106 protein-coding genes and 2 tRNA genes (1 of these 108 running past the window's edge) are annotated in these 115,343 nt (G+C 35.0%); 54 read left to right on the plus strand and 54 right to left on the minus strand.

All coding sequences use genetic code 11. The features are described from left to right. The 3 genes from LPC21_RS01490 to LPC21_RS01500 all read left to right on the plus strand — a co-directional run. A protein-coding gene (locus LPC21_RS01490) for a tellurite resistance TerB family protein (RefSeq protein WP_229317697.1) crosses the window boundary here: on the plus strand, positions 1 to 69 show its final stretch. Its footprint begins 363 nt before the window's first position; only the last 69 of its 432 coding nucleotides appear in the window; its start codon lies off the left edge, out of view; the stop codon is at positions 67 to 69. 211 nt (positions 70 to 280) lie between these two features. Beyond that, positions 281 to 760: a GNAT family N-acetyltransferase gene (locus LPC21_RS01495; protein ID WP_229317698.1), complete on the plus strand. Its 480-nt coding sequence runs from the start codon at positions 281 to 283 to the stop codon at positions 758 to 760. A gap of 9 nt (positions 761 to 769) precedes the next feature. Next, positions 770 to 2,023 (plus strand): aspartate kinase, encoded by a 1,254-nt coding sequence (locus tag LPC21_RS01500; protein WP_229317699.1) that lies wholly within the window; start codon positions 770 to 772, stop codon positions 2,021 to 2,023. Between the two features lie 51 nt (positions 2,024 to 2,074). Here the strand turns inward: LPC21_RS01500 and can are convergent, their stop codons facing one another. The 5 genes from can to LPC21_RS01525 form a co-directional block, all read right to left on the minus strand. Further along, complete coding sequence (gene can / locus LPC21_RS01505) at positions 2,075 to 2,710, minus strand: carbonate dehydratase (protein WP_229317700.1); 636 nt, start codon at positions 2,708 to 2,710, stop codon at positions 2,075 to 2,077. A gap of 44 nt (positions 2,711 to 2,754) precedes the next feature. Further along, complete coding sequence (locus LPC21_RS01510) at positions 2,755 to 4,401, minus strand: SulP family inorganic anion transporter (RefSeq protein WP_229317701.1); 1,647 nt, start codon at positions 4,399 to 4,401, stop codon at positions 2,755 to 2,757. A 93-nt stretch (positions 4,402 to 4,494) separates the two neighbouring features. Next, a complete protein-coding gene (locus LPC21_RS01515; protein WP_229317703.1) occupies positions 4,495 to 4,776 on the minus strand; it encodes a hypothetical protein in 282 nt (93 codons plus the stop codon). Positions 4,777 to 4,863: 87 nt separating this feature from the next. Continuing rightward, positions 4,864 to 5,925 (minus strand): sensor histidine kinase, encoded by a 1,062-nt coding sequence (locus tag LPC21_RS01520; RefSeq protein WP_229317705.1) that lies wholly within the window; start codon positions 5,923 to 5,925, stop codon positions 4,864 to 4,866. Positions 5,926 to 5,997: 72 nt separating this feature from the next. After that, positions 5,998 to 6,681, minus strand: coding sequence for a response regulator transcription factor (locus tag LPC21_RS01525; protein ID WP_229317707.1), 684 nt, complete (start codon positions 6,679 to 6,681; stop codon positions 5,998 to 6,000). A gap of 202 nt (positions 6,682 to 6,883) precedes the next feature. Here LPC21_RS01525 and LPC21_RS01530 point away from each other — a divergent pair, with 202 nt between their 5' ends. Beyond that, the gene (locus LPC21_RS01530; protein WP_229317708.1) at positions 6,884 to 9,661 is read left to right on the plus strand and encodes a TonB-dependent receptor; all 2,778 of its coding nucleotides are present in this window, start codon (positions 6,884 to 6,886) and stop codon (positions 9,659 to 9,661) included. Positions 9,662 to 9,800: 139 nt separating this feature from the next. Next, entirely contained in the window at positions 9,801 to 11,003 is a 1,203-nt protein-coding gene (locus LPC21_RS01535) for a hypothetical protein (RefSeq protein WP_229317709.1), read from the plus strand. Between the two features lie 96 nt (positions 11,004 to 11,099). Here LPC21_RS01535 and LPC21_RS01540 read toward each other — a convergent pair whose 3' ends face one another. Beyond that, a complete protein-coding gene (locus LPC21_RS01540) occupies positions 11,100 to 11,444 on the minus strand; it encodes a toxin-antitoxin system YwqK family antitoxin (protein ID WP_229317710.1) in 345 nt (114 codons plus the stop codon). A gap of 268 nt (positions 11,445 to 11,712) precedes the next feature. On the opposite strand from LPC21_RS01540, the gene LPC21_RS01545 reads away from it, so the two are divergent. From LPC21_RS01545 to LPC21_RS01560, 4 genes are all read left to right on the plus strand, one after another. Beyond that, positions 11,713 to 12,045 (plus strand): T9SS type A sorting domain-containing protein, encoded by a 333-nt coding sequence (locus LPC21_RS01545; RefSeq protein ID WP_229317711.1) that lies wholly within the window; start codon positions 11,713 to 11,715, stop codon positions 12,043 to 12,045. 116 nt (positions 12,046 to 12,161) lie between these two features. Beyond that, positions 12,162 to 12,980 (plus strand): UDP-2,3-diacylglucosamine diphosphatase, encoded by an 819-nt coding sequence (locus LPC21_RS01550; RefSeq protein ID WP_229317714.1) that lies wholly within the window; start codon positions 12,162 to 12,164, stop codon positions 12,978 to 12,980. A gap of 5 nt (positions 12,981 to 12,985) precedes the next feature. After that, complete coding sequence (locus LPC21_RS01555; RefSeq protein ID WP_229317715.1) at positions 12,986 to 13,975, plus strand: glycosyltransferase family protein; 990 nt, start codon at positions 12,986 to 12,988, stop codon at positions 13,973 to 13,975. Positions 13,976 to 14,059: 84 nt separating this feature from the next. Further along, positions 14,060 to 15,040, plus strand: coding sequence for a LuxE/PaaK family acyltransferase (locus LPC21_RS01560; protein WP_229317717.1), 981 nt, complete (start codon positions 14,060 to 14,062; stop codon positions 15,038 to 15,040). Here LPC21_RS01560 and LPC21_RS01565 read toward each other — a convergent pair. Together LPC21_RS01565 and LPC21_RS01570 are read right to left on the minus strand one after the other, a co-directional pair. After that, the gene (locus LPC21_RS01565; protein WP_229317719.1) at positions 15,037 to 15,978 is read right to left on the minus strand and encodes a DUF3078 domain-containing protein; all 942 of its coding nucleotides are present in this window, start codon (positions 15,976 to 15,978) and stop codon (positions 15,037 to 15,039) included. The two genes, LPC21_RS01560 and LPC21_RS01565, sit on opposite strands and share 4 nt — an antisense overlap. Before the next feature lie 18 nt (positions 15,979 to 15,996). Continuing rightward, positions 15,997 to 17,775: a 1-deoxy-D-xylulose-5-phosphate synthase gene (locus tag LPC21_RS01570; RefSeq protein ID WP_229317726.1), complete on the minus strand. Its 1,779-nt coding sequence runs from the start codon at positions 17,773 to 17,775 to the stop codon at positions 15,997 to 15,999. Between the two features lie 37 nt (positions 17,776 to 17,812). On the opposite strand from LPC21_RS01570, the gene LPC21_RS01575 reads away from it, so the two are divergent. After that, the gene (locus LPC21_RS01575) at positions 17,813 to 18,256 is read left to right on the plus strand and encodes a nucleoside deaminase (RefSeq protein WP_229317728.1); all 444 of its coding nucleotides are present in this window, start codon (positions 17,813 to 17,815) and stop codon (positions 18,254 to 18,256) included. A 64-nt stretch (positions 18,257 to 18,320) separates the two neighbouring features. On the opposite strand, the gene LPC21_RS01580 is transcribed toward LPC21_RS01575, so the two are convergent. Next, the gene (locus LPC21_RS01580; protein WP_229317729.1) at positions 18,321 to 19,865 is read right to left on the minus strand and encodes an Rne/Rng family ribonuclease; all 1,545 of its coding nucleotides are present in this window, start codon (positions 19,863 to 19,865) and stop codon (positions 18,321 to 18,323) included. 380 nt (positions 19,866 to 20,245) lie between these two features. Beyond that, a complete protein-coding gene (locus LPC21_RS01585) occupies positions 20,246 to 20,536 on the minus strand; it encodes an HU family DNA-binding protein (protein WP_039112429.1) in 291 nt (96 codons plus the stop codon). A 135-nt stretch (positions 20,537 to 20,671) separates the two neighbouring features. On the opposite strand from LPC21_RS01585, the gene mutY reads away from it, so the two are divergent. The 3 genes from mutY to gldD are packed head-to-tail and all read left to right on the plus strand — an operon-like array spanning position 20,672 to position 22,734. Further along, on the plus strand, positions 20,672 to 21,703 hold the full coding sequence (mutY, locus tag LPC21_RS01590) for an A/G-specific adenine glycosylase (protein ID WP_229317731.1): 1,032 nt from the start codon (positions 20,672 to 20,674) through the stop codon (positions 21,701 to 21,703). Positions 21,704 to 21,733: 30 nt separating this feature from the next. Continuing rightward, positions 21,734 to 22,147 carry a single-stranded DNA-binding protein gene (locus tag LPC21_RS01595; protein ID WP_229317733.1) on the plus strand — a complete coding sequence of 138 codons (414 nt, stop codon included), beginning with the start codon at positions 21,734 to 21,736 and terminating at the stop codon, positions 22,145 to 22,147. A gap of 23 nt (positions 22,148 to 22,170) precedes the next feature. Continuing rightward, positions 22,171 to 22,734, plus strand: coding sequence for a gliding motility lipoprotein GldD (gene gldD, locus LPC21_RS01600; RefSeq protein ID WP_229317735.1), 564 nt, complete (start codon positions 22,171 to 22,173; stop codon positions 22,732 to 22,734). 51 nt (positions 22,735 to 22,785) lie between these two features. Here gldD and LPC21_RS01605 read toward each other — a convergent pair whose 3' ends face one another. After that, the gene (locus tag LPC21_RS01605) at positions 22,786 to 23,163 is read right to left on the minus strand and encodes a heavy-metal-associated domain-containing protein (protein WP_229317737.1); all 378 of its coding nucleotides are present in this window, start codon (positions 23,161 to 23,163) and stop codon (positions 22,786 to 22,788) included. A 96-nt stretch (positions 23,164 to 23,259) separates the two neighbouring features. On the opposite strand from LPC21_RS01605, the gene LPC21_RS01610 reads away from it, so the two are divergent. Continuing rightward, positions 23,260 to 24,126, plus strand: coding sequence for a DMT family transporter (locus tag LPC21_RS01610; protein ID WP_229317739.1), 867 nt, complete (start codon positions 23,260 to 23,262; stop codon positions 24,124 to 24,126). 50 nt (positions 24,127 to 24,176) lie between these two features. Here LPC21_RS01610 and LPC21_RS01615 read toward each other — a convergent pair whose 3' ends face one another. Both LPC21_RS01615 and LPC21_RS01620 read right to left on the minus strand, forming a co-directional pair. Further along, positions 24,177 to 26,225 (minus strand): M16 family metallopeptidase, encoded by a 2,049-nt coding sequence (locus tag LPC21_RS01615; RefSeq protein WP_229317741.1) that lies wholly within the window; start codon positions 26,223 to 26,225, stop codon positions 24,177 to 24,179. An 8-nt stretch (positions 26,226 to 26,233) separates the two neighbouring features. Continuing rightward, positions 26,234 to 27,559: a M16 family metallopeptidase gene (locus LPC21_RS01620; RefSeq protein WP_229317743.1), complete on the minus strand. Its 1,326-nt coding sequence runs from the start codon at positions 27,557 to 27,559 to the stop codon at positions 26,234 to 26,236. A gap of 249 nt (positions 27,560 to 27,808) precedes the next feature. On the opposite strand from LPC21_RS01620, the gene rplU reads away from it, so the two are divergent. Both rplU and rpmA read left to right on the plus strand, forming a co-directional pair. Continuing rightward, positions 27,809 to 28,255, plus strand: a complete 447-nt coding sequence (gene rplU, locus LPC21_RS01625; RefSeq protein ID WP_229317745.1) for a 50S ribosomal protein L21 — start codon at positions 27,809 to 27,811, stop codon at positions 28,253 to 28,255. A 25-nt stretch (positions 28,256 to 28,280) separates the two neighbouring features. Beyond that, the gene (gene rpmA, locus LPC21_RS01630) at positions 28,281 to 28,541 is read left to right on the plus strand and encodes a 50S ribosomal protein L27 (protein WP_025539465.1); all 261 of its coding nucleotides are present in this window, start codon (positions 28,281 to 28,283) and stop codon (positions 28,539 to 28,541) included. A gap of 73 nt (positions 28,542 to 28,614) precedes the next feature. Here rpmA and LPC21_RS01635 read toward each other — a convergent pair whose 3' ends face one another. Together LPC21_RS01635 and ahcY are read right to left on the minus strand one after the other, a co-directional pair. Continuing rightward, on the minus strand, positions 28,615 to 29,103 hold the full coding sequence (locus tag LPC21_RS01635) for a DUF1761 domain-containing protein (protein ID WP_229317747.1): 489 nt from the start codon (positions 29,101 to 29,103) through the stop codon (positions 28,615 to 28,617). Between the two features lie 97 nt (positions 29,104 to 29,200). After that, complete coding sequence (gene ahcY / locus LPC21_RS01640; protein WP_229317749.1) at positions 29,201 to 30,517, minus strand: adenosylhomocysteinase; 1,317 nt, start codon at positions 30,515 to 30,517, stop codon at positions 29,201 to 29,203. Positions 30,518 to 30,749: 232 nt separating this feature from the next. On the opposite strand from ahcY, the gene LPC21_RS01645 reads away from it, so the two are divergent. The 4 genes from LPC21_RS01645 to LPC21_RS01660 all read left to right on the plus strand — a co-directional run bounded on the left by LPC21_RS01645 (position 30,750) and on the right by LPC21_RS01660 (position 35,018). Continuing rightward, the gene (locus LPC21_RS01645; RefSeq protein WP_229317752.1) at positions 30,750 to 31,409 is read left to right on the plus strand and encodes a 4'-phosphopantetheinyl transferase family protein; all 660 of its coding nucleotides are present in this window, start codon (positions 30,750 to 30,752) and stop codon (positions 31,407 to 31,409) included. Between the two features lie 2 nt (positions 31,410 to 31,411). Continuing rightward, positions 31,412 to 32,044, plus strand: coding sequence for a nicotinamide riboside transporter PnuC (gene pnuC / locus LPC21_RS01650; protein WP_229317753.1), 633 nt, complete (start codon positions 31,412 to 31,414; stop codon positions 32,042 to 32,044). Continuing rightward, positions 31,996 to 32,622 (plus strand): AAA family ATPase, encoded by a 627-nt coding sequence (locus LPC21_RS01655; RefSeq protein WP_229317755.1) that lies wholly within the window; start codon positions 31,996 to 31,998, stop codon positions 32,620 to 32,622. The genes pnuC and LPC21_RS01655 overlap by 49 nt, the downstream gene beginning before the upstream one ends. 251 nt (positions 32,623 to 32,873) lie before the next feature. After that, positions 32,874 to 35,018, plus strand: coding sequence for a TonB-dependent receptor (locus LPC21_RS01660; RefSeq protein ID WP_229317756.1), 2,145 nt, complete (start codon positions 32,874 to 32,876; stop codon positions 35,016 to 35,018). A gap of 51 nt (positions 35,019 to 35,069) precedes the next feature. Here LPC21_RS01660 and LPC21_RS01665 read toward each other — a convergent pair whose 3' ends face one another. After that, a complete protein-coding gene (locus LPC21_RS01665; RefSeq protein ID WP_229317757.1) occupies positions 35,070 to 35,483 on the minus strand; it encodes a Rieske (2Fe-2S) protein in 414 nt (137 codons plus the stop codon). A 169-nt stretch (positions 35,484 to 35,652) separates the two neighbouring features. Between LPC21_RS01665 and greA the strand changes: the two genes are divergently transcribed. After that, positions 35,653 to 36,129, plus strand: coding sequence for a transcription elongation factor GreA (greA, locus tag LPC21_RS01670; protein ID WP_229317758.1), 477 nt, complete (start codon positions 35,653 to 35,655; stop codon positions 36,127 to 36,129). Between the two features lie 10 nt (positions 36,130 to 36,139). After that, positions 36,140 to 36,529, plus strand: a complete 390-nt coding sequence (locus LPC21_RS01675) for an HIT family protein (RefSeq protein ID WP_229317759.1) — start codon at positions 36,140 to 36,142, stop codon at positions 36,527 to 36,529. Between the two features lie 20 nt (positions 36,530 to 36,549). On the opposite strand, the gene LPC21_RS01680 is transcribed toward LPC21_RS01675, so the two are convergent. Continuing rightward, a complete protein-coding gene (locus tag LPC21_RS01680) occupies positions 36,550 to 37,701 on the minus strand; it encodes a sensor histidine kinase (protein ID WP_229317760.1) in 1,152 nt (383 codons plus the stop codon). A gap of 159 nt (positions 37,702 to 37,860) precedes the next feature. Between LPC21_RS01680 and LPC21_RS01685 the strand changes: the two genes are divergently transcribed. Continuing rightward, positions 37,861 to 38,244 (plus strand): DUF3127 domain-containing protein, encoded by a 384-nt coding sequence (locus LPC21_RS01685; protein ID WP_229317761.1) that lies wholly within the window; start codon positions 37,861 to 37,863, stop codon positions 38,242 to 38,244. Between the two features lie 84 nt (positions 38,245 to 38,328). After that, complete coding sequence (locus tag LPC21_RS01690) at positions 38,329 to 39,675, plus strand: deoxyguanosinetriphosphate triphosphohydrolase (protein ID WP_229317762.1); 1,347 nt, start codon at positions 38,329 to 38,331, stop codon at positions 39,673 to 39,675. Positions 39,676 to 39,718: 43 nt separating this feature from the next. On the opposite strand, the gene tyrS is transcribed toward LPC21_RS01690, so the two are convergent. Next, a complete protein-coding gene (gene tyrS, locus LPC21_RS01695) occupies positions 39,719 to 41,014 on the minus strand; it encodes a tyrosine--tRNA ligase (protein WP_229317767.1) in 1,296 nt (431 codons plus the stop codon). Positions 41,015 to 41,142: 128 nt separating this feature from the next. On the opposite strand from tyrS, the gene LPC21_RS01700 reads away from it, so the two are divergent. Further along, entirely contained in the window at positions 41,143 to 42,132 is a 990-nt protein-coding gene (locus tag LPC21_RS01700) for an NAD-dependent epimerase/dehydratase family protein (RefSeq protein ID WP_229317768.1), read from the plus strand. A 52-nt stretch (positions 42,133 to 42,184) separates the two neighbouring features. Here the strand turns inward: LPC21_RS01700 and LPC21_RS01705 are convergent. Further along, positions 42,185 to 42,255 (minus strand) — tRNA-Gln (locus LPC21_RS01705). Between the two features lie 226 nt (positions 42,256 to 42,481). Between LPC21_RS01705 and LPC21_RS01710 the strand changes: the two genes are divergently transcribed. Further along, positions 42,482 to 45,763, plus strand: a complete 3,282-nt coding sequence (locus LPC21_RS01710; RefSeq protein ID WP_229317769.1) for a glycosyltransferase family 117 protein — start codon at positions 42,482 to 42,484, stop codon at positions 45,761 to 45,763. A 52-nt stretch (positions 45,764 to 45,815) separates the two neighbouring features. Here the strand turns inward: LPC21_RS01710 and LPC21_RS01715 are convergent, their stop codons facing one another. From LPC21_RS01715 to LPC21_RS01725, 3 genes are read right to left on the minus strand one after another with little or no spacing between them, the layout of a single operon-like run. After that, a complete protein-coding gene (locus LPC21_RS01715; protein ID WP_229317770.1) occupies positions 45,816 to 46,259 on the minus strand; it encodes a DUF4296 domain-containing protein in 444 nt (147 codons plus the stop codon). A 5-nt stretch (positions 46,260 to 46,264) separates the two neighbouring features. Beyond that, on the minus strand, positions 46,265 to 47,605 hold the full coding sequence (locus tag LPC21_RS01720; RefSeq protein WP_229317773.1) for a dihydroorotase: 1,341 nt from the start codon (positions 47,603 to 47,605) through the stop codon (positions 46,265 to 46,267). Positions 47,606 to 47,617: 12 nt separating this feature from the next. Then, entirely contained in the window at positions 47,618 to 48,343 is a 726-nt protein-coding gene (locus LPC21_RS01725; protein ID WP_229317774.1) for a polyprenol monophosphomannose synthase, read from the minus strand. Positions 48,344 to 48,449: 106 nt separating this feature from the next. Between LPC21_RS01725 and LPC21_RS01730 the strand changes: the two genes are divergently transcribed. The 3 genes from LPC21_RS01730 to LPC21_RS01740 all read left to right on the plus strand — a co-directional run bounded on the left by LPC21_RS01730 (position 48,450) and on the right by LPC21_RS01740 (position 50,503). After that, the gene (locus tag LPC21_RS01730) at positions 48,450 to 49,121 is read left to right on the plus strand and encodes a DUF4271 domain-containing protein (RefSeq protein WP_229317776.1); all 672 of its coding nucleotides are present in this window, start codon (positions 48,450 to 48,452) and stop codon (positions 49,119 to 49,121) included. Positions 49,122 to 49,134: 13 nt separating this feature from the next. After that, positions 49,135 to 49,884 carry a uroporphyrinogen-III synthase gene (locus tag LPC21_RS01735; RefSeq protein WP_229317778.1) on the plus strand — a complete coding sequence of 250 codons (750 nt, stop codon included), beginning with the start codon at positions 49,135 to 49,137 and terminating at the stop codon, positions 49,882 to 49,884. Positions 49,885 to 50,032: 148 nt separating this feature from the next. Continuing rightward, complete coding sequence (locus LPC21_RS01740; protein ID WP_229317780.1) at positions 50,033 to 50,503, plus strand: Lrp/AsnC family transcriptional regulator; 471 nt, start codon at positions 50,033 to 50,035, stop codon at positions 50,501 to 50,503. Between the two features lie 95 nt (positions 50,504 to 50,598). Here LPC21_RS01740 and leuS read toward each other — a convergent pair whose 3' ends face one another. Beyond that, a complete protein-coding gene (gene leuS, locus LPC21_RS01745; RefSeq protein ID WP_229317781.1) occupies positions 50,599 to 53,466 on the minus strand; it encodes a leucine--tRNA ligase in 2,868 nt (955 codons plus the stop codon). A gap of 196 nt (positions 53,467 to 53,662) precedes the next feature. On the opposite strand from leuS, the gene LPC21_RS01750 reads away from it, so the two are divergent. From LPC21_RS01750 to truB, 4 genes are read left to right on the plus strand one after another with little or no spacing between them, the layout of a single operon-like run. Further along, positions 53,663 to 54,538, plus strand: coding sequence for a cell division protein FtsX (locus LPC21_RS01750; protein ID WP_229317783.1), 876 nt, complete (start codon positions 53,663 to 53,665; stop codon positions 54,536 to 54,538). 32 nt (positions 54,539 to 54,570) lie between these two features. Next, positions 54,571 to 54,816, plus strand: a complete 246-nt coding sequence (locus LPC21_RS01755) for a DUF3098 domain-containing protein (protein WP_229317785.1) — start codon at positions 54,571 to 54,573, stop codon at positions 54,814 to 54,816. Beyond that, positions 54,817 to 55,626, plus strand: coding sequence for an undecaprenyl-diphosphate phosphatase (locus tag LPC21_RS01760; RefSeq protein WP_229317786.1), 810 nt, complete (start codon positions 54,817 to 54,819; stop codon positions 55,624 to 55,626). 40 nt (positions 55,627 to 55,666) lie between these two features. Beyond that, positions 55,667 to 56,341, plus strand: coding sequence for a tRNA pseudouridine(55) synthase TruB (gene truB, locus LPC21_RS01765; RefSeq protein ID WP_229318518.1), 675 nt, complete (start codon positions 55,667 to 55,669; stop codon positions 56,339 to 56,341). Here the strand turns inward: truB and LPC21_RS01770 are convergent. Next, positions 56,313 to 56,918 (minus strand): thioredoxin family protein, encoded by a 606-nt coding sequence (locus LPC21_RS01770; RefSeq protein WP_229317788.1) that lies wholly within the window; start codon positions 56,916 to 56,918, stop codon positions 56,313 to 56,315. The genes truB and LPC21_RS01770 overlap by 29 nt on opposite strands. 157 nt (positions 56,919 to 57,075) lie before the next feature. Between LPC21_RS01770 and pyrH the strand changes: the two genes are divergently transcribed. From pyrH to LPC21_RS01785, 3 genes are all read left to right on the plus strand, one after another. Continuing rightward, the gene (gene pyrH, locus LPC21_RS01775) at positions 57,076 to 57,783 is read left to right on the plus strand and encodes a UMP kinase (protein WP_229317790.1); all 708 of its coding nucleotides are present in this window, start codon (positions 57,076 to 57,078) and stop codon (positions 57,781 to 57,783) included. Between the two features lie 75 nt (positions 57,784 to 57,858). Further along, positions 57,859 to 58,422 (plus strand): ribosome recycling factor, encoded by a 564-nt coding sequence (gene frr, locus LPC21_RS01780; RefSeq protein WP_229317792.1) that lies wholly within the window; start codon positions 57,859 to 57,861, stop codon positions 58,420 to 58,422. Positions 58,423 to 58,509: 87 nt separating this feature from the next. Beyond that, on the plus strand, positions 58,510 to 60,996 hold the full coding sequence (locus LPC21_RS01785) for a DUF5686 family protein (protein WP_229317794.1): 2,487 nt from the start codon (positions 58,510 to 58,512) through the stop codon (positions 60,994 to 60,996). Here the strand turns inward: LPC21_RS01785 and LPC21_RS01790 are convergent. Then, positions 60,985 to 63,255, minus strand: a complete 2,271-nt coding sequence (locus tag LPC21_RS01790; protein ID WP_229317796.1) for a cation:proton antiporter domain-containing protein — start codon at positions 63,253 to 63,255, stop codon at positions 60,985 to 60,987. The two genes, LPC21_RS01785 and LPC21_RS01790, sit on opposite strands and share 12 nt — an antisense overlap. 165 nt (positions 63,256 to 63,420) lie before the next feature. Between LPC21_RS01790 and LPC21_RS01795 the strand changes: the two genes are divergently transcribed. The 3 genes from LPC21_RS01795 to rpoN all read left to right on the plus strand — a co-directional run bounded on the left by LPC21_RS01795 (position 63,421) and on the right by rpoN (position 68,970). After that, a complete protein-coding gene (locus LPC21_RS01795; RefSeq protein ID WP_229317798.1) occupies positions 63,421 to 65,841 on the plus strand; it encodes an efflux RND transporter permease subunit in 2,421 nt (806 codons plus the stop codon). Between the two features lie 143 nt (positions 65,842 to 65,984). Continuing rightward, positions 65,985 to 67,418: an asparagine--tRNA ligase gene (asnS, locus tag LPC21_RS01800; RefSeq protein WP_229317800.1), complete on the plus strand. Its 1,434-nt coding sequence runs from the start codon at positions 65,985 to 65,987 to the stop codon at positions 67,416 to 67,418. Between the two features lie 85 nt (positions 67,419 to 67,503). Continuing rightward, on the plus strand, positions 67,504 to 68,970 hold the full coding sequence (gene rpoN / locus LPC21_RS01805; protein ID WP_229317802.1) for an RNA polymerase factor sigma-54: 1,467 nt from the start codon (positions 67,504 to 67,506) through the stop codon (positions 68,968 to 68,970). Between the two features lie 56 nt (positions 68,971 to 69,026). Here rpoN and LPC21_RS01810 read toward each other — a convergent pair whose 3' ends face one another. Then, positions 69,027 to 69,614, minus strand: coding sequence for a thymidine kinase (locus LPC21_RS01810; protein WP_229317803.1), 588 nt, complete (start codon positions 69,612 to 69,614; stop codon positions 69,027 to 69,029). A 193-nt stretch (positions 69,615 to 69,807) separates the two neighbouring features. On the opposite strand from LPC21_RS01810, the gene LPC21_RS01815 reads away from it, so the two are divergent. Genes LPC21_RS01815 through LPC21_RS01835 form a run of 5 tightly spaced genes read left to right on the plus strand, consistent with a single transcriptional unit; the run spans position 69,808 to position 74,806 of the window. Next, positions 69,808 to 70,731, plus strand: coding sequence for a hypothetical protein (locus LPC21_RS01815; RefSeq protein ID WP_229317804.1), 924 nt, complete (start codon positions 69,808 to 69,810; stop codon positions 70,729 to 70,731). A gap of 32 nt (positions 70,732 to 70,763) precedes the next feature. Next, complete coding sequence (gene rsmI / locus LPC21_RS01820) at positions 70,764 to 71,477, plus strand: 16S rRNA (cytidine(1402)-2'-O)-methyltransferase (RefSeq protein ID WP_229317805.1); 714 nt, start codon at positions 70,764 to 70,766, stop codon at positions 71,475 to 71,477. A gap of 3 nt (positions 71,478 to 71,480) precedes the next feature. Further along, positions 71,481 to 71,825 carry a HopJ type III effector protein gene (locus LPC21_RS01825; RefSeq protein ID WP_229317806.1) on the plus strand — a complete coding sequence of 115 codons (345 nt, stop codon included), beginning with the start codon at positions 71,481 to 71,483 and terminating at the stop codon, positions 71,823 to 71,825. A gap of 21 nt (positions 71,826 to 71,846) precedes the next feature. Beyond that, positions 71,847 to 73,535 carry a single-stranded-DNA-specific exonuclease RecJ gene (gene recJ, locus LPC21_RS01830; RefSeq protein ID WP_229317807.1) on the plus strand — a complete coding sequence of 563 codons (1,689 nt, stop codon included), beginning with the start codon at positions 71,847 to 71,849 and terminating at the stop codon, positions 73,533 to 73,535. Continuing rightward, positions 73,535 to 74,806, plus strand: coding sequence for an MFS transporter (locus LPC21_RS01835; RefSeq protein WP_229317808.1), 1,272 nt, complete (start codon positions 73,535 to 73,537; stop codon positions 74,804 to 74,806). Before recJ ends, LPC21_RS01835 begins: the two co-directional genes overlap by 1 nt. Before the next feature lie 13 nt (positions 74,807 to 74,819). Here the strand turns inward: LPC21_RS01835 and LPC21_RS01840 are convergent, their stop codons facing one another. The 3 genes from LPC21_RS01840 to LPC21_RS01850 are packed head-to-tail and all read right to left on the minus strand — an operon-like array spanning position 74,820 to position 76,845. Continuing rightward, positions 74,820 to 75,575 carry a UDP-2,3-diacylglucosamine diphosphatase gene (locus LPC21_RS01840; protein WP_229317809.1) on the minus strand — a complete coding sequence of 252 codons (756 nt, stop codon included), beginning with the start codon at positions 75,573 to 75,575 and terminating at the stop codon, positions 74,820 to 74,822. 10 nt (positions 75,576 to 75,585) lie between these two features. Further along, a complete protein-coding gene (locus tag LPC21_RS01845) occupies positions 75,586 to 76,038 on the minus strand; it encodes a 6-pyruvoyl trahydropterin synthase family protein (protein ID WP_229317810.1) in 453 nt (150 codons plus the stop codon). A 45-nt stretch (positions 76,039 to 76,083) separates the two neighbouring features. Then, a complete protein-coding gene (locus tag LPC21_RS01850) occupies positions 76,084 to 76,845 on the minus strand; it encodes an enoyl-CoA hydratase/isomerase family protein (protein WP_229317811.1) in 762 nt (253 codons plus the stop codon). A gap of 126 nt (positions 76,846 to 76,971) precedes the next feature. Here LPC21_RS01850 and LPC21_RS01855 point away from each other — a divergent pair. Beyond that, positions 76,972 to 77,048: transfer RNA gene (locus tag LPC21_RS01855), tRNA-Ala, on the plus strand. 31 nt (positions 77,049 to 77,079) lie between these two features. Here LPC21_RS01855 and LPC21_RS01860 read toward each other — a convergent pair. The 8 genes from LPC21_RS01860 to LPC21_RS01895 all read right to left on the minus strand — a co-directional run bounded on the left by LPC21_RS01860 (position 77,080) and on the right by LPC21_RS01895 (position 89,298). Further along, a complete protein-coding gene (locus LPC21_RS01860; RefSeq protein WP_229317812.1) occupies positions 77,080 to 77,817 on the minus strand; it encodes a rhamnogalacturonan acetylesterase in 738 nt (245 codons plus the stop codon). A gap of 6 nt (positions 77,818 to 77,823) precedes the next feature. After that, the gene (gene pelA / locus LPC21_RS01865; RefSeq protein WP_229317813.1) at positions 77,824 to 79,857 is read right to left on the minus strand and encodes a pectate lyase; all 2,034 of its coding nucleotides are present in this window, start codon (positions 79,855 to 79,857) and stop codon (positions 77,824 to 77,826) included. Between the two features lie 12 nt (positions 79,858 to 79,869). Beyond that, positions 79,870 to 81,078, minus strand: coding sequence for a glycoside hydrolase family 88/105 protein (locus LPC21_RS01870; protein WP_229317814.1), 1,209 nt, complete (start codon positions 81,076 to 81,078; stop codon positions 79,870 to 79,872). Positions 81,079 to 81,081: 3 nt separating this feature from the next. Beyond that, positions 81,082 to 82,047, minus strand: a complete 966-nt coding sequence (locus LPC21_RS01875; RefSeq protein ID WP_229317815.1) for a DUF4861 family protein — start codon at positions 82,045 to 82,047, stop codon at positions 81,082 to 81,084. A gap of 22 nt (positions 82,048 to 82,069) precedes the next feature. Continuing rightward, positions 82,070 to 82,978 carry an alpha/beta hydrolase gene (locus LPC21_RS01880; RefSeq protein WP_229317816.1) on the minus strand — a complete coding sequence of 303 codons (909 nt, stop codon included), beginning with the start codon at positions 82,976 to 82,978 and terminating at the stop codon, positions 82,070 to 82,072. 122 nt (positions 82,979 to 83,100) lie between these two features. Then, positions 83,101 to 84,744, minus strand: coding sequence for a RagB/SusD family nutrient uptake outer membrane protein (locus LPC21_RS01885; RefSeq protein ID WP_229317817.1), 1,644 nt, complete (start codon positions 84,742 to 84,744; stop codon positions 83,101 to 83,103). 12 nt (positions 84,745 to 84,756) lie between these two features. Then, complete coding sequence (locus tag LPC21_RS01890; protein ID WP_229317818.1) at positions 84,757 to 87,819, minus strand: SusC/RagA family TonB-linked outer membrane protein; 3,063 nt, start codon at positions 87,817 to 87,819, stop codon at positions 84,757 to 84,759. Between the two features lie 39 nt (positions 87,820 to 87,858). Continuing rightward, a complete protein-coding gene (locus tag LPC21_RS01895; RefSeq protein ID WP_229317819.1) occupies positions 87,859 to 89,298 on the minus strand; it encodes a glycoside hydrolase family 28 protein in 1,440 nt (479 codons plus the stop codon). 297 nt (positions 89,299 to 89,595) lie between these two features. Between LPC21_RS01895 and LPC21_RS01900 the strand changes: the two genes are divergently transcribed. Further along, entirely contained in the window at positions 89,596 to 90,624 is a 1,029-nt protein-coding gene (locus LPC21_RS01900) for a LacI family DNA-binding transcriptional regulator (protein ID WP_229317820.1), read from the plus strand. Positions 90,625 to 90,674: 50 nt separating this feature from the next. Here LPC21_RS01900 and LPC21_RS01905 read toward each other — a convergent pair whose 3' ends face one another. From LPC21_RS01905 to LPC21_RS01945, 9 genes are all read right to left on the minus strand, one after another. Beyond that, entirely contained in the window at positions 90,675 to 92,291 is a 1,617-nt protein-coding gene (locus LPC21_RS01905; RefSeq protein WP_229317821.1) for a UxaA family hydrolase, read from the minus strand. Positions 92,292 to 92,319: 28 nt separating this feature from the next. Then, positions 92,320 to 93,756, minus strand: a complete 1,437-nt coding sequence (locus LPC21_RS01910) for a tagaturonate reductase (RefSeq protein WP_229317822.1) — start codon at positions 93,754 to 93,756, stop codon at positions 92,320 to 92,322. Positions 93,757 to 93,888: 132 nt separating this feature from the next. Further along, positions 93,889 to 94,704 (minus strand): SDR family oxidoreductase, encoded by an 816-nt coding sequence (locus LPC21_RS01915; protein WP_229317823.1) that lies wholly within the window; start codon positions 94,702 to 94,704, stop codon positions 93,889 to 93,891. 4 nt (positions 94,705 to 94,708) lie between these two features. Further along, positions 94,709 to 95,377, minus strand: a complete 669-nt coding sequence (locus tag LPC21_RS01920) for a bifunctional 4-hydroxy-2-oxoglutarate aldolase/2-dehydro-3-deoxy-phosphogluconate aldolase (protein ID WP_229317824.1) — start codon at positions 95,375 to 95,377, stop codon at positions 94,709 to 94,711. A gap of 8 nt (positions 95,378 to 95,385) precedes the next feature. Next, complete coding sequence (locus LPC21_RS01925) at positions 95,386 to 96,408, minus strand: sugar kinase (RefSeq protein ID WP_229317825.1); 1,023 nt, start codon at positions 96,406 to 96,408, stop codon at positions 95,386 to 95,388. Positions 96,409 to 96,455: 47 nt separating this feature from the next. Continuing rightward, positions 96,456 to 97,856, minus strand: coding sequence for a glucuronate isomerase (uxaC, locus tag LPC21_RS01930; RefSeq protein WP_229317826.1), 1,401 nt, complete (start codon positions 97,854 to 97,856; stop codon positions 96,456 to 96,458). Positions 97,857 to 97,872: 16 nt separating this feature from the next. After that, on the minus strand, positions 97,873 to 98,658 hold the full coding sequence (locus LPC21_RS01935; RefSeq protein WP_229317827.1) for a gluconate 5-dehydrogenase: 786 nt from the start codon (positions 98,656 to 98,658) through the stop codon (positions 97,873 to 97,875). Positions 98,659 to 98,661: 3 nt separating this feature from the next. Continuing rightward, entirely contained in the window at positions 98,662 to 99,498 is an 837-nt protein-coding gene (gene kduI, locus LPC21_RS01940; RefSeq protein WP_229317828.1) for a 5-dehydro-4-deoxy-D-glucuronate isomerase, read from the minus strand. A 40-nt stretch (positions 99,499 to 99,538) separates the two neighbouring features. Further along, complete coding sequence (locus LPC21_RS01945; protein ID WP_229317829.1) at positions 99,539 to 100,984, minus strand: MFS transporter; 1,446 nt, start codon at positions 100,982 to 100,984, stop codon at positions 99,539 to 99,541. A 179-nt stretch (positions 100,985 to 101,163) separates the two neighbouring features. On the opposite strand from LPC21_RS01945, the gene LPC21_RS01950 reads away from it, so the two are divergent. Then, positions 101,164 to 102,105, plus strand: coding sequence for an alpha/beta hydrolase (locus tag LPC21_RS01950; RefSeq protein ID WP_229317830.1), 942 nt, complete (start codon positions 101,164 to 101,166; stop codon positions 102,103 to 102,105). Positions 102,106 to 102,195: 90 nt separating this feature from the next. Here LPC21_RS01950 and mtgA read toward each other — a convergent pair whose 3' ends face one another. From mtgA to pdxA, 8 genes are all read right to left on the minus strand, one after another. Next, positions 102,196 to 102,873: a monofunctional biosynthetic peptidoglycan transglycosylase gene (gene mtgA / locus LPC21_RS01955; RefSeq protein WP_229317831.1), complete on the minus strand. Its 678-nt coding sequence runs from the start codon at positions 102,871 to 102,873 to the stop codon at positions 102,196 to 102,198. A gap of 24 nt (positions 102,874 to 102,897) precedes the next feature. After that, complete coding sequence (locus tag LPC21_RS01960; RefSeq protein WP_229317832.1) at positions 102,898 to 103,365, minus strand: DUF1569 domain-containing protein; 468 nt, start codon at positions 103,363 to 103,365, stop codon at positions 102,898 to 102,900. 185 nt (positions 103,366 to 103,550) lie between these two features. Further along, positions 103,551 to 104,897, minus strand: a complete 1,347-nt coding sequence (accC, locus tag LPC21_RS01965; RefSeq protein ID WP_229317833.1) for an acetyl-CoA carboxylase biotin carboxylase subunit — start codon at positions 104,895 to 104,897, stop codon at positions 103,551 to 103,553. Positions 104,898 to 104,966: 69 nt separating this feature from the next. Beyond that, positions 104,967 to 105,452 carry an acetyl-CoA carboxylase biotin carboxyl carrier protein gene (gene accB, locus LPC21_RS01970; protein WP_229317834.1) on the minus strand — a complete coding sequence of 162 codons (486 nt, stop codon included), beginning with the start codon at positions 105,450 to 105,452 and terminating at the stop codon, positions 104,967 to 104,969. A 23-nt stretch (positions 105,453 to 105,475) separates the two neighbouring features. Continuing rightward, the gene (locus LPC21_RS01975) at positions 105,476 to 106,474 is read right to left on the minus strand and encodes a beta-ketoacyl-ACP synthase III (RefSeq protein WP_229317835.1); all 999 of its coding nucleotides are present in this window, start codon (positions 106,472 to 106,474) and stop codon (positions 105,476 to 105,478) included. A gap of 171 nt (positions 106,475 to 106,645) precedes the next feature. Next, on the minus strand, positions 106,646 to 106,840 hold the full coding sequence (gene rpmF / locus LPC21_RS01980) for a 50S ribosomal protein L32 (protein ID WP_031455170.1): 195 nt from the start codon (positions 106,838 to 106,840) through the stop codon (positions 106,646 to 106,648). Positions 106,841 to 106,849: 9 nt separating this feature from the next. Then, positions 106,850 to 107,392 (minus strand): YceD family protein, encoded by a 543-nt coding sequence (locus LPC21_RS01985; RefSeq protein WP_229317836.1) that lies wholly within the window; start codon positions 107,390 to 107,392, stop codon positions 106,850 to 106,852. A gap of 66 nt (positions 107,393 to 107,458) precedes the next feature. Further along, positions 107,459 to 108,523, minus strand: a complete 1,065-nt coding sequence (gene pdxA / locus LPC21_RS01990) for a 4-hydroxythreonine-4-phosphate dehydrogenase PdxA (RefSeq protein WP_229317837.1) — start codon at positions 108,521 to 108,523, stop codon at positions 107,459 to 107,461. 61 nt (positions 108,524 to 108,584) lie between these two features. Between pdxA and LPC21_RS01995 the strand changes: the two genes are divergently transcribed. The 7 genes from LPC21_RS01995 (at position 108,585) to LPC21_RS02020 (ending at position 115,172) form a co-directional block, all read left to right on the plus strand. Further along, positions 108,585 to 109,172: a riboflavin synthase gene (locus LPC21_RS01995; RefSeq protein ID WP_229317838.1), complete on the plus strand. Its 588-nt coding sequence runs from the start codon at positions 108,585 to 108,587 to the stop codon at positions 109,170 to 109,172. 644 nt (positions 109,173 to 109,816) lie between these two features. Further along, positions 109,817 to 110,113, plus strand: coding sequence for a hypothetical protein (locus LPC21_RS02000; protein ID WP_229317839.1), 297 nt, complete (start codon positions 109,817 to 109,819; stop codon positions 110,111 to 110,113). Positions 110,114 to 110,347: 234 nt separating this feature from the next. Then, a complete protein-coding gene (locus tag LPC21_RS10305) occupies positions 110,348 to 110,536 on the plus strand; it encodes a helix-turn-helix transcriptional regulator (protein WP_420828063.1) in 189 nt (62 codons plus the stop codon). 4 nt (positions 110,537 to 110,540) lie between these two features. Beyond that, entirely contained in the window at positions 110,541 to 111,755 is a 1,215-nt protein-coding gene (locus tag LPC21_RS02005; protein ID WP_229317840.1) for a tyrosine-type recombinase/integrase, read from the plus strand. A gap of 105 nt (positions 111,756 to 111,860) precedes the next feature. Further along, complete coding sequence (locus LPC21_RS02010; RefSeq protein WP_229317841.1) at positions 111,861 to 112,364, plus strand: hypothetical protein; 504 nt, start codon at positions 111,861 to 111,863, stop codon at positions 112,362 to 112,364. 110 nt (positions 112,365 to 112,474) lie between these two features. Continuing rightward, complete coding sequence (locus LPC21_RS02015; RefSeq protein WP_229317842.1) at positions 112,475 to 114,145, plus strand: hypothetical protein; 1,671 nt, start codon at positions 112,475 to 112,477, stop codon at positions 114,143 to 114,145. Positions 114,146 to 114,530: 385 nt separating this feature from the next. Further along, entirely contained in the window at positions 114,531 to 115,172 is a 642-nt protein-coding gene (locus LPC21_RS02020) for a recombinase family protein (protein WP_229317843.1), read from the plus strand. The last annotated feature ends 171 nt before the right edge of the window (positions 115,173 to 115,343 follow it).

Here is a 115,343-nt window from a genome sequence, read left to right on the forward strand (position 1 = left end):
CTTACTTTAATCGATAAAAAAGTAGACTTAGACACTTTTATTTACGAAATGAAAAACATGTATAAATAATTCCTTTGTACTCTTTGAATGTAGAAGCCCTTTTTAAGGGCTTTTTTTATTCAACAATCTGATGTAATTCAAAAGTCAAGTCACAAATAATGTATTTTTTGTGAAAATGACATAAATTTTGTTGCGAAGCTTGCTATCATTGTATATTTGTCAAACAAATAACTGAATTAGACCTATTATTATAAAATTTAACTCATTACGTTTTTAATTTATGACTATTCGAAAAGGAAAACCGGAAGATATGAAAGGCGTTTTGGCTCTAATCCAGGAATTAGCTGATTATGAAAAAGAGCCTAATGCGGTTGTTATTACTGTAGACGATTTAATTCGAGATGGATTTGGAACTCATCCTTTATTTCATGTATTTGTAGCCGAAGTTGATGATAACATTGTTGGTATCGCTTTGTACTATTACCGTTATTCTACATGGAAAGGAAAAACGATTCATCTAGAAGACCTAGTAGTAAAACAAAGCATGAGAGGAACCGGTCTTGGTTACGCCTTGTATTCAGAAATAATTAAACAGGGTAAAAAAGATAACGTACGACGTATTGAATGGGCTGTCCTGGATTGGAATACTCCAGCTATAGCATTTTATGAAAATTCGGGTGCGAAAGTATTTGACGAATGGAAAATAGCTCAAATGGACGAAGAAAGCATCAATTATTTTGTTGAAAATAAACTAAAATAGCATATAACTATGAAAATATTCAAATTTGGTGGCGCCTCAGTTAAAGATGCCGATGGAATCAAAAACGTATATGACGTATTACAAAAAGCAGGGTATGAAGATGTTCTTTTAGTTGTTTCTGCTATGGGAAAAACGACTAATGCATTAGAAATAGTAATCAAAAATTACTTCGATAAATCTCCTGAGTTAAGTGCATCAGTTCAAGAAATTAAGAAATACCACAATCAAATCTTATTGGATTTGTTTGAAAATGACAAAGATCCAGTTTTCACAGCTGTCAATGAGCAATTCACTGATCTAGAATACTTTTTAGCACACAATAAATCGCCAAATTACAATTTTGTTTACGATCAGATTGTGAGTTTTGGAGAATTAATTTCAACTACAATTCTAAGTCATTTTATGAATTTTATGGGTGTTAAAACCCAATGGATCGACGTACGAAATTTTATTAAAACAAACGCCAATTATAGAGATGCAGAGGTAGATTGGGAATTAACTCAAAAAAATATTGCCAAAAACATAGCTCCTAAAATTTTAAATATCACACAAGGTTTCTTAGGATCAGACGAAAACAACTTTACTACCACTCTAGGCCGTGAAGGTTCTGATTATACTGCTGCTATTTTTGCTTATTGCTTGAATGCAGAAAGTGTAACTATTTGGAAAGATGTACCAGGAGTAATGAACGCAGATCCACGTTATTTTGAAAACGCGAGTTTGTTAAATCAGATTTCCTATAGAGAAGCTATTGAATTAGCATTCTATGGCGCTTCAGTAATTCACCCAAAAACATTACAACCGCTACAAAAGAAAGAAATTCCTTTGTATGTTAAATCATTTATCAATCCATTATTAAAAGGAACCAGCGTTTCCAAAGGAGTGGATTTAGAACCTCATTTACCTTGTTTCATTGTGAAAAGAAACCAATTATTAATTTCACTTTCTTCTATTGACTTCTCTTTCATAATGGAGGAAAACATCAGTGAAATTTTTGGATTATTCCACGATCATAAAATCAAAGTGAATTTAATTCAAAATTCGGCGATCAGTTTCTCCGTATGTGTTGAGGATAAATTTGGCGAATTCAATACATTGAATGCTGTACTATCGAAAAAATTCAAAGTTGATTTTGAAGAAAATGTTACGCTGTATACTATTCGTCATTTTGATGATGCGGCAGCAAAAACAGTTGAAAATGATAAAACTGTTTTATTAAAACAAATCAGTAGAGAAACAATGCAAATTGTAACTAAGGAATAAGAACAATATCTCTTTAAAATAAAAAAGCACCTATATAGGTGCTTTTTTATTTTAAAATTTTAACTGATACACATCGTCTAAATCTTTATCCGAACTGATATTCACATCAAGATCGGTGACAAACCCCGAGTTCAATCCATACACCCAACCGTGTAAAGTTAAATCTTGACCTTTTTTCCAAGCCGACTGTACTATTGATGTTTTTGCCAAATCAAACACTTGTTCTTTCACATTCAATTCAACAAACTTATTGAAGCGTTCTGTTTCATCTAGGATAGAATCCAAATAGTGATTGTGCAAACGGTAAACATCTTTGATATGGCGAATCCAATTGTCAATTATCCCAATAGAATCATTGCTCATAGCCGCTTTAACCCCACCGCAACCGTAATGACCACAAACTAAAACGTGTTTTACTTTAAGCACATTGACTGCGTAATCTAACACACTCAACATATTCATATCAGAATGAATCACCATATTGGCAATATTTCTATGTACAAATACCTCTCCTGGCTTGGCGCCAATGATTTCATTCGCTGGTACTCGGCTATCTGAACAACCTATCCATAATAAAGGCGGCGTTTGACCTTTCGCCAAATCCTCAAAATAATTGGGGTCTAATTCTAACGATTCTTCTACCCACCTCTTATTGTTATCCAGTATTTTTTTATAGAATTCTTTCATTCTCTTTTTTATTTTAAAGGTATTAAACTAATTTAAAACCACAATTATTCTTTGTCGAAATGTTTGACTTCTTTTTGAACCATTACTCTTTTCAACGCATCGTACTCATGAACAATAGTAACATGATTATCATCATTATTTTGTAATTGGTATTCTTTTTTAAATCCTTTTAGTTTTACTTTAATATGTTCTTCTTTAGCTCTAATTGTTTTGAATTCATGAATCAAATCCAAAATATCATGGGCAATATAAATGGTGTCTTTGGCATCAATAATCACCTTAGAATTTCCTGGTATTGATTGTAATGTTTCTTTGATAGCCGCTTTATTTAAGAACGAAACTTCCTGAGCTAGATCAATATGAATTACATCACCATCTGCATATTCTTCTTTTCTAAAAATATAAGCTCTTTTTAAATTGCCTTTTAAAATAAACACTACGCTAATGATCATTCCGAGCGCTACACCTTTTAACAAGTCTGTAAAAACTACCGCAATTAAAGTTGCTATAAACGGAATAAACTGGTATTTTCCTTTTTGCCAAAAATGAACAAATGTTGCAGGCTTTGCTAATTTATACCCTACTAAAAGCAAAACAGCAGCCAGAGTAGCTAAAGGGATTTTATTCAGTAGAAACGGAATCGAAAGCACACTAATTAAAAGCAAAATACCATGAATAATGGCTGACATTTTGGTTTTGGCTCCTGCATTGTTATTAGCTGAAGTTCGAACAACTACAGAAGTCATTGGCAAACCACCCAAAAGCGAACTTACAATATTTCCTATACCTTGCGCCTTCAGTTCCACATTAGTATTAGTATATCTTTTTTGAACATCCATTCTATCCGAAGCTTCAATACACAATAAGGTTTCGATAGAAGCCACAATTGCAATAGTTAGCCCTACTACCCAAACTTGCGGATTTAAAATGCCTTCAAAATTAGGTGTAACTATAATTTGCTTAAAATCTTCTATTGAAGACGGGACAGGCAAGGAAACTAAATGTTCTTTAGCGATAGCCAAACTACTTCCTGAATTGACAAAGAATTCATTTAAAACGATTCCGGCGATAACTGCCACTAAAGCTCCAGGAATTAATTTTAATTTTTTTAGAAACGATATTTTATCCCAGGCAATCAAAATACACAATGACAATATCGAAATCACAATCGAACCTAATTGCACATAATTAAAAACGTGAAGCAAAGAAGAAAAAGTGTTACTCCCATCAGCTTGAATAAAAGATTGGTCGCCTTCAAAATCACTATCAAAACCAACGGCATGAGGCAATTGTTTCATAATTATAATGATTCCGATACCAGCTAACATTCCTTCGATTACATTAGTAGGAAAATAATTTGAAATCGTACCTGCTTTTAAAAATCCAAGAACCAATTGAAATAAACCCGCAATAAAAACAGCAGTTAAAAATACATCAAAGGCACCCAAATCAGTTATAGCAGTTAAAACGATAGCGGTTAATCCCGCTGCCGGACCTGAAACACTAATATGAGATTGACTTAGATAGCCTACTACAATTCCGCCAATAACTCCGGAAATAATTCCGGAAAACAAAGGAGCTCCAGAAGCCATTGCAATTCCTAAACACAAAGGTAGCGCCACCAAAAAAACCACTAAACCTGAAGCAAAATCAGATTTAAAGTTAGCAAAAAGATTAATTTTTTTTGACATGATATTGGACTAAATTACACATAAAGACAAAACACACTTTTGTTAGTGTGTCCAAAATTTTTAAATCGATTGGATTAAAAAATGAATTATGATTTAACTTAGTTTTGGTGGCGGAATAAGAATTCCTAAAGAAATAGTATAGTATTTAACTGAATTTTCCGAAGAGATAAATTGATTTCTTACCGAAGGTAAATACAGTTTATTGTGAATTTGTTCGAAATAAAAAATGAGTTTGAAATCTTTTTGAACTTGCTCTTCTTCCGAAAAATTAGAAACTACCGAGACATCTCCATCATTTTCAATAGCACTAACTACGGTAGGTGTTATTAAAAATAAAACGAATAAAAATAGTAATATACTGGCTAGTTTTTTCATTACAACAAAAATAGAATTAATCTTGTAGTAAAGGCGCTAATTTTAAAAAAATTAACACTGTTTATTGATGTTTCGGAAATATTTGCTCTATCTTTTTTTCGAAGCTCTATCAATAGTAAATGAGAATTCAGAACCAACACCGTATTCACTTTCTACATATATTTTTTGCTTGTGGGCTTCTACAATATGTTTGACAATAGACAACCCTAAACCAGAGCCTCCCTCTGAACGAGAACCGCTTTTATTCACCCTGTAGAATCGTTCAAAAAGTCGTGGAATATTTTGTGATTCTATTCCTTCACCATTATCTGTTACTCGGACTAATATTTTTTTACTTGTAAAGCCAGTTACCGAAATTTCCGTTTCGCCTCCTTCTTTTCCATACTTAATTGAGTTTACAATTAAATTAATAATTACCTGTTGTAGCTTATCCTTGTCAGCTGCCACCCACATGGGTTTATTATTATGTTCAAGTACCAATGAAATATTTTTTTTAGAAGCTTTCATTTCTAACATATCCACAATACTTTGAATTAATTCTACTATGTCAAATTCTGCTATTTCTAAATTGAGTTCACCTGATTCTAACTTACTAATCATATCCAAATCCTCAACGATATAAATGAGTCGTTCAACACCCTTTTCGGCGCGATCCAAATATTTTTTCAAAATAGTCTTGTCCTCAAATGCCCCATCAGTTAAAGTAGACAAATAACCTTGAACCGTAAATAAGGGCGTTTTTAATTCGTGAGAAACATTGCCTAAAAACTCTCTTCGGTAGTGTTCACGAACTTGTAACATTTCGATTTCCAACTTTTTATCGGTAGCAAATTTTTTAACCTTTCTTGACAATGTTTCCATATCTGTTGCAATGGGTTGATTGGCTAAGGAAGGTGCATCCAATAAAGCGACATCATCGTAGATTTTTTTAATTCTGTTGTAAATAAATCTTTCTATTCGGTATTGCAAGACTAAAAAAGAGAATACAAACAAAACCATAAAAAAAATGGCACCATAAATCCAAACGGTATCTTTATCATATTTTAACGAAACTCGAAGAAGAATCATCCCAAAAAAAGTCGCAAAAAGACTAATTAAAGAGGATGATTTTATAGCAAACTGATAATTTCTTTTAAAATTTTTTTTCATTACAAAAAGGGGTATAAATAAAAAACAACGCAATAAATTGCGTTGTCTAAAGTACTATTATTTTTTAAAAAACTAGACTTCTAATTTATAGCCCACTCCTTTAATTGTTTTGAAAAAATCATCTCCTATTTTCTCTCTCAATTTTCGAATGTGAACATCAATTGTTCTTCCGCCTACAATGACATCATTTCCCCAAATTTTATCTAAAATTTCTTCTCTTTTAAATACTTTTCCAGGTTTCGAGGCTAATAAGTAAAACAATTCAAATTCTTTTCTTGGTAAGGAAATTTCGACCCCATCCTTAATAATAATATACTCCTCTCGATTAATTTCAATTCCACCAACCGTTAAAGTACCAACGTTTTTTTGTTGATCATTAAAACGTCTTAGCAAAGCGTTTACTTTACTAACCAATAATTTTGGTTTGATTGGTTTACTAATGTAATCATCAGCACCTGCATCGAAGCCTGCTACTTGAGTATAATCTTCATTACGAGCGGTAAGAAAGGTAATAATTACATTAGGCAATTCAGGTAGTTTTCTAATGATTTCACAGGCCTCGATACCATCCATTTCAGGCATCATGACATCCATGATAATTAAATCTGGCAAGTCCGATTTTGCTTTTGCAACTGCTTCTTTTCCGTTGGAAGCGGTACAAATTTGATATCCTTCTTGAGATAAATTATACCCCACAATTTCTAAAATATCTGGTTCATCATCAACCAATAAGATTTTAGCTTTATTCTTTGCCATAGTTTACTTTATTTGAATCTAAGTTATACTTATTTAGATTAACAAGTTGTAAATATATAGAAATTTACAAACCGAAAACCGAGTTAACCTAAATTTAATCTAGTAACAATTTGGTAATATTAAGTTATTGAAAATATAACAAAGTGATAACCTCGAAACAACATTGCCGCGGTTAATTTGCAGAAAAATTAAAACTATTAAAATGAAATTAAAATTTGTATTAATTACATTATTTATTTGTGCAATAGGTTTCGCACAAACCAAAGGTACTGTTTCAGGTACGCTTTTAGACAAAGAATCAAAAAATCAACCGCTGCCTTTTGCTAATGTCCTTATTAAAGGAACTTCAATTGGAGTAAACACTGACATTGATGGAAAATATTCTATCAGTCTTCCTGCAGGTAATTATACTATCCAATTTAGTTTTGTTGGATATGAAAACATAGAAATGCCAATTTCTATTAAAGCTAATGAAACTCTTGTTATCAATAAAACTTTAGGCTCTGGAAACTACACTTTGAAAGATGTAGTAGTTAAAGCCAGTGGTAATAGAGAAAAAGAAACCGTTTTACTTTATGACCAAAAAAAGGCTGTAGTTATTAAACAGAGTATTGGAGCGCAAGAAATGGCTCGTAAAGGTGTAAGTGATGTTGAAGAAGGTTTAACTAAAGTTACTGGAATTACTAAAGTAGATGGTAGAGGTCTTTTTGTAAGAGGACTAGAAGACCGATACAACAATTTGTTAATTAACGATTTGGCGGTTCCATCGAACAACCCATTCAAAAAAATAATCCCTTTAGACATTTTTCCAACTGATATTGTAAGTGTTATTGATACCTACAAAACTTTCAATACCAATATTTATGGTGATTTTGCTGGAGGAACTTTCAATATAGCTACTTCTAAAGGAACTAAAAGCCAATCTAAAATTAATTTTGGTGTAGGATATACTTCTAATAACAACTTAAGAAAATTCCTTACATCTAAAGATGCAACCTCAACCGCAGACTTTTTTGGTTTTTCAGGCTCAGAAAGAGACTTCCCAAAAGTATTTGGCAATGTCCCAAGTAATCGTGTGTTAACAGCTAACGAAGCTTCGACTCAATTTGGATCAGGATTTGATGTTGAACAAGCTAACTCACCACTAAATACAAGTTTTGGAATTTTAAATTCAGAAAAATTTACAGTTGGAAAAAATAGCAATTCATTGCAATATTTAGTTTCGTTCAACTTTGACAACAAATACCAATATAGAGAAGGTGTAGATCGTTTTTTTAATGCTGCTCAAGGAAATTACGATAATGATTTGTTTAACAAACAATACAAATACATCACTAATTCATCTGCATTAGCATCATTGAATTTTAAATCAGAACGATTGAATTTAACTTCAAATACATTTTATTTAAAATCTACAGAGAACATGATCCAAGATCAATTGGGTTACACCAACTCTGCAACAATCAATAATAATGGTTTTATTAGAATGAATCAATTGACTCAATCTGACTTTTTAAATACACAATTGTTTGGTACTTATAAAGTATCTAAAGATGATAGAAAAAATATTAAAGCGGGAGTTTCATTCACAAAAACAGGATTTCAATTACCAGATAGAAAATCATTTAAAGGGGTATTATTGGATGATAATACAACTGCGATTAGTTATACAGGAAATAGTTTGTACAGACAAACTATGGATGTAGATGGTAAATTCCACGTTTCAAGCATGCTTGAATATTCATGGCTTTTCGGAAAAAAAGACAACAAAGATGCTCATAAATTGACTGTTGGTTACAATTCATACATTAATAGAATGGACTCAAAATTCAGATTCTTAGTTTCTGATAGAGTGGGTGCCAATGCTGTGTCTTTTAACACAAACAACCCTGATGCTACATTAGCAAGTGAAATTACAAATGGAAAATTTACTTATAGAGAAGGAACTAATTCTACATATAAAGCAAAATTATTAGAATATCTAAATGCTGGTTATGCAGATGTAGCTTTTAAATTTAATGATGTATACGAAATGAACTTTGGAGTTAGAGTGGAACAAAGTTTGAGATTAACTAAATACAGAAATCCAGGTTCATTTAATGATCCTTACCAAAAAAAATCAGTAGAAGATTTAGATATATTACCATCTTTAAATATGAAGTATAAATTTAATGATGCTTCCAACTTTAGACTTGCAGCTTCAAAAACCATAACTAGACCTGTAATCATGGAATCATACCCTCTTGAGTTTGTAAACTTAGATGGAACTATTGAAAATGGTAATCCAAATGTTGTGAATAGTGATAATTATAATTTTGATTTGAAATATGAATTTTTCCCAACTGCGAAAGAATTACTAGCTGTTACTACTTTTTCAAAACTAATTCAAAACCCAATTGAAAGATTGTTTACGCAATCAGCTGGTAGTGGTGGACAAATCATTACATATGACAACTCAAATAAAGCATTGCTTGTGGGTGCAGAGTTAGAATTGCTTTTACAACTTGATAGAATTTCTGATAACTTCAAAAATTTATCATTAGGATTTAATACTTCGTTGATGTATTCAAAAGTAACTATCAATAAAAACAATACAACTGAAACGAATCCTGACAGAAGATTGCAAGGTGCCTCTCCTTGGTTAATTAACGCTGACTTAAAATACGATTTTGATTTTTCAAGCAATTGGAACAATACAGTATCATTAGTCTATAATGTATATGGAAAAAGAATCTTTGCTGTTGGGACAAATGGTTTAGATCATTACTACGAGCAACCTTTCAATAAACTAGATTTAGTTTGGAGTAATAAAATTGGAAAGAAATGGGATGCGAAATTCTCAATAGATAATATTTTAAATCCAAAATATAGTATCAAATTAGGAGAAGAAAGTAAACTGCCAATTACTGAGTCAGATTTAACCGTTAAAGATTACACCAGAGGTGTAGGCTTTTCATTAAATGTATCTTATACTTTCTAATACTACTTAACATTAAAAAAACATTTAGATTTAGTTTTAATCACATTTTAATAACAATTTAAATAACTAAAATAAGCACATCTGAAAGTACTTTTGAATTGTTAAAAAACATAAACTAAATTAAATTAAAAAAATTATTATGAAAAAAATCGCATTAAGTATAGCTATCATTGCTGCTGTTTTTACAGGTTGTACTATTGACGACGAAACTGAAGTTGTAAAAGTTCCAGTAACTGGAGAAATTACAGGTGATTTAACTGTTTCAAAAACCTATGCTTACGGAAATTATACCCTAAAAGGTTTTGCTAAAGTTGCAAGTGGTGTAACAATCACTTTTGAAGCTGGATCTACAATAACAGCTGACAAAGCAGATGGTGAAGATGCATTTGTAATCTTAAATGGTGGAAAATTAATTGCAGTTGGAACAGCTACTGAACCAATTGTATTTACTGAAAAATCAAAAGTTGCAGGTTCATGGGGTGGTATAATCATGTATGGAAATGCACCTATCGTTAATTCGGCTACTAACGCAGCACCTCAAACAGCAACTTCAGAAGATGGACTTGCTTTACCTTATGGTGGTTCTGATGCAGCACATAATGGTGGAACATTAAAATATGTGCGTGTTGAATATGCTGGACAAGTTATTACTCAAAACAATAAAGAACAAAATGGTTTCTCATTTTACTCTGTTGGATCAGGTACAACTTTAGAAAACTTAGTTTCTTATAAAGGAAATGATGACGGTTTCGAATTCTATGGTGGAACTGTTAGTATGAAAAACGCAATTTCTTACGGAAATTCTGATGACGCTTTTGACTGGCAAGATGGTTGGAGAGGACAAGAAAATACAAACTGGTATTCTTACCAAGAAGGAGTTGCAAATTATGGTGTAGAAGCTGAAGCTAAAAGTGTTAACAATGCATTTTGGCCTAAAGTAACTAATATCACTTTGAAAAGAGCTGCTGGTACTGCTACTGAAGCTCAATCAGAAATCCAATTAGATGCTTTCCAATTCAAAAAAGAAGGTAATGGAGAATACAGTAACATCGTGATTGATGGGTTCAAAAACCAAACTACTCCAACTGCTAAAAACGGTGGTGCAATTCAAATTTTAGATTTAACAACTTTCAACAACCAAGTTGTAGCTGGAAAAATCAAATTAACAAACGTTACCATCACAAACACTGACAATACGTTTATTTCAGGAGCGTCAACATTCACTGTATCTGCAACTAGCTTTAATCCTGCTTCAAACTGGGCAACTTCTACTACTGCTACAGGTGCTGCATTAACAAATGGAGCTTGGTCTACTGTTAACGGAGCTACTTTGATCAAATAATTATAATTAAGTAGTATTTCCTTCTACTTTAATTAGAAATAAAAAACCCCTGTTAGGAATTCCTAACAGGGGTTTTTCTATTAATCTACTACAAGATTAATTTAAAGCAACTGTTCCATTGCTCCATTTTTTTACTGATTGAATATTGTCTTTAGAAAAATCTACTTCAGACAAACCTTCATTGTTCCAGAAAAACCAGTTACCTACTTTTTCACCTTTGGCATACTCAGCAATAGCAATCTTTAATCCGTTCTCATTGTACGAAATCCATTTTCCGTCTAATTTACCATCAACAAAAAATCCTTCTTGTTGCACTTTTCCATTCTCATGGTAATACGTTGCTTTTACTATCCCGTTTACTTCTTCTAATTTAGGCTCTCTATTTTGTGCAAAAGTTACACTAGATACTACTAACACTGCAATCATCATAATTTTTTTCATTTTGTTAGGTTTTAATTGTTAATAATTCGATAACAAATATAGACATTAATTTACATCTACCAAACATTTACTTAACAATTTGGTAACATTAGGATAAAAATATACTTGGTTTTTCATTAAAAATTATATAAATACTTGATTTATAATAATTTACAATGTTAAATTAAATTTAATAAAATAAGATTATTTTTCGCCCAAACGATTTTTCTCTCTTTTTAGTATACTTACTTAATAAAAAATTGTATTTTTATGCAGTTACTATAAGCATATGAAGAAGTTGTATTTCATTCCTTTATTGTTTTTGCTTTTATTTACTTTGAATGTTACAGCTCAAGAAGTAAAACAGCAATCCAAAATACAAGAGTCAGCCATTGAAGGTTTGAGCTTGTATCCAAATCCTGTAACAAATGGGAGAGTTTATATTGCTACTAAAAATGATGCAGAAAAAGAAATTCAAATTTTTGATGTTTTAGGTAAAAAAGTATTTCAATCCCAATTAAATACAAAAGAATTAAACATCTCGTCTCTTTCACCTGGTGTGTACATCATCAAAATAAGAGAAGAAGAAAGTACTGCCACACGAAAATTAATCATACGTTAATTAAACGTTATCAGTTTTTAACCTTCTGAAAACAATTAGATTACAATTGTAATGATTTCGTAATATTTGGTAAACAACCCAATAACACACTCTTTTTATTTTCGTAAAAACATTTTATGAAAAAGAAAAGAAAACTCCCTTTAGTAGTTTTAAGCGATATACATTTAGGCACTTACGGCTGTCATGCAAATGAATTAGTGTCTTATCTAAAATCAATTCAACCCGAAATGTTGGTCCTTAACGGAGACATTATCGATATTTGGAATTTCACTAAAAGCTATTTCCCAGCTTCACATATGAATGTATTGCGACAAATTTTAAAAATGTCCAATCAAGGAACCAAAGTAGTTTACATTACTGGTAACCATGACGAAGCTCTCCGTAAATACTCTGACACCAATCTAGGTAATATTGAATTGGTGGACAAACTTATCTTAGAACTCGACGAAAAGAAAATTTGGATTTTTCATGGAGATGTGTTTGATTCATCTACAAAAGGATATGCCAAAATAATTGCAAAATTAGGAGGCAAAGGCTATGATTTATTGATACTTATAAATACCTTTTTGAATTGGCTACTTGTATTAGTTGGAAAAGAAAAGAGAAGTTTTTCTAAAAAAATTAAGGATAGTGTAAAAAAAGCCGTGGCTTTCATCTCCAATTTTGAAACCACTGCAGCTGAAATTGCTATAGAAAAAAAATACGACTATGTGATTTGCGGTCATATTCACAAACCACAAATGAAAGAAGTATCCAATGAAAATGGAAAAGTTATGTATTTAAACAGTGGCGATTGGGTAGAAAATTTAACTGCATTAGAATACAACAAAAAGAAATGGAGACTCTATTATTATCAAAAAATAGATTATACCAATCAAACAGAGTCTATTGACGATGCCATAATCAACGACATTGTAAGTAAAATTTTAGCTTAAGCCAAATGAAAATATTTTACGCTATTCAAGCTACCGGAAATGGACATATCAGTCGCGCGATGCAATTGTATCCGTATTTACAGAAATTTGGTGAAGTCGACTTCTTCATGAGTGGCAGTAATGCTAGTCTAGCGATTGACTTACCCGTAAAATTTAAAAGCCAAGGCTGCAGTTTATTTTATAGTAAATGTGGCGGATTGGATTATTGGAAAATTGCCAAAAATATTCGCCCTTTACAAATGCTTAAAGAAGCAAAAGCATTACCACTAAAAGATTACGATGTAATTATCAATGACTTTGATTCCATTACTTCTTTAGCATGTAAATTGCAAAAGGTGCATTCTGTACAATTGGGTCACCAAGCTAGTTTTGTATCAAAGCATACACCAAGACCTGACAAGAAAAGCATAATGGGAGAAACAATTTTAAAACATTATGCCTCAGCACCCAAAAATATTGGATTGCATTTTGAAAAATACGATTCGTTTATTGTGCCTCCTATTATTAAAGAGGAGATTCAGCAAGCTAATCCTAAAGATTTAGGTCATATTTCGGTCTATTTGCCTTCGTTTGACGTATCCTGTTTAGAAAAAGCGTTTCGTAGCTTACCCAATCAAGAATTTCATTGGTTTTTGGGCGACATAAAAACAAAACAAAAATTAGGGAACATCACCTATTATCCGGTAAATCAAGCTGATTTTAACGAAAGTCTAATCAATTGTCATGGAATAATTACTGGCGGTGGATTTGAAACTCCAGCAGAAGCTTTGTTCCTTAGAAAAAAAATACTAAGCATCCCGATTCAAAACCACTACGAACAAGAATGTAATGCTGCGGCATTGAAGAAAATGGGCGTACCTGTGGTTTATGAAGTCGGTGATGATTTTGATACCATCATCCAAAACTGGCTTTCAACAGATACTCCCATGCCTTTGATTCAAGCCAATGATATCAATACTACTTTACAGTATTTATTTGATACTTATAAAGACTAAAATTGAGCTCCTTAAAGGGAGCTTTTTTTATGCCCGTTTCTTTTCCCATTTATTTGGATTACTTTTGTGAAAAAATAATTCTTCTTGATTTCATCTCACGATATATTCACTATTAGTAATCAAAAGCAATTTGACAAAATGGCTTTGAAAGTTTTTCGTTACCAATACGAAAACAATGGGGTGTATCGCGAATTTTGCGATTTCTTAAAAACCGACGTGCAAAAAGTAAAAACCATCCAACTAATTCCTTTTTTGCCTATTCAGTTTTTTAAAAGTCACGAAGTAGTGTCAAATTCTAATCCTATCCAAACTACTTTCACAAGCAGCGGTACAACCGGAATGGTTACGAGCAAACATTTAGTTACTGATGTCAGTATTTATGAAGAAAGCTACCGTAAAGCATTTTCGCAATTTTATGGCAACATTGAAGATTATGTAGTAGTGGCTTTGCTTCCCTCCTATTTAGAGCGAGAAGGGTCGTCATTAATTCATATGGTGGATGATTTAATTCAACTATCCAATCAAGCTGATAGTGGATTTTATCTTCACAATTATGATGAATTAATTGAAAAATTAATTCAGTTAGACCAATCAGGTCAAAATGTAATTTTGATCGGCGTTACCTATGCTTTATTGGATTTAATAGAAAAACATTCTTTCCAGTTAGAAAACACTATTATTATGGAAACAGGTGGTATGAAAGGAAAACGCAAGGAAATGATTCGCGAAGAATTACACCAAGAACTTTGTAATGGCTTTGGAGTCAAGTCCATCCATTCGGAGTATGGAATGACAGAATTACTATCGCAAGCCTACTCTTTAGGTGACGGAATTTTTGAATGTCCATCATGGATGCAAATTAGTATTCGGGACACAGAAGATGCATTATCTTACATTAGAGATGGAAAAACAGGCGGAATCAATGTAATTGACTTGGCCAATATCAATTCGTGTTCGTTTATTGCTACTCAAGACTTGGGTAAAAAATACAGTAACGGGAGTTTTGAAGTGTTAGGTCGATTTGACCATTCCGATATTAGAGGATGTAATTTAATGGTAGTTTAAAAAGTATATACCAGACCAATACCCAACATTTGTTTTAATTGAAGTTTTGGACCTAGAGTAACTTGGTTACCATTCACTTCTTCTTTAGCCTTTATATCATCGTCGTAAATAATTCGCGCACCAATAGTAGCTCTTACATATTGATTGACAACTAGGTCTAGCATAAAGTCATAATCAATATCGATGTTACCAAAGTTGTTAATGTAATCGGAGTACAAGACCAATTTATTGACTAATATAACATTCTTTACAATTTCTTTTTTGTAGTAACTGGTAAATAAAAACCCTAATTCTGTTTTTGAATTTTTTCCATTGATAAGGATATTCCCATTCGAATCGTAGAGCGCTTTAGTAACCCCAAAAGCACCTTGATTAGCCAATCGCTGATCTAATACCAAAGTGTTTTTAAACGTAAACGGAGAAATATAAAACACTCTATGTTTTGATTTACTGGCATTTTCAGCACCAACACCAAGAAAAAAATAGGCTGGTGCAAACAATCTAGAGATCGCTTTGTCCGTATTTGGATAGGCATATCCATTAGTAAATTGCGTGTTGAAATTAAATTTAGCCGAATGGTACCAATTGGTAATAGTATCCTTTCTATACCCAAAAGTTGAGTTAATTTGGATGGCGTCGTCAGTCTTTCTCATCTCAAACCCATCTTGCTTATTTAGACCATAGCGAATGGATAAATCATTGACCCATTTTTGATTTCCTTTGGCATAAATTCTGGAAAAATCTCCTTTCAACAAACCCGAAATAGCACTATTCCCTCCGGCACTCCAGTTCACAAATGCAATTTCTGAAATATCAAATCCTACTTTGTTTTTTTTGGTCCAATGCGTGGTCGTATCAGGTATTTTGGCATCAATTACTTGTTGAGCAAAGATAGAAGCCGAAAAAAGAAAAAGAAAAAAAGAAAATCCTAACCTCATTATACTTTGTTTATATCCTTAATTGTTGAGCAGTTCTTGAAAAAAACTTTGCAAACTACTAACGTCAATTTTACAAAATTGTTGCAATTCTAAAATAGTTCCTTGTTCTATAAATTCATCCGGCACACCCAGTATCTGTATTTTAGAAGGGTAATTATTTGCAGCCGCAAATTCTAAAATTGCACTCCCAAAACCACCACTAACTACTCCATCTTCAATAGTGATAACCGTTTCAAATTTTGAAAAAATAGTATGTAAAAGCGTTTCGTCTAATGGTTTTACAAAAGGAAAATCAAAATGTGCAATACCATTTGGAAGATTTAAATTTTCCAAAGCTTGCGTTACATTATTTCCAATGGTTCCATTGGATAAAACAGCAAATTGAGTTCCTTCTTGTATACATTGGCCTTTACCAATAGCTATTTTTTGATAGGGTGATTTCCAACGACTATTTTGCCCGCGACCTCTTGGATAACGAATTGCTATAGGGTGATCTAATCCTAGTTGAGCCGAGTATAAAATATTTTGTAAGTCTGTTTCATTTCTTGGCGAATAAACTATTAAATTCGGAATACATCGCAAATAAGCCAAATCAAAAACGCCATGATGCGTAGCGCCGTCTTCACCTACCAAACCGGCACGATCCAAACAAAAAATTACAGGCAAATTTTGCAAAGCCACATCATGAATTACTTGATCATATGCTCTTTGTAAAAAAGTAGAATAGATATTACAAAAAACGACCATGCCTTGTGTAGCCATTCCAGCGGCTAATGTAACCGCATGTTGTTCGGCAATCCCAACATCAAAAGCGCGTTTTGGAAAAGCATCCATCATCAATTTAAGCGAACTTCCCGTTGGCATAGCTGGCGTAATTCCAATGATGTTGTCATTCTTTTGAGCCAAATCCAAAATAGTTTCGCCAAAAACGTCTTGGTATTTTGGCGCTAGATTTTCATCTGATTTTGGGATAATATTTCCTGTATTGGCGTCAAATTTTCCTGGCGCATGGTATTGCACCTGATTTTCTTCTGCTTGTTGTAGTCCTTTTCCTTTGGTGGTAATGATGTGCAGGAACTTTGGCCCTTTTACTTTTTTAAGTCGTTCTAATTCTTGGATTACCGCTTGAATATCATGCCCGTCAATAGGTCCTGAATAATCAAAATTCAAGGACTTAATCATGTTGTTTTGTCTTGGATTTTTTCCCTCTTTGACTGCTGTCAAATAGTTTTTCAAGGCTCCCACACTGGGATCAATCCCAATCGCATTATCATTTAGAATAACCAATAAATTGGCATCGGTAACTCCCGCGTGATTTAAACCTTCAAATGCCATTCCCGAAGCTATTGATGCATCGCCAATGACTGCAATATGTTGTCTTTCTGTCTCACCTTTCAAATTGGCAGCAATGGCCATTCCCAAAGCGGCAGAAATAGAAGTAGACGAATGGCCTACACCAAAAGCATCGTACTCGCTTTCGCTTCGTTTTGGAAAACCAGAAATACCATGAAGCTGTCTGTTGGTATGAAAAATATCTCTACGACCGGTCACTATTTTGTGACCGTAGGCTTGATGCCCCACATCCCAAATCAAACAATCCTTGGGTGTGTTAAAAACATAATGCAAAGCAATCGTTAATTCTACTACTCCCAAGCTAGCGCCTAAATGCCCTTCTTTTACCGAAACCACATCAATAATGAAGTCGCGCAACTCTTGAGCCAATTGCGGCAACTGATGCACATCGAGTTGACGTAAATCAGTAGGACTGTTAATGCTTGAAAGTAAATTGTTTGACATGGTGCAAATGTACAAATTGAATTCTTATTTTTGCCAAATGGAAAACCCTTTCAACGATACCTATTTTATGAAAAAAGCCTTACAAGAAGCTGAAATGGCTTTTGATAAAGGCGAAATTCCGGTAGGAGCAGTAATTGTAATTAATAATACCATCATTGCACGCAGTCATAATCTAACCGAGTTGTTGCATGATGTTACGGCTCATGCCGAAATGCAAGCCATTACAGCCGCAGCCAATTTTTTAGGCGGAAAATATTTGAAAGACTGCACTTTGTATGTCACACTGGAGCCTTGTCAAATGTGTGCGGGTGCTTTGTACTGGAGTCAAATTTCCAAAATTGTCTACGGAGCTAGCGACGAGCAACGGGGTTGTACCGCAATGGGAACTCAATTACATCCTAAAACTGAAGTAGTTTCTGGGGTATTAGCAGAAGAAGCCGCAACTCTGATGAAACGTTTTTTTGCAGAGCGAAGAAAATAACTTCCAATTTATCTCACAATAAAGTATAAAAAAACCGCCAATCTTTCGAAAGGCGGTTTTTGTTTTATTCTGAAATAACATTCCCTTTTTTATCAAAGAAATGGTATTCTAAATACGTGTAAGCGTCACGTGGTATGATTTTCACCCATTTTTTATGTTCAAAGAACCACTTTGAACGTATTGATGGAAAACCTTTGGTAAGGTATGCAGCCACAAAAGGATGTACATTAAGTACAACAGATGGATGGCTTTTTACTAATCTTTCTAGATCTAAAGTAATCTTGTCAATAATAAGAATTGGCGCTTCAATTTCGCCACTTTCATTATTCGGATCTTCTTCTCTAGTTTTAATATTCATTTCTGGTCTTACGCGTTGTCGTGTAATTTGAACTAATCCAAATTTACTTGGCGGTAAGATCTTGTGTTTGGCTTTATCATCACTCATTTCTTCTCGTAAGAAGTCGAATAATACTTTGCGATTTTCAGGATTCGCCATATCAATAAAATCAACTACGATGATTCCGCCCATATCGCGAAGACGCAATTGTCTTGCTATTTCGGCGGCAGCAATCATATTGACTTCCATGGCGGTATCTTCTTGATTAGAAGCTTTATTCGAACGGTTTCCACTATTCACGTCAATAACGTGTAATGCTTCGGTATGTTCGATAATAAGGTAAGCCCCTTTACTCATAGAAACCGTTTTTCCAAACGAAGTCTTGATTTGTCTCTCTATATTGTATTTCTCAAAAATGGGAGTATCATTGGATTGATAAAACTTCACAATTGATTCTTTGGATGGGGCAATTTCTTGCACATAATCCTTGGTTTGTTGGTACAACTCTTCATCATCAATTTGAATACCACTGAAGGTATCGTTAAATACGTCTCGTAATATTGAAGACGCTCTATTGAGCTCTCCTAATACTTTTGACGGATGATGAGCAGTTGGTAATTTCTTACACATTGCAGTCCATCTGCTAAGCAGGTTCTGCAAATCTTTTTCTAATTCGGCTGTATTTTTGCCTTCGGCTACTGTACGTACAATAACACCAAATCCTTTTGGTTTAACTGATTGTACGAGTCTTTTCAAACGGTCCTTTTCTTTTTTGTCTTCTATTTTTTGAGAAATAGAAACACGATCAGAAAAAGGAACTAACACAATAAAACGTCCAGCAAGAGAAAGCTCAGCGCTAATTCTTGGTCCTTTGGTTGATATTGGTTCTTTTACGACTTGCACTAAAATTGATTGATTGGCACTCAAAACATCTGTAATGGTACCATCTTTATCAATTTCATTGTCAAACTGAAATGATTTTAGGGAGAAATCTTTTAATTTACCTGCGCTTACAAGTTTTATGAATTTCAGTTGGGAAGCTAAATTAGGACCTAAGTCATGATAATGTAAAAAGGCATCTTTTTCGAAGCCAACATTCACAAAAGCAGCATTTAATCCAGCAACAGGTTTTCTGATTTTGGCAATAAAAATATCACCAACTTGAAAGTTGCTTTTTTCTTCTTCCTTGTGTAATTCAATTAGTTTTCCATCTTTTAATAAGGCAAAATCTACGGCTTCTGAACTGGATCGAATGATTAATTCTTTATTCACGCTGTACATTTTTATCCGAACAATGGGTTGTTTGTCGCTGATTATTTGTTATTGGAAAACACCAAAAACTAGCAACCATTAACTACAACTTATAGTAAGGATGGATTAAACAATATTTTTAACAGGTATTGAACCCGGTGAAAACTAGCTGGCAGCGGACAGTGCTATGTAGTCAGTAAACTGAATACTAAAAACTGGTGCTTGATTACTAATCTTCGATTTCAATGAACGTTTAAAAAGAAAAAAGTAGTTTAAAACTACTTTTTCTTCTTGTGACGGTTAGCTCTCGCTCTTTTTTTACGTTTGTGCGTCGCTACCTTATGTCTCTTTCTTTTTTTACCACTTGGCATATCTTGTAGATTTTATGATTAATTATTCTTTTATTTTGCTTCGTTATTGATTTTTACGCCTTCTACAAAAACTTTTGCCGGTTTAAAAGCAGGAATATTGTGAGCAGGAATTTTTATGGTTGTGTTTTTTGAAATGTTTCTACCTGTTTTTTCAGCTCTTGTTTTTACGATAAAACTTCCAAAACCTCTTAAATATACGTTATCTCCAGTCTCTAATGAAGTTTTAACTTCATTCATAAAAGTTTCTACAGTTGCCTGAACATCTCCTTTTTCTAGACCTAATTTCTCTGAAATTTTCGCTACGATATCTGCTTTCGTCATTTTCTTTCCTAATTTATAAAATGTTGTACTATTTTTTTGAGTTTGCAAATATATGAATTAAAAAAACAATTATTCAAGCTAATTCATTAAATTTTAATCACATAAACTTTTACTTTTGCAAACAAATATTTAACAATGGATTTTTCTAAGTTATTGATAGATTGGTATTTACAAAATAAACGCGATTTACCTTGGCGAAATACTACAAATCCATACCCGATTTGGCTCTCAGAAATTATGCTCCAACAAACGCGAGTAGCGCAAGGAATGCCTTATTTTTTTTCCTTTACAAACGCCTTTCCTACCGTTTTTGATTTGGCTCATGCCAATGAGGAACAAGTATTGAAATTATGGCAAGGGCTGGGCTATTATTCTCGTGCCAGAAACTTGCATCAAACCGCACAATATATTGCTAACGAACTTGGCGGCGTTTTTCCGAGTAACTACAAAGACTTACTTCAGTTGAAAGGAATTGGCGAATATACTGCTGCAGCCATTGCCTCATTTGCTTATAACGAAGTAGTTCCAGTGGTAGACGGCAATGTTTTTAGAGTGCTTTCGCGCTATTTTGATATTGAAACAGATATTGGTTCGGCTTCCGCCAAAAAGGAATTCAGCAATTTGGCGATGGAATTAATTCCAAAAGAAAATCCGGCAGTATTCAATCAGGCCATCATGGAATTTGGCGCTTTACAATGTGTTCCAAAAAACCCCAATTGTTCTGATTGTATTTTTAACCAAAGCTGTGCCGCTTTGCAAAAAAAGAAAGTTGACCTGCTTCCTGTAAAATTGAAAAAACTAAAAATTAGAAACCGATTTTTCAATTACCTCATCTTTACTGATGATCTAGACAACACCATTATTCAAAAAAGAACGGACAAAGGTATTTGGCACAACCTTTATGAATTCCCTTTAATTGAAACCGAAAAAGAAGAAAATTTTGGTGCTCTTTCAAAGCAAATCAAAACCAATTTTCAAGACTTTGATATTGTTTCTATAGGAGAAGAAAACTCCAAAAGTATCCTCCATAAATTGTCACACCAACATTTGCATATTAAATTCTGGAATGTAAAAGTGGGCGGTATCCTGCCAAACGGAATTAACTCAACCGATTTGAAAACCTATCCATTCCCTATCGTGCTTCATAATTTTATCGAAGCAAAATAAAAATCCTATCTTTGAATCAAATACTACACTATGAATGGAACAGTAAATAAAGTGATTCTTATCGGCTATCTGGGAGACGAAGTCAAATTACATTATTTTGAAGGAGGCAATTGTATTGGCCGATTTCAATTGGCTACTCATGAAGTGTACATTAATAAAACAACCAACGAGAAAATCACTTCTACCGAATGGCACAATTTAGTAGTACGAAATAAGGCTGCTGAATTATGTGAAAAATACCTTTCAAAAGGAGATAAAATTTATGTAGAAGGCCGTATCAAATCGCGTCAGTGGCAAGCTGAAGATGGCACAACCAAACATACCTCTGAAATTCAGGTGGTTGAATTTACGTTTTTGAACACTAAGAAAGATTCGGAAAACAATAAGACAACTCCATCAGAACCCCAAACAACTAATTTACCTATTAACGATTTGCCTTTCTAATCGATGTTTTTTAAGAATACACTATGCCCAAACAAACTATCCTTTTTGCAACACTTATTATGCTAGCCTTAACTGTGTTGAGTTGTAAAAAAGAGGTATTACCAAAACCCTCGAGCCATTTACGATTGGACTATAAAGAAGCTAATTATGAACCATTTGAAAGTGAAAGCCCATTTACTTTTGAAATGAATGCCGATGCTATAATTAAAGGAGAAAAAGAGTGTGGTTATACAATTCACTATCCTAAAATGAAAGCAACCATTTATTTGAGTTACAAACTTGTGAATGGTAATATCAAAAAATTATTGCGTGATGCTCAAAAATTGACTTACGAACATGTAATCAAAGCGGATGATATTGTGGAACAACCTTATCTAAATCCGCAGCAAAAAGTGTATGGAATGTTCTATCAAGTGGATGGGAACGCGGCAACCAATTCCCAATTTTATGCTACTGATAGCACGAAACATTTTGTTACTGGTTCGGTTTATTTTTATGCTAAACCCAACTTCGATTCCATTATGCCTGCAGCTAGTTATATTAAAAACGATATGCAGCGACTTATGGAAACTTTGAAATGGAAATAAATAAAAAAGCATCCGAAAAGGATGCTTTTTTATTTGCTATGTCAATGCAGTTTATGATTTAGGCAAAACTACTTTGTAGGTCTTACCGTCTGCAGTCGCTTCAACTACTTTAGTCAAATTGTCTTGATTTTGAACTGTTTTATCAAATACAACCGTAGCTTTTTTCGAATCAAAATCTACTGTTGCTTTTTGAACACCTTCTAGAGCACCTAGTTCTTCTTCGATGGTTTTGGCACAACCAATGGCGCAAGTCATTCCTTCAATTTCAAAACTAGCCGTTTGTACATTTTGTGCAGCAATTACAACTTCTTTTTTAGGTGTTTCAGTTGCTTTTTCAGCTGTTGCTTCCGTTGTGTCAGCTGCTTTTTTGCAGGATACCGATAAAAGACCAGCCAATGCTAAAGTGACTATTGTTTTTGTGATTTTCATATGTCTCAATTTTATTACTTTGATGATGACAAAATTAATTAAAAAAAAGCGGCCAGTTTCACAAAATAAGTAGAATTTTGGACAAACTATTATTCTATGGAATCCAAACAACTCAAATGGGTACTTCTAACCATTCTTTCTTTAATTTGGGGAAGCTCCTTTATTCTTATAAAAAAAGGATTAATTGGACTAACTCCAATACAACTTGGTTCTTTACGTATTATTTTTTCAGCGCTTTTTTTGGTACTTATTGGATACAAAAGTGTATCAGTCTTAACTAAGTCACAATGGAAATATGTTGCCTTAACCGCTGTTTTCGGAACTTTTATACCCGCTTATCTTTTTGCATTAGCAGAAACTGAAATTGATAGTTCGACAACGGCTATTCTGAATTCACTCACCCCATTAAATACTTTAGTATTAGGAATGCTAGCTTTTGGAATACCCTTTAAACGAAATCAATTTATTGGAATATGTATTGGTTTATTAGGAAGTATTTTGTTGGTTTTTAATGGCGCCTCCAATCATCCAGAACAGAATTATTACTATGCTCTTTTGGTTATTATTGCATCCATTTGTTATGCAACTAACGTTAATTTGATCAAAAAACATTTACCATCTGTAGCTCCTCTAAGTATAACTACAGGTAATTTTTTGACATTATTAATTCCTGCTTTAGTGTTATTGTACTGCTCAGGATTTTTCGAGATAGTGGCTATTTCAGAAGTGCAAAATGCCATGGGATACATTGCAATATTAGGGATAGTGGGTACGGGAATTGCCAATATTATCTTCTTTAAATTAATTCAATTATCATCTCCTGTTTTTGCTACTTCAGTAACTTACTTAATTCCTATTGTGGCATTCTTTTGGGGATTATTAGACAACGAAATGCTCACACCAATTCAATTTGTTGGAGCATTTGTTATCTTAATAGGTGTCTACCTTTCGGCAAAGAAATAAAAAAAGGCGGTCTACAAAGACCGCCTTTTTTAGTATACACAAAATGTTATTTATTGAAAATCAGCATCGGTTACCCCTTCGTTAATTTTAACATCGGTCATTTTAATATTCAATTCAAAACCTACATTCTGAATCATGTTAAAAGGAACTTTCACTCCTTTTACTTCACGATAATCCAAATATGAATTGGTTTTATTCATCGTTTTTCCGCCTTGCTCAATGGAAATAACATCCGCTATTTTCAATCCTGATTTAACATCATAATACAAGGTCGTTTTTCCGTTTTTCAAAGCATAAGCTTCTGTTCCATTAATCGTCTCAATTCCTGTCAAACTTACCTCTGGTTTTTTCAACAAATTCAATTCTTCGATTGGAGTAGCAACTGCTTTCATGTCTTCTAAATCATTTCCTTTAAGTTCAACTTTTTGACCTTGTTGAACTACGAAAGCACCTTTCTCATTAACGACTTGTTTCATCAAGCTCATTCCGCCCATAGTTATTTCTACAGCTAATTTTCCTTTAACTGAAATTTTAGAATTAAAACTCAAAGGCGCTGGCGCTTGCGGAATAGTGGTTGATCCTACCATTGCAATCGTTTTTACAGCAAGAGCCGCTTTTTCGCCACCAATCGCTTTAATGTAATTATCTAAAACCGTTTTAGCTGTTATTCCTTTTGGAACATCTTTTTTGAAAACTGGTTTTTCAACCGCGTTTCCATATTTGTCAAAAAACAAAATTGGAATTTTTAATTTTTCAAGTGCTGGAACTACATCAGCTCCTTTACCAACAATCAAAATTCGGCTATTATCTGCCAAGAAATATTTATTAGCTACACGCATCACATCATCAGCAGTTACCGCATTGATATTTTTAATGTAGTTTTCATAGAAATCAGCTGGTAAGTTTTGTGTTTGGATACGTAAAGCATAACCTGCAACCGTTTGTGGTTTTTCTATTTGCATTACAAATCGACCAATATAACCGGCTTTTACACTAGCTAACATTTCGTCAGTAACTTTCTCGGTTCTGATTTTTTTATACTCTTTAAAAATTTCGACTACTGTACTATCCGTTACCGCATTTCGCACTTGAGTTGATGCTTCAAATTTGGTTAGGCGTTTGTCTCCACGTATACTAGATCCGGCACCATAAGTCCATCCATGTGCTTCTCTCAAATTCATATTCAAATAACTATTAAAGTCACCTCCTAGAATTTGATTGGCTACCAAAGCTGGAAAATAATCTGGATCCGTCATTTTAAGGTTAACCAAATTGACCACGGCTACTTCAGACTGAACAGCGTTTGGCATATCTACAAAATTGATTTGCGAAAAAGCTACATCCTTAGGCTCAGCATAGTTTTGAACTGGAGCCGCTGCTTTTTTCCAAGAACCGAATAATTTTTCTACGGCTTTCTTAGTTTCAGAAAAATTTACATCACCTACAATAATTAGATAGGCATTTTCAGGAACAAAATAGCTGTTGTAATTGGCCTCAACATCGGCAAGTGTTACGTTTTTGATTGTAGTTTCAGTAACATATTCCCCATTGGGATGGTCTTTGCCAAAAGTCAAGAAATCATTTATTCTAGAAGCTACAGCTGGAACACTTTTTTCATTGGCTTTTAAACCTTCAATTATTTTCGCTTTTTCTTTATCAAATTCTTCTTGAGTGAAGTTAGGATTCAAAGCTCCTTCCGCTAACAATTGTAATACACGCCCTGAATATTTAGAAAGAGAATTACCTGAAGCGCCATTGGAACTAAAGTTTATACTGGCTCCCATAAAATCGATTTCTTCATTGAAAGCGGATTTAGAGATTTTTTTGGTTCCGTTTCCAATAAGACTACTGGTCAAATCAGCAACTCCTTTTTTAGCGCCTTCTGTATAGGGTGCATTATCCAAAGTTAAGGTAAAAGAAACTCGAGGTAATTTATGATTTTCAACTATCATTACTTTCAACCCGTTCTTCAATTGAAAAGAAGCTGGCTTCCCTATTTTTATGGTTGGGGCAGGTCCTGATTTGGGTTGAGGTATGATTTGTCCTTGCATTATCGCTGTTATAAATAAGCTTGATAAAATTATGATTGATTTTTTCATGATGTCTCTTAGTTTTGGGATTTATCTTTAACTGGAACATAATCCAACACCATTCTTTGGTTTGGGTTCAAATACTTCTTTGCTACCTCTCTAATTTCTTCAGCAGTAATAGAGTGGTACATTTCGATTTCGGTGTTGATCAAGTTCACATCTCCATACAACAAATGATAAGTTGCTAAATTACTAGCAATTCCTTCAATAGTTGAATTACTATTTACGTATTGATTGTCAAATTGATTTTGTAGTTTTTGCAAATCTTTGTCTGAAATTAATTCCGTTTGAAGCTTCACAATTTCTTCATCAATTTCGGCTAATAAATTAGCTGCTGTAAATGGAGATTGTGGTAATCCATACAAAATGTACGTTCCATGATCTTCTTGACTGTAGTTGAACGCTCCAATTTGAAGTGCCATTTTCTTATCGTCTACAATTTTCTTGTACATTCTAGAACTTTTTCCATCGCTCAAGATAGACGAAATCATATCCAAAATACGTGCTTCACGTGTTTTCATTGAAGGTGTTCTATAAGCAGTAACTAACATTGGTAATTGAATATTCGGGTCTTCAAAATTGGCTTTGATCGTTTCGGTAATCGGAGCTTCTTCAAAAGTAGCACGCTTGATTGGTGTTCCTTTTGGAATTACGCCAAAATATTTTTGAATCCATTCTTTAGCTTGTTCTGGTTTAAAGTCTCCAGCAACCACTAAAACGGCATTATTAGGAATATAGAATTTTTTATTAAACGCTTGAAATTCCTCTAGCTTAGCTGCATCCAAATGTTCCATAGAACCAATTGTTGTCCAACGGTATGGATGATTTTTAAACATATTTTTCTTTACTTGTGGTAGTATTTGTCCGTATGGACTATTGTCATAACGCAATCTTTTTTCTTCTTTTACCACTTCGTTTTGAGTATCAACGCCAATTTGATTGATCACCGGATGAAGCAAACGTTCTGCTTCCATCCACAATCCTAACTCTAAATTATTAGAAGGGAAAACTTCGTAATAATAGGTTCTATCTTCGGTAGTGTTAGCATTATTCACGCCTCCATTTCCGGTAACGATTTTAAACCATTCGCCACGTTTTATATTTTCAGTTCCTTCAAACAATAAATGTTCGAAAAAGTGCGCAAAACCAGTACGATCTGGTTGTTCATCTTTGGCACCAACATGGTACATTACCGAAGTAACCACAGTAGGGGCTGAGGGATCGTTGTGCAAAATTACATGCAATCCATTGTCTAAGTCGTATTCCTCAAAGGCGACTTTCTGAGCAGAAGCAACTCCTCCCAGCATCAATGCAGCACTTAACATCATGATAGATTTTTTCATAAAGATTAATAATTTTAAGTTAGATTTAGGTTGAATAGTCCTAAAGAAATTGAATTAGATACTTCTTTAGTATTATTGTTACATCAAAAATAGTTTTTTTAATTTGAATATGTTCATATTTTCAAGTTTGACAAAAAATTAACAGTTGAAATGACTTTAAAAGAGCCCCAAAACTTTTTTTACTAAGGGATTGCACAGTAAATTATTAGTTGTATATTTGCAACCTTAAAATTAATAAAACAATTTCGTATGTATGCAATCGTAGAGATAGCAGGGCAACAATTTAAAGTAAGCAAAGACTTAAAGGTTTATGTTCACCGTTTGGCTAACGAAGAAGGTTCAAAAGTTTCTTTTGACAAAGTTCTTTTAGTTGACGATAAAGGGAATGTAACTTTAGGCGCCCCAGCTATAGAAGGTGCTTCAGTAGAAGCCAAAGTGTTACAACACTTAAAAGGAGACAAAGTTATCATTTTCAAAAAGAAAAGAAGAAAAGGATACAAAAAGAGAAACGGTCACAGACAATATCTTACTCAAATTGTAATTGAAGGTATTACAGTAGGTGGAGCTAAAAAAGCTGCAGCACCTAAAAAAGAAAAAGTAGTAGCGGAAGCGCCAGCAACTGAAGCAGCTCCAAAAGCAGCTCCAAAAGCTAAAAAGGCAGCTCCAAAAGCTAAAAAAGAAGATACTAAAGAATAATTAACAATATTAAAACCAATACGTCATGGCTCACAAGAAAGGTGTCGGTAGTTCGAAGAATGGTAGAGAATCAGAATCAAAACGTTTAGGCGTTAAGATTTTTGGTGGTCAAGCTGCTATTGCTGGAAACATCATCGTAAGACAAAGAGGTTCTAAACACAATCCAGGAGAAAACGTTTACATCAGTAAAGATCATACTTTACATGCAAAAGTTGATGGAGTTGTTAAGTTCCAAAAGAAAAGAGATAATAAATCATACGTTTCTATCCTTCCATTCGAAGCATAATCTGTAGATTTTATATATCATTAAAAAACCTGTTTCTCACGAAACAGGTTTTTTTTATACTATTATTTATTTACTACATCCAACCACAAACTATCGCACCGATAATCGTTAAGGAAACCATCCAGTACCCAGAATGAATGAAGATATATTTCCATGACCTTCTTTCAAACAAGCCATTGATAGCAATCATTGGGAAAGCAAACCAAATACCCGTAAATAATCCGTGAAAAGCGCCATGTTTAGCTGTTCTGAACACTGTGCCATAATCGGCCATAAAAGCCGCAAAAGAGGGTTTCGCTTCGGCAACTTTATTAAAACCACCCACCATACTCATGGCGCCCATTTGATGAATAGACAGCATTTGCATCACCATTCCAATAAATATGGAAAAGATAAATGTTAGTCCGAAGATTTTTAGCATATTCCCTTTTTCCAATTCTTCTTGGGTCAAACCCGTTTCTTTCATCCATACTGTTCCAAAAACTTTTGGATGATACCATACAAATCCTACTAACAAAGTAGTCAAAGCCGCCACAACTGGCGAAATAAAATTCATTTCCATAGCATTAGTTTTAGTTGTTAATAGAAACAAATATAAAAATAATACCCATAAAAAAACCCTTGTATCGCTACAAGGGTTTATAAAAAATCGTAATTCTTTAGTATCTATAATACTCTGGTTTGAATGGTCCTTGAACCTCTACACCAATGTACGCTGCTTGCTCTGGACGCAATGTCTCTAATTCTACACCTAATTTAGCCAAGTGTAAAGCCGCTACTTTTTCATCCAAATGTTTTGGCAACATGTATACGTCATTGTTGTAAGCCGCACTGTTTTTCCATAATTCGATTTGAGCCAAAGTTTGGTTCGTAAATGAGTTACTCATCACAAAACTTGGGTGACCTGTAGCACAACCTAAGTTCACCAATCGACCTTCGGCCAAGATGATGATATCTTTTCCGTTTACGTTGTAAATATCAACTTGAGGTTTTACTTCGTTTTTAGTATGACCAAAGTTTTTGTTCAACCAAGCCATGTCAATTTCGTTGTCAAAGTGTCCGATGTTACAAACTATCGTTTTGTCTCTCATTTGTTCGAAGTGAGATCCTAATACAATATCTTTATTTCCAGTTGTAGTAATAATGATGTCAGCTGTACCAATAACGGTGTTCAATTTCTTTACTTCAAAACCGTCCATAGCTGCTTGTAAAGCACAAATTGGATCAATTTCAGTAACGGTTACAATAGAACCCGCACCTCTAAAAGAAGCTGCTGTTCCTTTTCCTACGTCTCCGTATCCACAAACAATTACTCTTTTTCCCGCCAACATAATATCGGTTGCTCTTCTAACTGCATCTACAGCCGATTCTTTACATCCGTATTTGTTATCAAATTTCGATTTAGTAACCGAGTCATTAACGTTGATTGCCGGCATTGGCAACGTTCCTGCTTTTACTCTTTCGTATAATCTATGAACTCCTGTTGTAGTTTCTTCAGACAATCCTTTGATTCCTTCTACTAAATGTGGGTAACGGTCAATCACCATATTAGTCAAATCACCACCATCATCCAAAATCATGTTCAATGGTTTTCTGTCTTCACCAAAGAATAAAGTTTGCTCAATACACCAGTCAAAATCTACTTCGTTCAATCCTTTCCAAGCATATACTTGAATTCCTGCAGCAGCAATGGCAGCAGCAGCTTGATCTTGAGTAGAGAAAATATTACAAGAAGACCAAGTTACCTCAGCTCCTAAAGCAATTAAAGTTTCAATCAAAACTGCAGTTTGAATCGTCATGTGCAAACATCCAGCAATACGAGCTCCTTTTAAAGGTTGTTCGTCTTTATATTCTGCTCTAAGCGCCATCAATCCTGGCATTTCAGCTTCTGCTAATTCAATTTCTTTTCTTCCCCAAGCCGCTAGAGAAATGTCTTTTACTTTGTAAGCCACATAAGGCATCGTTGCTGTACTCATTTATAGTATATTTGTTGTTCTAAAAATTTTTGCAAAACTACATAATAACTTATGATTTTAAAAACATTCCCCTACTTTTATGAATTGTTAAGGGAGCTAATCTTTTAAAAATCAATAAAATAATTGTAATTCATTACTTTTTAGAGCTATTCCCGCCATTCGCTTTATCTTTGCCGCCAAAAACCGGCCGCAAAGGATGTCACTTCTGTCGGGGCTAAAACACGTTTTCGGTATGCCATTGTATAAAACCATTCAGCACAATTCCAATACACAAATCCTAATTTGGGACATCACCGAATCATTTGACCAATTGAACCAAGAAGTCCAATTGAACCAAAAAAACCAATTGCGCCTCAACGGAATGAAGTCCGAAATGCACCAACGGGCTTTTCTAAGCATCCGAAAATTATTGGCGCTAGCCGGTTATTCCGATTTTGATTTAGAATATGATATATTTGGGAAACCCCATTTAGTAGATCACAATTACATTTCCATTACCCATTCCCATCATTTTTCCGCCATTATTGTAAGCAACGAACCCGTTGGCATCGACATCGAAATGCAACGCGAAAAAATTCTAAAAATCGCGCACAAATTTGTCAATGACGAAGAATTAAACCGACTTCAACAAACAGATTCAGCTGAATACATTAAAAAACTCACCGTGAAATGGGGCGCTAAAGAAGCCATTTATAAAATTAAAAATGAAAAAGGCATTAGCTTTAAAGACCATATACAAGTAGCTCCATTTGAATTGAATGAAACACCAACTTTAGCTAATTTGAGTTATGGAGGAGTAGAGGAAAAATTCGACATTCATTTTTCAGAATTGGACACTAATTTTACTTTAGTGTATGCCTTTCAAAACAACTCTTCAAACCAACTCCACTAAATATGTTCGAATTTTTCTTTTCTCAATACAAAGACTACCAAACCTATGATGTTGTGTTAGAAATCATCGCGGTGTTCTTAGGAATCGCAAGCGTTTGGTATGCTAAAAAAGACAATATTCTAGTTTTTCCAACCGGAATGGTTAGCACTTTTATCTATGTGTATTTACTTTGGAAATGGACTCTTTGGGGCGATATGATGATTAACTTCTATTATTTTACCATGAGCATTTATGGCTGGTATTGTTGGACCCGAAAAAAAGGAGACAACCTCGAGTTTCCAATTTCCGTAATTTCTGATACAGAAAAACGCATGTCCCTATTTATCTTTATCTTTACTGTCGCATTTGTTGTCGCTGTTTACCTTTATTTTAATAAATTCAATACTTGGTATGCGTATGTAGACACCTTTGTCACCGGAATTTTCTTTATAGGAATGTGGCTTATGGCCAAACGAAAAATTGAAAATTGGGTATTTTGGATTGTTGGAGATCTGGTTTCCATTCCCTTGTATTTTGCAAAAGGATTGACCTTTACGAGCTTTCAATATATAGTATTTACAATTGTTGCCGTTTACGGCTATTTAGAATGGAAGAAAACCTTAAACAGCTCCCCAGCGGACCTAAAAAAATTATAAAAATAGCTTTATTCGGTCCCGAAAGTACTGGAAAAACCACTTTAGCAAAACAATTGGCCGAATACTACAAAACCGATTGGGTACCTGAATTTGCACGCGATTATCTTCAAGAAAAATGGGACAAACACCAAACCATTTGCGATGTCAATGACATGTTGCCAATAGCTTATGGACAAACGCAGCTTGAAAATGAAAAAATGGCAATCGCCAATCAGTATCTTTTTTGTGATACGAATTTAATGGTAACCAAAGTTTTCTCTGAAGTATACTACAACTATTGTGACCCTTTATTAGACCAAGCGGCACGCGAACACAAATACGACTTATTTTTTCTAACCGATATTGATGTGCCTTGGGAAAAAGACGATTTGCGAGACAAACCCGAAGGAAGGGAAACCGTTTTTAGCGTTTTCAAACAATCACTAATAGACAACAACAAACCATTTATTACCCTATCAGGTGACGCAAGCTTACGTCTCAAAAAAGCCGTTTCCATTATTGATGATTTGACTTTAGCATTAGAAAAAGGGAAATCTTCATTAGAATTTGTTCAAGAGTATCTCATCCAGAAAAATTAAATCCATCTCGTTTTTTTGCAATTGAATTTTGAGATTGCAATTGCAATTGCAATAGAATGTGCTATATTTGCACTGTCTCAAGGGGTGCTCTAAATAACGAGCTGAGATTATACCCAATGAACCTGAGCAGGTAATGCTGCTAAGGGAAAACAGACTTAACGATTAACACACCTGTTAATTATGTAGTCTAGAGTAACCATTTAATTTTTAACCAAGAATAATGACCCCTGTTATTCGTAATTTTTTTACGAATGAAATATTTATTATTCAAAACGAGCCGAAAACAATTAATTATTAGCTCATTCCTGTTGTTCTCTTTAGCCACATTGGCCCAAGAAAAAAACAAAGACACCACCCAAGTCAATCAACTTGATGAAGTATTGGTATCGGCAATTCGAGTGACCTCTAAAACCCCTGTTAGTTTTAGTAACCTTTCCAAAAAAGAAATTCAAAACCGAAATCTAGGACAAGATATTCCTATTTTGATGAATTACATGCCTTCGGTAGTGACTACTTCGGATGCCGGAAACGGGGTGGGTTATACTGGGATTCGTGTTCGTGGAAGCGATGCGACACGTGTCAACGTAACCATCAACGGAATCCCGTACAACGATTCTGAAAGCCACGGCACTTTTTGGGTGAACATGCCTGATTTTGCTTCTTCACTTCAAAGTGTGCAATTGCAACGTGGTGTAGGAACCTCAACCAATGGATCTGGTGCTTTTGGAGCTAGTTTAAATATGCTAACCGATTCGTATTCGGAGAAAGCATCTGGTGAAATCTCCAATTCTTTTGGAAGTTTTAATACACACAAAAACACGGTAAAATTCAGTACCGGTTTACTTAATGATCATTTTGAGATTGCGGGACGTGTTTCTACTTTAAATTCTGACGGTTATATTGACCGAGCGAGTTCCGATTTGAAATCTTATTTCTTACAAGGAACGTATGTTGGCAAAACCACTTTAATCAAAGCTTTGGCTTTTGGAGGAAATGAAAAAACTTATCAATCTTGGAACGGAATAGATGGAGAAACGTTGTTAACCAACAGAACCTTTAATTCGGCAGGAATTTACACAGATGAATTAGGTCAAACTCGTTTCTACGACAATGAAACAGACAATTACCAACAAGACCATTACCAGTTGCATTGGAACGAAAAACTAAGCACTAATTGGAACACTAATCTTGCCTTTCATTACACCAAAGGAAAAGGCTATTATGAAAATTATAAAGAAGATGGAGAAGTTGCTAATTATGGATTAAGTCTTATTTCAGGAACTACAATCAACTCTTCAGCTATCAGCACCACCGATTTAATTCGCCAAAAATGGTTAGATAACGATTTTTACGGCACTACATTTTCAGCCAATTACCAATCCAACAAATTGGATTTTATCTTTGGCGGAAGCTATAACAAATACGAAGGAAATCATTTTGGAAAAGTGATTTGGGCTAGATATGCCGGCCCATCCGAACTAGGCGATCGTTATTATGACGATACGGCAACCAAAATAGAGGCTACCGCTTTCGCGAAAGCCAATTACCAAGTGGATGAGAAATGGAGTCTTTTTGGCGACTTACAAATTCGTAATGTACACTACCAAGCCAATGCATATGAAACCGGATTAGTGAATGATACCTTCTCTTTTTTCAATCCGAAAGCCGGACTTAATTATACAGTCAACTCCAAAAACAATCTATACTTCTCCTACGCTAGAGCCAATAGAGAACCCAATCGTACCGACTATGAAAGCGGCAATATAAAACCAGAAAAATTAAATGATTTCGAATTGGGTTGGAGGTATTTGTCGGACAAAATGCAATTGAATACTAACTTCTATTATATGGCCTACCAAGACCAATTAATTTTAACTGGAACCCTTGACGATGTTGGAAATCCAATTCGTTCCAACAGTGAAAAAAGTTACCGATTAGGTGTAGAAGTTGATGCTGCAATTGTGCTATCTTCAACATTTAGCCTTCGTCCGAACCTTACAGTAAGTCGTAATAAAAACATAGACTTAGCGGTAAGCGGACAAAATTATGGGACCAAAGACATTTCGTATTCCCCTTCAGTAATTGCAGGAAATAGTTTGATTTACAAACCAACTGAAAGCCTGCAAATTATTTGGTTGCAAAAATATGTAGGACAACAATACATGAATAACATTGAATTACCAGAAGCTAAATTAGCCGATTACTTTATCAACGATTTGAATATTTCCTATGAAATTAAACCAAAATCAGTTTTCAAATCGATAATTTTTAAAGGATTAGTCAACAATATTTTAGATAAAAAATACATTTCAAACGGCTATATGTGGGACATATACCCATACTATTACCCGCAAGCTGGAACTAATATCTTGGCAGGAATAACATTGAAATTTTAAACTGTAGCATTTAGCGATTTGAAGAATTCCTGGCAGCAATGTCAGGATTTTTTAATTGTAAATTCGGAGCACATTCCCATTGACTTCCACTCGGTATTGTTTCATAGGATATTGTAAACTCCCTTGCCCAGAAAACAAACTATAGGTTTTGTTATCACAAGGACAAACGGCATCAATCCCGTTAATAGTCATTGTAGAACACGAACTTAAGCTTTGATTCGGACAAGCAGCATCAAAGGCATTATAACCACTTCCTGTATTGAAAATTAGTAACCCTTTTACCCCTTTCCCAGCATAATAAATCGCATTACTAGGATATTGAAGATTGGAATACAAAGGCAAGTTCATATTGATATCCACCGTAAAAGTGTAATTAGGAATGAAAGGATTCGTATTAATAGGTCCGTTATCCGAACAGGAAAGAAATACTAAAAAAAGGACAGAGAGCCAGACCGACTTTTTCATTATAAAAGAATTAAGTAGCTAAGAATTAGCGAAACAAATTTAATTTATTTACATTTGAAATAGGTTGTGAAAATGAATATAGTTACAATCTAAATAAAATTATAGTATCTTTGTGGAAAGAAATCCCGTCCTGATGGGATTTTTTCTATTTTATATAAACAATGAAGTTATGAGCACAGTATCTTATTACACCGCAGAAGGATTAAAAAAATTACGAGAAGAATTAGATTATTTAAAAAATGTGATGCGTCCAAAAGCATCGCAAGATATTGCTGACGCAAGAGACAAAGGCGATTTGTCTGAAAACGCCGAATACGATGCTGCCAAAGAAGCACAAGGCATGCTAGAAATGCGCATCGCTAAATTAGAAGAAATTCATTCTAATGCCCGTTTGATCGACGAAACTCATTTAGACGTTTCTAAAGTATTGGTTTTATCTAAAGTAAAAATCAAAAACCAAACGAACGGAATGGAAGTGATTTACACTTTGGTGGCCGAAAGTGAAGCCGATTTAAAAACTGGAAAAATTTCTGTAACCTCTCCAATAGGAAAAGGGTTGTTAGGAAAATCTGTTGGAGAAGTAGCTGAAATTACGGTGCCTAATGGTGTATTGAAATTTGACATCTTAGAAATTACTAGAGAATAAATTCAATCGCATGAGTTCTATTTTTACCAAAATCGTAAACGGAGAAATTCCTTGTTATAAAATTGCAGAAGACGCTAATTTCTTAGCTTTTTTAGATGTTAATCCGAATGCCAAAGGACATACATTGTGCATTCCAAAACAAGAAATCGACCAACTTTTTGAAATAGATGACACATTGTATTTGGGCTTAATGCAATTCTCTAAAAAAATTGCTACCGCCCTACAAAAAACAGTTCCTTGCAAACGCATCGGAATGTCCGTTATTGGTCTGGAAGTACCTCACGCCCATGTTCATTTAATACCTTTAAACGAAATGTATGAAATGCGCTTCCAAAACAAAGTAACGCTTAGCAAGGAAGAATTCGAAGCTTTGGCCAAAGCAATTCAAAACAATTTATAAAAATAAAAAAGCGAATCGATTTAAATAGATTCGCTTTTTTTATAACTCAATTGGATCGTACTTCCTTTACCTATTCCGGATTGAACTACTTTAATTCGGCCCTTGTGGTACTCTTCAACAATTCTTTTCGTTAAGGAAAGTCCTAATCCCCAACCTCTCTTTTTGGTCGTAAAACCGGGTTCAAAAATAGTCTTGAATTGTTTTTTAGGAATTCCAATTCCGGTGTCTGAAACTTTAATTTGTATCCATTCGCCGTCTTGTTCCATAACCAAATCTAAATTGCCCTTTCCTTTCATAGCATCAATGGCATTTTTGACTAAATTTTCAATGGTCCAACTGTGCAACGTAGCATTGAATAAAACAAAAATCGGCAACTCCGGTGCTTGAAAAGTAAATACGACTTGCTTAGAAAATCGTGATTGCAAATAATCAATAGTTTCTTTTGTTGCAGCAATTATATCTAAATTTTCTAATTTGGGTTCCGACCCAATTTTTGAAAAACGATCGGTTATGGTTTGCAAACGCTCAATATCTTTTTCAATCTCTTGAGTGGTCGATTCGGCTACATTCTCTGCTTTTAACAACTCAATCCAACCAATTAAAGACGAAAGTGGTGTTCCTATTTGATGTGCTGTTTCCTTGGCCATTCCGGCCCAAAGTTTGTTTTGCGTAGCCATTTTTGTACTACGGTAAAAATTATACACCAATGCAGCAAACAAAACGATAATCAACACTAGAGCAATAGGATAATATTTTAATTTGTTCAACAAAGCTGAATTTCCATAATACAACTTTTGAAACTTCCCAGGAGCATATTGTATCACAATAGGATCATTTTCATTTTTAAGATCTGCGAGAAAATGAGCCGATTCGGTTGCACTTGCAATGATTCTTTCATCTATATTCACCGCATTGATGATCTTATTATTCTCGGTTAAAATAATTGGTATCGAGGAATTGGTGCTGAAAATTTGCAACGGTAATTCTACATCAGCATCGGCATCGGCATTGATCAAAGTTTTTTGAGCTTTGGCCCAAAGATTCATTTTCAAACGCTCTTCATTTTTGAAAATTTGGAAAAAGGTATAGGTATTCCAAAGTATCAATGAAATAATTAAAAAAGAGACTATTATAATAAACCATCGCGTGGTATTGCGTCTATCCGAAAACATAGATTCAATTTAGTTTATAAATGTAACGAAATAATTTGAAAAAGATTTTAGGCCTTCGCCAAAGAAAAATACTTGATCAAAAAAGACCTCTTGTCTAGAAAAGAAGAAGTTAGTATATTTGTAAACCTAACGTAGAAATAAACTTAAAAAATAATTCAGATGGAAGTTACAGGAAGAGTAAAAATGATTGACCAAACTAAAGAAGTAGGTTCTGGTGGTTTCAAAAAAAGAGATATTGTTGTTACTACTGACGAACAATACCCACAACATATTTTGGTGCAATTTGTTCAAGACAAATGTGACTTACTAAACAATTATCAAGTGGGTGACCAAGTGAAAATCGACATCAATTTAAGAGGTCGTGAGTGGACTAACCAACAAGGTGAAACAGTTTATTTCAATACTATTCAAGGATGGAGAATTGGAAAAGTACAAGCAGAAGCTCCAGCAGCTGCTCCACAAACTCCTCCTATGCCGGCAGCAGAAACTTTTGCTCCAGCAACTAATTTAAACGAAGAAGAGCCAGACGATTTACCGTTCTAATCTCTAAAAAAATATACCTTAAAACCCGACTCCAAAGCGTCGGGTTTTTTTATTTACATTTGTAATTCATAAATACTACCAAGCATGAACTGGGAACAACTTTTATCATTAAAAAGACAAGGCGACAAAGGCAAAAGACTTCGTGTAGAACAAGACGATACACGTCTAGGGTTTGAAGTCGACTACGATCGTATCATCTTTTCGGCTGCCTTTAGAAGTTTGCAAGATAAAACCCAAGTCATCCCACTTTCCAAAACTGATTTTGTACACACCCGTTTGACGCACAGTCTAGAAGTATCAGTTGTAGGACGTTCTTTAGGCCGATTGGTAGGAAAAAAAATCTTAGAAAAATACCCGCATTTAAAAGAAGTACATGGTTATCATATGAATGATTTTGGGGCGATCGTTGCTGCAGCATCCTTGGCACACGACATTGGAAATCCGCCTTTTGGTCATTCGGGTGAAAAAGCTATTGGCGAATATTTTTCTATTGGAAAAGGACAACAATACAAAGACCAACTCAATCCAAAACAATGGCAAGATTTAATCGATTTTGAGGGCAATGCCAATGGGTTTTCAGTTTTAACCGCGGATCGTCCAGGAATTGAAGGCGGCTTGCGAATTTCGTTTGCCACCTTGGGTGCTTTTATGAAATACCCAAAAGAAAGTTTGCCCAAAAAACCAACTAAAAATATTGCCGACAAGAAATACGGTTTCTTCCAAAGCGACAAAGTATTCTTTGAAGAAGTCGCTGCAGACATGGGCTTAATTCCTAATAAGTCTGGGAAAGATATTGGTTTTGAAAGACATCCATTGGCCTACCTTGTGGAAGCCGCAGACGATATTTGTTACACCATTATTGATTTTGAAGATGGAATTAATTTGGGTTTAGTTCAGGAAGAATATGCCTTAGAATATTTAATCAAATTAGTTAAAGATTCAATTGATAGTGCCAAATACAGCACCTTAATTACCAAAGAAGATCGCATCAGTTATTTGAGAGCATTGGCAATTGGTAGTTTAATTAACGATGCCGTTCGCGTTTTTATTGAAAATGAAGAAGCAATTTTAGCGGGGAAATTTCCCTATGCGCTGACTGATAAAAGCAAGTACAAAGCGCAAATGGATGACATTATTAAATTGAGCGTGAAAAACATTTATCAAAGTCGTGAAGTGATCGAAAAAGAAATTGTAGGTTACCAAATTATCCAAACCTTATTGGATAAATTCATCTCGGCCATGAACAATAAATTCAACGGAACGGCTTCAAATTACGATCAGTTAATTTTAAAAATGTTGCCCGAAAAACACAATGTAGAAAAAGAAAACCTATACGATCGTTTGTTACACATCTGTCACTATGTTTCCATGTTAACCGATGGCAATGCCTTGGAATTATTTGAAACAATTAACGGTACAAAAAAATCCTAATTAGGTAACTAATTAGGATTTTTTTATTCCTTTTATATTTGAATTACTTTACTCGAACTACAAAATAATTTTTCTTTCCGCTTTGTAATAAAACGAATTGATTATTGATTAAATCGTTAGTTGAAAGCTGGTATTCCTCTGTTATTTTTTCTTTGTTAACCGAAATAGAATTGGCCGTCAAGGCTCTTCTCGCCTCTCCATTGGATTTAAAGAAACCGGTTTTCTCATTTAAAACCGTCACAATATCCAGTCCGTTTTCGATTTCACTTTTAGCAATTTCAGCTTGAGGCACACCATCAAAAACTTCTAAGAAAGTGGCTTCGTCCAATTGTTTCAAATCGTCAGCTGAAGCATTTCCAAAAAGAATATTCGACGCTTTAATCGCTTTTTCCAACTCTTCTTTTGAATGCACCAAAGTAGTAACTTCTTCAGCTAATTTTCGTTGTAAGACTCTCAAATGCGGCGCTACTTGATGTTCTGTAATTAAAGCTTCAATAGTAGCTTTATCTAGGAAAGTAAAAATTTTAATGTATTTCTCTGCATCAACATCTGTCGTATTCAACCAAAATTGGTAGAATTTATAAACCGAAGTTTTGTCAGCTGTTAGCCATACATTTCCACCTTCCGATTTTCCGAATTTTGATCCGTCTGCTTTGGTAATCAAAGGACAGGTCATCGCATACGCTTTGGCACCTTCAGCATTCATTCGGCGCACTAGCTCTGTTCCAGTTGTGATATTTCCCCATTGGTCAGAACCTCCCATTTGCAACAAACAGTTGTATTCTTTATGCAAATGGTAAAAATCGTAACCTTGAATTAATTGGTAGGTAAACTCGGTAAACGACATTCCTTCGCCTTCGCCAGACAAACGTTTTTTAACTGAATCTTTTGCCATCATGTAGTTAACGGTAATTCGTTTACCCACATCGCGTGCAAAGTTGATGAACGACAAATCCTTCATCCAATCGTAATTGTTCACTAAAACAGCGGCATTTACTTCTTTCGAATTAAAATCCAAGAAACGAGAAAGTACTGCTTTGATGCCTTCCACATTGTGAGCCAAAGTCGCTTCGTCTAACAAATTTCGCTCATCCGATTTTCCAGATGGATCTCCAATCATTCCGGTTGCACCACCCACTAAAGCAATAGGTTTATGTCCAAAATTTTTCAAATGAACTAACAATAAGATGGGCACCAAACTTCCAATATGCAACGAATCTGAAGTCGGATCAAATCCGATATAAGTCGTTGTCATTTCTTTCAAAAGTTGTTCTTCGGTTCCAGGCATGATATCATGAACCAGACCACGCCATTGTAATTCTTCTACTAAATTTTTCATTTTTAAACAATTTGCGCAAAGATAGCCATTTCATTAGCAATCACAATTGCAAAAATCAATTTCAGTCTCAAAATTCAAAATCAATTGGAAAATCTGAGAATCAGCAGTAAATAAATTATCTTTACCGCATGATTTTAGTTACAGGAGGAACCGGTTTAGTGGGTGCGCATCTTTTGCTTTATTTGGTGGAGCAAGGAGAAAATGTACGTGCAATGTATCGATCTACTACGTCCATAGAAAAAACCAAAAATTTATTTTCGCTTTACAACAAGTTTCATTTATTCGAAAAAATAGAATGGATGGAAGCGGATATACTTGACATCCCGTCTTTGGAAAATGCCTTTCAAAATATTGAATTCGTATACCACTGTGCGGCTTTAATTTCTTTTGATCCAAAAGACGAAGAAACCATTCGCAAAACTAACATTGAAGGCACCGCCAACATTGTTAATTTTTGCTTGGCTTACAAGATCAAAAAAATGCTATTTGTGAGTTCGATCGCCGCTTTGGGAGATCTAAATGCAACCGAAACTACAATTTCTGAAACCACTGAATGGAATCCCGAAAAACCGCATAGCGATTATGCCATTTCAAAATATGGCGCCGAAATGGAAGTATGGCGAGGCCAACAAGAAGGGTTAAACGTACTCATAGTAAATCCTGGAGTTATTCTAGGACCTGGTTTCCCAGAACAAGGAAGTGGCGCTTTATTTTCGGCTGTTGCCAAAGGATTGTCTTTTTACACGCTGGGAACTACCGGATTTATCGCGGTTACCGATGTAGTCGAAACGAGTATCCAATTAATGAAAAGTGAGATCCAAAACGAACGATTTACTTTAATTGAGAGCAACTATTCGTTTCAAGAGATACTGAATTGTATCGCTGATAGCTTGAACGTTAGACGTCCTAAATGGCATGCTAGCCCCTTTTTAGTGAATGTGTTTTGGAAACTGGATTGGTTTATATCTACTTTTTTCTTCCAAAAAAGAAAATTATCTCGCGCTAGTGCTAAAGCTTCGTATTCAAAAACTGAATATACTAACGCAAAAATACTATCGACGATCACTCTCGAATTTAAATCAGTCAAAGAATATATCCAATTTATTGCTACCCTATAATTTGAATGTAACACATAAAAAAAAGCCTCTCAATTTCTTGAGAGGCTTTATGTTGGTCTACTAGGACTCGAACCTAGAAAGACTGCACCAAAAACAGTTGTGTTACCATTACACCATAGACCAGCAGTGCTGTTAAGCGAGTGCAAATTTAATACAAATTTTATTTTTCGCAAACTTTTGGATTGTTTTTATCAAAAAACTTTTGGGATCATCATAAGGCATTCAGAAACCAACTAATAACCAAATCATTACTTCCCTTTTTTGTATGATAGAATTTTTTGTTAATGCTCGTCTCATTACACAAAAAAACATTTTCTTTGCAACATAAAATAAATACCCGATTTTAATCATGAATAAGGCCGATTTCAATTTTAATAAATGGAACACTATTTTAGGTTGGTTTGCATTTGCAATAGCGTTAGTAACCTACACCCTAACTGTTGAACCAACGATGAGTTTTTGGGATTGTGGCGAATACATTGCTACAGCTGCCAAACTAGAAGTAGGCCACCCTCCTGGAGCGCCTTTGTTCCAAATGATTGGAGCATTTTTCGCCATGTTTGCGATCGATAATGAGCACATCGCTTTGATGGTCAATATGACATCAGTAGTATCTAGTGCCTTTACCATTTTATTTTTATTTTGGTCGTCTAACCTGATTTTGAAGAAAATCATCGGTTCGTATAATGAAATCAATACAGATAATTCGATCGTTATTCTAGGAAGTTCATTTGTTGGCGCATTAGCGTTTACTTTTTCAGATAGTTTTTGGTACAATGCCGTTGAGGCCGAGGTATATGCGATGGCTTCGTTACTAATCGCACTATTACTTTGGTTAGGCTTGCGTTGGGAACAAGAAATGAATACCCCAAGAGGGGATAAATGGCTGCTAATTATTTCATTGGTCATTGGGCTTTCATTCGGAGTGCATTTTATGGCTTTATTGACCATTCCTGCGATTGGATTTTTATATTTTTTCAAAAATTATAAAACGGTTACCGTTAAAAATTTCATCATTGCGAATGTAGTTGTGGTTTCTATTTTGTTGTTTATCTTCAAGATGTTATTGCCTTTAACCATGGCTTTCTTTGGTAAAACCGAAATTTTCATGGTGAATGAAATGGGATTACCTTTCAACTCCGGAACCTTGTTTGTAAGTCTTTTGCTAGTAGCTTTCTTCTATTTTGGATTGCGTTACACCAAACAAAAAGGATTGGTATTTTACAACACTATTATCCTTTGCACCCTGTTTATTTTAATAGGATTTTCCACTTGGATGATGTTGCCTATTCGTGCCAATGCCAATACGGTTATTAACGAAAATAAACCGTCGGATGCTGCCGAAGTTCTGGCTTATTACAACAGAGAACAATATGGCGTGAACCCGCTTTTTTATGGGCCACAATTTACAGAAGCCTTTGCAGGTTTAGATAAAGACAAACCGTATTTAGACAAAGCGCCTAATTACGAAAGAAATTACACCACTGGCAAATACGAGATTACCAATAATTTCAAAAATGCAGAGCAAAACAGTGATGACAACCACAAAACGATCTTGCCAAGATTATGGAGTGCCGATCATGTAGAAAATTACATCAACTTCACTAATCCGCCCGAGTTTAAAATCAATTACGATTATCCTTTTGAAGAGGATTTGGCGAAATACGGTATCGAAGCAAGTCAATTAAGCGAAGAAGATTATAACAAAGCGATTGCTCAACTTAAAGGCGAAATTGAAAAAGTAGTACTCGAATTCAGACAAGCCTATGCTCAAAAAGAAATTGACAACGAAGGCTATGTGGCTTTTTTGAAAAACTACGGCGATTATTTAATTGTGGAAAAACCAACTACTTTAGATAATTTCCAATTCATGTTTGAATACCAATTTGGGTATATGTACTGGAGGTATTTAATGTGGAATTTTGTAGGTCGTCAAAACGACATTCAAGGTAGATACGACAATTTGAATGGAAACTGGATTAGTGGGATTCCGTTTATGGATAGCTTACACTTAGGTTCTCAAGACAATTTACCAACCGATGTTTTGAAAAACAAAGGGCGTAACACTTATTTCTTCTTGCCATTTATCTTAGGTTTGATTGGATTAATGTACCATGCCAGTAAAGACCGTAAAAGTTTTTACGTGTTGCTTTCCTTATTCTTATTTACGGGAATTGCCTTGAAAATTTACTTGAACGAACGACCTTTTGAACCACGTGAACGCGATTATGCCTTAGTAGGATCGTTTTATGTTTTTGCGATTTGGATTGGCTTTGGGGTGTATTCATTATACGAAAGTGCCAAAAAACATTTGGCTCCAAAAATTGCGGGACCTGTTTTAATTGCCGGAAGTTTATTAGCTGCTCCTGTGCTTATGGGATTCCAAAATTGGGATGACCATGATCGTTCTGATAAATATACTGCGGTGGCAATGGCAAAAGCGTATTTGAGTTCGTGTGACAAAAACGCGATCTTATTTACCATTGGGGATAATGATACTTTCCCATTGTGGTATGCGCAAGAAATTGAGAATTTCAGAACCGATGTGAAAATTGTCAATACCAGTTTGTTTATGACGGATTGGTACATTGACCAAATGAAAATGAAAAGTTACGAATCAGAGGCGCTTCCTATTTCGTTTAAGCATAATGAATACGTAGGAGACAAATTAGATTATGTGGCTCATATTCCAAAAATAGAAACCCGTTGGGATGTAAAAGATTTTATAGCTTTTATTAAAAATCCTAAATCAACTGTGGAAATGCAAAATGGACAAATCATCCATTTTTATCCAACGAATAAAATTAGAATCCCTATTGACAAAAACACCATTATCAAAAACAAAGTGGTTAGTCCTCGATACAATGATTCTATCGTTTCGGCTATAGAAATTGATATTAAAGGAAGTGCTATTTATAAAAACAGATTAATGATGTTAGACATTGTAACCAATAATAATTGGAAACGTCCGATCTATTTTAGTGGAGGTGCTTTTGACAACGAAGATTATCTTTGGATGAAAGAATTCCTTCAATTAGAAGGAATGGTTTACAAATTAGTACCTGTTAGAACGCAACTTCCAAAAGGGGCTAGCCAAATCGATATGGGTCAAATCGATACTGATATTATGTTTGACAAAGTAATGCAATGGGATTGGGGCAATAGTGAAAGTCTTTCTATCTATCACGATCCTGAAACACGAAGAAACAGTATCACCTACCGCATGAATTTATCTCGTTTGATGAGTAAACTTATTGCAGAGGGTAAAATGGACAAGGCTAAAAAAGTAATTGATTTAGCAATGACTAAAATGCCTGTAGATCAATTTGAATACTACTCCTTGGTAGATCCTTTTGCAAAAGGATATTATGATGTGGGCGAAAAGGCTAAAGCACAACAGCTATTAACGCAATTGATTGGGAAATACACTGAAAATTTAAATTACTACAGTCATCTGTCTTCGTCTGAACAAGTCGATATTGCCATTGAAATTGTAACTGATATTGAACGTTACCGCGGTTTATTAGAAATCATGAAGGAAAGTGGAGATACTTCTTTTTACGAAAAATCGAAAAAGACATTCAACAATTACATCAGTATTTTTGAACGCTTTGGCAGAGAAAAGGAATAAGAAAATAAACCGAAACGAAATAAAAAATGCAGTACTCATCGTACTGCATTTTTTATTTTTTTAGTTTATGCCCTGCTATTGAATCTTTCGTTTTTTTAGCAAGTTCCTTAATTTTTTTAAGTTTCGCTATTTGGATTTTATTCTTTTTTTGTTCCAATTTAATAAGAGCATTAACTCGTTTCTTTTCGTTTGTAACTCGCTTTACTACTGCTTCAAACATAATTTTATAGTTTTTATAATCCGCAGCGTAATAGACATTATTTTGCGCTAATTGTAGACTATCAATTTTATATTTTTTGTAAATAAATTGTTTGGGGCGAATTTGATTAGAGTCTAAAACCGTAGGACTTTGGTATTTGATTGCCTCTAAAAGGGCTAAGTCATACATGATATTCATCATCTTCGATTTTTCAATAAGAGTATCTGGTTTTTTAACCAAGTCCTCTTTACAGCCCAAAAGGGTTAAAATCGCTATTAATGAAATACTCTTTTTCATCCTATTTATCTATTGAATAGTAATCGTTTTCCAGCTCGAATATCTTTAACCTTAAAAGCATTATAAACCAACTGTCCATTTACAAAAGTATGGGTAATTCTTGATTTAAAAGTATATCCTTCAAAAGGAGACCAACCACATTTAGCTAAAATATTTTCTTTTTTAACGCTCCAAGGCAAGCCCGCATTTACGATTACTAAATCGGCATAATACCCTTCTTTAATAAAACCGCGTTTTTCAATTTTGAAGATCTTGGCCGGATTGTGGCACATTTTTTCTACAATCTTTTCTACACTAATTTTGCCTTGATGAAAAGCTTCGAACAATGCTACCACTGCATGTTGAACTAATGGCCCACCAGATGGTGCATTTAAATACGATTGTTGCTTTTCTTCTAAAGTATGCGGTGCATGATCAGTTGCAATAACATCAATCCTGTCGTCTAACAATGCTTTCCAAAGCGCTTCTTTATCAGTAGCCGTTTTCACAGCAGGATTCCACTTGATAAAATTACCTTTAGTAGCATAATCCTCATTAGTAAACCACAAATGATGTACACATACCTCCGCCGTAATTTTTTTGTCTTCCAATGGAATTTTATTGGTAAACAAATCCATTTCTTTGGCCGTTGACAAGTGAAAAATATGCAGTCTTGCTCCCGTTTTTTTGGCTAACGCAATCGCTTTTGAAGACGAAAGATAACAGGCCTCGGTGCTTCGAATTAAATGATGCGCAGTAACTGGAACCTCTTCTCCGTATTCTTCTTTGTATTGTGCTAAATTATTTTTAATTGTAGTTTCATCTTCACAATGCACCGCAATCAACATCGGCGTACTTGAAAATATTCTCTCTAATACAGCTTCATTATCTACAAGCATATTTCCGGTAGACGAACCTAAAAAGATTTTAATTCCGGCTACATTTTTCGGATTGGTTTTTAACACTTCATCCAAATTGTCATTTGTAGCTCCCATCATAAACGAATAATTCGCAAATGAATTTTGAGATGCTATTTGGTATTTTTCCTCAAGAATTTCTTGAGTGACAGCATTAGGTACTGTATTGGGTTGTTCAATAAAAGAAGTAATCCCTCCTGCAACTGCGGCTCTAGATTCAGATTCAATATCTCCTTTGTGCGTTAAACCTGGCTCTCTAAAGTGTACTTGATCATCAATTGCTCCTGGAATTAAATAGTTGCCTTCAGCATCTACAATTTTACAGTCGGCAGATTTAGCACTAATCTTTTCGGCGATTTCAACAATTAAGTCGTCCTCAATTAAAACATCCCCTTCAAAAATACTTCCCTCGTTTACTATTTTGGCATTCTTAATTAAAACCCTATTCATTCTATCTTTTTCTTATAATGTGTTGACTAATCTTTTTAATCGAAGTGCAATAACGCCAAATACGGCTTCTACAATAATAGAATTGCTCATTTTTGATTGCCCTTTAGTGCGATCTGTAAATATAATTGGCACTTCCGATATTTTGAAATTTTTACAAAAAGTACGGTATTTCATTTCAATTTGAAAGGCATAGCCTACAAATTTGATCTGGTCCAAATGAATGCTTTCTAACACTTGTCTTTTGTAACATACAAAGCCAGCGGTCGCATCGTGAATTTTCATACCCGTTATAAAACGAACATAAACAGAGGCAAAATAAGAGAGCAATACGCGGCTTAATGGCCAGTTCACCACATTAACACCCGTAACATAACGAGAACCAATTGCTAAATCTGCATCGCCAAGATGACACGCATTGTATAATTTCTCTAAATCAGCTGGATTATGAGAAAAATCTGCATCCATCTCAAATATGTAATTGTATTTATTTTCTAATGCCCATTTAAAACCATGAACATAGGCAGTTCCTAAACCTGCTTTTTTGGCTCTTTTTTCTAAAAACAAACGATCCGAAAACTCTGATTGCAAAGCGATTACTTTGTCAGCAGTATGATCTGGCGAATTGTCATCGATAATCAGAACATGAAAAAACTTGTGCTGAGACAGCACCGTTCTAATAATGCTTTCAACGTTCTCAATTTCGTTATAGGTAGGAATTATAACTAGGCAATCATTCATAATTTTGAGTAATTTCAGTGCAAAAGTAAGCTTTTTATGCCATTTGAATCATAATAAAATTATAATAAAAAGCAATGAAATAAAAAATTAGTAATTTTGCGACACTATGAATGAATTTGTACTTCATCCCCGATTAACTGACAACTCTGACTGGGTAACCCTCCTGTTTTTGATTTGTTTTGCAACCATTGCAGTTACTAAATCAGTTTTCGAAAATCGATTCGGTGATTTTGCCAACTTACTTTTTTCAGACAAATACATAAAAGTATATCGGGAGAGTAGTAATATAAAAAATGGTTTTACCATAGCTTTGTTTTTTGTTCAGGTCATTTCTTTTGCCTTTTTCATTCAACTCTCCTTACATATTTATGGCTTTGGAGCCAAAGAAGATTGGATGCAATACATTCAAATTGCAAACTTTTTACTTTTTTTTATTTTGTCAAAAGTGCTAATTGAAAAAATAATAGCAACCGCCTTTCATATAGAAGAGTTCGTAGAACAATTCAATCATCAAAAAGTAACCTATCGAACTTATATTGGACTTATCTTACTTCCAATTAATATGTTATTTTTCTATTATGAAAACATAAACACAGTGTTTCCAACGCTTATTATCGCAATCGTAATAGCTGCAAACCTAGTGACTTACGTGGTTTCTGTTAAAAATTATCAAAATTTAATATTCAGCAAGTTGTTTTATTTTATTTTGTATCTTTGCGCTCTTGAAATAGCCCCTTACTATTTCATGTATTATTGGTTTACAAAAGGAGTCGCATAGTAAAAGTTATAGTATGAAAGTGAAAACAATTTTGGTGTCGCAACCAGAGCCTAAAGTGGAGAATTCTCCTTACTTTGAGCTGCAACAAAAGCATAAAGTAAAAATTGATTTCAGACCTTTTATTCATGTAGAAGGAGTTAATGCAAAAGAAATTAGACTGCAAAAAATTGACCTGAATAATTACAGCGCCATTATTTTGACTAGTAAAAATGCCGTAGATCACTTTTTTAGAGTGGCTGAAGAAATGCGTTATAAAGTTCCTGAAGGATTGAAATATTTTTGTCAGTCTGAAGCTATTGCGTTCTATCTTCAAAAATACGTGGTGTACAGAAAACGTAAAATCTATGTAGGACCAAAAGATTTTGCAGATTTATCTCCGTTGATTAAAAAATACAAAGACGAAAAATTCTTGTTGCCAGCTTCCGATCAATTGAACGCAGACATTCCGGTTACCCTAAACGGTTTGAAAGTGGATTGGACACCTGCTACGTTTTATAAAACCGTAATGAGTGATTTGTCTGATTTAGCTGATGTGTATTATGATGTATTGGCTTTCTTTAGTCCAACGGGAATCAAATCACTATTTAAAAATTTCCCTGATTTCCAACAAAACGATACGCGTATTGCTGTTTTTGGAAGCACTACTCAAAAAGAAGCGTTGGATCACGGATTACGCATTGACATCATGGCCCCAACTCCTGGAACCCCATCCATGACAATGGCATTAGAAAAATATGTTGCCGAGGCCAACAAAGGAAAATAAAATTGCTTTAGAACACACTATATAAACCATCCTTTCGGATGGTTTTTTTATTAGCCAAAATGTAGCAAAATGAATTATTTCGTTTATTTTTTCTACTTTTGGTTTCTAAATAAAACTAAAACTTCCATTTTAGTTACAATATTCAATTATGAAAATCAATTCCCTTCAAGTAGAAATAGACGGAATCGACAAAGAAATTTTGCGCGATTTAATGGACGATGCTCGAAAACCCATTCTACAAATTGCCAATAAAATTGGAATTTCAGGAGCTGCTATTCACCAACGTTTACGAAAATTAGAACAATCTGGCGTGATTTCTGGTTCTAAGTTCACCGTCAATCACAAAGTATTGGGGTACAACACCATGGCTTTTGTAGGGATTTATTTAGACAAAGCTGCCCGAAATTCAGAGGCTGTGCGTGACTTGAAAAAAATTCCAGAAGTTTTGGAATGTCATTATACTACAGGAAATTGGTCTATTTTGATTAAGATCATTTGTTTGGACAACGAGCATTTGATGCATTTACTGAATACAAAAATTCAAGCCATAGAAGGTGTTTCCAGAACCGAAACCTTCATTTCATTAGACCAACAAATAGACCGACAAATCCAATTGTAGGTTATTAGTTTATGAGTTGATTTGCTTATTTGACAAATAAAAAATCTCTGTTCCAAAACTTCGAAACAGAGATTCATATAAAATTAAAAAAATACCTACCCTACTAAATTGATAATTTTTCCAGGTACAATTATTACTTTGTTTGGTGTTCTTCCGTCTAATTGACGCAAGGTGCGTTCGTCTTTCATGACAATTTCCTCAATTTGTTCCTTGGTTAAATCCAAAGGCAATGCCAAAGTGAAACGCATTTTTCCGTTAAAAGAAACCGGATATTCTTTACTGCTTTCTACCAAATGTGCTGCTTCAAATTTTGGAAAGGCCACAGTAGCAATTGAATTGGAGTGACCTAACAAAGACCACAACTCTTCTGCAATATGGGGAGCATAGGGCGAAATTATAATCGCCAAGGGTTCTAGAATCGCTCTTTCATGACAATTTTGTGTTGACAATTCATTGACACAAATCATAAACTGTGAAACCGATGTATTGAATGAGAAACTCTCAATATCTTCAGCTACTTTTTTAATCGTTTTGTGTAGTGATTTTAAATTGTCTTTAGTAGGTTCGTTATTGGTAACCACCAATCCGTTGTCATCAAAATACAAACGACATAATTTTTTCAAGAAACCAAAAACACCTGAAATACCGGCTGTATTCCAAGGTTTGGCTTGTTCTAATGGACCTAAAAACATTTCGTACAAACGCAAGGTATCGGCACCGTACTCAGCACAAATTAAATCGGGCGTAACGACATTGTATTTGGATTTGGACATTTTTTCGATCTCGCGACCTACTATGTATTTACCATTTTCTTCGGTTATAAATTGAGCATTAGCATACTCTTCTCTCCAGTTTTTGAAAGCGTCAATATCCAATTCGTCCGAACTATTGATCAAATTCACATCAACGTGTAACGGTTGTACATTTTGATCTTTCACTTGATTTTTAGAAACATAGGTGTTGGTTCCGTCTAAACGATACACAAACGCACTCATTCCTAAAATCATTCCTTGATTAATCAGTTTTTTGAAAGGCTCTTCGGTAGGTGCAAAACCTTTGTCTTTTAAAAATTTGTTCCAAAAACGAGAATACAATAAATGGCCTGTAGCGTGTTCGCTTCCGCCAATATACAAATCAACACTTTCCCAATATTTCAAAGCCTCTTGACTTGCAAATTCGTTTTCATTTTGCGCATCCATATAACGCATCCAATACCATGAACTTCCTGCCCAACCTGGCATAGTGTTCAATTCTAAAGGAAAAATTGTTTTATGATCAATCAACTGATTACTAACCACTGAACACTGAACACTGTCCCAAGCCCAAGTAGTCGCATTCCCTAAAGGCGGTAAACCATCTTCGGTAGGTAAATATTTTTCTACTTCTGGTAAAATGATAGGCAAATGTTGGGCGGCAATCATCTGAGGCAATCCATTCACATAATAGACTGGAAATGGTTCTCCCCAATAACGCTGACGAGAGAAAACAGCATCACGCAAACGGTAATTCGTTTTTCCTTTTCCTTGTCCTATTTTTTCTAAAGCTTCAATGACTTTTTTTGTTCCTTCTTTGTACCCCAAGCCATTTAAAAAGTCCGAATCAATTAATTCAAATCCGCCTTTATCTCCATAAGCTGCTTCGGAAATGTCTTTGTTGAAAATATTTTTAATAGCTGGCATTCCATTTTGACCTTTAAAGAAATTGGCAAACGCATAATCTCTTTCGTCTCCACAAGGCACTGCCATCACCGCACCGGTTCCGTATCCTGCCAACACATAATCGCCTATCCAAACCGGAATTGGTTCTTTGGTAAAAGGATGTTCCGCATAGGCTCCTGTAAAAACACCTGAAATGGTTTTAACATCTGCCATACGCTCGCGTTCAGAGCGTTTGGATGTTTTTTCTATATAATCTGCAACCGCTTGTTTTTGATCGGCAGTTGTAATTTGTGCAACTAATTCGTGTTCTGGAGCCAAAGTCATAAACGTTACTCCAAAAATAGTATCAGGACGAGTGGTGAATACTTCAATAGATTGTTTCGTTTCGCTCCCAACGACCTTAAATGAAACCATGGCCCCAACTGATTTTCCAATCCAATTGCGCTGACTTTCTTTAATACTTTCGGTCCAATCAATAGTGTCCAAACCTTGCAACAAACGTTCCGCGTAAGCCGAAATTCGCATGCTCCATTGCGTCATTTTTTTACGAATTACTGGAAAACCACCACGCTCAGAAACTCCATTTACAATTTCGTCATTAGCCAAAACAGTTCCCAATCCTGGACACCAGTTGACTTCGGTTTCTGCCAAGTAGGTTAAACGGTAGTGCAATAGTATTTTTTGTTGTTCTTCTGATGAAAAAGCATTCCATTCTGAAGCCGTAAAAGTGCCGATGTTATCATCGCAAACGGCATTGACAGCAATATTCCCTTCTTTTTCGAACAAGGCAATTAAAGTGGCAATATCTTCTGCTTTGTCTGAATTTTTATTGTACCAAGAATTAAATAGTTGGATAAAAATCCATTGCGTATGTTTGTAATAATCGGGGTTGGAAGTACGTACTTCGCGGCTCCAATCAAATGAAAATCCAATTTTATCCAACTGCTTTCTGTACCCTGCAATTTGGTTTCCTTCTTTATCCACCCCGCCATCAATATTGACCGAAGTTGTGTCTTCTGGACGTTGCCCCGTTTGAATGGCGTATTGCTCTGCCGGTAATCCAAAACTATCATAGCCCATTGGATGCAAAACATTAAATCCTTGGTGCCTTTTGTATCTTGAGTACACATCCGAAGCAATGTACCCCAACGGATGCCCAACATGTAAGCCCGCTCCTGATGGATAAGGAAACATATCTAACACATAATGTTTGGGTTTATCAGCATTATTTTGCGCTGCAAAAGTGTGATTTTCTGCCCAATACTTTTGCCATTTCGCTTCAATTTCGTTCGGATTGTATTTCATTGTATCGTATTTGTCTCAGCCAATATTCTGGCTAAAAATGAGTTGTTTTGTAAAATAAAATTGTAAAAAGCTGTATCAACTTTTTCAATTTCAGCTGCCAAATTTACGTTTATTGTACGAAAGTTAAAACTTTGAACGATATTAACTTTAAATAAAGAAATTCTTTATTATTTTTACCCCATAATTTTCACAAACTATGAGTTCTTCTTACGATAAATTTCAAAAACGCCGTTTAATTTCCTCCTATTTTTCAGTTGTATTAAGTGTATTCTTAGTGCTGTTTTTATTAGGAATGTTGGGGCTTTTTATAATCAATTCTAAAAAATTAGCCGACGATTTTAGAGAAAATATTGCCATGACTGTATTTTTCAAAAACGAGGCAAACGATACCATTATCAAATCCTTTGATGCCGAATTAAAAAAAGCGCCTTTTGCCAAAACTTTCGAATACGTTTCAAAAGATGCCGCGGCGAAACAACATACCGATATTATCGGAGAAGATTTTGTGACATTTTTAGGCGAAAATCCATTACAAAATTCTTTCGATATTCACTTGAAAGCTGATTATGTGTACAGAGATAGCATTGCAAAAGTAGAAAGTCAATTGCGCAAAAATCCGATGATTTCTGATATCGTTTACGACAAACAATTAGTGAATTTAGTGAATGACAATATTAAAAAAGTCAGCATGTGGATTTTAATCATCAGCGGATTTTTTACCATTATTGCTGTACTACTTATCAATAGTTCGTTGCGTTTGTCTATTCATTCCAATCGTTTTATCATCAAAACCATGCAAATGGTAGGTGCTACCAAAGCGTTTATTAGAAAGCCATTTGTGTTACGAAGTGTGCGTCTTGGAATGATCGGTGCCGGATTAGCAATTCTAGCTTTAATTGGCGTGTTGATCTATTTGGAAAGCAATTTCCCAGACCTAGGACTTCTTGATGATCAACTGCTGATTGCCTTAGTGCTGATCTCAGTGTTTGCCCTTGGAGTATTGATTACATGGTTGAGTACTTATTTTGCAACACAACGTTTCTTGAATCTACGTACAGACGATTTGTATTAATTTAGAGAAACCTTCATCCCTCACAATTTTATATGAAAAATAAAAACGAAAACCCACAAGAATTTCTTTTTGACAAAGTCAATTACAAAATTTTACTCATCGGTATTGCTGTAATTGCTTTGGGTTTTATTCTTATGTCAGGTGGTGGAAGCGATGATCCAAACGTTTTTAATGAAGATGTTTTTAGTTTTAGACGCATTCGTTTAGCGCCAACTACCGTTTTAATAGGTTTTGGAATTACTATTTATGCTATTTTGAAAAATCCAAAAAAAGCGTAAATGAATTCGTTTCAAGCTATTTTAATTGCAATTATTGAAGGTTTAACCGAATACCTTCCTGTTTCATCTACAGCGCATATGGTATTTATGAGTTCCTATTTTGGAATTCAAGAAGACGATTTTGTAAAGCTATTTCAGGTGTCTATTCAATTTGGAGCTATTTTGGCCGTAGTGGCGTTGTATTGGAAAAAATTCTTTGATTTTTCTAAATTTAGTTTTTTTATCAAATTAGCTTGTGCGGTAATTCCAGCTCTAATTTTAGGTAAATTATTCGATGATGCTATTGAAGCAGTTTTAGGAAATCCTATTCCAATAGCTATTGTGCTGATTGTAGGTGGAATTGTATTACTTTTTATCGATTCCAAATTTCAGAAACCAACGATTCTTAAAGAAGAAGACATCACAATAAAAAAGGCGGTAACCATTGGTTTTTGGCAATGTTTGGCCATGATGCCCGGAACTAGTCGTTCAGCGGCTTCTATAATTGGCGGAATGCAACAAGGTTTAAGTCGTCATGCTGCTGCCGAATTCTCGTTCTTTTTAGCAGTTCCTACTATGCTTGCAGTCACTTGTTATTCGGTTTTTTTAAAAACATACGAAGCTTCTCAAATGAAAGGCTACGAATTAATTTTAAAATCAGACGAACACATTCAATTGTTCCTTTTGGGTAATGTGGTGGCTTTTGTTGTGGCCATTTTGGCTATCAAATTCTTTATTGAAATTATCAAACAATATGGTTTTAAACCATGGGGTTGGTATCGAATTGTTGTTGGAACATTCCTATTACTGTATTTTTCATTTTTAAAATAATCCTTTGAAAACAGCTGAAGAGGTATTAAACGGTCAAGTCATGCTTATTGACAAACCCCTGACATGGTCTTCGTTTCAAGCGGTGAACAAGTTAAAATATAGTATCAAGCGCCGTTTTGATTTGCCTAAAAAATTTAAAATTGGTCATGCCGGAACTTTAGACCCATTGGCTTCTGGATTATTAATTATTTGTACCGGGAAATTCACCAAAAAAATTACAGAGATTCAGGCACAGCCAAAAGAATATACCGGTACCTTTTTCATTGGAGCCACAACTCCTTCCTATGATCTAGAAACCGAAATTGACCAAACGTATCCAATCACTCATATTGATGACGTATTAATTCATCAAACTGTGGTACAATTTTTAGGTGAAATTGATCAAAAACCACCGGTTTTTTCGGCTATAAAAAAAGATGGCGTTCGTTTGTACGAACATGCTCGAGCTGGTGTTGAAGTCGAAATTACTTCTCGAAAAACAACTATTTACGAGTTTGAAATTACGCGAATTGCTTTGCCAGAAATTGACTTCAGAGTCGTGTGTAGCAAAGGAACCTATATTCGATCGCTAGCCTATGACTTTGGAAAAGCCATGCAATCCGGTTCGCATTTAACGGCATTGCGCCGAACAAAAATTGGCGATTACAAGGTAGAAAATGCTTTAACTCCAGAAGAGTTTGAAAAAGTTATTCTAAATTCTGAAGCAGCTGAATAATTTCATTCTGCGTACCCATCCCTTTATCGTGTAAATACCATAATTGCAAATTAGCTTTAGCCGTTTCGTCAATTCTTCCAAATTCATCCTTATAATCTTCAATCAGTTTAATCGCGCCTTGAGGTCTTGGACCCCAATCTCCTACTACTGATCCCGTTTCTTTGTCAATGACTATTAGTTTTGGAATGGCTTTGCTTTTATTGGTTAGAAAATGATTCATTAGCGTTTCATTTTCATCACGCAATACCAATTTCATTTCGATCTCGCCATTAGATTCTATTTCCATTTTATGGAGAATTGGCAAAATTTGTGCGGCATCTCCACACCAACTTTCGGTAAGTACAAGCCAAATATACCTTTTAGTTAATGACTTTAACTTAGCGCTATTCTCATCAGTAATGTGCATCGTTTTATCCAATCGTCGCATTCTAGATTCATTCAACTCGCTGTAATGTGTTCGTTCTTGGGTTTGTTCTACAGCAGTCGATTTACCCTCTTTCAACAAATCAGCCATTAATTTTCTGTATTCTAAATACGAATGACTTTGAAACAAAGCCTGAGCAATAAAGGTTTTCATAATTCAATTTTTTATACCACCGAAGGTAACTTTATAAAGTTAGTGAGAAAGTGACATTTATTACCAACATCTACCACATCCTTTCAAATAATTTTTAAAACACTATTTCAAAAAATCAGAATATAACTATATTTGCAGCAAATAACTCAACGAACTCATGAAATACAATAGAATTCTTCTGAAATTAAGTGGCGAAGCTTTAATGGGCGATTTAAATTACGGAATTGACCCGAAAAGATTAGCAGAATATGCTGACGAAATCAAACAAATTCATGATAAAGGGGTGGAAATTGCCATTGTAATTGGAGGTGGAAATATCTTTAGAGGCGTTGCTGGAGTGAGTTCAGGAATGGATCGCGTTCAAGGCGATTATATGGGAATGTTAGCAACCGTAATTAACGGAATGGCTTTGCAAGGCGCTTTGGAAGACAAAGGAATGAAAACGCGTTTGCAAACTGCTTTAAAAATGGAATCTATTGCAGAGCCGTATATCAAAAGAAGAGCGGTTCGTCACTTGGAAAAAGGAAGAATTGTAATCTTTGGAGCGGGAACTGGAAATCCTTATTTTACAACAGATACTGCCGCAGTATTACGTGGAATTGAAGTCAATGCCGATGTGATTTTAAAAGGAACTCGTGTGGATGGAGTGTATGATTGCGATCCAGAGAAAAATGCGAGTGCTGTTAAATTTGATTACATCTCTTTTGAAGATGTGTTGAGCAAAGGATTGAATGTAATGGATACTACAGCTTTTACTTTGAGTCAGGAAAATGAATTACCAATTGTAGTTTTTGATATGAACAAAGAAGGCAACCTAGTCAAAATTTGCGAAGGCCAAAACATAGGAACTGTGGTTACTATTTAAAACAAAACAGAATTAACTTATTCGATAATTAGTCCAAAAGGTTCTAAAAATCTGAAAATCTAAATAATCTGAAAAATGACTGAAGAAATTGAATTTATATTAGATAGTACCAAAGAATCTATGGAAGGTTCTATAGAGCATTTAGGAAAAGCTTTTGTGAATATCCGTGCTGGAAAGGCTTCTCCAGCCATGTTAGGAAGTGTATTTGTAGACTATTATGGTTCGGCTACACCGCTATCGCAAGTATCTAAAATCAGTATTCCTGACGCAAGAACGATTACGTTACAGCCTTTCGAAAAAAACATGTTACAAGCTATTGAAAAAGCAATCATGATTGCTAATTTAGGCTTTAATCCAATGAACAACGGGGATGTAGTAATTATTAGCGTACCGCCTTTAACTGAAGAAAGACGTCGCGAATTAGCAAAACAAGCCAAAGCAGAAGCAGAAGATGCTAAGATTGGAGTTAGAAATGCACGTAAAGATGCCAATACCGATATCAAAAAATTAGAAAAAGACGGAACTTCTGAAGACATTTGTAAAAGCGCTGAAGACGAGGTTCAGAACTTAACTAATGCTTACATCAAAAAAATCGACGAACTTCTTGCAGAAAAAGAAGTAGAAATTATGAAAGTGTAAAGTTCGCCTATATATAAAATTAAAATCCGTTTGAGTTGTCAGGCGGATTTTTTTTATCTGTACTTTTGTAGGGCAAAATTGGTTTTTATGAAGTACTTGTTTGGTATTCTTTTATTGTTCTCTCTTTCGGTTCAAGCACAATTTCAATTGAATGGGATTGTGAAAGATGCTGAAAATGCTAAAGCGCTTCCATTTGCATCTATTTCTACTCCTTCGGGTCAAAACACCATTTCAGATGTAGATGGAAAATTTACCATTACCACATTAGCTCCTATTCGTGAATTTACCATTTCTTATATAGGATACGACAAAAAAATAACTTTGGTTGAAAATGGCAAATCATTTTATATGATTGCATTGCAACAAAACACCAATAATTTACAAGAAGTTCTTATTCCGAGAGAAAATCCTGCAGTAGCCATTATTAGAAAAACGATTGCTTTAAAAACCCAAAATAATCCCGAAAAACGAATTCCATCTTTTGAATTCAAATGCTACAATTCTCTTGTAATTACGGCCAATCCCGATTCTATCAGTGCTAAAATTGACACTTTAATCACCAATAAAAAAAATGTCAAAATAGATTCTTCGAATTACAAATTCAAGAAAATGATTCAAAACCAACATTTGTTTCAAACCGAGAAAGTTTCGCTGTTCCAATTTAAAAACAACCACTTAAAAGAAACCATATTGGGCTCTAAAATGGCCGGATTAAAGCAACCTATTTATGAAATATTAGGATTTAAACTGCAATCCTTTTCCATTTATGATTCGAATTACGAATTATTTGAAACCAAATACAACAGTCCTATTGCAAACGATGCGCTAAAGGAATACAAATACCAATTACTCGATTCAATTGAAATTGAAGGCAGAAATGTGTACCTAATTCATTTTAAAAACAAGAAAAAAAAAAGAGCACAAGGGCTCGAAGGCGTTCTCTATATTGATCAAAATACATATGCAATTGCTAAAGCAGTAATGCGCATCAAAGGTGTTTTAGATATTAGTGGCACGCATGAATTTAATTTTCTGCCTCAAGAAAATATCTGGTTTCCTTCTAAAAAATCATTTAAAATCGTAAAAGGAAATAACGACGATGATTTGAAACTTCTGGGTGGTACTATCCAATTTGAAGGGGATACCGAAAAAGACTTTAAACCAAGAAAAAAAGGGGCTTCCGATTTTATTTATTTGTTTTCAAAAAGTGCCAATTTCGAAATTCAATTGAATCAACCCATCGAATTAAAAAAAGGGGCAATTGCTTTAGAAATCAGCAAAGAAGCTAGTGAAAGAAAAGACGAATTTTGGAATACCTATCGAAAAGACAGTTTAGACATTCGAAGTAAACGCACCTATACTGTTTTGGACAGCATTGCCAAAAAAAATAATTTAGAGCTAAAAATTACTGTAGGCCGCCGACTAATTAACGGCTTTATTCCTGCCGGACCAATTGATTTTGATCTTCGAAAATTTTTTAGCTATAATAACTATGAAGGATTTCGAGTTGGCCTTGGTGGAACAACCAACGATCGCTTTTCTAAAACCATTCGCATAGAAGGGTATACGGCCTATGGAACCAAAGACGGCACTTTTAAATACAATTTAGGAATTGGAACACGACTCAGTGAACCTACTAATTCTTGGATTGGAATAGCCTATACAGATGATGTTCGGGAAATTGCAAGTACAGTCTATGCAATTGATAAACGCGGATTTAAAATCTATGATCCACGACCTTTTAATATTAGCACTTTCTACAATTACAAAAATTGGAAGGCCTATATTGAAACCAAATTGATCCCCAAAACAGAAAGTATTTGGGAAGTCGCTACAGCCCAAGTAGAGCCAAAATTTGGCTACAGTTACCAATTAAACGGTAAGTCGTACACCAATTACAACATGACAACCGCAATGGTTTCTTTACGATGGAGTCCATTTAGTGATTATATGCAAACCCCAACAGGGAGAGTTGAAGTAGAAAAACGATTCCCCAACTTCACTTTTCAGTTGACAAAATCGATCGCTAGCGGCGAATTAAACGATTTCTCATTTGGTAAAATTGACCTGAAAACCGAATATGAAAAAAAACAGCTCAACGGACAAAAAACAAGTATACTGATTCAAGGAGGCTATACTTTTGGAGATTTACCAATAACCCATTTGTATAGTATTTCTCCAAATAATATTACCAAGGAAACAATTATGCAACGTATTACCATAGCGGGTAAAAACAGTTTTGAAACGATGTTTTACAACGAATTTTTCTCAAGTGAATACTTGTATTTTCAAATTAAACACGGCTTCCAACGCATCACACTTTTCAAAAAAGTAAAACCTTCATTTGTATTTGTAACCCGAATGGCCTGGGGAAATTTAAATCATGCTGAGCGCCATAATGGTTTAGATTTCAAAACACTAAATCAAGGATACTTTGAATCAGGGGTTGAATTAAACCAAATCTACAAAGGACTGGGGCTCGTTGGTTTTTATCGCTACGGCCCAAATGGGTTACTAAAATTGGAAGATAACATAGCTATCAAATTGAGCTACATTTTAGACTTAGGGTTTTAAAATTAATACCGAAGGAACGCCGCTTAACCAATCGCTTTGAGAATCCACTAACGATTTCCAACTTTCAAGGCTAATGACCATAATATCTTGTGAAGCTAAGAACTCTTTCTTCATGGTATCTTCTTCCATTAAATGAATGTTATTTGGATATTTATTTTCCAAGGATTCAACAGCACTTTGTACTACAAAATTAGATGGGATATCGTTATTCACATCAAAAATTTCAATTTTTGAATTGTTATTGAAGATTAATTTTTGTGCATAATCAAATAAGAAAGAATCTTCAGATGAAAAAATAGGAATAAAAACGCGGTTGACATTTTGCAAGTCTTTATCAATTAAAATACCCAATGGCATTTTAGTTTTCGAGATAATTTGGCGGGTTCTTTCATCAAAAGGAGAATTTTCAAAAAGTCCTTCTTTACCAGTAAACTTGTCAATTAAACGATCTGGATTGATAATTCGAGTAGTAAATCCAATTACTTTTCCTAAAAGTGTTCCTTCAAAAATCGATTTTCCTAAACCAACCAACAACAAATCGTAATCTCCTTGATTTGCCACATCAGCAATTTCAGTTTCAATATCCTTGGTAGCTTTAAACAAAGTGTCAATTTCTTGATTCAGAGTTTTGGACTCTTCAAGTAAGCTAACAAAGCTCTCTTTTTCAATTTCTTCGGTATTGAAAGTATGCATTTCATCACTGAGATACAAATGCATGGCGGTAACTGAAGTTGCCTTTTTTTGTTTTTTAGTTAAACTATTGGCCAAACGCAATAATGATTTTCCTTTTTCATCATTCCCAAATGAAATCAACACCTTATACTTATTGCTGTTGACAATTATTTCTGGCACTTCGGCCTCTTTATCTTTAAAAACAAAATTGATAAAATCTAGGGCAGGTCCGGTCATAAATGTGGTAACCAAAGCCATAATCACCATCATAGTAAAAACCTCCGGCGTTAATACTTCCAATTCTAAACCAATGTTTAACACAATCAATTCCATCAATCCTCTGGTATTCATCAAAGCCCCAATAGTCAAACTATCTCTCCAAGATTGCCCAACAAATTTGGCTGCCAAAGCACTTCCTAAAAATTTTCCTACTACAGCCACCAAAATAATAAACCCAGTTACTTTCCATAAATACGGATCGTTAATCAAACCGATTTGAGTTTTTAACCCTGTGAAAACAAAGAACAAAGGCAATAATAAAATCAAGGAAACGTCTTCTACTTTTTCAATAAAAATAGTTCTGAATTTGGTCACATCCGGCATAATTGCACCCGTCATAAATGCGCCAAACAAGGCATGAATTCCAATTACTTCGGTAGCATAGGATGAAATAATCAAGGTGAGAAAAAAGATAGCAACAACCGGTTTTACTAAAGTATCTTTAGAGCCGTACAATTCACCTATACGTTTTAAAAAAGGTTTTACTACAAACAACATAGCCAATACGTACAATACGGCTAAACCAATAATATAGAGTGAACTTACAAAGGTTCCTGCTTTCACAATTGCAATTACGACAGCTAATAAACTCCAGGCTGTAATATCATCGGCAGCGGCACATGTGATAGCTATCGCTCCTAAACGCGTTTTTTGTAGTCCCCGTTCTTGAACTATTCGAGCCAAAACTGGAAAGGCCGTAATACTCATAGCGATTCCCATAAAAAGAGCAAAAGATAGAAATTTTACGCCTTCAGGAGCAAAACGATCATATACAAAATAAGCCAAACCAATTCCCAATGCAAAAGGGAAAATAATGCTGGCGTGACTAATTACTACGGCTTCATTGGCTTTGTTTTTGAGTACTTTCAAGTCCAATTCCATCCCAATTACAAACATGAATAGTATTAGCCCTATTTGACTTAAAAATTTTAAATTACCAAGAGAAGCTACAGGGAATAAAGTATTGGAAAATTCAGGAAAATACATTCCTAATAAGGAGGGTCCCAATACAATTCCAGCAATGATTTCGCCAATTACTGTGGGTTGGCCAATTTTTTTAAATACCCAACCAAAAAAACGGGCTGCAATAATGATAGTAACAATTTGTGCCAAAAGAATCGCTAAAGGATCTTGTAAATTATGTAAGATAGAGTCTATGAAATCATTCCATGACCCATTTTGACTTGCTGTAATAGTTATTTCTTTATTTCCTTCAAGAAATTTTCCCTCTGATATTATCCAATAAATCAAAGCTGAAAACCCACCAGTTACCGCAATGTAGAATGCTCCGTTTTTATAATTTTTCATACTACTTAACCCAATTTATTCTGCACAAAGATGTAAAAATCAAATATAGCAATTATAATAGGAATACAAATAGTAACCTAAATTTAATCTTACATAAAATACAATTCCAAAAAGACCAAAATCAACCCACTTTACTTACCTTTGCAACGCTTAAAAAACAAATTAATGATCAAGTGGTTTAGTTTAGGTTTTTGGGAATTGTTTGCCCGAATCGTCCTAAGAAATAGGATTTTAATGTTATCCATCGTGGTACTTATTACAGGATTATTGGCTACCCAATGGAAAAATATTCATTTCAGCCATACCGAAGCCAATATGTTGCCAGACGACAATGTGGTCAATGTTGAGTATAATGCATTCCTAAATAAATTTGGCGAAGAAGGAAACCTCATCATTATTGGTATCAAAGACGATGCGATTTTTACGCCTAAAGCGTTTGCTTCTTGGACCCAATTAATGAATCAACTCAAAAAAGATCAAGCCGTTGATCTAGCGATTTCAATTAACGATTTACAACGATTACAACGCAATGATTCGCTTGAAAAATTTGAGTTAGTCCCATTTGTAGATCCTACGAAAACGGTAAACCAAGCTTATCTCGCCCAAATTAAAAAAGAACTTTTTACCAATTTACCTTTTTACGAAGGGCTGCTTTTTAATAAAAAATCAGGTAGTATTCGCTCGGCAATTTATTTGGATAAAAAAATTGTGAATACGCCTGCACGTAAAGATTTTGTGCTAAAACGCTTGGTTCCTGCGGTAGAAGCCTTTGAAAAAGAAACCAATATTGATTTACGCGTTTCGGGCATGCCCTACATTAGAACCTTAAATGCCGCAACAATTGTCAAAGAAATTGGGCTTTTCATAGGCGCTTCTTTATTAGTCACTTCTTTACTTTTCTTTTTCTTTTTTAGAAGTTTTAGAGCCACATTAATCTCAATGATTATTGTAATTATTGGTGTGATGTGGTCGTTTGGTTTCTTAGGACTTTTCAATTACGAAATCACCGTTTTGACTGCATTAGTTCCATCACTAATTATTGTTATTGGGATTCCGAACTGCATTTTCTTGACCAATAAATACCATCAAGAATACAAAGTACACGGCAATAAAGCCAAAGCCCTGCAACGAGTTACTACCAAAATTGGTATGGCGACTTTAATGACCAATGTTACTACAGCAATTGGTTTTGCGACTTTTGTAGCCTCGAATAACGAACTTTTATTAGAATTTGGAGTTGTCACTTCCATCAATATTATTGGGCTCTTCTTTTTGTGTATTATCGTAATCCCAATTTTTCACAGTTATATTCCTGCTCCAAAAGACCGACACATCAAACATTTAGATCGTGGCTCGGTAAAACGTTTTATGGACTGGATTTTACGCAATGTCAAATACAATCGCTTTTCAATTTATGTAGCTTCAATAGCTTTACTTGTTTTTGGAATTATAGGGGTTTTCCAAATGCGTATTTCGGGGAGTTTGATTGAAGACATGCCTAAAAAAGAACCCTTTTTTGAAGACATTGTTTTCTTCGAAAAAGAATTTGACGGCGTAATGCCTTTGGAAATAATGATCGACACCAAACGCAAAAAAGGGGTGATGAAATTATCCGTGCTCAAGCGAATGGAAGAATTGGAACAAACTATTGAAGAAATTCCAGAATTGTCTAAAACAATGTCGATTGTCAATTTAGTTAAATATTCGAAACAGGCGTATTACAACGGTAATCCTGAATATTACGAATTACCCACTTCACAAGAGCAAACTTTTATTTTATCGTATGCCAAAAATGCGACCAAAAACAACAAAGACAATTTGATGAAGAGTTATGTGGACTCCACCGGACAATATGCCCGAATTACCACTTTTATGCGTGATGAAAACGGAGGTAAGATTCCTGAAATCGAAGCTGAGATTAGAAAAGAAGCTGATAAATTATTTCCACCCGATCGCTATCATGTAACGATAACCGGAAAAGCCTTGGTCTTCCAAAAAGGAACGGGTTATCTGTTAGACAACTTACTTTCGTCTTTGCTTTTTGCTTTTTTCTTAACGGCATTGTTAGTCGCTTTTATGTTTCGATCGTTCAAAATGGTATTGGTTTCTATCATTCCTAATTTGTTGCCCTTGTTGTTAACGGCTGGAATTATGGGCTTTTTGGATATTCCGTTAAAACCTTCAACCATTTTAGTTTTCGGAATTGCCTTTGGACTTTCGGTCGATGATACGCTGCGCTTTTTGGCTCAATACCGAGAGGAATTAAGGAAAAACAATTGGAAAATACGCAAGTCGGTATATGCGACTTTTAACGAATCGGGATTGAGTATGTTTTATACTTCGATTGTGTTGTTCTTTGGATTTTCGGTATTTATGCTGTCGAGTTTTGGCGGAACGATTGCTTTGGGCGGACTTATTTCCTTAACTTTATTATTTGGGATGTTGTCCAATTTAATGTTGTTACCGGCATTAGTATTGACGTTGAACAAAACATTAGCTAACGAACAGGAATTCATCGAGCCAAAAATTGACATTATTGAACATTCAGACGAAGAGATAGACAAGCTCGAAAAACACGAACTCTAGCCCCGATAGCAGCGACATCCTTTTTCTTTTTTCTTGAAAAAGTAAAAGATAGAGCGGATAGCGGGAAATAGCTTCTGTAAAAAAACAAAAACAATTATATTTGCAGCTCAGAAAAGCTGATTTTTAATACCAATATTATACAAATGAAACACACAAAAGTTAAAGACTTACTAAACAGTACTACGATACTTCAAGAAGTAAATGCAAAAGGATGGGTAAGAACTTTTAGAAACAATCAATTTATTGCGTTGAACGATGGTTCGACAATTAACAATATTCAGTGTGTAGTGGATTTTGAAAATACGCCTGAAGATATCTTAAAACGCATCACAACAGGAGCTTCGGTTTCGGTTACAGGTAGTTTAGTAGAAAGCAAAGGTGCGGGTCAGAAATACGAAATTCAAGTGGCCAAATTGGAAATCTTAGGCGATTCAGACGCGGAGAAATTCCCAATGCAACCCAAAAAACACTCTTTGGAATTCTTGCGTGAAAATGCACATTTAAGAGTGCGAACTAATGCTTTTGGTGCGATTATGCGTGTGCGTTCGGTATTAGCGCATGCGGTACATACTTATTTTCAAGAAAAAGGTTTTGTGTATGTGAATACGCCAATCATCACTGGATCGGATGCTGAAGGAGCTGGCGAAATGTTCAAAGTAACCGCTTTGCCTTTTGACAACACACCAAGAACCGAAGACGGAAAAGTAGATTACAAAAAAGACTTTTTTGGAAAAGAAACCAACTTAACGGTTTCAGGACAATTAGAAGGCGAAACCTTTGCCATGGCTTTGGGCCAAATTTATACTTTCGGACCTACTTTTAGAGCTGAAAACTCGAATACTTCTCGTCACTTGGCTGAATTCTGGATGATTGAACCTGAAGTAGCGTTCAATGATTTGGATGACAATATGGACTTGGCTGAAGATTTTATTCAGTATGTAATTAAATACACCATGGACAAATGTCCAGACGATTTGAAATTCTTAGAAAGTCGTTTGTTAGATGAAGAAAAACAAAAACCACAGGCGGAACGTAGCGAAATGGCGTTGTTAGACAAATTAAACTTTGTATTAGAAAACAATTTCAAACGTGTTTCCTATACTGAGGCAATCGAAATTTTAAGAGAATCGACTCCGAATAAAAAGAAAAAATTCAGTTATATCATTGACGAATGGGGCGCCGATTTACAGTCGGAGCACGAGCGTTATTTAGTAGAAAAACACTTTAAATGTCCGGTAATTTTATTTGATTATCCTGCCAATATCAAAGCTTTTTATATGCGTTTGAACGAAGACGGTAAAACCGTTCGTGCGATGGACATCCTTTTCCCAGGTATTGGAGAAATCGTGGGAGGTTCGCAACGTGAGGAACGTTATGATGTCTTGGTTGAAAAAATGAAAGCCTTGGGCATTGACGAAGAAGAATTATGGTGGTACTTGGATACACGCCGATTCGGATCGGCAGTCCACTCTGGTTTCGGACTTGGATTTGAACGTTTGGTGTTGTTTGTAACCGGTATGACGAATATTCGTGACGTGATTCCTTTCCCAAGAACACCGATGAATGCAGAATTCTAAATAAAGGTCGAAGTTTATAAGTTTATAAGTTTAATTTATCTAGGCTTTTAAACTTTTAAACCTATACGCTTTTACACTAAAAAAAATGCTAAAGCAATTCCTAAATCTCAAATTAACCCAGAAATTATCTCCACAACAAATTCAGTTGATGAAGTTAATTCAGTTGCCGACGCAAGCCTTTGAGCAACGTTTATTGGAAGAAATGAACGAAAACCCAGCGCTCGAAGCCGGTAAAGAAGAAGAGGAATATGTAAATGACGAGTTTGAAACGGAAGACTATGACGATTATGATGAGGCCGAATCAGAACGTGTCGACGCCGAAGAAATCAATATCGACGACTATTTAAGCAACGACGATACTCCGGATTATAAAACCCAAACTAATAATTACAGCGATGACGATGAAGACCACGATGCGCCTTTTGCAGCACCGATTAGTTTTCATCAAGATTTAATCAACCAACTCAATACCTTTATTTTAAACGAGGATGACCGAGAAATTGCGGAATTCCTGGTGGGAAGTATTGACGATATGGGCTACATTCGCAGAAGCATATCTGATATTGTAGACGATTTGGCTTTTACCCAAGCGGTTTACACAGATGAAAAAACCGTAGAACGCCTGATGCATGTGATTCACGAGTTAGAACCTTCTGGTGTAGGCGCGCGCGATTTGCAAGAATGTTTGTTGTTGCAACTCAAACACAAAACCCCGACCGAATATATCGAGCTGGCTACTGATATTATCGAAAATCAGTTTGATGCCTTTACCAAAAAACATTACGACAAACTTTTACAAAAATACAACGTCTCTAACGACCAACTGAAAAAAGCAATTCACGAAATTGAAAAACTAAATCCAAAACCAGGTGGCTCTTTTACTGGAAACAACAAAGTAACCGAAAACATTGTTCCTGATTTTGCTATTCGAATTGTGGAAGGTAAATTGGAATTGAGTTTGAATGGCCGTAATGCTCCTTCGCTTCATGTCTCTAGAGACTACCAGGAAATGCTGCAAACCTATAAAGTGTCGAAAGATAAATCGACACAGCAAAAAGAAGCGGTGCAGTTTATTAAGCAGAAATTAGATTCGGCCAAATGGTTCATTGATGCGATTCGCCAACGCCAAGAAACGCTTTATGTAACCATGAATGCGATTATGCATTACCAAGAAGACTTCTTTTTAGAAGGCGACGAAACCAAGTTGAAACCGATGATCTTGAAGGATATCGCAGATATAGTTGGTTTGGATATTTCGACGATTTCTCGGGTGGCCAATAGCAAATATGTGGAAACGCCTTATGGGACTAAATTGATCAAAGAGTTTTTCTCGGAAGCGATGAAAAATGATCAAGGCGAAGATGTTTCGACTTTGGAAATCAAAAAAATATTACAAAACGTGATTGAGGAAGAAGACAAACACAAACCGCTACCCGACGATCAATTGGCTGAAATTCTAAAAGAAAAAGGCTATCCGATTGCTCGAAGAACGATTGCCAAATACCGCGAACAACTAGATATTCCTGTGGCGAGGATGCGAAAAAAAATGTAATAAAAAAAGGGAAAACCAATGGTTTTCCCTTTTTTATTTTGAATGAAGTACGTTTACTATTCTTCACTTTTTTTCATGGCATGAAAATAAGCGGCTCGACTTAAAGGCTCGTATTCTTCTGTTTCGCCTAACATTACTAATTTATCATTATCGGTTTTTCTAAAACTGTAATTGGCTAGATTTCCTGTTCGCGTACAAACTGCATGTACTTTGGTCACATATTCGGCAGTAGCCATTAGAGCGGGCATCGGTCCAAAAGGATTTCCTTTAAAATCCATATCCAATCCAGCCACAATGACTCGAACACCTCGATTGGCCAAATCATTACAAACACGTACAATTTCGTCATCAAAAAACTGAGCTTCATCGATGCCCACCACATCACAACCTTGAGCCAAAATCGCAATATTGGCAGCAGCCGGAACCGGAGTAGAACGAATTTCATTGGAATCATGAGACACTACCATTTCGTCGTGGTAACGGGTGTCGACAGCTGGCTTGAAAATTTCGACTTTTTGTTTGGCAAATTGAGCGCGTTTTAATCGGCGAATTAATTCCTCTGTTTTACCCGAAAACATGGAGCCACAAATGACTTCAATCCAACCAAATTGTTCTTTATGATTTACTGTATTTTCGAGAAACATGGTGCAGTTGTATAACTTAAAAAATGAATCGTTTTTTTCCTTTGTAAGCGTATAAATTGAATGTAAAATTTTATACTTTTACGTGTTTCCAAATGTAAAAAAAATTTCCAAAGGACTGTCCCAAGTTTACCGAAATAAAAACAAAAAAAAGAACACGCAAACCAAACCACCTAGATCATATAATTTACATCAAATGAAAAAAAGATTGGAAGCCGATTTAATCAGCATTGCACACCGAATTTTACAATTAAAGAATAAATCTGATATCAATCAATTGTATCTGGAAACACAAAAATTATATGAAAAATTGGCGGTATTGCGTTTTGTAGACGATCACTTTGGCGACAGCAAACCGACCATTGGACAAGCTGAAATTGAAACAAAAATTGCAACTGCATTCGAAGCAATTGAAAATGAAGAGCCTGTTGCTATAACCATAGAAGAAATTGAAATTCCTGAATTAGAAACTACTCCCGAATTGATTTTGGAAGAAGAAGAACAAGAGGAAATCACTGAAATGGAAGAACCTGTTTTTGAAGAAGAGGAAGATTTAGAAACCTTAGAAGATGAGATTGAAGATGAGGTGGAGGAAGAAGAAATCGAAGCGCCATTTGTTCCTGCTTTTGAATTAGAAAAAGAGGAAGAAGTTGAGGAAGAAATCATCGAAGAAGCACCAAAACAAGAAGCTGTTCAAATTTCATTTGAAGATTTAATCGGTGGTGATTTTAGCGAAGACCTTTTTGTGAAAGTAGAAAGTACTGCTTTTGAAACCCCAGTCGAAGCAGAACCAGAATCAGCTATTGAAAACGCTACTCTCGAACTTGATGAAATAGCACTTCCGAAAGAGGTTGAAGAATCCAAATCAGTTACGCTAAACGAAAAACTAGCCAAAGGTATCAACATCGATTTAAACGACCGTATTGCCTTTACCAAACATCTTTTTGGAAATGACCCGGAAGATTACAACCGTGTATTGAACCAATTAATCACTTTTGACACCTTTTATGAAACGCGCGATTTTATCAGAGATATGGTAAAACCAGACTACAATAACTGGGAAGGAAAAGAAGAATACGAAGAACGTTTTATGGAAATTATCGAGAAAAAATTCTTGTAATTCCCTTTTATCAATTGAATTTTTAGCGCCGAATGTCAAAATTATACATCGTTCCAACGCCAATTGGCAATCTCGAAGACATGACTTTTCGTGCGATTCGCATTCTGAAAGAAGTGGATTTAATTCTTGCCGAAGACACGCGTACCAGCGGCAAATTATTGAAACATTTTGAAATCAGCACCCACATGCACAGCCACCATATGCACAACGAGCACAAAACGGTGGAAAATGTTATTGCGCGTTTGCAAGCGGGAGAAAACATCGCCTTGATTTCGGATGCGGGAACTCCTGCCATTTCAGATCCCGGATTTTTATTGACCCGTGCTTGTATTGAAAAAGGAATCGAAGTCGAATGTTTACCAGGTGCTACTGCTTTTGTCCCCGCTTTAGTGAATAGTGGTTTACCCAATGATAAATTCGTTTTTGAGGGCTTTTTGCCAGATAAAAAAGGGCGACAAACTCGTTTTTTGGCTTTAGCCGAAGAAACTAGAACGATGATTTTGTATGTTTCGCCACACAAATTAGTAAAAACATTGTCCGAATTTGCGGCTTACTTTGGCGAAGACAGACCGGTTTCAGTATCCAGAGAATTATCCAAACTCCACGAAGAAAACGTCAGAGGAAGGGTTAAAGAAGTTTTGACCCACTTCGAGAAAATAGCACCAAGAGGTGAAATCGTTGTGGTAGTGGGTGGCAAACCTGTGGTCAAAGAAGCCAAGAAAAATAAATTTTCAGAAGAAGAATAAATCATGACGCTACACGCCTTTTTAGAGAAACTAAACCAATACCCAGAAGCCATCACTTTTGCCGAAACCATCGCAACCATTGAAAGCAATTACGATTTTACCCCTACTGCTTTTCAAAATGGGAAGCAACACAATGGAGCGGGAGAAAATTCAGGGTCTTGTAAAGTATTTGCTTTCGCGAAAATCCAAGAATTATCCCAAGCAGCCACTTTAGCCTGCTTTGGCGCCTATTATTTTGAAGAAGTGCTAGGCGATCCGCAAGGAACCAACCATCAAAACATTCGCAATTTTATGCAATTCGGTTGGGACGGAATTCAATTTGAAGGCGAAGCATTAGTATTGAAATAAACCCCCAAAACCCAAATCGATATGCGTTGGACTATCAAACCAAAACCCGCCCCAGAACAAGTTCGTCAACTCGCGCAAGAACTCAATGTAGATCCATTGATCGCCACTTTATTGATTCAGCGTAATATTACCTCTTTTGATAAAGCCAAAGCTTTCTTTCGCCCCTCACTCGATCATTTACACGATCCGTTCTTGATGAAAGATATGGATGTGGCTGTCAACCGAATCGAACAAGCCATGGCCAACCAAGAAAATATTTTGGTTTTTGGCGATTATGACGTAGACGGAACGACTGCAGTTTCCTTGGTGTCATCCTATTTAAAAAGTATTTATCCCCATATTGCAACCTATATTCCAGATCGCTATGCCGAAGGTTACGGCATTTCTTTCCAAGGGATTGACTTTGCCGAAGACAATGGTTTTTCGTTGATTATTGCCTTGGACTGCGGTATCAAATCGATTGAACATGTGGCTTACGCCAAAGAAAAAAAAATTGATTTCATCATTTGTGATCACCATAGACCTGGCGATTCACTACCGGATGCAGTTGCTGTTCTCGACCCAAAAAGAGACGATTGTAGGTATCCATACGACGAATTGTGTGGATGTGGTGTCGGTTTCAAATTGATTCAGGCTTTAAGCCAAAATCAAAATCAAACTATGAATGATTTGATTCCGTATTTGGATTTAGTTGCCACCGCCATTGCTGCTGATATTGTACCAATAACAGGCGAAAATAGAGTGTTGGCACATTTTGGTTTGCAAGTGATCAACGAAGCGCCAAGACCTGGAATCCAAGCTTTGATCCAACAAATTAAAAAACAAACCCTTACCATCACCGATGTCGTTTTTGTCATTGCGCCTCGTATCAATGCCGCCGGACGCATCAAACACGGTAATCATGCGGTAGAATTGTTAACCGAATTTAATTTGGAACAAGCCCAACAATTTGCCAAAGAAATTGAAGACTACAATTCGGAACGCAAAGGCTTGGACAAACAAATTACCCAAGAAGCGCTACAACAAATTGAAAACAACAAAGAACAAGACAGTTTTACGACTGTGGTTTTTCAAGAGAATTGGCACAAAGGTGTGATCGGAATTGTTGCGTCACGATTAATTGAAACCTACTATAGACCGACTTTAGTGTTTACTAAAAGTGGCGATTACTACGCCGCATCGGCCCGATCGGTTCGTGGTTTTGATGTGTACAATGCACTAGAAGCTTGTTCAGAACATTTGGAACAATTTGGCGGACATATGTATGCGGCAGGAATGACCTTGAAAGTAGAAAATTATGAGGCTTTCAAAAATGCCTTCGAAAAAGTAGTACAAGAAACTATGAATCCTGAATTGCGCACTCCCGAAATGGAAATCGATGCCGAAATTGATTTTTCGGAAATCACTCCAAAACTCGTTCGGATTTTAAAACAATTCGAACCTTTTGGCCCACAAAATATGACACCCGTTTTTGCCACTCAAAATGTTATGGACACCGGTTATCCAAAATATATGGGCGCCAATGAAGAACACATCCGCCTTTTTGTAAAACAACAACATTCAGATGGCTTTGCAGCTATTGGTTTTAATCTGGCGCATAAGAAGAATGTAATTGCCAATAGAAATCCATTTCAAATGGCCTATTGCATTGATGAAAATGAATGGAACGGCCAAATAAGCCTACAACTCCGACTAAAAGATATTCAATAATGAAACAAAAAAATGACCCTTACGAAGCCTTGCGCTACCCAGAATTCAATGTGTTTTTAATCTTGCGATTTGCCATGGTTTTTGCTTGGTCGATGCAATTTATTGTGATTGAATGGCAGGTATACAGCTTGACCAAAAGCGCTTTGTCATTAGGAATTATAGGGTTAATGGAAATTATTCCTGCTGTTTCTATGGCGTTGTTTGCTGGGCATATAGTGGATCAAAACGAGAAAAAAGGAATGCTACTCAAATGTATTTTAGGTTTTTCGGTGATTAGTATTGGCTTGTTTTTATTGACTTGGCCAATAATTACAACGGGTTGGTCAACTCAAGTAATCTTATATAGTATTTATTTCTTGGTGTTTTTAGGCGGATTAGTTCGCTCGTTTTTAGGGCCAACGGTATTCTCATTAATGTCACAAATTGTTCCTAAAAAGACCTATTCCAATGCAGCCACTTGGAGTAGTTCGGTTTGGCAAATAGCGGCTGTTTTAGGGCCAGCAATAGCAGGATTTTTAATCACTTGGATTGGTATTCATTGGTCGATGTGTACGGTAGTTGCCTTTGCTATCATTGCACTAATTGCCTTGTCCAAAATTGAATCAAAACCCATTTTGAATCCAAAAATTGGCGAACCAGTCATGCAAAGTTTGAAAGAAGGAGTCAAATTTGTGTTCCAAAATAAAACGATTTTAGGAGCGCTATCTTTGGATATGATTGCCGTATTGTTTGGAGGCGCCGTTGCTTTGTTACCCATTTTCGCCCAAGACATTTTAAAAGTAGGCTCGGAAGGTTTTGGAATTTTACGAGCAGCACCTGCTATTGGTGCCTTCTTAACCATGTTTGTTTCGGCTTATGTGCCTTTGAATAAAAACGCAGGAATGAAATTGTTAGTAGCTATTTTCGCTTTTGGCGTCTGCATTATTGTCTTTGGATTGTCTACTATTTTTTGGTTATCTGTTTTCGCTTTATTTATGAGCGGAGTGGTTGATGGTATTTCAGTGGTGATTCGCCAAACGATTTTGCAATTGAAAACTCCCGATCATATGCGCGGAAGAGTAGCGGCAGTAAATTCGATTTTTGTGGGTTCGTCTAACGAATTGGGTGCTTTTGAAAGCGGATTGACAGCTAAATTAATGGGAACGGTCACCGCAGTCGTTTTTGGCGGAAGCATGACTTTATTAACCGTTTTGATTACTGGGATTTCTTCGCCTACCTTTAGAAATTTGGATTTAGAAAAAGACTTGGAAGAACATCGAAAAGAAGAGTAGATTAAATACTACACTATTCGTATTTTTTAATCTCAAAAGTATCTCCGTCAAAAACGCCATAGGTAAAATAGCTAATCCAATCGCCTAAATTCACGTAGTCTGAATTATTGCCTAAAGGAAATACCATCGGTAAATGACGGTGACCAAAAACAAGGTAATTGTAGTGTTTGGTTTCCAATTTGCGTTTGGCATATTGAATCAACCATTCGTTTTCTTCGCCCAAAAAAACCACATCTTCGGCACCCGAAATCAATTTGTTTTTAACCGAAAGGTATTGGGCTAGACCCACTCCCAAATCTGGATGCAACCAACGGAAAAACCATTTGGCTACGGGATTCGTAAACACTTTTTTCATGCGTTTGTAGCCTTTGTCACCAGGACCTTTTCCGTCGCCGTGGCCTATCAAAAAAGTTTTGTCGCCAAACGTAAATTCTTGGTTGTCGCGGTATACAGGAATATTGAGTTCTTTTTGAAAATAATCTCCCATCCACAAATCGTGGTTGCCCACAAAGAAATAAATAGGGATGCCGCTGTCGCGAATTTCAGCGAGTTTACCCAAAATACGAACAAATCCTTTTGGGACTACGGTTTTGTATTCGAACCAAAAATCAAACAAATCACCCAATAAAAAAATAGCTTCGGCATCTTGTTTCACTTCGTCTAGCCAAGCCACAAATTGTTGTTCTCTAGGAAAACTCAATTCGGGAGTTGGCGCACCAAAATGCTGATCGGATGCAAAATATATTTTTTTGTTGTTGGTTAATGGCATCGGTATCGAATTACAAATTATCGCTGGCAAACCATTCGGCAAATGACGAATCGGTTTCTTGCAATTTTAAGGAAAAAAGCGCGATTCCTTCTGGTAATCTATTGTTGATGCGTTGCGCAAAATCAATTACCATATTCTCGCTGGTAGGTTGGTAATCAACTAAAATCACGTGATGACCACGTGTTTTCAATTCTTTGGCCAACTCAATATGAGGGGTAGTTTCGTTAAAAACGGTAGCGTGATCAAATTGATCTACAATTTCTTCTTTCACGATTTTTTTCAAATCGGTAAAGTCAATCACCATTCCAAATTTTACGTTGGAGCGATCCACAATAGGTTTCCCAATAACAGTTACAGATAATTTATAACTGTGTCCGTGTACGTTTTTACATTTGCCATCATAGCCGTACAAAGCGTGACCGGTTTCAAAACTAAATTGTTTGGTGATTCTAATATTACTCATTCCATGGTGTATTTGACTGCAAACTTACGAAAATTATTGAGGCTATTAGTTTCTTTTTAGGGCTGATTTGGTCGCCTCAGAAAGTACTAATTTTCCAGTGATGGCAGCTCTTTCTACTAGTAAATTGTCCCAATGCTCCGTACCTTCCCAAAGGACTTTTTTCATCTCTGTTACTGCTTCTGGATTATAAGATGCCAATTGATGAGTCAAAATAGACACGGCTTCATCTAATTTTTCAATGGTGGCAAAGGTATTGGCAAACAAGCCTTTTTCTTTGGCCCAAGCCGCTGATTTCCATTCGCCAGCTACTAAAGACAATTCGGCCAAAGCTGTTTTACCTATTTTTCTAGACACAGCAGGTTCTATTACAAAAGGCCCAATGCCAATGGATAATTCGGATAATTTGACACTCGCTTCATGGGTTGCCAATACATAATCGCAAGCAGCGGCAATTCCAACTCCTCCACCAACTGTTTTTCCTTGCACACGACCCACAATGATTTTAGGACATTTTCGCATCGCATTAATCAAATTAGCAAAACCTGAAAAGAAGGTTTTTCCTTCCGCTTCAGTGGTTACTGCTAGCAATTCATCAAACGAAGCTCCAGCGCAAAAAGTGGCTGTTCCTTGACTTTTCAAAACGACTACTCCCACTTCGGGATTATGTCCAAGGGTTTCGATGGTAGTTGTCAGTTCTTTTAACAATGAGGAGGGAAATGAATTACTGGCAGGGTGACCAAATTCAACCGTAGCAATTGTAGCCTCGATAGAAATGGAGATGGATCCTGTTGAATTGTGTAATGCCATAGCAGAAATTTTACTGTAAAGTTAAAACTATTCTGTTAGTTTGTTCTTTTTTTGAAAAGAATGGCGTGGTTTTTTTGTGCAATTAGGAAATTAAAACCAAATTAAACTATATTTGCTGCCTGCATTGGGGATGTAGCTCAGTTGGCTAGAGTGCTTGACTGGCAGTCAAGAGGTCGTGGGTTCGAGCCCCATCTTCTCCACCAAAGAAACCTGTACTTTCAAGTATGGGTTTTTTTATTTTTTATAAAATGCATTCAATCTTAAATTCAGTTTCTTTAACTCTCGAACTGCAATTGTTGCTATTTCGGTAGCGCCTTTACGACTCAAATGCGTATCATCTGATTTACCCTCTGGATAATAAGGATGCTCTCCTGCTTTGAAAAACAAATGCAACTCTTTTGACTTTTCTACACCATAGGATTGTTCTAACTGTTCTGAAAAATATTCCAAGTCAATAAAGGGCACTTGGTATTCTTGAGCAACTAATCTAACTTCCAATGGGTACTCGCCATGCGTACCAATTAAAACTCCTTGTTCATTGAAATTCCTTCTGGCAATTGAAGAAAATAAGATCGGAATTGCTCCTTTAGCTCTAGCTTCGGTAACAAAGCGAATCAGATTATGGCGGTAAGTAGTATGCGGATTGGTGTATCGAGTGGAATCGGCTACTTTTGCATCGTTATGGCCAAATTGAATAAAAACATAATCGCCTGGTTTTAAAGAATTATAAACTGAATCCCATCGTTTTTCCTTGATAAAACTTTTAGTGCTTCGCCCGTTAACTGCCCGATTATCAATGATAATTGTATTCAAATCAAAAAAAGATGGCAATACCTGACACCATCCTGTTTCAGGATTTTCATTGGGCTTAATTTTATCTGCCATCGTCGAATCGCCAATAGTGTAAATGGTTGTTTTTTGACCCCAACAACTCATCGAAATACATACACATAGAAATAATAAAATCCTCATAGTAGATTAATTTAACTTAAATATTTCAATCTGGCTCAAAAAATCCTTTCCCAAAATAGCTTCCGGAGTATATTTTTCCGACTCTTTTTTTGTCAATTGATGTGACCACAAAACTCTTTTTAAAGGTTGAAATCCCAAACCCTTACATTCATACTCGGCATAAAATGCTGTTTTTTCTGCTTCAGGTTTGGACCAATTTTCCCAACCTTGAGGTTGAATATGTCTTCCCATTTCGCAATTCATAAAAACAGTTTTAGCATAAATTCGCCATGGACGACCCAAATAAACTTGGCTCACTCCTTCGGCCGCTGTTAATTTACAATTCTTAAATACATAGCCAAAAGGATTGTTCTGAGGGGTTGAAGCCGCTGTTATAAACGAATTTTTTTTACTATGGATTTCACAATTGTCAAATAAAACCGTAGCATCTCCAAAGATAAAATCAGTAGTGCCTTCGATATAACAATTACTAAAATAATTTTTAGTTCCTTCGCCAGAAGTATATAAAGTATCTTGATTTCCTAAAAAAGAGCAGTTGAAAAAGAAAACTCTATCCGCATTTACATTGAGTGCAACTGCTTGCCCCACTTCTCCAGAGGTATTTTGAATGGTAAGATTTTTAGCAAAAAAATCGTTACCTTCTACTAACAAGGTGTAGGTATAAAAAGTACTATTTCTCCCTAAACCAATTTTATTAAAATAGTCGTCGTAAGTAATAATGGTTCCTTCTCGGCTTTCTCCTATCAAACTAATTTTAGGGTTCCAAGAATGCACTTTTACTTTTTCTTTATAGATGCCATTTTTTATAAAAATAGTAATTCGTTGGTAAGGAAAGGATTGAGCCGAATTGATGGCTTCTTGAATGGTTACAAAATCTCCATGCCCATTTTGGTCCACTGTAATCAAATACTCATCTTTGATTAAGCCTTTTTTTTTAGCATTTTGTGAAGCAGAATTTTCTAGTTTTTGTTTCCACTTTGCATATTTTTTTAGGACTTCTTTGGGTTCGTCGGTATACCAGGCATAACCCGTTCTTCTTTCGAAACCAATTTCGGCTAAAGTTGCTTTTTTAATCCCATCGCGATCGCAGAAAAAGGGAATATTGGTATTTAAATCCATGAATCTCGCCCAAAGGGGTTGGGCATTGGGACTTTTTACGACTACTTTATCTTCTTTTTTGTCGTTGCCAATTGCCATACTTTGGACTTCAATTCCATTAATTTTTGTTTTCTCAAACCACTGTACTGCTCCTTCAACCGACGCTATAATTTCTTGAGTTGGTTTCTCAATTGACATTAACAAAAGGGTAATTTTAGCTGATTCTTTCCCGCTTAAAGAAGGTAATTCGTAAGCACGAGCTTTAGCCGGTAATAAACTGAATTCGTCGTGTTGGGCACACCAAGAGGTTAACACACCATTTTGTAAATGTTGTGTCTTTAGGATACAATCGATGCCTTTATTAAATGCTTTTTCAACTTTTTGGAGTATTTCAGTTGAAGGAACAATACTATAAAAACTAGATTTATTTTTTAGTTCTTTAAGTAATTCCAACACGCCCACCATCGCATCATCATTATAGGTAATGTGACTGTAATATCCTTTAATTAAAGGAAAAAATTGTGGCCAACCTCCATTGTCGTACTGTGCCTCAAGTAAGTAGTCTAGTCCTTTTAAGAAAGCTGTTTTGTATCTTTCATCGGGATTTTTTTTGTAGATTTTTGATAAAAAAAGTAGCTCTTGGCAGGTTGCCCCATTATCAATTGTACAATCCGTTGGATCATTTTTCAGAACCAAAAATTTTTGTCTTTCTGCCTCTGAAAGCGGAAGGTGCATTTGAATGTTTTTAGGCCAACCTCCAATGATTCTTTGATACAACAATACATTTTCAGCAACCCGAATGGCCTCCTTTGAAGCAAACCAATTTTCATCATTAGATTCCGTGATTTGTTTCCAAGATTGATTGTGTACTTGGGCGGTTACTACTAAATGAAGTAGTATAAAAACCAAAACTAGGCAGTGCTTTTTTGAAAATAATGTCATATTAAACCTCAATTATCTATTCAATTCTAATGCGGCTAAGATAAAGGATCCTGTAGCTTTAGGATCGTTATCTTTTTTTCTTTCATTAACATAATACAAATACGAGCCATCACGGTAGGGATTCCCTCCTAAACCTGCGACAGCACAGGCTTGAGTAATATGGATTTGGCCATCGGAATCAGTTTTAATTAATCGAGTAGTCAATCCATCAAATGCTTTGTTAGCAATGGCTTTAAATTTTTTGGGTAAATAGCCTTTGTTAGCTCCTTTTGCCATAGCATAAGCGAACATCGATGACCCTGAAGACTCTAAATAATTACCTTCACTTCCTCCCTTATCGGTAACTTGATACCAAAGGCCTGATGGATCTTGAAATTTGACCAAGCTATTCGAAATTTCATTCAGATACCCAATTAATTCGTTTCGTTTGGGGTGATTTTTTGGAAAATAATCCAACACATCTACCAATGCCATCACGTACCATCCAATAGATCTTGACCAAAAATTAGGAGAACAGCCTGTCGTTTTATCGGCCCATGGCATTTGTTTGCTTTCGTCCCAACCATGAAATAATAATCCTGTTTTAGGATCGGTGGCATGTAATTGAATTAACTCAAATTGTTTCGCAATATCATCTAATTTTGCGCCATTTTCAAATTGAACTGTGTATTGAGCATAAAAAGGTTCTCCCATATACAACCCATCCAACCACATTTGATTAGGATAGATTTTTTTGTGCCAAAAACCTCCACTTGCAGTTCTAGGTTGTTCTGCAATTTGTTTTCTCAACAGTTGCAAAACGGTGAGATAACGGGTATCTTTTGTTGTTTCATACAAATTGAAAAGTATTCGGCCAGCAGTAACCATATCGATGTTGTAGGTGTCAAATTTATACGAAGCAACCGACCCATTCTCATCAATAGTGGCATCAGCATATTGCTTTCTATAATTGTAATACCGCTGGTCTTTTGTGTGTTTAAATAATGCTTCAAAAGAAGTTAATACTAAACCGTGTACATAATCCCATTTAGGTTCTGTTTGACCATCTATTTGATAGGCTTGCGGATGGCGTTTCATTATTGACAACGCCATTCGCTCAGACCATTTAAGAGTGGAAGGAATGTTTCCGATACTTTCTTGCGCCAAAAGTGTTTGATTCAATAGTAGTACTAGTACAAGTACAGCACCAAACTGTCGAGATAAATTAATTACTTTTCTCATCTTTTACATTTTATTATTTTTTTCCAATAGCTGCAATTTTTTGTCTAAATAATTGAGGAACTCCTCCTTGGTTTTAATTCCTTTTGGCTCTTGTTCCCAAGCACCTAAAAAGTAAAAATCCACAATTTGCGTGGTCGGTTTAAAAACCAATAAATGATCAAATTCAGCATCTACTATACTTTGTATTGTATTTACCTGATAAAAAATAGCCATTCCTAATTGGTCTGGAACTAATGATTGCGTTCCATAGGTAGCAAGATAAGCCCATTTTTTAGTGGCACTTTCTTTTTTAAACAACTCACTATTTTTTTGTTTTACTATTCCAGTACAAATGCCTTCGATTGCTTTGGATGGATGAATAGTGTGTTGTGTATATCGCTGATTGGGTTTTATCGTTAATTCGGAGATAAAATCAATTTTATCCGAAGCAGTTTTCCAGCCAAAATAATTCACTTTTACAACCGCACTTTTTGAAGTATTGGCAACCGTTGCAATCGTAGAATCTACCTCGTAAAAATGCAATCTTTCGTTGTTCAAATAACGATCTATAGAACCTAACCCAATTCCTTTCCCAGCTTTTAAAATATCTGATCCCCAATCACTCATTTCATGATAGGAATCAAAACCATCTTGTCCTACTTGAGGCAAAACAATTTTTTCAGTTTTTTTGCCAAAAATATCAATGGCATTGCGCCAATCCAAATACAATCGGTATCCGATTTTATTACTTTCCCAACCTGGACCTTCGTAGCGAATATCAAAAGAATGATCGGTATGTTCAGGTGCTAATTTTAGTTTTTGAACATTCTTAAATGTACCACCAATATATTTTCTGCCTTCCCATTTTCCACCTTCTTTAACCGAAACCTCAGCATAAACTTTTGAATTGGAAGATTGACCCATTGAAATAGTAGCCTGTAGTGCTAGTACGCCTGTCAACAGCAGTTTAGAAATTTGATGTGTTTTCATTGTATTAAATTTATTATCATTATCATTTATTGAATACTTTTTTCAGAAACTGAATAGAATAGTCGACTGTTGTATTAAACCAAGAATCATAAAACCAAAAAGAATGAGGCGCATTTGGAATGGTTTTTAGTTCATTGTATATCGCATGTTGATTTAATTTCGCTATCATATCATCTCGTCCAGCATGAAAACGTGGCATATCACTATTAATATACAAAGTGGGAGGCGTTTTCTCATTCACATGTGTCAAAGCCGAAGCCTCTTTCCAAATTTCAGGTAAAGTTTCATACTCTCCGCCAAGCCATAAACTGGCTGCTTTACCTTCTTCTGATTCTGGATGTTTAAATGCCAGAATTCCGTCTATATCAATAATTGCTTGAACAGTAGAGCTAGGAGTTGAATTGGTAGTGCCAATTAAAGCAGCTAATTGTCCTCCCGACGAACAACCTAATATTGCCACCCTTGACGTATCAACATTATACTGTTTTGCATTTTTTCTTATATACTGAATCGCCTCTTTAATATCCTGAACCGCTGCTGGATAAATAGCTTCCGGGGATAATCTGTATTCTATAGCAAAACAAGAATATCCTTTCGCAGCCATTGCGCTAGCAATTGATCCCATTTGGGATTTATCTCCTGATTTCCATCCTCCGCCATGAACTAATACCACGGCTGGATGTTGCTGTTTTGATTTTTTATAAAAGGCATCTAAGTGCAATCGTCTTGAGTTGATCTCTTTATAAACGATTTCGTTTTCTACAATAACTCTTTTATCTTTTTTGACTTTGGCAATCTGAATATATGGAAATTTTAATTTGTCTTTGCGAAATGAACTAGCAATCGTATATGACGTATCTTTAGTATAGTTGCTTTGGGCAAAACTAGACTGAATTACAGTAATTAAAATTATACAGATCACTCTTTTCATTTCATAAATTTAAAAATTTATTCAGACCCATTTTGTTATGAGTGAAAAAAGGGGACTTGATTATTGCTAATCAGTCCCCCATAAAACAAACTTAAAAAACTATCTATACATGTATATTACAATTAATATCCAGGATTTTGTGGGAAATTTTTGTTTTGATTCAAGTCAATAACATCTTGTGGGATTGGTCTTAAAATCTTAAGCGCTCCTCCAGTTCCAATAAAGCTTGAAGCACCACCATTTGCATTAATTCTATAATGATGTAATGAAGCTCTTTCTACTAATTTACCAGTACGTTTTAAATCAAACCATCTGCTGTATTCCCCCATCAATTCTCTAGCTCTTTCATCTAAAATATAATCAATAGTTAAAGCGGTAGCTGGAGTAGCAGAAGATCTAGTTCTAACAGCATTTAATCTAGCTAATGCTGTAGTTTGATCATTTAATTTAAAGTAAGCCTCGGCAGCAATTAAATAGGTGTCAGATAATCTTGAAACAATAAAGTCTCTAGTGCTCACTCTCGGTGATGATGAACTTGTAGCAAATGGTGCTTTTGGATCATCAAATTTACGAATTGGAATTCCTGAGTAATCAGCAATTGTGGCGTTTGCTGCATAAGTACCGTAAGCGAAATATTTATAACTGGTTGCTTTTCTACCTGTAGCTGTTAAATTAGCTTCGTAGGCTGTTTTGTCTGCAGCAGTAAACCATTTTGGTGCAAAAAACGAACGTACTTTTGCAGTTGGTTTTTTTGTAGCATCGTAGTAATCGTAGTACACTTCATAAATTTCATTCATGAAGGTATTTTCCCATCTTGTATCGCCTTGATCATATAATGAAATGGCAAATTGTGTTGGCAATAAAGTACCTGCTTTATATGGTGCTTTACCTGCAACCTCAGCACCTCCTAAATAGGCGCTAAAATAACTTCCTTGCGCATTTCCTGACTTTTGAGGATCAGCAGTTACAGATGAAGGATCAAATTGTACAGAAAATATAGTTTCTGCATTCATATCTTTATCTGGCATCCAAGTATTATTTGAAGCTACTAAAGCTTGACCTGCAATGGCTTGATCTGCATAACTAGCTGCATTAGCAAAATCCGTTGATTTAGCAAAGCTTTCATAACCTCTTGTCAAATATACTTTAGCTAATAAATCTAAAGCTGCTCTTTTGTTTACTCTTCCAGTGTAAGAACCTGTAGGCAATAATGCTAAAGCTGACACTAATTCAGTTTCAATAAAATTATACACTTCCTCCGCTGAATTTCTATCAAAAGACAACACAGGGTTAGGATTGTAATCTTTGATTATTGGTACTCCACCGTAAGTTTGCACTAATAAAAAATAAGCATTAGCACGAAGGAATTTCAATTCCCCTTTTCTAGCATTTAATGTAGAAGAGGTTGCTGTTAAATCACTATAATACAATCCTGTATTTGCCTTTTGAATCGCTTTAAATCCTTCAGTATATAAATACCCAACGTTAGGAGAAGAAGGACTTAATAATTTGTATTGGCTGATTGCTATAGGCTCTAAATTTTTACCTTCCGCATACAAATCAGTTCCGGCTACAAACAACCAAGGTTCGCTACCATAAATTTCTCTCAATTGAGAGTAATTTGCATTTACCAAAGATTCAAAACCAGCTGCAGTTTTATATACTGCATCAGCATCTACTGTTGATAGGTTTTCTTCTTCTATGAAACTACTACATGAATTTAATGTAATAATTGCTACAGTTAATAATGATATTATTTTTTTCATTTGAATTCGTTTTTATAATTTGATACTTAATCCTAATTGATACGTAATTGACGCTACACGACCTATACCTAAACCAGCACCTGCCCATTCCGGATCGTAACCATCATATTTGGTAAACACAAATGGATTTAATACGTTTCCGTATACTCTTAGTCCTTTTAACTTTAATTTATCCAAAATGTTTTGAGTAAATGTATAGCCTAATGAAATGTTTTTTACCTTAACAAAAGAAGCATCTCTATAGTATCCAACTCCATCATTATTCCAATAAGCACCCTCATTTCTAGGTTGAGGATAATTATAGATTGTATTTTCTGGTAAACCAGCTGTATTGGCTGGCATGTACCAATTAATATCTAATTTTTGTCTTCCTCTATCTGTTAAATCAGTAAAGTTTTTGTGGAATGGACTGAATACTGTAACTCCTTGGCTAATAATTGCAGAAGCCGATAAGTCAAAGTTTCCTACTTTCAATCGTGTTGAAATACTTCCGGTCCAATCAGGATTAGAATTACCAATAATGTATCTATCAGCTGTAGTGATTTTTCCATCTCCATTATGATCCTCAACTTTTGCATTTCCTTCTTTTAAAGCTCCATCAAGATAGGTTTCGCCAGCTCTAACTATACCATTAAATTTATAGTTATAGATCGCATCAATTGATTCCCCAATGAATAAGTTATTACCTACATCATTAGAAGTTTCATCGTAGATTGACTTAATTTTATTAGTGTTTTTAGTAAATACAAAACTTGTTTCCCATGATACTAAATCGGTTTTAATGTTTTTGGTAGTTAAGGCTAACTCAACCCCTCTGTTGCTTACTGAACCAATGTTATTAATGTAAGTAGAAAATCCGTTTTCAATAACTAATTTTTGTTTCAATAATAAATCCGAAGATAATCTATCGTACACATCAACTGTACCTGTAATTCTATCATTGGCAAATCCGAAATCAAAACCTAAGTTCATCTCTCTTGTTTTTTCCCAACCTAAATTACTATTAGTAGGTGAACTTTGAAGCCAACCATTAGCAGTTGTACCATTAAAATCATAATACGTTTGTAAATCTACCTTGTTGATAGTAGAATATGATGGGATGATATTATTCCCAGTGTAACCAAAACTTGTTCTCAATTTCAAATCTGAAAATAATTTTTGATTTTTCATGAAACCTTCTTCGCTAATTCTCCAAGCAAAAGCTCCAGATGGAAAAGAACCCCATTTTTTACCTTCTGCAAAACGAGAAGATCCGTCCCAACGATTTGAAATTGTTAGTAAATAACGACCTTTGTAACCGTAGTTAAAACGAGTAGCAAATGAAGCTAAGGTATTTTTTTCATAAGAAGAACCTAAGTTGAATGAGGTTTGTTTTCCTGATCCAAGGTTATAAATTCCTGTATCAAAAGGCATATAAGCTGAACTAGCTGATAATGTCTCATATCTAGCAGAGTTGATACTTTGTAAACCTAAGAAACTAAACGTATGGTCTTTAACTGCGTAGTCAATATTGAATTGATTATCCCAAGTATAATTGAATCTTTCGTTCTGATCAATTTTAGCAGATGGTAAATTCCCTGTGGATACACCTGTTTGTGTTAGGGCTCCCCAAGATTGTCCTTGTTTCGAAGAATTTAATGCTACCGAATAATTCGTTTTTAATGTCAACCATGATAATGGTTTGAACTCCGCAAAAACACTACTTACACCATTCCAAGTTTTAGTAGCATTAGACGAATTAGCAATTTCTAATAATGGGTTTACCGTACTAGTTTTGTTAACAATAAATGCACCAGTTGCATCTGTTAATTTAGCAGGCAATAATGTTAAAGAACCATCCAAAGCATAAGGAGTATAAAATGGACTCAAACGGAAAGCCTCTTGCATTGCAATAGAACTTCCTTGCTCTTGTTCAATTCTAGCCAATGTGATATTAGCACCTATAGAAAACTTATCATTTACTTTGTGATTTAAACCCAATTTAAATGAATATTTATCTAACGCTTCTTTTTCAATATTTCCTGTCTCTTTTTGTAAACCAAGACCTAAGTTATACGAAACACCACCGTCTGTTCTTCCAGAAACATTCACATAGTGATTTTGTTGGATTCCCGATTTCAATACCGCATCATACCAATCGAAAGTTTCATTGTTCGCAATACGAGTTGCTAATAATGTATTTCCTCCAGCTAAGGCCCCAGCTAAAACTGCAGCAGCAGTATTTGCTGAAGATGAATAATAAGCAGCTAAATGGTATTGCCACCATTTTTGACCGTCCATCATTTTTGGCAGTCTCGCTATATCTTTTTGACCTACGAATGAGTCGTAAGTAACCGACATAGAAGATTTTACTGTTGAACCACTTTTAGTAGTAACAATAACAACCCCGTTAGATCCTCTTGAACCGTAAATAGCAGTAGAAGAAGCATCTTTTAAAATGTCAATTCGAGCAATGTCTTGTGGGTTTAAGAAATCAATGTTGTCAGAAGGCGCACCGTCTACAACATATAACGGTTTAGAATCTGGATTCATAGAGTTTTTTCCTCTAATTGTAATATTAAAAGAATCTCCTAAACGTCCAGTTGAATTAGAAATTTGAACCCCAGAAACAGCACCCTGCATGGCTTCCATTGGGCCAGTTAGATTTCTCTCCGTAATTGCTGCAGCACTCAAAGTACCCACAGAACCTGTAAGGTCTGTTTTCTTTACTTTTCCGTACCCAACTACAACTACTTCCTGCAAGTTTTGCGATTGAGAGACTAATGAAATTTTCACATTCGATTTTCCAGCTACATTTACAGATTGATCTTGATAGCCAATATAACTTACTATAATTGTTGATTTATTTGAAGATAATTTAATAGAAAATTTTCCGTCAAAATCAGTTGAAGCACTGTTTTTTGTGCCTTTTTCAACGATATTTACTCCAGGCATTGCTTGTCCAGTTTCGTCAAGAACAACTCCGCTTAGAGGAGTTTGCTGAGCAAATGCAATTTGCCCAAAAAGCAAACACATAAAAACAAAAAAGGAAAAACAGCTTTTTGCTCCTTTTTTAAATAAACATCTAATACTCATAATTTAATTATTTGTTGGTTATTAATAGGTTTTGTTTAATTATTGATTTTTGGGACTTTCCATTAAAGACCCGTTGATATACGTATTTATAAATTTTAGATTTTCAACATTTTCTATCGAATAATCCGTTTCTACTTTTTCAATAGTAACTTCTTTAAATCGGATGTTTTTTATCGGATAACCTGCATGACCTTTTGCTAATATTCCATACAATCCTCCGTTTTTAACCATACTGTTTTCTATGAAAATATTTTGAACTTGAGGCATGAAAGTCCCCGTTTGATTTCCATGAACGCCATAATGTAAATCGATTCCAAGAACCGATTCCTTTACCTGACCCACTTTAATATTTCGCACAAATACATTTTCAACCAAACCACCTCTTCTTGAATTCGACTTGATTCTTATCGCTCTGTCTAATTCTGGGCTATCCATTACACAGTTCTCAACATAAACATTGCTAACTCCAGCTGAAATTTCACTACCGATAGTAACTCCGCCGTGACCATCATACATTTTACAATCTTGTACAATAATATTTTCACTTTTTATAGCTACACGTCTACCATCATTATCTCTTCCTGATTTAATTGCAATACAATCATCTCCGGTATCGAAAATGGTGTTTTTAATCCAAACATTTTTGGAATACTCGGGATCACAACCATCATTATTTGGACCGTGACTTTTTATAGTTACACCATCAACAATTACATTGGAAGACTTTATTGGGTGAATTACCCAAAAAGGCGCATTTACAATTTGAACCCCTTGAAGTAAAACCTGTGTGCATTCGAAAAATTCGATACAATTAGGTCTTAAAAAATGCCCTTTGCCAAAAACTCTTTCAGCTACAGGTACCCCTTTATCGGCTAAATCCATTAATTTATTTACATCTTCTTTTTGATCCGGCATACCTTTTTTCCACCCATAGGTGTTTTTGCCACACCAAGACCACCATTGTTCATTACTTCCTTGACCATTCAAAGTTCCTTTACCTGTCACCGCAACATTATGTTTGTTGTAAGCATAAATTAAAGGAGAATAATTCATCAACTCTGTTCCTTCAAATGAAGTATGAACTATTGGATAAACTGAAGGATCTGTATTAAATAAAATTTCAGCACCTTCAACTAAATGCAAATTCACATTGTTATCTAAATGAATTGGGCCTGTACAATATTTCCCTGAAGGGACTAATACAATACCCCCACCGTTTTTGGTGCATTTTTGAATTGCTTTTTCAAAAACTTTTGAATTATCAATGATTCCTCCCGGCTTTGCACCAAAATCAAGTATGTTGTACGTTTTATTTTTAAACACAGGCTCTTTAATAGTAGCAAGGATAGAGGGTAATTTTGCCCAAGCACTGCTAGAATTTACCTCACTTTGACCCATAGCAGGACAAGCCAATAACAACATGATATATGTTGCTAGATGTGCAATTGACAACTTAATTACTTTAAAAGGCTTGCGCATAAGGTTTAATTAATATCGATTTTGAATGTAACAATAATGTAATCGATTACACAAACGTAATAATAAATTTGAAATAAACAAAAAAAAGTGAGAAAAAAAACATAAATAAAATTAAAATCAGCTATTTATTGTGACTTATAGTAGTATTAAAGCCATTGACTTATACATTTCACATTTAAAGTTGCACAAGTTTGTTGTAAATTAAACTTTAAACTCCTAAAATTGTAATCGATAACATTAAAACGGAATGATTTATTTTTTTGTTACATTTACCAACCAATTACACGAATTTTTGAGATGATAGAAAAAGTTACTATTTATGATATTGCTAAAAAACTTGACATAACAGCCGCTACTGTCTCAAGAGCTTTGAACAATAATCCTAAAATAAGCCCAGCAACTAGAAAATTAGTTCTTGATACTGCTGCGAAAATGAATTACAAACAAAACAAACTAGCTCAGGCGCTCCGAAGTGGGAAAAGCAATAACGTTGGTGTAATTGTTCCTAGAATTGATAGCAATTTCTTCGCATCGGTCATTCGTGGCATCGAAGAAGAATTACATCCAGAGGGGTATCATGTTATTATTTGTCAAACACATGAAGACGAAAAAAGAGAAATCGAAAATATCAATACATTGCTCAATGCCCAGGTGGACGGAATTCTTATGTCTATATCTAATGTAAGTACAGAAAATGAACATGTGATTAAACGCGTCATAAAAGAAAGAGTTCCTTTAGTGTTTTTTGATAGAAAAATGAATGTTGATGGAGTTAGTTCGGTTACCATTAATGACTTCGAAGGGGGATATATTGCAACTAAACATTTAATTGATGAAGGATGTACTAAAATTGCTCACCTTGCCGGAGATCAAACTTTAGAAATTTATCAAAATCGATACAAAGGATACAAACAAGCTCTTGTTGATCACAATATCACTTTCAAGGAAGAATACGTTTTAAGAACTAAAAGTAATGTTGAGGCTGGAATTAATGCCGCCAAAACCTTATTATCACAAGAAACTCCTCCTGATGCTATTTTTTCTTCGAGTGATTTTGCTGGATTAGGTGCTATTCAAGAATTGAAAGAACAAGGAATGGCTATACCGGATGATTTTTGTGTAGTGGGTTTTGGTAACGAACCTTTTACCAAATTCATGGAATTGTCCATCTCCTCTATAGATCAATCCCCGATGGAAATGGGTAAAATGGCAGCTAAAGTATTTTTGGAACAAATCAATAATACCAACAATTTAAAAATTGAAAAGAAAGTAGTCCTTGTACCAGAATTACTCACTCGTAAATCTTCAAATAGACAAAATAAATAAAAAAGGAGAGCTAATTGCTCTCCTTTTTTATTTAAATCTAATGTGTTCATTTACAAAGACACACCTCGTTTCCATGGAATAAAATCGTTTTGATTTAGGATGGCTGCTTTGGTTTTAATATTGCCACTTGCCACTTGAATGACAAATTCTAACATTTCGTCAGCCATTTCCTCAATTGATTTATCACCCGTGATAATTTCACCTGTATTAAAATCGATAATATCAGACATTTTATTAGCCAATTGCGTGTTTGATGACACTTTTACAACTGGAGCAATTGGATTTCCTGTTGGAGTTCCTAAACCTGTTGTAAATAATACCATATTGGCGCCTGAACCTACCATGGCAGTAGTACATTCTACATCATTTCCTGGAGTACATAACAAGGTAAACCCTGGCTCGTTAATGTATTCTCCATAATCGTAAACCCCTACAATTGGAGAAGTCCCTCCTTTTTTAGAAGCCCCTGCTGATTTCATTGCATCTGTAATCAAACCGTCTTTGATGTTACCCGGCGATGGATTCATATCAAATCCCGAACCGGCATCCACCACTGATTTTTCATACCATTGCATTAATTCTAAGAAACGTTTCCCATCTTTATCATCTACACAACGATTTACTAATTCCTGTTCGACTCCACATAATTCCGGGAATTCAGAAAGAATTGTTGTTCCTCCTAATGCTACTAATTTATCAGATAAAACCCCTAATGTTGGATTAGCAGAAATTCCAGAGAATCCATCTGAACCTCCACACTCTAATCCAATTGTTAATTTAGATAAAGGCGCTGGTTTTCTAACAATTTTATTTGCTTCTTTAATTGCAGCAAAAGAATCTTTTACTACTGTACTCAACATTTCTTCGATAGTTCCAATAGATTGTTGATCGTAAATCAAAACAGGCTTATCGCTGTTTGGATTAATCGCTTTCATGGCATCTTGGAAAATTGAAATCTGCAAGTTTTGACAACCCAAACTTAAAACAGTAGCACCAGCTACATTTGGGTTGTTCACGTATCCAGCCAATAGCTTGGCTAATGAGTGAGAATCCTGACGAATTCCACCACAACCCCCTTGATGCTGAATGAATTTTACATCAATATTTTCGAATAAATCAACTTCTGCTGATTTTGTAACCGCATCATCAGCTCCCGTTTCAGAATTTACTAAAGAGCGAAGCAACAATTGGTAGTCGTTTTCTTTTGGTTTTTTCAATTCCTTTTCGAAAATTCCTTTTAGGATTTCGATATTTCTGTTTTCACAGAATACTAATGGGAAAAACAACCAAACATTTTCTGTTCCTACCTGACCATCTGTTCTGTGATACCCCATGAAAGTTTTATCTTTCCATTGGTCTACGTTAGGAACTTCCCAACCAATAGTATCTGTTTTACCAGTTACTTTGGCACTTTCGTGTTTAACATTGGCAGTAGTAATGGTATCTCCTTTAGCAATTGTTTGACTTGCTTTTCCAACGATTACACCGTACATAATAATTTTGTCACCAGATTGAAAATCTTTCATCGCAATCTTATGTTTCATTTTAGTATCTGACAAAACTACAACGTCTTCTCCTTCATATGGTATAGTTTCTCCAGCAACTAGGTTCACTAAAGCTACTGCTACATTATCAGTAGGATCTACTTTTATTAATTTTTTTTGCATGTTATTTTATATAAAAATTAATTTACAATTATTTGCTAAAGTTTACAAAGCCTTGTTGAATTCCATTGGCTTCAATTTCATTTAATGCATGCACTAAAGCTTCTGCAAGTCCTTTAACCTTATTTAAATCTTCATCCCAGAAATCAGTATTCGCTAAAACTGCTGCAACAACTGATTCTATATTTCCTAATTCCCAAGCTTTTTTGAATGCTTCAACTAATTCCGGAGTATCTTTCACCGGTAAAGCTTCATTATTCCAAGTTCCTTTATAAAATTGGATCAAACAAGCTAATGAAAAAGTCAAACTAGTAGGTAATTTTTTAGTGGTTTTATAATACCCTAATAAACTTGGTAACACTCTTACTTTGAATTTTGAAATTGAATTTAAAGCAATATCTGCTAATGCATGCTTGATAAATGGGTTTCTAAAACGATCCATTACCTCTTCAGCATAAGCCGTAATTTCATTTTTATCCATCGGTAGCGTTTCGCTAATTTCAGCGATCACATTATCAACAAACGGTCCAGTAAAATCTCCATTAACGGTTTCCATAACTAATTTGTTACCAAATAAAAGAGAAACAGGAACCATTGCTGTATGTGCACCATTCAAAATACGAACTTTAATCATTTTGAAAGGACGAATATCGTCAACAATCTTGACGTTCAAATCTGTTTTGTCGAATGGAAGTTTGGCTTTCAAATCGTCTCCACCTTCAATCGCCCATAGGAAAAATGGTTCCGCAGCAACAATTAAGTTATCTTGATAATCTAATTTGTTATTGTACTCCTCAATTTCAGCTCTTGGATATCCCGGAACAATTCTGTCAACCAAAGTACTGTGGTAGGTACAGTCTTCTGAAACCCATTTTTTAAATGCAGCGTCTAAATTCCATAAATCACAGTATTGCAAGATGCATTTTTTTAATGTTTCAGAGTTGTAATCTATCAATTCACAAGGAATAATAGTTACTGCTTTAGAAGCCTCTCCATTGAAATGTTGGAATCTTTCGTGTAACAAAAGGGTTAATTTAGCAGGAAATGCGGCTGGCGGCTGCATATCCGGAGTATCGGTATCCAGGAATTCAATTCCTGCTTCCGTAGTATTTGAAACAATAAACTGAAGTGCTGGCTCTTTAGCTAAGGCTAAATAATCTGCAAAATCACTATAGGGATTAATTGCTTTTACAATATTTGAAATCAACTGGATATCTTGAATTTTTTCTCCTTTTTTGATTCCGTTCATAAACAGCGTATATAAACCATCCTGATCATTAATCATATTTACCATTCCCTCTTTCAATGGCTGAACTACTGCAATACCAGCATTAAAATCAACTTCGTTGTTTAACCTATGAAATGCGTAATCCACAAAGGCTCTCAAAAAATTTCCTTCTCCAAATTGAACTACTTTTATGGGTAATCTGTTTTCTAAACCTTTACTTTTTCTGTTTAATTTTTCCATTGTATTAATTATTCGATCCTATTTTATCTTTTTTTAATTAGAATAAACGACTTATTTTCTTCTCCTTAACAACCTCCAGTAGAGGAATAGTAGAGGCTATTTCAAATTAGATATAAGCCGTTTATTAAAATTTTATACTCCTCCAAAAACTGTAAATCCTCCGTCAACAGTTATTTTTGATCCTGTTACATATTTTGATGCATCACTCAAAAGCCAAATCAAAGCGCCTACTAACTCTTCAGGATTTCCAAATCGTTTGAAAGGGGTATTTTGGATGACTAATTGACCTCTTTCGGTTAAACTTCCATCGGTATTTGTGAGTAATGTTTTATTTTGTTCTGTTAAAAAAAATCCAGGTGCAATCGAATTCATCCGAATGGCATCTCCAAAGCGTTTGGCCAATTCCACAGCAAACCACTGTGTATACGAATCAATAGCCGACTTTGCCAAGCTATATCCTAAAACCTTAGTTATGGCTAACTGAGAAACAACGGAAGAAATATTGACAATACTTCCTGAACCATTCTTTTTGATTGCTTTCCCAAAAACTTGTGTAGGCATCACTGTTCCCATCAAATTCAATTGCATCACTTCTTGCAATGCCTGAAAATTAAGCTCGAATACATCCTGATCCGGTTGTACAACTGCATTTGGTATATTTCCTCCTGCCGCATTGACTAATCCATCAATTTTACCAAAAGCAGTAAGCATTTGCTGGCAAGCTGCTTCTAATTGCGATTCATTAGTAACATCAGCAATTAAAGCCAAAGCTTGTCCGCCTTTTTGATTAATTGCATTTGCTCTTTCATTAGCAATTTTCTCGTTTCTTCCCAAAATTCCCACGATACCACCTGCAGCAGCAATTCCATCAACGAATGCTCCTCCTAGGACTCCGGTTCCTCCGGTTACAACGATTACCTTGCCCGCTAATGAAAAATTAGGTTCCAATGAATTATAAATTTGTTCTAACGGTTTGTACTAAATGCAATATTTTTTTTGTTTCTGATTCAATAGTGGTATAGTCTTGATCAGCCATTAACTTTTTGCTGATTAATTTACTACCCATCCCCACTGCTGAAACTCCAGCTTTGAACCAAGCTTGAATATTTTCGTGTGTTGTATCTACTCCTCCTGTTGGCATAAATACCAATTTTGGAAAAATATCTTTGATGCTACTCAAATAATCAGGGCCTAACATATTACCTGGGAATAATTTTATAAAAGTCACTCCTGCATTTTCAGCCGCAATGATTTCTGTTGGCGTCATACATCCTGGGCTGTATAAAGCGCCTTTTTCAATCAAAAATGAAGCAACTTCAGGAACAAATCCAGGACTAATAAAAAAATCAGCGCCAACATTGTAATAGGCTGAGGCTTGTTCTACATTTTTAATGGTTCCAATTCCCAACAATAGTTCAGGCATTTCGGCATTTCGAACTTCAATCATTTTGGTGAAATTTCGCAAAGCCGACTCACCACGACTGGTGTATTCGACCGCTTTGATTCCGCCTCTATAAATGGCCCTTAACACTTCAATTGTAACATTCTCATCTTCATTGTAATACAATGGAAGCATGCCTTGTTGAATAATCGCGGCTGTTATTTTTTGTATCTTATTCATATTCTAATTTATCTTGAAACTAGCGCCGATCCGTCGCCATCAATCATGTTTTCAACTTCTTTTAAAGTAACCAAATTATAATCTCCAGCAATACTATGCTTAAGAGCACATGCCGCCACAGAAAAATCAACAATACGTTGTTTATTGTCAGGCTGAGAAATTAATCCGTAGATCAAGGCACCCATGAAGGCATCTCCACTTCCAACACGATCCACCACAGGAGTAGCTTCTCTAACAACAGAATTATAAATTGCTTTTTTATCATATAGGATTCCACCTATTCTTTGATGCGATGCACTCACCGAATAGCGTAATGTTGTTGCTATTGTTTTTAAATTGGGACACAAATCAAATAACCTATCGTAAACAACTGGCAATGAATTCGTATCCTGATAATCTGGATTTACCTTAGCTTGACCTAACATAAAAAAAGCTGTATCAATATCACCTAAAATCACATTGGTATAGTGTAATAATTCAGGCATAACCTCAGCAGGAGTCTTTCCATACTGCCATAATTTAGATCTGTAATTCAAATCGCAAGAGATGGTTAGTCCCAAATCATGAGCCGCTTTCACAGCTTCCAAACAAGCTTGAGCAGCTGAATCTGAAATAGCTGGTGTAATGCCGCTCCAATGAAACCAAGTGACACCTTTGAAAATTTTCTTCCAATCAATCATTCCGGTTTCAAGCGATGCCATGGCACTATGAGCCCTGTCATACACCACGTTACTGGCTCTGCTTCCCGCACCAGTTTCCAAGTAATAGATTCCTAAACGGTCGCCACCAAAAAGTACATTTTGAGAAGCCACATTCATTTTTCGCATTTCTTTCACTGCACACATACCAATTTCATTATTGGGAACGCGAGTTACAAACTCGGCATCAATTCCATAATTGGCTAAAGAAACGGCAACATTGAATTCGCCACCACCATAAGTAGCGGTAAATCCCTTTGCTTGTTCAAAACGCAAATGACTATCTGTTGAAAGGCGCAACATGATTTCGCCAAAAGTGACTACTTTGTTCATAATCTATAGTTTAAAAAGAGTTATTCAAAATTTAGGTAATGTACCGATTAAAATTTGAAGTATTCTTTTGCATTATTGTAACTAATATCAGATACCATTTTACCAATCCATTCCATATCATTTGGCAATTCTCCTCTTTTGATTTCATCTCCTAAAAGATTACACAAAATACGTCTGAAATATTCGTGTCTAGGGAAGGATAAAAAGCTTCGTGAATCGGTTAACATTCCGATGAAACAACTAATTAAACCCATATTAGATAAGGCATTCAATTGTTTGGTCATTCCGTCTTTTTGGTCTAAAAACCACCATCCTGAACCAAATTGAACTTTTCCTCTAACACTACCGTCATTGAAATTTCCAATCATCGTTGCCATCACTTCGTTATCAGCAGGATTCAAATTGTAAATGATTGTTTTAGTCAATTTATCTTTACTGTCTAAAGCGTTTAAAAAGCCAGATAATTTTTGTGCTTGTGGATAATCACCAATAGAATCCCAACCAGTATCAGGTCCTAAAATGCGATGCATACGCGCATTATTATTTCGTAAAGCACCTAAATGAAGTTGTTGTACCCAACCAAATTCATGATAGGTTTCGAATAAGAAAAATAAAATCGCACTTTGGAATTTCAAAGCTTCCTCATTTGTCAAGTTTCCATTGTCTCTCTTCTTTTTGAAAATCGCATTAACTTCACTTTCGGTGTAGTTTTCAAAATACACTTGATCCAAACCATGGTCACATAATTTGCATCCGTTTTTGTCAAAATAGTCAATTCTGTTTCGAAGTGCAGTACATAAATCAGCATACGAATTGATGGAAACACCAGCTACTTCTCCTAAAGTATTGATGTAGTCATTATAACCATCCGCAGCAATTAAAATAGCTCTGTCTGGTCTAAATGCCGTACTTACTTTTACTTCAAAAGCACTTTTACTTAATTGTTGGTGGTACTGTAAATTATCGATTGGATCTTCGGTAGTACACACCAATTCAGCATTTACTTTGCGAAGCAAATTTTGGGTGCTGTATTGTGCCGAATTGATTTTGGCAGAAGCCTCTTCGTATATTTTTTCTGCTGATTTTTCATTCAACAAATCGTAGATATCAAAATAACGAGCCAGTTCTAAATGCGTCCAGTGATACAAAGGATTACGCATCGTATACGGAACCGTTTTAGCCCAATTCATAAACTTATCTTTATCAGAACCATTACCAGTAATGAACTGTTCATTCACTCCTAAAGTACGCATCGCGCGCCATTTGTAATGATCTCCATTGATCCATACTTTGGTTACATTATCAAAAATTTTATCGTCTGCAATAGCCTGAGGAGACAAATGATTGTGGTAATCAATAATCGGCTGGTTTTTAGAATAATTATGGTATAATTCTTCTGCGTATTTATTCTCTAATAAAAAATTGTCGTGAATGAATGTTGTGCTCATGCTATATTAAAAAAAATTAATTTTCGTTTGAAGGTTTACCAATGGTTGCTAAAATGCCCCCATCTACGTAAACAATTTGTCCGTTTACAAAATCACTGGCTTTGGATGCCAAAAATACGGCTGCACCAGCTAAATCTTCAGGGTTTCCCCAACGGGCTGCAGGCGTTCTGTTGATGATGAATTCGTTAAATGGATGACCATCCACTCGAATCGGTTCGGTTTGGGAAGTAGCAAAATACCCTGGCCCAATTCCGTTTACCTGGATGTTGTGCTTAGCCCATTCTGTAGCTAGATTTCGAGTTAACATTTTCAATCCACCTTTAGCAGCGGCATAAGCCGAAACGCTATTTCTTCCCAACTCGCTCATCATGGAGCATATGTTGATTATTTTGCCTTCTTGTCTTTCGATCATTTGTTTGACAACCAATTGCGACATTATAAAAGGACCTACTAAATCCACATCGATTACTTGTCTGAAATCGGCAACCGACATGGTGGTAGCCAATTCTCTTTTGATAATTCCTGCATTGTTTACAAGAATATGAATGTCACCTAATTCTTTCGCAATCAAATCTATATTCTCAGCAGCCGCTTTTTCATTGGTTACATCAAATAAATAGCCTGAAGCTTTGTACCCTTTGCTTTTATAATAGTTCAAAGCCTCTTCCATTTTAGAAGGCGTTGTTCCAGTAATTACCAATTCGGCACCGGCTTGTGCCAATCCTTCGGCCATTGCCATACCCAAACCATGAGTTCCACCAGTAATCAAGGCGCGTTTACCTGTTAAGTCAAATAAATTCATTGTTTATCGTAATTCGTTAGGTGCTACAATATCCATATCGCCATAATCTAAATTCTCGCCTGCCATTCCCCAAATAAATGAATAGTTTGATGTTCCAGCACCAGAGTGAATAGACCATTCTGGAGACAATACCGCTTGGTTATTTTGCATGAAAATGTGTCGTGTGTTTTGAGGTTCTCCCATAAAATGACTGATGGTTTGTCCTTCTTCCAAATCAAAATAGAAATAAGCTTCCATTCGTCGATTGTGCGTATGTGAGGGCATTGTGTTCCAAATATTACCTGGTAACAATTCGGTTAATCCCATTTGTAATTGGCAAGTTTCAACCACACTATTTACAATCAGTTTATTGATGATGCGTTTGTTGGCAAATTTTTCTTCGCCCAAATGCACAATCTCGGCATTTTCCTTGGTCACTTTTTTGTTTGGAAATTTATGGTGAGCTGGAGCCGAATTAATATAAAACAAAGGTTGTTCTCCATTAGTTGCAGAAAAAAGGACTTCTTTACAACCTTGACCTACATACAAAGCCTCTTTTTTCTCTAAGAAATAATCTACTCCATCGACAGTTACTTTTCCGCTTCCACCTACATTGATAATTCCTAATTCTCTTCGATCAAGAAAATGCTCTGACTTCAAATACGGAATCGTTTCTAATTTTAAACTTCTATCAACAGGCATAATTCCCCCAACGATATATCGGTCATACATCGAGTAGGTTAACTGGATTTGATTAGCAACAAAAAGCGTTTCAATTAAGAAATGTTCTCTTAATTCGCTAGTAGTATATCTATTGGCATCCTTTGGATGTGATGCGTATCTGAATTCAAAATTGGTCATTCTTTATTTATTTAGTTGAACTAAAATCTTCATTGATAATTTATAAATCTGTGATTGGACTGTATTTTGGAACCAAGGTTTTCATCACTGTCCAACCTACTAAATAGCAAACAGCACAGATTGAAAAGATAATGAAGTAACCCGCTTCAATACCTTCAAATCCCATAAATGACATATTGGTGTCTTTGGCATGATCAAACAAAACACCCGATCCTTTGTTAATTAGAGTAGAGCCCAATCCGCCTGCTAAACCCCCTATTCCTGTTACAGTAGCTATTGCTTTTTTAGGAAACATGTCGCCAACAGTAGTGAATATATTAGCCGACCACGATTGATGCGCTGCTCCTGCTATACCAATAATAATTACAGGCAACCAATAGGTATAATGTCCTAAAGGTTGCGCTACTAAAGCTAACAAAGGGAAAAAAGCAAAAATTAACATCGCTTTCATTCTCCCATCGTACGGATTCATACCTTTCTTTTCTACAAAATAAGTTGGTAGCCATCCTCCAATAATAGACAGCAAAGTAATCATATACAATACAAACAATGGCAATGCAGCTTCAGTTGCATCCATTTCATAAACCGAACTTAAATAGGCTGGCGTCCAAAATAAAAAGAACCACCAAACTCCGTCGGTCATGAATTTACCAAAAGCAAAAGCCCAGGTTTGTTTGTATCTAAAACAATCTTTTAAACTTACTTTAGTAGCCGTTTCAGCTACATACCCTACTAATTTACTATCTGCAATTACATCTTGTTGAATGTATTCTAATTCTTCAAGACTAACCATAGGATGTTTTTCAGGTTTATCATACAATAATACCCAGAATCCCATCCAAACAAAACCCAAGGCTCCAATAATTATAAAGGACATTTCCCAGCCGAAAGCTTCTGCAATAAACGGAATGGTGATGGGTGCTGCTAGAGCCCCAACTGTTGCTCCCGAATTAAATATACTTGTTGAAAAAGCTCTATCTTTTTTTGGAAAATACTCCGCTGTAGTTTTAATTGCAGCTGGAAAATTTCCTGCTTCACCTACTGCCAAAACAAATCGAGCTAAAATAAATAAAGTCACACTAGTGGAGATGACCATTCCTGTATCATTAACTTTTTCAATAGCATTTTTGGCTCCTTCAAATCCTACTAACCAATTTCCAGTTAGAATTCCTGAAGTAGCAATGCCGGCAAATGCATGTAAACAAGCTCCAAAAGACCAAACACCAATAGCCCAAAGAAATCCTTTCTTAGTATCTAAAATATCTACTAATCTACCTGCAAACAATAAGGATACAGCATAAAATATAGAAAACAAAGCAGTAATATTTCCGTAGTCATTGTTGGTCCAATGAAACTCTGGCGCAATAAAATCACTCCAAGTCAAAGAAAGAACTTGTCTATCCAAATAATTAATGGTGGTAGCAAAAAATAATAAGCTACAAATAGTCCAACGGAAATTTCCGACTTTCTTTTTAGTGGTGGTCATAATCAGGTTAGTTTGGTTAGTTGAGCAAATCAATTAAATTTTAACTATTTTCGTAAGAGTATTAATTTGATTTGCACAAATATACAATTTTTAGTTTTTAATGTAATCGATTACACAAATATATATCTAAAAAATTAAATAGCAAGTTTTTTGACAAAAAACTCATTATAAAACAAGACATGATAAGAATTCCTTCTTTATTAAATAAAAATGTATGTATTCTAATAGTTTTCTTATTAGGAATATCTAGTAAAGGACAAATAAATACAATTCCGGTTTGGAATCAATCTATACCAGGTGCAGTAAAAGCATCCGATTACCTTGAGAAAGAAGTTATAAAAGATGAAGAACTACAAAGTACAAGCCAAGTATCCGTTCCAACGTTATCCCTTTATTTACCAAAAAAAGAAACAGCTAACCAAAGTGCCGTACTGATCTTTCCTGGTGGTGGTTATTCGCATTTAGCCATGCATAAGGAAGGTAAAAAAGTAGCGTTATGGCTGAATACATTGGGAATTACAGCTTTTGTGTTAAAATACCGACTCCCAACGGATCGTGTTATGAAAGATAAAACGATTGGTCCTTTACAAGATGCGCAAGAAGCCATCCGAATGATTAGACGTAATGCCAAAGAATGGAATATTGATCCCGCAAAAATTGGCGTTTTGGGATTCTCTGCTGGAGGACATTTGGCATCAACGTTAGCTACCCATTATCTAGATAAAGTATATGATGCAGATACAATTAGTGCTCGTCCTGATTTCTCTATTTTAATTTATCCCGTTATTTCAATGGAAGAAGGAATTACACATAATGGATCAAAAGTTAATCTATTAGGGGCAAACGCAGTAAAAGAACTCGTTGATAAATACTCCAATGAAAAACAAATCGACGCCAATACCCCTAAAACATTTTTAATTCATGCCTCAGATGATAAAGTAGTTCCTGTTGAAAATTCGATACAATATTATATGAATTTGAAAAAATTTAATGTGCCTGTTGAGATGCATCTTTATGAAAATGGCGGTCATGGATTTGGTTTAGGAACAAAAGGAACACATACCGAATGGCCGAAAGCTTGTGAAAAATGGCTTGCCGAAAATGCAATTATTCTCCATTAAAAAACTTGTAACTTCAAAAAATCAATCCCTTGAATTAATTTCAAGTCTAAATAGCCCAACATAAAGCCTTTCAAGTAATGAGAGGCTTTATTAATAGTTAATTGTTCCAATGTGACGCATCACTCGAACAATTCGTTCTTTTCTTCGATTTATAAATGCAGTAGAATTGGAGGCCTTGAATTTTCTTGGATTGGGCAAAATAGCCGCGATTCCAGCCGCTTGCATTTTAGTTAAACTGGATGCGTCTTTATTGTACCAATATTGAGTGGCTGCATGTGCGCCGTAAATTCCATCTCCCATTTCAATACTATTGAGATAGACTTCCATGATGCGCTCTTTGCCCCAAATCAATTCAATAAGTACCGTAAAATAAGCTTCTAAAGCTTTTCTAAAATAACTTCTTCCCTGCCATAGAAATACATTCTTGGCAGTTTGTTGCGAAATGGTACTTCCTCCTTTGATTCTTTTCCCATTTGCATTGTTTCGAAATGCTTGTTGCATGGCGCTAAAATCAAATCCATGATGATGCAAAAAAGTACCATCTTCACTTGCAATGACCGCTTTTTGCAAATTCATTGATATGTTTTCTATTGGTTCCCAATTGTGTTCAAAATAAATAGGTTTTTTATCCAGCTTGTTTTCTATGATTCGGATCCCCATTAAAGGGGTAAATGGAACAGGAACAAACTTAAAAAAGACTACAAAAAAAATAGAGAGCCCAAAAAACCAGACAATTATTTTATATAGGATTCGCTTCAATTTCAACATAAATAGAAAGTAGTTTGATTTAACTTAATTAGCCGTACGTACAATATCACGAATAATTTTCAGATGATGGTGGGTGTGAATTTCTAAAAAAAGAATCGTTTGTTTCTTTTTCAAATCTCCAAAATACGGATGTGTAAAAAAATGATCTTTAGAAATCAATTCCAATGTTGTAATAGCATTTCTAGCTTTTGCCAAATGCTGTTCTAAATCGGCTAGTGTAACGAACTCTTTTGGAACCACCACTTTTGGTGCTTTGGCCTTCCCCCTTGGTATTTTTTTGGTGGCCAATATCATCCACTTCATAATACTACTATTCCTGCGGAATTTTATCGGGTCGGAATTTTGAATAACCGTAATTATCCCATTGATGGTTAAAAGCGAATGTTCAATTTGCCATCCAACTGTAGATTGAGAGACCTGCAAATCCACAAATTCATTTTTGGGAATGTAATGTTCAAGTTGATCTAATAAAGAGGCTAAGTTGTTTTTCATTGTATGGTGGCGGGCACTTTGGATTTGCCTTCAATCAAAAATACAAAAATGTTATATACAAATGTGAAAAAATGGTTTGGTAAACCTCAATCAATACCTGCAAGTGTAATACACTAATTTATTCATCATTAGCTTAAAACAAAAAACCTTGCATCGCTGCAAGGTTTTTATTTGAACTATTTTTTTTATTCCGGATCATTCATTTTGAAAGTATCCATAAATGCTGTTGTATAATCTCCAGCAATATAGCGAGGATCATCCATTAACTGTCTGTGGAATGGAATGGTTGTTTTAACACCTTCAATTACAAATTCGTCTAGTGCTCTTCTCATTTTGCTAATAGCCTCTTCACGAGTTTGCGCAGTTGTAATCAACTTGGCAATCATCGAATCGTAGTTTGGCGGAATAGAATACCCTGAATACACATGCGTATCTAAACGTACACCGTGACCACCTGGCATGTGTAGCGTGGTGATTTTTCCTGGCGAAGGGCGGAAGTCATTATATGGATCTTCGGCATTGATACGGCATTCGATAGCATGTAATTGTGGTAAATAATTTTTACCAGAAATTGGCACACCTGCAGCCACTAATATTTGCTCACGAATCAAGTCGTAATCAATTACTTGTTCGGTAATTGGATGCTCCACTTGGATACGCGTATTCATTTCCATGAAATAGAAATTACGGTGTTTGTCTACTAAAAATTCAACTGTTCCAGCGCCTTCGTATTTAATATATTCGGCAGCTTTTACTGCAGCTTCTCCCATTTTTAGACGCAATTCGTCGGTCATAAATGGCGAAGGTGTTTCTTCAGTTAATTTTTGGTGACGACGTTGTACTGAACAATCTCTTTCCGAAAGGTGACACGCTTTACCGTAAGAATCTCCTACCACTTGAATTTCGATATGACGTGGCTCTTCGATTAATTTCTCCAAATACATGCCATCATTTCCAAAAGCGGCAGCCGACTCTTGACGAGCGCCTTCCCAAGCTTTTAATAAATCTTCTTCTTTCCAAACAGCACGCATTCCTTTTCCACCACCACCAGCGGTAGCTTTTAGCATTACTGGGTAACCAAATTGGTTTGCCAATTCAGCAGCTTGTTCATACGATTCTAAAATTCCAACAGAACCAGGCACACAAGGAACACCTGCTTCAATCATGGTCGCTTTAGCCGAAGCTTTGTCTCCCATTCGATCAATCATTTCAGGAGCTGCACCAATAAATTTGATTCCGTGCTCTTGACAGATTTTTGAGAATTTTGAGTTTTCAGAAAGGAAACCATATCCTGGGTGAATTGCATCTGCATTAGTAATTTCTGCAGCAGCAATAATATTGGACATTTTCAAATAGGATAGATTACTTGGAGCGGGACCAATACACACAGCTTCATCTGCAAATTTTACGTGTAAACTTTCCGCATCAGCAGTAGAATAAACAGCCACTGTTTTGATGCCCATCTCTTTGCAAGTACGAATAACACGAAGTGCAATCTCTCCTCTATTTGCAATTAATATTTTTTTAAACATAGATTTTTAATTTGAAAAATTAAACAACTTGAAAATTTGAAAATGAATTCAAATGACTATATTTTCAAATTAAGATGGATCTACTAAGAATAAAGGTTGATCAAATTCTACTGGAGACATATCGTCCACTAAAATTTTAACGATTTTACCTGAAATTTCAGATTCGATTTCGTTGAATAATTTCATAGCTTCAATTACACACAAAACATCTCCTTTTCCGATACTACTTCCTACCTCAACAAAAACAGGTTTGTCTGGAGAAGGTTTTCTATAGAAAGTTCCAATAATTGGTGATTTGATAGTAACGTATTTAGACTCCTCCGCAACCGGTGCCGCTGGAGCTGCTGGTGCAGCCGCTACTGGAGCTGCTGCTGGAGCAACTGCTTGTTGTAACATTGGTTGTGCCGGCATTTGCTGCACATAGGTTGTTTCAGTAGCATTACCTTCTAAAGTCGTTCTGATGGTTACTTTTACATCGTCCATCTCCAATTTAACCTCTGCAACTCCTGAGTTTGCAACAAATTTGATTAGGTTTTGAATTTCTTTTAAATCCATAATGATTTGTTTTTAGTTTACATTTATTTTTTGTCGTAGGCCCATTTCAAATAAATAGAACCCCAAGTAAATCCACCACCAAAAGCAGCAAATATTATTGTATCTCCTTTTTTGAATTGTTTTTCAAAATCGTTCAAGACTAATGGTAAAGTAGCCGAAGTTGTATTGCCATATCGTTCGATATTCATCAAAACTTTCTCTTCTTCTAAATTCATTCGGCTAGCAGTAGCGTCAATGATACGTTTATTAGCTTGGTGTGGCACTAACCAATTCACGTCTTCATTAGTTAAATTATTTCTTTTCAAGATGTGTTCGCTGGCATCAGCCATATTAGTTACGGCATATTTAAAAACGGTTTTCCCATCTTGAATAATATTGTGACGGTTTTCTTTAACCGTGTCAATTGTAGTAGGTATTAATGAACCTCCAGCTGGGATTTTCAAGAAATCACGTCCAATTCCATCGGAACGTAAATATTCATCTAACAATCCTAAACCTTCATAATTTGGTTCAAATAAAGCAGCACCAGCACCATCTCCAAAAATAATACAAGTTGCACGATCAGTGTAATCTACAATAGATGACATTTTATCGGCACCAATTAGCATTACTTTTTTATATCTTCCTGATTGGATGTAGGCTGCAGCAGTTGACATTCCGAACAAGAAGCTAGAACAAGCTGCTTGTAAATCATACCCAAATGCATTGGTTGCGCCAATTTCGGTAGCCACATAAGCAGCGGTAGCTGCAACAGGCATATCAGCAGTAGCAGTTGCTACTATAACTAAATCAATCTCTAAAGGATCTAAATTAGCTTTGGCCATTAAATCTTTAGCAGCCATAATAGCAAGGTAAGAAGTTCCTTTACTATCGTCTTTCAGAATACGTCTTTCTTTAATTCCTGTACGAGCGGTAATCCATTCGTCATTGGTATCGACCAATGTTTCAAGGATTTCGTTAGTTAAAACAAAATCTGGAACATAAGCTCCAACAGCGGTAATTGCGGCTGTGATTGTACTCATTGTATTCGTTTATTGCAATCAAATGCTAGGCATTTGAGAAATTTTTAAAAGATTTGAAAATTACAAAAAAAATTCTAATCCGAACCTTTTAGCACTCTAATTTGATGAAAATTATAGACAACAAAAAAAACTCTCACATGGTGAGAGTTCTATTTTACCTACAAAAATGTATTAAGCAACAGCTTCTGATTTATCAATAACCACCTGTCCTCTGTAGTACATTTTACCTTCGTGCCAGTAAGCTCTGTGGTATAAGTGTGCTTCTCCAGTAATAGGACAAGTAGCGATTTGAGCTACAGTTGCTTTATAATGTGTTCTTCTCTTATCTCTTCTTGTTTTCGAGATTTTTCTTTTAGGATGTGCCATTTTACTATATTATTTATCCGTTAATAGTTGCTTTAATTTGTCCCAGCGAGGGTCAATATTTTCTTCTTTTTTATTCTCTATTTTGGTTTCTTTGACTGCTAATTCATTCAGTTTTTTTAAAGCTTCCGACTTTAAAGTCCCATCTTTTACTCCTGGATGAACGCGTCTTAGAGGTACTGAAAGTACAATCATTTCATAAATATACTGTGCAATATCGACTTCAAATTCGCCGAAAGGCAAAATCAATAACTCTTCGTTATCATTATTGAATTCTTCGCCAAAGCGAACAATCAATTTCATTTTGCTTTTGATTGGCAAATCAAAATCTTCTCCTGTAACATCACAGGGTACATTTACTTTTCCTTCTTGCTTGAAACTGATTTCCAGCATGTTGGATTTTTTCTCTAAAACTACACTTACTTTGATATCCGAATTTTGAAATTCGTCATATTCAAAGAGGTCAAAGAACGTATTGTCTATTTGATATTCAAAATGATGTTTTCCTAGCTTTAATCCTACAAAGGGAATTAAATATTCTTTAGTCTTCTTCATTTCAACAGCATTTTACCCTCAACTACGGGAGCGCAAAGATATAAAATTATTATAAATCCAATAGCCTTATTCTCCTTTTTTTGAAAACTCTTGTTTTGGTCTTATTTTCAAAGGATTTTGACTGATTTCTTGGTGTTGATTTCGCGAATGAAAAATATCAATCGCCAAATACACCGCTTCTTTGAACGAATTAAAATCGGCTATTCCTTTTCCTGCTATATCGTAGGCCGTGCCGTGATCGGGCGAAGTTCTAATTTTATTCAATCCTGCGGTATAATTTACGCCATTACCAAAAGACAAGGTCTTAAATGGAATCAAGCCTTGGTCGTGATAGGTAGCAATTACCGCATCGTATTTTTCGTATTGATTGCTTCCAAAAAAACCATCAGCCGGGAAAGGTCCAAAAACCAAAGTACCTTTTTCAAAAATCTTTTTCAAAGTTGGTTTTAAAATCGCATCGTCTTCATCGCCAATCACTCCACCGTCTCCACAATGTGGATTGACTCCTAATACAGCAATTCTAGGTTTGTTAATGCTAAAATCCTGAATTAACGATTGTTTTATTGTTTCAATTTTTTTAGTAATTAAGGCTTCTGTCAAATGAGAAGCTACCTCACTTACCGGTATATGATCGGTCAACAAGCCTACACGTAAATTATCTTGCACCATGAACATCAACGCATCGCCTTCTAATTCTTGTGCCAAATAATCCGTATGACCAGGGAATTTAAACGTATCCGATTGACTATTGTATTTATTAATTGGAGCGGTTACCAATACATCAACCTGGCCATCTTTCAATGCCTGGGTAGCGGCTACAAATGATTTGATAGCATACTCCCCAACAGTTGGATCATTGGTACCCAAATTCAGATCAAAACCTTCTCTCCATACGTTCAACACATTGATTTTACCTACAACCAATTGATCTAAACGGTCAATTCCGTGCAAATTTATTTCGGATTCCAAGTTGCGTTTGATGAACGAAAGTTGTTTTACATTAGCAAAAATAACAGGCGTACACAATTCCAACATTCTTACATCTTCAAATGTTTTTAGCACCACTTCGCTTCCAATACCGTTTAAATCTCCGATCGAAATTCCAACAATTATATTTTCTGCTTTTTTCATACTGCCTTGAGCTTATTTATTACTAATTTTGAACTGCAAATTTAGTAAAATAAAACAAGAAATGTTTACAGGGATTATAGAAACACTCGGAAGAGTTCAAGAAATACAAAAAGACCAAGACAATGTCCATATTACAGTGGCATCAAGTATAACTGGCGAATTAAAAATTGACCAAAGTGTAGCGCACAACGGAGTTTGCTTGACCGTAGTTGCTATTAAAGACAACACCTATACCGTAACGGCAATTGCCGAAACAATCAACAAAACCAATTTGTCTCACTGGAAAGTGGGAGACGCTATTAATTTGGAACGCGCCATGAAATTGGGCGATCGGTTGGACGGTCATATTGTTCAAGGTCATGTGGATCAAATTGGAACTTGCGTTGCGATTGAAGAAGCAGGCGGGAGTTGGCACTACACTTTTGAATACGACTCAGCTCTCAACAACATCACCATAGAAAAAGGTTCAATTACGGTAAACGGAGTCAGTTTAACGGTTGTCAATTCAAAAGCAAATCAATTTAGCGTAGCCATTATTCCCTATACTTACGAGCATACTAATTTCAATGCGTTTCAAATTGGCACTGTTATCAATTTAGAGTTCGATGTGATTGGGAAGTACGTGAGCCGTTTGCACGGAAACAGATAAATAAATCTAATTTAATAAAAAAGCCTTTCAATTATTGAAAGGCTTTTTTTGTGGTCCCACCTGGGCTCGAACCAGGGACCACCTGATTATGAGCAGAAAATGCAAAAATGAACCAAGCCTTAATCCCACTGAAATCAAGGGTTTATTTCAAATAGATCTATTTAAAACTTGTACCTTTTAGCACTGACTTTCAAAAACCATGCTTAAAACCATGCACACGATGGTTAGAAAACAACACCTGAATATGTTGAGATTCTATTCAAAATAAAAAAATATTAAAAAATATTTGCATATTTAAAATAAGTCAGTAATTTTGCCTTAAATTTAAAAATAAAAAAATGATCGACTTTTTGCAACACCTATTATTTGGGAACGAGAGCCATATTGTGTATTTGTTTTTTTTCTTTTATAATAATATACCATTGAAAAATTTAAACTTTCAGGACAGCTCCAGTGATGAGTTTCTGCACTTCATCGACAATGACAACTTCAAGCCATCAACGCTAACACAACTTGAAAACGGTCCCTATTTAAAAAAACTTGAGGATTTAAAAAAAGAAGTTCGGGCTTTTTATGAGTTATCAAATCATGATGTCACTAATATTATTGATAATGATGGTAAGAAAATATCGAACATTATTCATATGAAAAACATATCACATGCATTTAAAAATTATTTGGTCCAAATCAGACGACTACGAATGGTTATTGAACCAGAATTCAATATTACGCGTGTGGTTCAACCCTCAAACCAAATATGCTACTTAGCAGCAAGAGGCTATTGGTTTGATGATTCGGGGAAAAAGAAGAGAGTCTTCACCCGAAACTTTGGAAAAGAAATAGATTACCCTAAAGGTAAAGATGATCCAAATGCGTATGAAGATGCTAGGAGAGAGATTCAAATCTTAGCGATCAATGAATACGAAAGTCTATATCCTTAGACTTTTTTTTAAATCAATTTTATAAGTCTTTTTTATTGACTTAATATATTAAACTAAAATATATATGATAAAAATGCCAGGTGATAGATTAGAAAAAAAGCTGATCGACGATATAATATGCGAATTAAACACAGACACACCTAAACCAAAATTGAAAGATAAGTTTAAAATAGCTTATCGATTTATTCTAAACAAATTTAAAAAAACAAAAAGATGATAAACTATAACAAATATATGACTGTAAGAATGCTACACCAGTACATCAAACTCTCCGAATCTTATATATACAAAAAGGTGAGCTCTAATACAATTCCACACATAAAAGTGAATCGATCAACCTTATTTGATAAAGATATAATCGATCACTGGCTTGCAAACGGATGTGAAATGAGAGAAGATCTACCACAACTAATAAAACTATAATCAAATGGCAAAATTTAACTTATATCTCGACACCAGAGTGGAGAAAAAGGGAGGTCTATACAATCTGACTATTCGTGTAAATGTGGGGAACGAGCAATTTTTTTTGATAATCAGCAAAATGACTATAGTTCAACATCATAATATTTTCGTCAAGACATCAATGGATAAAGCAAGCATTGAATTTAGGGAAACTTGTACATTATACATTAACAAATGTGAAAAAATATATCGAGACCAAAAACAATTTAATAAAGATGAATTTAGAACATTGTTTTTCAAAAAAGAAGAAGAAAGTAACAACACAGGATCTTTGTTCTTGAGTGATCTTTTTGATCAATTTATAAATGAGAATAAATCTTTGAAACCTAAGACACAAAAACATTTTCAATACACCAGAAATGTATTTAGTAATCATAGCCCTAACATTAATGTGTTAGATATAAATCCCGCATATATAAATCAATTTGTAAAAACAAGAACTAAAAACAATGTGACACAGAGTGCCATCGACTCTAGTTTGAGAGATCTAAGACGTATAATCAATTACTTTTCAAATGAAAACTGTGTTATACCATCTAGCTATAGATATCCTTTTGGTAAAGGTGGTTACTCCATTCAAAATTTCTTTCCTAGGAAATTAGTGATGTCAAACGATAACATAAAAAGTATAATCGAGTTAAAGGAATTTTCATCAGAACACGAAGAATATGCCAAGAATATATGGGAGATCCTTTACCGATGTAACGGTATCAATTTCGCAGATCTATTAAGGATGCGTTGGGACAATATAAAAGGAGATTACCTGATATTCTTTAGAAAAAAAACAGAAACTACCCGTAAGAACAATAAAAAAGAAATCGTGGTCCCGTTGAGTAATGAACTATTAGCACTTTTTGAACGTGTTGGTAAGAAGCATAGTCCATTCATAATAGGAAAGTTAAATGAAGGTTATGCCGATAATACATTCGAAAACAAAAGTAAAAAGATGAGTAAACAAATTAATAAAGATCTAAAAAGTTTGGGAACTAAACTTGGTATAACAATACCATTGAAACTAAAAACTGCTCGTGATGCTTATGCTACTTCACTTCGAAGAGCTGGTGTTTCAAAAGACGACATCGGGGAAATGCTGGGGCATTCTAATTCAATCGTGACTGAGCACTATCTAGCTAGTATAGATTTAGAAAGTACTAAAGCTATAAATCAGCACTTACTGTAACCAAGTTTGTAAACTAAGTCTTTTTTCAATTGAAAATTAATAATAACCTCTGTTACTTATTATTGGCCTCGCTGATAATTACAATAGAAAAATAAAAAACTAATTATGGAAAAACAATTAAATAGAATCGCTAAAAATCTACAAGAAAGCATTGAAAATACTTTTAATAATGAACCTACAGGAATTTGCTACCTAACTGGACATTGCATGACTGAAATTTTAAATACTATGGGATATAAAACCAAAAAAGTAACTGGAAAATTAGCTTTGAAATATAAAAATATGGATAAATATGCAGTTTATGGAAAATTAAAAGGTTCCGATGTAGGTGATTATCATACATGGTGTGAGTTGGATTCTGATGGTAAAATATATATTGTTGACGCTGGCTTAAAATACAACAAAAAAGGATTAAGAGATTTTTTTAAAATCAAATTAAGTGATAAAATACCAAGCATTTTAGTTACTGATGAAAGAAACACATATAATTGGAAATATATTCAAGATGATAATTTAGAAACTAAATCCTTATCATTTTTACATAAAATTTCCGATTCAGTAATTCAAAAAATAATTTCAAATACATTAGAAAAAAGTAATCCGATATAAATTAATTAACTAATGAAGATGTTTAATTATATCCGACATAATCAAAACCTCGGTCACTTATAGTGGGCTCGCAGATATTTATAAATAATAAAATTAAATAAAAGACAATTATGAAATATAAATTGAAAGAAGGAAGAGTTCCTTCAAATTTAAATATTGATGAATTAATTAATAATATAGAAAGAAATGAGACTTATAAACAATTTGTAAAAGATGGAATGGTATATTTTTTATCTCTTTTATGTATTGATGAAGAATATCCTGATCATATGGTAGAAAATGGATATATAATTTTAAATGATAAGATGCTTCAAGAAGTTATTGGTAAGGGTGGTAAAACATCTAGGACTGCTACTATTAAGAATATTTTAAAGTATAATAAAATTATAGATTGTTTACCTTATGATAAAAAGAAGAAATCTTATAGTTTTAGATTAAATGAGAATTATAATACTGGCTGCACTTTAAGTATTGAGTTTAGTGAAAGAATATCTGGTGTATTAGCTAAAATTAATTCTACTAAGACGTCAAAGCAGATAGCAGAAGAATTGTTGTTATTTGACAATGATAACAAGGAATATCCACATTTAATAGATCAATTTAATGTTCATGACTTTTCTGTGGACCATAATTTATTGAAAGCTTTTTTGTTGGCGGTGGTAGATAAATCAACGGATTATTATGCTGATAAAAAGTACACAAATTATAGTTTTCTTAGTTTATTCAGTTTTATTGGCAAATCATTGAAATTGCTAACCAAATTAGAAGAGCGTAGTATCAATTTTAATTCTTCTGAAAACAATCATAGATTTTATAATGGACTAACAAACCTACCTAAGGTGTTAAGACAATTTTTGTTTATTAATGGTAAGGAGATTGGCGAAGTTGATATGTCAGCGTGTCAAGTATATATTTTTGCTTCTATTTTAAACCCTCAATTTTGTAGTTCTGAATCCGATTCCGAATATCACATCAACAACATCTATCCTAAATTAATGCACTTTTTTAAAAATTTAGATATTATTAATTTTAGCCGCAAACCTGGCAACACTAATTATGTCTTGGGTGAATATTTCAATGATAACGACAAAAAAGAGATTGAAGAATTTTCAGACTTCGATTTTGCCAACAAAGACTTTTATTCTTCGCTTGCTGAAGATATTTTTAAAAAAGAAACAGATCTTGAAGTAATAAATGATGAAGTCATTAAATTAAATAGAAATTCTGTCAAGAAGAGCATCATGAATATCTTGTTTAATTCAAATGAAATACACAGAGGAGCTGACCGTGTTAACAGAGGTTTCGAAACTAAATACCCTCAAGTTGATAATTTCATTACTCTTTTTCATCGACTGTATACATCTCGTGACTTCGCCATACTACTTCAACGATGCGAAGCATTTATTGTGTTAGAGAAAGCTACATTTAATATACTAGAGAATCACCCAACAGCTCCAATATTCACGATTCACGATTGCATTATCACTACCATGGATCACATAAAATTAGTTGAGTATGAGATGGTCAAAGAAATTGAAGAACTAACCAAGAAGAAGGTAGGAGTAAAATCTGAACAAATAAGTTTTCATAGACAAAGTCCCAATGAAACTCAAATAGATGAAATCCTCTTAAAACACAAAATAACTTCAAAAAGTCTGAATAAGAAACTCATTAATATTAACGAGTCGAATATAGATTTAGCTGTAAAATACCTTTACGGTGACAATCCTGTGAAACTAGCTGAATGGAATAAGAAATTAAAACGAAGTATTCAAACCTAGTATAAGGAAACAGGATATAATCACCTCAATATGTCGTATTTCATACATCAATATGTCGTATTTAACACATATAAAAAAATTATTCAAATCAATAACAATTGGCAATGAAATAGGACCTTACCAGTGATTTTACGAGTTTTAAACTCTTAAGAAGAATTGATGTATTCGTTAATCATTGGCAACTTTTTTAAAAAAACCATTAAAATAATTACAATAAACTGGCGTAGGTCATTTATTCCTTTTACACTCGCCTTGTGAAATATTAGACTATAGTCATACACACCACAAAACAAATATTTCATAGAATAAGTAAACATATCATAAGTTCCGTGCAAAAAGCACCATCCTATATTTGCACAATTTTCTATTATAAATCAACACTATTATGAAGAAAGCACGTTACATTCGTCAGAGCACCAAAAATCAAACAAACCTTCGTCAGCTTATAAAAGCACATCCAGATGAAACTTTGTTCATTGACATAATAAGTGGTTCGGTTCCATTTGCTGAAAGACCAGAAGGGAAAAAGTTGATTGAGGCAATTGATGCTGGCGAAATTAATTATTTAAGCTTTCACGCGATTGATCGCTGTGGACGTGATACTATTAACGTTTTGCAATCTCTGAAATACCTCTTTGATAAAGGAGTAGTTGTTAAAATCGACAATTTGGGATTAGAATCAATGATAAATGGAAAAGCAAATCCTGTATTTAACCTATTAACCACAATTTTAAGTGAGCTTAGCTCATTGGAGAAAAATAGCCTGCTTGAGCGTCAGAAAGAAGGAATTATAGCGGCTCGTCTGAGAAATCCTTTCCTATATAAAGGAAGAAAGCTAGGCACAATGGATTCAATGGAAGTAACATTATCAAAACACAAACGTACGGTGAAGGCACTTAAAACGAACCCTACATTATCGTTAAGACAAATAGCAAAATTATCATCAGATTCAGATTATAAAGTTTCTGCTAATACTGTAAAAAAAGTTAAGGAGATATTAAATATTAATAAATGTAAATTGAAATGAAGAAAGTAAATTAATTAAGCATTATTAATTGAATAGCTCCCCCCCTCCACCATCCCCGTGAGGAATTAGGGGACCCCCTGACCGTATCCGATGTTAAAATAGCCTCAAAACTTTGTTGCCTTAGAGGGGGACCCTAATTTAAAAGAATTTTTTTTCAATTTTTTCTGTAAA

The sequence above is a fragment of the Flavobacterium ammoniigenes genome (assembly GCF_020886055.1).
In the GTDB taxonomy this organism is placed as follows: Bacteria; Bacteroidota; Bacteroidia; order Flavobacteriales; family Flavobacteriaceae; genus Flavobacterium; species Flavobacterium ammoniigenes.

Excerpts from the sequence above, each read along its gene's own strand:
- LPC21_RS01495 (WP_229317698.1), top strand. The coding sequence starts at position 281 with ATGACTATTCGAAAAGGAAAACCGGAAGATATGAAAGGCGTTTTGGCT.
- LPC21_RS01500 (WP_229317699.1), top strand. The coding sequence starts at position 770 with ATGAAAATATTCAAATTTGGTGGCGCCTCAGTTAAAGATGCCGATGGA.
- can (WP_229317700.1), bottom strand. The coding sequence starts at position 2,710 with ATGAAAGAATTCTATAAAAAAATACTGGATAACAATAAGAGGTGGGTA.
- LPC21_RS01510 (WP_229317701.1), bottom strand. The coding sequence starts at position 4,401 with ATGTCAAAAAAAATTAATCTTTTTGCTAACTTTAAATCTGATTTTGCT.
- LPC21_RS01515 (WP_229317703.1), bottom strand. The coding sequence starts at position 4,776 with ATGAAAAAACTAGCCAGTATATTACTATTTTTATTCGTTTTATTTTTA.
- LPC21_RS01520 (WP_229317705.1), bottom strand. The coding sequence starts at position 5,925 with ATGAAAAAAAATTTTAAAAGAAATTATCAGTTTGCTATAAAATCATCC.
- LPC21_RS01525 (WP_229317707.1), bottom strand. The coding sequence starts at position 6,681 with ATGGCAAAGAATAAAGCTAAAATCTTATTGGTTGATGATGAACCAGAT.
- LPC21_RS01530 (WP_229317708.1), top strand. The coding sequence starts at position 6,884 with ATGAAATTAAAATTTGTATTAATTACATTATTTATTTGTGCAATAGGT.
- LPC21_RS01535 (WP_229317709.1), top strand. The coding sequence starts at position 9,801 with ATGAAAAAAATCGCATTAAGTATAGCTATCATTGCTGCTGTTTTTACA.
- LPC21_RS01540 (WP_229317710.1), bottom strand. The coding sequence starts at position 11,444 with ATGAAAAAAATTATGATGATTGCAGTGTTAGTAGTATCTAGTGTAACT.
- LPC21_RS01545 (WP_229317711.1), top strand. The coding sequence starts at position 11,713 with ATGAAGAAGTTGTATTTCATTCCTTTATTGTTTTTGCTTTTATTTACT.
- LPC21_RS01550 (WP_229317714.1), top strand. The coding sequence starts at position 12,162 with ATGAAAAAGAAAAGAAAACTCCCTTTAGTAGTTTTAAGCGATATACAT.
- LPC21_RS01555 (WP_229317715.1), top strand. The coding sequence starts at position 12,986 with ATGAAAATATTTTACGCTATTCAAGCTACCGGAAATGGACATATCAGT.
- LPC21_RS01565 (WP_229317719.1), bottom strand. The coding sequence starts at position 15,978 with ATGAGGTTAGGATTTTCTTTTTTTCTTTTTCTTTTTTCGGCTTCTATC.
- LPC21_RS01570 (WP_229317726.1), bottom strand. The coding sequence starts at position 17,775 with ATGTCAAACAATTTACTTTCAAGCATTAACAGTCCTACTGATTTACGT.
- LPC21_RS01575 (WP_229317728.1), top strand. The coding sequence starts at position 17,813 with ATGGAAAACCCTTTCAACGATACCTATTTTATGAAAAAAGCCTTACAA.
- LPC21_RS01585 (WP_039112429.1), bottom strand. The coding sequence starts at position 20,536 with ATGACGAAAGCAGATATCGTAGCGAAAATTTCAGAGAAATTAGGTCTA.
- mutY (WP_229317731.1), top strand. The coding sequence starts at position 20,672 with ATGGATTTTTCTAAGTTATTGATAGATTGGTATTTACAAAATAAACGC.
- LPC21_RS01595 (WP_229317733.1), top strand. The coding sequence starts at position 21,734 with ATGAATGGAACAGTAAATAAAGTGATTCTTATCGGCTATCTGGGAGAC.
- gldD (WP_229317735.1), top strand. The coding sequence starts at position 22,171 with ATGCCCAAACAAACTATCCTTTTTGCAACACTTATTATGCTAGCCTTA.
- LPC21_RS01605 (WP_229317737.1), bottom strand. The coding sequence starts at position 23,163 with ATGAAAATCACAAAAACAATAGTCACTTTAGCATTGGCTGGTCTTTTA.
- LPC21_RS01610 (WP_229317739.1), top strand. The coding sequence starts at position 23,260 with ATGGAATCCAAACAACTCAAATGGGTACTTCTAACCATTCTTTCTTTA.
- LPC21_RS01615 (WP_229317741.1), bottom strand. The coding sequence starts at position 26,225 with ATGAAAAAATCAATCATAATTTTATCAAGCTTATTTATAACAGCGATA.
- LPC21_RS01620 (WP_229317743.1), bottom strand. The coding sequence starts at position 27,559 with ATGAAAAAATCTATCATGATGTTAAGTGCTGCATTGATGCTGGGAGGA.
- rplU (WP_229317745.1), top strand. The coding sequence starts at position 27,809 with ATGTATGCAATCGTAGAGATAGCAGGGCAACAATTTAAAGTAAGCAAA.
- rpmA (WP_025539465.1), top strand. The coding sequence starts at position 28,281 with ATGGCTCACAAGAAAGGTGTCGGTAGTTCGAAGAATGGTAGAGAATCA.
- LPC21_RS01635 (WP_229317747.1), bottom strand. The coding sequence starts at position 29,103 with ATGGAAATGAATTTTATTTCGCCAGTTGTGGCGGCTTTGACTACTTTG.
- ahcY (WP_229317749.1), bottom strand. The coding sequence starts at position 30,517 with ATGAGTACAGCAACGATGCCTTATGTGGCTTACAAAGTAAAAGACATT.
- LPC21_RS01645 (WP_229317752.1), top strand. The coding sequence starts at position 30,750 with ATGCCATTGTATAAAACCATTCAGCACAATTCCAATACACAAATCCTA.
- pnuC (WP_229317753.1), top strand. The coding sequence starts at position 31,412 with ATGTTCGAATTTTTCTTTTCTCAATACAAAGACTACCAAACCTATGAT.
- LPC21_RS01655 (WP_229317755.1), top strand. The coding sequence starts at position 31,996 with ATGGAAGAAAACCTTAAACAGCTCCCCAGCGGACCTAAAAAAATTATA.
- LPC21_RS01660 (WP_229317756.1), top strand. The coding sequence starts at position 32,874 with ATGAAATATTTATTATTCAAAACGAGCCGAAAACAATTAATTATTAGC.
- LPC21_RS01665 (WP_229317757.1), bottom strand. The coding sequence starts at position 35,483 with ATGAAAAAGTCGGTCTGGCTCTCTGTCCTTTTTTTAGTATTTCTTTCC.
- greA (WP_229317758.1), top strand. The coding sequence starts at position 35,653 with ATGAGCACAGTATCTTATTACACCGCAGAAGGATTAAAAAAATTACGA.
- LPC21_RS01675 (WP_229317759.1), top strand. The coding sequence starts at position 36,140 with ATGAGTTCTATTTTTACCAAAATCGTAAACGGAGAAATTCCTTGTTAT.
- LPC21_RS01680 (WP_229317760.1), bottom strand. The coding sequence starts at position 37,701 with ATGTTTTCGGATAGACGCAATACCACGCGATGGTTTATTATAATAGTC.
- LPC21_RS01685 (WP_229317761.1), top strand. The coding sequence starts at position 37,861 with ATGGAAGTTACAGGAAGAGTAAAAATGATTGACCAAACTAAAGAAGTA.
- LPC21_RS01690 (WP_229317762.1), top strand. The coding sequence starts at position 38,329 with ATGAACTGGGAACAACTTTTATCATTAAAAAGACAAGGCGACAAAGGC.
- tyrS (WP_229317767.1), bottom strand. The coding sequence starts at position 41,014 with ATGAAAAATTTAGTAGAAGAATTACAATGGCGTGGTCTGGTTCATGAT.
- LPC21_RS01700 (WP_229317768.1), top strand. The coding sequence starts at position 41,143 with ATGATTTTAGTTACAGGAGGAACCGGTTTAGTGGGTGCGCATCTTTTG.
- LPC21_RS01710 (WP_229317769.1), top strand. The coding sequence starts at position 42,482 with ATGAATAAGGCCGATTTCAATTTTAATAAATGGAACACTATTTTAGGT.
- LPC21_RS01715 (WP_229317770.1), bottom strand. The coding sequence starts at position 46,259 with ATGAAAAAGAGTATTTCATTAATAGCGATTTTAACCCTTTTGGGCTGT.
- LPC21_RS01720 (WP_229317773.1), bottom strand. The coding sequence starts at position 47,605 with ATGAATAGGGTTTTAATTAAGAATGCCAAAATAGTAAACGAGGGAAGT.
- LPC21_RS01725 (WP_229317774.1), bottom strand. The coding sequence starts at position 48,343 with ATGAATGATTGCCTAGTTATAATTCCTACCTATAACGAAATTGAGAAC.
- LPC21_RS01730 (WP_229317776.1), top strand. The coding sequence starts at position 48,450 with ATGAATGAATTTGTACTTCATCCCCGATTAACTGACAACTCTGACTGG.
- LPC21_RS01735 (WP_229317778.1), top strand. The coding sequence starts at position 49,135 with ATGAAAGTGAAAACAATTTTGGTGTCGCAACCAGAGCCTAAAGTGGAG.
- LPC21_RS01740 (WP_229317780.1), top strand. The coding sequence starts at position 50,033 with ATGAAAATCAATTCCCTTCAAGTAGAAATAGACGGAATCGACAAAGAA.
- leuS (WP_229317781.1), bottom strand. The coding sequence starts at position 53,466 with ATGAAATACAATCCGAACGAAATTGAAGCGAAATGGCAAAAGTATTGG.
- LPC21_RS01750 (WP_229317783.1), top strand. The coding sequence starts at position 53,663 with ATGAGTTCTTCTTACGATAAATTTCAAAAACGCCGTTTAATTTCCTCC.
- LPC21_RS01755 (WP_229317785.1), top strand. The coding sequence starts at position 54,571 with ATGAAAAATAAAAACGAAAACCCACAAGAATTTCTTTTTGACAAAGTC.
- LPC21_RS01760 (WP_229317786.1), top strand. The coding sequence starts at position 54,817 with ATGAATTCGTTTCAAGCTATTTTAATTGCAATTATTGAAGGTTTAACC.
- truB (WP_229318518.1), top strand. The coding sequence starts at position 55,667 with ATGCTTATTGACAAACCCCTGACATGGTCTTCGTTTCAAGCGGTGAAC.
- LPC21_RS01770 (WP_229317788.1), bottom strand. The coding sequence starts at position 56,918 with ATGAAAACCTTTATTGCTCAGGCTTTGTTTCAAAGTCATTCGTATTTA.
- pyrH (WP_229317790.1), top strand. The coding sequence starts at position 57,076 with ATGAAATACAATAGAATTCTTCTGAAATTAAGTGGCGAAGCTTTAATG.
- frr (WP_229317792.1), top strand. The coding sequence starts at position 57,859 with ATGACTGAAGAAATTGAATTTATATTAGATAGTACCAAAGAATCTATG.
- LPC21_RS01785 (WP_229317794.1), top strand. The coding sequence starts at position 58,510 with ATGAAGTACTTGTTTGGTATTCTTTTATTGTTCTCTCTTTCGGTTCAA.
- LPC21_RS01790 (WP_229317796.1), bottom strand. The coding sequence starts at position 63,255 with ATGAAAAATTATAAAAACGGAGCATTCTACATTGCGGTAACTGGTGGG.
- LPC21_RS01795 (WP_229317798.1), top strand. The coding sequence starts at position 63,421 with ATGATCAAGTGGTTTAGTTTAGGTTTTTGGGAATTGTTTGCCCGAATC.
- asnS (WP_229317800.1), top strand. The coding sequence starts at position 65,985 with ATGAAACACACAAAAGTTAAAGACTTACTAAACAGTACTACGATACTT.
- rpoN (WP_229317802.1), top strand. The coding sequence starts at position 67,504 with ATGCTAAAGCAATTCCTAAATCTCAAATTAACCCAGAAATTATCTCCA.
- LPC21_RS01810 (WP_229317803.1), bottom strand. The coding sequence starts at position 69,614 with ATGTTTCTCGAAAATACAGTAAATCATAAAGAACAATTTGGTTGGATT.
- LPC21_RS01815 (WP_229317804.1), top strand. The coding sequence starts at position 69,808 with ATGAAAAAAAGATTGGAAGCCGATTTAATCAGCATTGCACACCGAATT.
- rsmI (WP_229317805.1), top strand. The coding sequence starts at position 70,764 with ATGTCAAAATTATACATCGTTCCAACGCCAATTGGCAATCTCGAAGAC.
- LPC21_RS01825 (WP_229317806.1), top strand. The coding sequence starts at position 71,481 with ATGACGCTACACGCCTTTTTAGAGAAACTAAACCAATACCCAGAAGCC.
- recJ (WP_229317807.1), top strand. The coding sequence starts at position 71,847 with ATGCGTTGGACTATCAAACCAAAACCCGCCCCAGAACAAGTTCGTCAA.
- LPC21_RS01835 (WP_229317808.1), top strand. The coding sequence starts at position 73,535 with ATGAAACAAAAAAATGACCCTTACGAAGCCTTGCGCTACCCAGAATTC.
- LPC21_RS01840 (WP_229317809.1), bottom strand. The coding sequence starts at position 75,575 with ATGCCATTAACCAACAACAAAAAAATATATTTTGCATCCGATCAGCAT.
- LPC21_RS01845 (WP_229317810.1), bottom strand. The coding sequence starts at position 76,038 with ATGAGTAATATTAGAATCACCAAACAATTTAGTTTTGAAACCGGTCAC.
- LPC21_RS01850 (WP_229317811.1), bottom strand. The coding sequence starts at position 76,845 with ATGGCATTACACAATTCAACAGGATCCATCTCCATTTCTATCGAGGCT.
- LPC21_RS01860 (WP_229317812.1), bottom strand. The coding sequence starts at position 77,817 with ATGAGGATTTTATTATTTCTATGTGTATGTATTTCGATGAGTTGTTGG.
- pelA (WP_229317813.1), bottom strand. The coding sequence starts at position 79,857 with ATGACATTATTTTCAAAAAAGCACTGCCTAGTTTTGGTTTTTATACTA.
- LPC21_RS01870 (WP_229317814.1), bottom strand. The coding sequence starts at position 81,078 with ATGAGAAAAGTAATTAATTTATCTCGACAGTTTGGTGCTGTACTTGTA.
- LPC21_RS01875 (WP_229317815.1), bottom strand. The coding sequence starts at position 82,047 with ATGAAAACACATCAAATTTCTAAACTGCTGTTGACAGGCGTACTAGCA.
- LPC21_RS01880 (WP_229317816.1), bottom strand. The coding sequence starts at position 82,978 with ATGAAAAGAGTGATCTGTATAATTTTAATTACTGTAATTCAGTCTAGT.
- LPC21_RS01885 (WP_229317817.1), bottom strand. The coding sequence starts at position 84,744 with ATGAAAAAAATAATATCATTATTAACTGTAGCAATTATTACATTAAAT.
- LPC21_RS01890 (WP_229317818.1), bottom strand. The coding sequence starts at position 87,819 with ATGAGTATTAGATGTTTATTTAAAAAAGGAGCAAAAAGCTGTTTTTCC.
- LPC21_RS01895 (WP_229317819.1), bottom strand. The coding sequence starts at position 89,298 with ATGCGCAAGCCTTTTAAAGTAATTAAGTTGTCAATTGCACATCTAGCA.
- LPC21_RS01900 (WP_229317820.1), top strand. The coding sequence starts at position 89,596 with ATGATAGAAAAAGTTACTATTTATGATATTGCTAAAAAACTTGACATA.
- LPC21_RS01905 (WP_229317821.1), bottom strand. The coding sequence starts at position 92,291 with ATGCAAAAAAAATTAATAAAAGTAGATCCTACTGATAATGTAGCAGTA.
- LPC21_RS01910 (WP_229317822.1), bottom strand. The coding sequence starts at position 93,756 with ATGGAAAAATTAAACAGAAAAAGTAAAGGTTTAGAAAACAGATTACCC.
- LPC21_RS01920 (WP_229317824.1), bottom strand. The coding sequence starts at position 95,377 with ATGAATAAGATACAAAAAATAACAGCCGCGATTATTCAACAAGGCATG.
- LPC21_RS01925 (WP_229317825.1), bottom strand. The coding sequence starts at position 96,408 with ATGAACAAAGTAGTCACTTTTGGCGAAATCATGTTGCGCCTTTCAACA.
- uxaC (WP_229317826.1), bottom strand. The coding sequence starts at position 97,856 with ATGAGCACAACATTCATTCACGACAATTTTTTATTAGAGAATAAATAC.
- LPC21_RS01935 (WP_229317827.1), bottom strand. The coding sequence starts at position 98,658 with ATGAATTTATTTGACTTAACAGGTAAACGCGCCTTGATTACTGGTGGA.
- kduI (WP_229317828.1), bottom strand. The coding sequence starts at position 99,498 with ATGACCAATTTTGAATTCAGATACGCATCACATCCAAAGGATGCCAAT.
- LPC21_RS01945 (WP_229317829.1), bottom strand. The coding sequence starts at position 100,984 with ATGACCACCACTAAAAAGAAAGTCGGAAATTTCCGTTGGACTATTTGT.
- LPC21_RS01950 (WP_229317830.1), top strand. The coding sequence starts at position 101,164 with ATGATAAGAATTCCTTCTTTATTAAATAAAAATGTATGTATTCTAATA.
- mtgA (WP_229317831.1), bottom strand. The coding sequence starts at position 102,873 with ATGTTGAAATTGAAGCGAATCCTATATAAAATAATTGTCTGGTTTTTT.
- LPC21_RS01960 (WP_229317832.1), bottom strand. The coding sequence starts at position 103,365 with ATGAAAAACAACTTAGCCTCTTTATTAGATCAACTTGAACATTACATT.
- accC (WP_229317833.1), bottom strand. The coding sequence starts at position 104,897 with ATGTTTAAAAAAATATTAATTGCAAATAGAGGAGAGATTGCACTTCGT.
- accB (WP_229317834.1), bottom strand. The coding sequence starts at position 105,452 with ATGGATTTAAAAGAAATTCAAAACCTAATCAAATTTGTTGCAAACTCA.
- LPC21_RS01975 (WP_229317835.1), bottom strand. The coding sequence starts at position 106,474 with ATGAGTACAATCACAGCCGCAATTACCGCTGTTGGAGCTTATGTTCCA.
- rpmF (WP_031455170.1), bottom strand. The coding sequence starts at position 106,840 with ATGGCACATCCTAAAAGAAAAATCTCGAAAACAAGAAGAGATAAGAGA.
- LPC21_RS01985 (WP_229317836.1), bottom strand. The coding sequence starts at position 107,392 with ATGAAGAAGACTAAAGAATATTTAATTCCCTTTGTAGGATTAAAGCTA.
- pdxA (WP_229317837.1), bottom strand. The coding sequence starts at position 108,523 with ATGAAAAAAGCAGAAAATATAATTGTTGGAATTTCGATCGGAGATTTA.
- LPC21_RS01995 (WP_229317838.1), top strand. The coding sequence starts at position 108,585 with ATGTTTACAGGGATTATAGAAACACTCGGAAGAGTTCAAGAAATACAA.
- LPC21_RS02000 (WP_229317839.1), top strand. The coding sequence starts at position 109,817 with ATGAAAAACATATCACATGCATTTAAAAATTATTTGGTCCAAATCAGA.
- LPC21_RS10305 (WP_420828063.1), top strand. The coding sequence starts at position 110,348 with ATGACTGTAAGAATGCTACACCAGTACATCAAACTCTCCGAATCTTAT.
- LPC21_RS02005 (WP_229317840.1), top strand. The coding sequence starts at position 110,541 with ATGGCAAAATTTAACTTATATCTCGACACCAGAGTGGAGAAAAAGGGA.
- LPC21_RS02010 (WP_229317841.1), top strand. The coding sequence starts at position 111,861 with ATGGAAAAACAATTAAATAGAATCGCTAAAAATCTACAAGAAAGCATT.
- LPC21_RS02015 (WP_229317842.1), top strand. The coding sequence starts at position 112,475 with ATGAAATATAAATTGAAAGAAGGAAGAGTTCCTTCAAATTTAAATATT.
- LPC21_RS02020 (WP_229317843.1), top strand. The coding sequence starts at position 114,531 with ATGAAGAAAGCACGTTACATTCGTCAGAGCACCAAAAATCAAACAAAC.